This window comes from Shewanella sp. SR43-4 (assembly GCF_014163845.1).
Taxonomy (GTDB): Bacteria; Pseudomonadota; Gammaproteobacteria; order Enterobacterales; family Shewanellaceae; genus Shewanella; species Shewanella vesiculosa.
In genome coordinates this window covers 1-83,479 of the sequence record NZ_JACJEB010000019.1, presented here as the reverse complement: position 1 = coordinate 83,479, position 83,479 = coordinate 1, and the positions used below count along the sequence as shown (strand labels likewise).

General features: G+C 41.6%; 76 protein-coding genes and 1 pseudogene. 30 read left to right on the top strand and 47 right to left on the bottom strand.

Features of this window, described 5'->3' with window-relative positions:
- Nucleotides 1-230: 230 nt before the first annotated feature.
- A complete protein-coding gene (ccoG, locus tag H5123_RS18015) occupies nucleotides 231-1,658 on the bottom strand; it encodes a cytochrome c oxidase accessory protein CcoG (protein ID WP_124016619.1) in 1,428 nt (475 codons plus the stop codon).
- A 76-nt stretch (nucleotides 1,659-1,734) separates the two neighbouring features.
- Between ccoG and H5123_RS18010 the strand changes: the two genes are divergently transcribed.
- The 3 genes from H5123_RS18010 (at nucleotide 1,735) to H5123_RS18000 (ending at nucleotide 3,512) form a co-directional block, all read left to right on the top strand.
- Nucleotides 1,735-2,082, top strand: coding sequence for a hypothetical protein (locus H5123_RS18010; protein ID WP_182698844.1), 348 nt, complete (start codon nucleotides 1,735-1,737; stop codon nucleotides 2,080-2,082).
- 97 nt (nucleotides 2,083-2,179) lie between these two features.
- Nucleotides 2,180-3,094 carry a 1,4-dihydroxy-2-naphthoyl-CoA synthase gene (locus tag H5123_RS18005; protein WP_182698843.1) on the top strand — a complete coding sequence of 305 codons (915 nt, stop codon included), beginning with the start codon at nucleotides 2,180-2,182 and terminating at the stop codon, nucleotides 3,092-3,094.
- A gap of 196 nt (nucleotides 3,095-3,290) precedes the next feature.
- Nucleotides 3,291-3,512 (top strand): DUF2061 domain-containing protein, encoded by a 222-nt coding sequence (locus tag H5123_RS18000; protein WP_182698842.1) that lies wholly within the window; start codon nucleotides 3,291-3,293, stop codon nucleotides 3,510-3,512.
- A 68-nt stretch (nucleotides 3,513-3,580) separates the two neighbouring features.
- Here the strand turns inward: H5123_RS18000 and H5123_RS17995 are convergent, their stop codons facing one another.
- The 3 genes from H5123_RS17995 to H5123_RS17985 form a co-directional block, all read right to left on the bottom strand.
- The gene (locus H5123_RS17995; protein ID WP_182698841.1) at nucleotides 3,581-4,342 is read right to left on the bottom strand and encodes a PepSY-associated TM helix domain-containing protein; all 762 of its coding nucleotides are present in this window, start codon (nucleotides 4,340-4,342) and stop codon (nucleotides 3,581-3,583) included.
- Between the two features lie 41 nt (nucleotides 4,343-4,383).
- Entirely contained in the window at nucleotides 4,384-4,917 is a 534-nt protein-coding gene (locus H5123_RS17990; protein WP_182698840.1) for an FMN-binding protein, read from the bottom strand.
- A 110-nt stretch (nucleotides 4,918-5,027) separates the two neighbouring features.
- A complete protein-coding gene (locus H5123_RS17985; protein ID WP_124016600.1) occupies nucleotides 5,028-6,203 on the bottom strand; it encodes a porin in 1,176 nt (391 codons plus the stop codon).
- A 226-nt stretch (nucleotides 6,204-6,429) separates the two neighbouring features.
- On the opposite strand from H5123_RS17985, the pseudogene H5123_RS17980 reads away from it, so the two are divergent.
- From H5123_RS17980 to H5123_RS17970, 3 genes and pseudogenes are all read left to right on the top strand, one after another.
- A pseudogene (locus H5123_RS17980) lies at nucleotides 6,430-6,585 on the top strand (histidine kinase); the annotation flags it as partial.
- 603 nt (nucleotides 6,586-7,188) lie between these two features.
- Complete coding sequence (locus tag H5123_RS17975) at nucleotides 7,189-8,382, top strand: class I SAM-dependent rRNA methyltransferase (RefSeq protein WP_182698839.1); 1,194 nt, start codon at nucleotides 7,189-7,191, stop codon at nucleotides 8,380-8,382.
- A 726-nt stretch (nucleotides 8,383-9,108) separates the two neighbouring features.
- On the top strand, nucleotides 9,109-10,242 hold the full coding sequence (locus tag H5123_RS17970) for a hypothetical protein (protein ID WP_182698838.1): 1,134 nt from the start codon (nucleotides 9,109-9,111) through the stop codon (nucleotides 10,240-10,242).
- Nucleotides 10,243-10,340: 98 nt separating this feature from the next.
- On the opposite strand, the gene H5123_RS17965 is transcribed toward H5123_RS17970, so the two are convergent.
- Nucleotides 10,341-11,705, bottom strand: coding sequence for a DUF4397 domain-containing protein (locus H5123_RS17965; protein ID WP_182698837.1), 1,365 nt, complete (start codon nucleotides 11,703-11,705; stop codon nucleotides 10,341-10,343).
- 588 nt (nucleotides 11,706-12,293) lie between these two features.
- Here H5123_RS17965 and H5123_RS17960 point away from each other — a divergent pair.
- Nucleotides 12,294-12,791: a fasciclin domain-containing protein gene (locus tag H5123_RS17960; protein WP_182698836.1), complete on the top strand. Its 498-nt coding sequence runs from the start codon at nucleotides 12,294-12,296 to the stop codon at nucleotides 12,789-12,791.
- Nucleotides 12,792-13,151: 360 nt separating this feature from the next.
- Here the strand turns inward: H5123_RS17960 and glmS are convergent, their stop codons facing one another.
- The 18 genes from glmS to mioC form a co-directional block, all read right to left on the bottom strand.
- Nucleotides 13,152-14,981: a glutamine--fructose-6-phosphate transaminase (isomerizing) gene (gene glmS / locus H5123_RS17955; protein WP_124016595.1), complete on the bottom strand. Its 1,830-nt coding sequence runs from the start codon at nucleotides 14,979-14,981 to the stop codon at nucleotides 13,152-13,154.
- A 33-nt stretch (nucleotides 14,982-15,014) separates the two neighbouring features.
- On the bottom strand, nucleotides 15,015-15,785 hold the full coding sequence (locus tag H5123_RS17950) for a DeoR/GlpR family DNA-binding transcription regulator (protein WP_182698835.1): 771 nt from the start codon (nucleotides 15,783-15,785) through the stop codon (nucleotides 15,015-15,017).
- A gap of 172 nt (nucleotides 15,786-15,957) precedes the next feature.
- On the bottom strand, nucleotides 15,958-18,051 hold the full coding sequence (locus tag H5123_RS17945; protein ID WP_182698834.1) for a TonB-dependent siderophore receptor: 2,094 nt from the start codon (nucleotides 18,049-18,051) through the stop codon (nucleotides 15,958-15,960).
- 260 nt (nucleotides 18,052-18,311) lie between these two features.
- Complete coding sequence (gene glmU / locus H5123_RS17940) at nucleotides 18,312-19,676, bottom strand: bifunctional UDP-N-acetylglucosamine diphosphorylase/glucosamine-1-phosphate N-acetyltransferase GlmU (RefSeq protein WP_182698833.1); 1,365 nt, start codon at nucleotides 19,674-19,676, stop codon at nucleotides 18,312-18,314.
- Between the two features lie 151 nt (nucleotides 19,677-19,827).
- Nucleotides 19,828-20,256: a F0F1 ATP synthase subunit epsilon gene (locus H5123_RS17935; RefSeq protein ID WP_124016591.1), complete on the bottom strand. Its 429-nt coding sequence runs from the start codon at nucleotides 20,254-20,256 to the stop codon at nucleotides 19,828-19,830.
- Nucleotides 20,257-20,292: 36 nt separating this feature from the next.
- The gene (atpD, locus tag H5123_RS17930) at nucleotides 20,293-21,684 is read right to left on the bottom strand and encodes a F0F1 ATP synthase subunit beta (protein WP_011639450.1); all 1,392 of its coding nucleotides are present in this window, start codon (nucleotides 21,682-21,684) and stop codon (nucleotides 20,293-20,295) included.
- 35 nt (nucleotides 21,685-21,719) lie between these two features.
- Nucleotides 21,720-22,580: a F0F1 ATP synthase subunit gamma gene (atpG, locus tag H5123_RS17925; protein ID WP_182698832.1), complete on the bottom strand. Its 861-nt coding sequence runs from the start codon at nucleotides 22,578-22,580 to the stop codon at nucleotides 21,720-21,722.
- 53 nt (nucleotides 22,581-22,633) lie between these two features.
- On the bottom strand, nucleotides 22,634-24,175 hold the full coding sequence (gene atpA / locus H5123_RS17920) for a F0F1 ATP synthase subunit alpha (RefSeq protein ID WP_124016588.1): 1,542 nt from the start codon (nucleotides 24,173-24,175) through the stop codon (nucleotides 22,634-22,636).
- 14 nt (nucleotides 24,176-24,189) lie between these two features.
- Entirely contained in the window at nucleotides 24,190-24,723 is a 534-nt protein-coding gene (gene atpH / locus H5123_RS17915; RefSeq protein WP_124016587.1) for a F0F1 ATP synthase subunit delta, read from the bottom strand.
- Nucleotides 24,724-24,739: 16 nt separating this feature from the next.
- Nucleotides 24,740-25,210 (bottom strand): F0F1 ATP synthase subunit B, encoded by a 471-nt coding sequence (atpF, locus tag H5123_RS17910; protein ID WP_124016586.1) that lies wholly within the window; start codon nucleotides 25,208-25,210, stop codon nucleotides 24,740-24,742.
- A gap of 37 nt (nucleotides 25,211-25,247) precedes the next feature.
- A complete protein-coding gene (gene atpE, locus H5123_RS17905; protein ID WP_011639455.1) occupies nucleotides 25,248-25,499 on the bottom strand; it encodes a F0F1 ATP synthase subunit C in 252 nt (83 codons plus the stop codon).
- 65 nt (nucleotides 25,500-25,564) lie between these two features.
- On the bottom strand, nucleotides 25,565-26,359 hold the full coding sequence (gene atpB / locus H5123_RS17900; protein ID WP_124016585.1) for a F0F1 ATP synthase subunit A: 795 nt from the start codon (nucleotides 26,357-26,359) through the stop codon (nucleotides 25,565-25,567).
- Between the two features lie 12 nt (nucleotides 26,360-26,371).
- Entirely contained in the window at nucleotides 26,372-26,755 is a 384-nt protein-coding gene (locus tag H5123_RS17895; RefSeq protein ID WP_124016769.1) for an ATP synthase subunit I, read from the bottom strand.
- A gap of 225 nt (nucleotides 26,756-26,980) precedes the next feature.
- Entirely contained in the window at nucleotides 26,981-27,862 is an 882-nt protein-coding gene (locus H5123_RS17890; RefSeq protein ID WP_124016584.1) for a ParB/RepB/Spo0J family partition protein, read from the bottom strand.
- Nucleotides 27,863-27,871: 9 nt separating this feature from the next.
- Nucleotides 27,872-28,660, bottom strand: coding sequence for a ParA family protein (locus H5123_RS17885; protein ID WP_124016583.1), 789 nt, complete (start codon nucleotides 28,658-28,660; stop codon nucleotides 27,872-27,874).
- 61 nt (nucleotides 28,661-28,721) lie between these two features.
- The gene (gene rsmG / locus H5123_RS17880; protein WP_182698831.1) at nucleotides 28,722-29,342 is read right to left on the bottom strand and encodes a 16S rRNA (guanine(527)-N(7))-methyltransferase RsmG; all 621 of its coding nucleotides are present in this window, start codon (nucleotides 29,340-29,342) and stop codon (nucleotides 28,722-28,724) included.
- Nucleotides 29,343-29,454: 112 nt separating this feature from the next.
- Nucleotides 29,455-31,344, bottom strand: coding sequence for a tRNA uridine-5-carboxymethylaminomethyl(34) synthesis enzyme MnmG (mnmG, locus tag H5123_RS17875; protein ID WP_124016581.1), 1,890 nt, complete (start codon nucleotides 31,342-31,344; stop codon nucleotides 29,455-29,457).
- A 471-nt stretch (nucleotides 31,345-31,815) separates the two neighbouring features.
- Nucleotides 31,816-32,256: an FMN-binding protein MioC gene (gene mioC, locus H5123_RS17870; protein WP_182698830.1), complete on the bottom strand. Its 441-nt coding sequence runs from the start codon at nucleotides 32,254-32,256 to the stop codon at nucleotides 31,816-31,818.
- 115 nt (nucleotides 32,257-32,371) lie between these two features.
- Here mioC and H5123_RS17865 point away from each other — a divergent pair, with 115 nt between their 5' ends.
- Nucleotides 32,372-33,739, top strand: a complete 1,368-nt coding sequence (locus H5123_RS17865) for a sodium:alanine symporter family protein (protein WP_182698829.1) — start codon at nucleotides 32,372-32,374, stop codon at nucleotides 33,737-33,739.
- A 63-nt stretch (nucleotides 33,740-33,802) separates the two neighbouring features.
- On the opposite strand, the gene fghA is transcribed toward H5123_RS17865, so the two are convergent.
- Together fghA and H5123_RS17855 are read right to left on the bottom strand one after the other, a co-directional pair.
- Nucleotides 33,803-34,648 (bottom strand): S-formylglutathione hydrolase, encoded by an 846-nt coding sequence (fghA, locus tag H5123_RS17860; RefSeq protein ID WP_124016578.1) that lies wholly within the window; start codon nucleotides 34,646-34,648, stop codon nucleotides 33,803-33,805.
- Nucleotides 34,649-34,721: 73 nt separating this feature from the next.
- A complete protein-coding gene (locus H5123_RS17855; RefSeq protein ID WP_182698828.1) occupies nucleotides 34,722-35,852 on the bottom strand; it encodes an S-(hydroxymethyl)glutathione dehydrogenase/class III alcohol dehydrogenase in 1,131 nt (376 codons plus the stop codon).
- Nucleotides 35,853-35,993: 141 nt separating this feature from the next.
- On the opposite strand from H5123_RS17855, the gene H5123_RS17850 reads away from it, so the two are divergent.
- A complete protein-coding gene (locus tag H5123_RS17850; RefSeq protein ID WP_182698827.1) occupies nucleotides 35,994-36,860 on the top strand; it encodes a LysR substrate-binding domain-containing protein in 867 nt (288 codons plus the stop codon).
- 58 nt (nucleotides 36,861-36,918) lie between these two features.
- On the opposite strand, the gene H5123_RS17845 is transcribed toward H5123_RS17850, so the two are convergent.
- From H5123_RS17845 to rpmH, 6 genes are all read right to left on the bottom strand, one after another.
- Nucleotides 36,919-37,539: a PolC-type DNA polymerase III gene (locus tag H5123_RS17845; protein WP_182698847.1), complete on the bottom strand. Its 621-nt coding sequence runs from the start codon at nucleotides 37,537-37,539 to the stop codon at nucleotides 36,919-36,921.
- A 7-nt stretch (nucleotides 37,540-37,546) separates the two neighbouring features.
- A complete protein-coding gene (gene mnmE / locus H5123_RS17840; RefSeq protein WP_182698826.1) occupies nucleotides 37,547-38,908 on the bottom strand; it encodes a tRNA uridine-5-carboxymethylaminomethyl(34) synthesis GTPase MnmE in 1,362 nt (453 codons plus the stop codon).
- An 80-nt stretch (nucleotides 38,909-38,988) separates the two neighbouring features.
- On the bottom strand, nucleotides 38,989-40,617 hold the full coding sequence (yidC, locus tag H5123_RS17835) for a membrane protein insertase YidC (protein WP_124016574.1): 1,629 nt from the start codon (nucleotides 40,615-40,617) through the stop codon (nucleotides 38,989-38,991).
- A gap of 3 nt (nucleotides 40,618-40,620) precedes the next feature.
- Nucleotides 40,621-40,875, bottom strand: a complete 255-nt coding sequence (yidD, locus tag H5123_RS17830) for a membrane protein insertion efficiency factor YidD (RefSeq protein ID WP_124016573.1) — start codon at nucleotides 40,873-40,875, stop codon at nucleotides 40,621-40,623.
- Nucleotides 40,842-41,198, bottom strand: coding sequence for a ribonuclease P protein component (gene rnpA, locus H5123_RS17825; protein WP_124016572.1), 357 nt, complete (start codon nucleotides 41,196-41,198; stop codon nucleotides 40,842-40,844). The genes yidD and rnpA overlap by 34 nt, the downstream gene beginning before the upstream one ends.
- A 12-nt stretch (nucleotides 41,199-41,210) precedes the next feature.
- On the bottom strand, nucleotides 41,211-41,348 hold the full coding sequence (rpmH, locus tag H5123_RS17820; protein ID WP_006083827.1) for a 50S ribosomal protein L34: 138 nt from the start codon (nucleotides 41,346-41,348) through the stop codon (nucleotides 41,211-41,213).
- A 445-nt stretch (nucleotides 41,349-41,793) separates the two neighbouring features.
- On the opposite strand from rpmH, the gene dnaA reads away from it, so the two are divergent.
- From dnaA to H5123_RS17795, 5 genes are all read left to right on the top strand, one after another.
- The gene (dnaA, locus tag H5123_RS17815) at nucleotides 41,794-43,179 is read left to right on the top strand and encodes a chromosomal replication initiator protein DnaA (protein WP_124016571.1); all 1,386 of its coding nucleotides are present in this window, start codon (nucleotides 41,794-41,796) and stop codon (nucleotides 43,177-43,179) included.
- A 19-nt stretch (nucleotides 43,180-43,198) separates the two neighbouring features.
- Complete coding sequence (gene dnaN, locus H5123_RS17810; protein ID WP_124016570.1) at nucleotides 43,199-44,299, top strand: DNA polymerase III subunit beta; 1,101 nt, start codon at nucleotides 43,199-43,201, stop codon at nucleotides 44,297-44,299.
- Nucleotides 44,300-44,392: 93 nt separating this feature from the next.
- Nucleotides 44,393-45,475 carry a DNA replication/repair protein RecF gene (gene recF / locus H5123_RS17805; protein WP_124016569.1) on the top strand — a complete coding sequence of 361 codons (1,083 nt, stop codon included), beginning with the start codon at nucleotides 44,393-44,395 and terminating at the stop codon, nucleotides 45,473-45,475.
- Between the two features lie 15 nt (nucleotides 45,476-45,490).
- Nucleotides 45,491-47,908 carry a DNA topoisomerase (ATP-hydrolyzing) subunit B gene (gyrB, locus tag H5123_RS17800; protein WP_124016568.1) on the top strand — a complete coding sequence of 806 codons (2,418 nt, stop codon included), beginning with the start codon at nucleotides 45,491-45,493 and terminating at the stop codon, nucleotides 47,906-47,908.
- A gap of 100 nt (nucleotides 47,909-48,008) precedes the next feature.
- A complete protein-coding gene (locus H5123_RS17795) occupies nucleotides 48,009-49,061 on the top strand; it encodes an HDOD domain-containing protein (protein WP_182698825.1) in 1,053 nt (350 codons plus the stop codon).
- 128 nt (nucleotides 49,062-49,189) lie between these two features.
- On the opposite strand, the gene glyS is transcribed toward H5123_RS17795, so the two are convergent.
- Nucleotides 49,190-51,274, bottom strand: a complete 2,085-nt coding sequence (glyS, locus tag H5123_RS17790) for a glycine--tRNA ligase subunit beta (RefSeq protein ID WP_182698824.1) — start codon at nucleotides 51,272-51,274, stop codon at nucleotides 49,190-49,192.
- A gap of 9 nt (nucleotides 51,275-51,283) precedes the next feature.
- On the bottom strand, nucleotides 51,284-52,189 hold the full coding sequence (glyQ, locus tag H5123_RS17785) for a glycine--tRNA ligase subunit alpha (RefSeq protein WP_124016565.1): 906 nt from the start codon (nucleotides 52,187-52,189) through the stop codon (nucleotides 51,284-51,286).
- Between the two features lie 112 nt (nucleotides 52,190-52,301).
- Here glyQ and H5123_RS17780 point away from each other — a divergent pair, with 112 nt between their 5' ends.
- Complete coding sequence (locus tag H5123_RS17780; RefSeq protein WP_124016564.1) at nucleotides 52,302-52,865, top strand: DNA-3-methyladenine glycosylase I; 564 nt, start codon at nucleotides 52,302-52,304, stop codon at nucleotides 52,863-52,865.
- A 66-nt stretch (nucleotides 52,866-52,931) separates the two neighbouring features.
- On the opposite strand, the gene H5123_RS17775 is transcribed toward H5123_RS17780, so the two are convergent.
- The 5 genes from H5123_RS17775 to fadB all read right to left on the bottom strand — a co-directional run bounded on the left by H5123_RS17775 (nucleotide 52,932) and on the right by fadB (nucleotide 60,661).
- Nucleotides 52,932-56,114: an amidohydrolase family protein gene (locus H5123_RS17775; RefSeq protein ID WP_124016563.1), complete on the bottom strand. Its 3,183-nt coding sequence runs from the start codon at nucleotides 56,112-56,114 to the stop codon at nucleotides 52,932-52,934.
- Nucleotides 56,115-56,407: 293 nt separating this feature from the next.
- On the bottom strand, nucleotides 56,408-56,851 hold the full coding sequence (locus tag H5123_RS17770) for an MOSC domain-containing protein (protein ID WP_124016562.1): 444 nt from the start codon (nucleotides 56,849-56,851) through the stop codon (nucleotides 56,408-56,410).
- 2 nt (nucleotides 56,852-56,853) lie between these two features.
- Nucleotides 56,854-57,099 carry a sulfurtransferase TusA gene (gene tusA / locus H5123_RS17765; protein ID WP_124016561.1) on the bottom strand — a complete coding sequence of 82 codons (246 nt, stop codon included), beginning with the start codon at nucleotides 57,097-57,099 and terminating at the stop codon, nucleotides 56,854-56,856.
- A 225-nt stretch (nucleotides 57,100-57,324) separates the two neighbouring features.
- Nucleotides 57,325-58,488 (bottom strand): acetyl-CoA C-acyltransferase FadA, encoded by a 1,164-nt coding sequence (gene fadA, locus H5123_RS17760; RefSeq protein ID WP_124016560.1) that lies wholly within the window; start codon nucleotides 58,486-58,488, stop codon nucleotides 57,325-57,327.
- 22 nt (nucleotides 58,489-58,510) lie between these two features.
- Nucleotides 58,511-60,661 (bottom strand): fatty acid oxidation complex subunit alpha FadB, encoded by a 2,151-nt coding sequence (gene fadB / locus H5123_RS17755; protein WP_182698823.1) that lies wholly within the window; start codon nucleotides 60,659-60,661, stop codon nucleotides 58,511-58,513.
- Between the two features lie 235 nt (nucleotides 60,662-60,896).
- Here fadB and pepQ point away from each other — a divergent pair, with 235 nt between their 5' ends.
- The 4 genes from pepQ (at nucleotide 60,897) to hemG (H5123_RS17735) (ending at nucleotide 64,883) form a co-directional block, all read left to right on the top strand.
- Nucleotides 60,897-62,216: a Xaa-Pro dipeptidase gene (pepQ, locus tag H5123_RS17750; RefSeq protein ID WP_182698822.1), complete on the top strand. Its 1,320-nt coding sequence runs from the start codon at nucleotides 60,897-60,899 to the stop codon at nucleotides 62,214-62,216.
- Nucleotides 62,209-62,823: a YigZ family protein gene (locus tag H5123_RS17745; RefSeq protein WP_182698821.1), complete on the top strand. Its 615-nt coding sequence runs from the start codon at nucleotides 62,209-62,211 to the stop codon at nucleotides 62,821-62,823. The genes pepQ and H5123_RS17745 overlap by 8 nt, the downstream gene beginning before the upstream one ends.
- A 72-nt stretch (nucleotides 62,824-62,895) precedes the next feature.
- Entirely contained in the window at nucleotides 62,896-64,353 is a 1,458-nt protein-coding gene (locus H5123_RS17740) for a TrkH family potassium uptake protein (protein ID WP_124016556.1), read from the top strand.
- Nucleotides 64,353-64,883, top strand: coding sequence for a menaquinone-dependent protoporphyrinogen IX dehydrogenase (gene hemG / locus H5123_RS17735; RefSeq protein ID WP_182698820.1), 531 nt, complete (start codon nucleotides 64,353-64,355; stop codon nucleotides 64,881-64,883). Before H5123_RS17740 ends, hemG (H5123_RS17735) begins: the two co-directional genes overlap by 1 nt.
- Nucleotides 64,884-64,987: 104 nt before the next feature.
- Here the strand turns inward: hemG (H5123_RS17735) and H5123_RS17730 are convergent, their stop codons facing one another.
- The gene (locus tag H5123_RS17730; RefSeq protein WP_124016554.1) at nucleotides 64,988-65,293 is read right to left on the bottom strand and encodes a metalloregulator ArsR/SmtB family transcription factor; all 306 of its coding nucleotides are present in this window, start codon (nucleotides 65,291-65,293) and stop codon (nucleotides 64,988-64,990) included.
- 198 nt (nucleotides 65,294-65,491) lie between these two features.
- On the opposite strand from H5123_RS17730, the gene hemG (H5123_RS17725) reads away from it, so the two are divergent.
- On the top strand, nucleotides 65,492-66,043 hold the full coding sequence (gene hemG / locus H5123_RS17725; protein ID WP_124016553.1) for a menaquinone-dependent protoporphyrinogen IX dehydrogenase: 552 nt from the start codon (nucleotides 65,492-65,494) through the stop codon (nucleotides 66,041-66,043).
- Nucleotides 66,044-66,048: 5 nt separating this feature from the next.
- Here the strand turns inward: hemG (H5123_RS17725) and H5123_RS17720 are convergent, their stop codons facing one another.
- The 5 genes from H5123_RS17720 to def are packed head-to-tail and all read right to left on the bottom strand — an operon-like array spanning nucleotide 66,049 to nucleotide 71,685.
- On the bottom strand, nucleotides 66,049-67,491 hold the full coding sequence (locus H5123_RS17720; RefSeq protein ID WP_182698819.1) for a TrkH family potassium uptake protein: 1,443 nt from the start codon (nucleotides 67,489-67,491) through the stop codon (nucleotides 66,049-66,051).
- 5 nt (nucleotides 67,492-67,496) lie between these two features.
- On the bottom strand, nucleotides 67,497-68,906 hold the full coding sequence (gene trkA, locus H5123_RS17715; RefSeq protein ID WP_124016551.1) for a Trk system potassium transporter TrkA: 1,410 nt from the start codon (nucleotides 68,904-68,906) through the stop codon (nucleotides 67,497-67,499).
- 16 nt (nucleotides 68,907-68,922) lie between these two features.
- Entirely contained in the window at nucleotides 68,923-70,206 is a 1,284-nt protein-coding gene (gene rsmB, locus H5123_RS17710) for a 16S rRNA (cytosine(967)-C(5))-methyltransferase RsmB (protein WP_124016550.1), read from the bottom strand.
- Nucleotide 70,207: 1 nt separating this feature from the next.
- Nucleotides 70,208-71,164 carry a methionyl-tRNA formyltransferase gene (gene fmt, locus H5123_RS17705; protein WP_182698818.1) on the bottom strand — a complete coding sequence of 319 codons (957 nt, stop codon included), beginning with the start codon at nucleotides 71,162-71,164 and terminating at the stop codon, nucleotides 70,208-70,210.
- A gap of 8 nt (nucleotides 71,165-71,172) precedes the next feature.
- Nucleotides 71,173-71,685, bottom strand: a complete 513-nt coding sequence (gene def / locus H5123_RS17700) for a peptide deformylase (RefSeq protein ID WP_220487684.1) — start codon at nucleotides 71,683-71,685, stop codon at nucleotides 71,173-71,175.
- A 126-nt stretch (nucleotides 71,686-71,811) separates the two neighbouring features.
- On the opposite strand from def, the gene H5123_RS17695 reads away from it, so the two are divergent.
- The 6 genes from H5123_RS17695 to hemF all read left to right on the top strand — a co-directional run bounded on the left by H5123_RS17695 (nucleotide 71,812) and on the right by hemF (nucleotide 76,660).
- A complete protein-coding gene (locus H5123_RS17695) occupies nucleotides 71,812-72,918 on the top strand; it encodes a LysM peptidoglycan-binding domain-containing protein (protein WP_182698817.1) in 1,107 nt (368 codons plus the stop codon).
- An 83-nt stretch (nucleotides 72,919-73,001) separates the two neighbouring features.
- Nucleotides 73,002-74,018: a DNA-processing protein DprA gene (gene dprA / locus H5123_RS17690; RefSeq protein WP_182698845.1), complete on the top strand. Its 1,017-nt coding sequence runs from the start codon at nucleotides 73,002-73,004 to the stop codon at nucleotides 74,016-74,018.
- Between the two features lie 2 nt (nucleotides 74,019-74,020).
- Entirely contained in the window at nucleotides 74,021-74,494 is a 474-nt protein-coding gene (locus H5123_RS17685) for a DUF494 family protein (protein ID WP_182698816.1), read from the top strand.
- Between the two features lie 59 nt (nucleotides 74,495-74,553).
- Nucleotides 74,554-75,117, top strand: coding sequence for a type I DNA topoisomerase (locus tag H5123_RS17680; protein WP_182698815.1), 564 nt, complete (start codon nucleotides 74,554-74,556; stop codon nucleotides 75,115-75,117).
- A 39-nt stretch (nucleotides 75,118-75,156) separates the two neighbouring features.
- A complete protein-coding gene (locus H5123_RS17675; protein ID WP_124016544.1) occupies nucleotides 75,157-75,723 on the top strand; it encodes an L-threonylcarbamoyladenylate synthase in 567 nt (188 codons plus the stop codon).
- Between the two features lie 4 nt (nucleotides 75,724-75,727).
- Complete coding sequence (gene hemF, locus H5123_RS17670) at nucleotides 75,728-76,660, top strand: oxygen-dependent coproporphyrinogen oxidase (RefSeq protein WP_182698814.1); 933 nt, start codon at nucleotides 75,728-75,730, stop codon at nucleotides 76,658-76,660.
- A 24-nt stretch (nucleotides 76,661-76,684) separates the two neighbouring features.
- Here hemF and H5123_RS17665 read toward each other — a convergent pair whose 3' ends face one another.
- Nucleotides 76,685-77,119 carry a group II truncated hemoglobin gene (locus H5123_RS17665; RefSeq protein ID WP_182698813.1) on the bottom strand — a complete coding sequence of 145 codons (435 nt, stop codon included), beginning with the start codon at nucleotides 77,117-77,119 and terminating at the stop codon, nucleotides 76,685-76,687.
- Nucleotides 77,120-77,277: 158 nt separating this feature from the next.
- Between H5123_RS17665 and H5123_RS17660 the strand changes: the two genes are divergently transcribed.
- From H5123_RS17660 to H5123_RS17645, 4 genes are read left to right on the top strand one after another with little or no spacing between them, the layout of a single operon-like run.
- Nucleotides 77,278-78,657: an amidohydrolase gene (locus tag H5123_RS17660; protein ID WP_182698812.1), complete on the top strand. Its 1,380-nt coding sequence runs from the start codon at nucleotides 77,278-77,280 to the stop codon at nucleotides 78,655-78,657.
- Nucleotides 78,658-78,668: 11 nt separating this feature from the next.
- Nucleotides 78,669-79,928 carry an amidohydrolase family protein gene (locus tag H5123_RS17655; RefSeq protein ID WP_182698811.1) on the top strand — a complete coding sequence of 420 codons (1,260 nt, stop codon included), beginning with the start codon at nucleotides 78,669-78,671 and terminating at the stop codon, nucleotides 79,926-79,928.
- 56 nt (nucleotides 79,929-79,984) lie between these two features.
- Nucleotides 79,985-80,818, top strand: a complete 834-nt coding sequence (gene aroE / locus H5123_RS17650; RefSeq protein WP_182698810.1) for a shikimate dehydrogenase — start codon at nucleotides 79,985-79,987, stop codon at nucleotides 80,816-80,818.
- Nucleotides 80,818-81,078 (top strand): DUF1488 domain-containing protein, encoded by a 261-nt coding sequence (locus H5123_RS17645; RefSeq protein ID WP_182698809.1) that lies wholly within the window; start codon nucleotides 80,818-80,820, stop codon nucleotides 81,076-81,078. Before aroE ends, H5123_RS17645 begins: the two co-directional genes overlap by 1 nt.
- Before the next feature lie 5 nt (nucleotides 81,079-81,083).
- On the opposite strand, the gene H5123_RS17640 is transcribed toward H5123_RS17645, so the two are convergent.
- Nucleotides 81,084-82,340, bottom strand: coding sequence for a sensor domain-containing diguanylate cyclase (locus tag H5123_RS17640; RefSeq protein WP_310736148.1), 1,257 nt, complete (start codon nucleotides 82,338-82,340; stop codon nucleotides 81,084-81,086).
- Nucleotides 82,341-82,624: 284 nt separating this feature from the next.
- Nucleotides 82,625-83,170, bottom strand: coding sequence for a gamma carbonic anhydrase family protein (locus H5123_RS17635; protein ID WP_124016537.1), 546 nt, complete (start codon nucleotides 83,168-83,170; stop codon nucleotides 82,625-82,627).
- Nucleotides 83,171-83,479 lie beyond the last annotated feature (309 nt).

The window sequence follows — 83,479 nt, the reverse complement described above, 5'->3', positions numbered from 1 at the left end:
CAAACTTTCTTTTCGCCTTGAATCCAGTGATATGAACCACTTAACTCAACCCAACTCGGTAACCGCTTTCGCTGTCTGCCGTGTCAGTGGATGCGCATTATAGGCACCACAAGATTTTGTGCAAGCATAAAAATGCTAAATATTGCAAAAACATGACTGAGAGGTGTTTTTTCAATCGAAATGAACAAAAAAGGGACTACCAGCCCCTTTTTTGCCTATTTTGCTCGGTTCTAATCACCAAAGAATCGAGTTTCCTGTTTTATTTCTATTGGGCTACCGTCTATAACTGCGTTAATTTTAATATCGATTTTAGTAATACTTCTCTTCAGCTCGATAGGATCGACAGCAATACTAATTGGCAAGGTGATGACTTCACCAGATCCGATTGAGACGTGCTGCGGGCCAATCCATTTAGCATTCGGCAGACCTTCGACACTTAACTCATACTCTTGTGGCTGTTCTGTCTTATTAAGAATTTTTATCGTAAAGGTGTTTTCGGTATTGCCTTGGTTGTTTTGACGATACAGTGAGTTTCTATCTCTAATAACATCCATACGAACAGGCGCAATAGTTGCGCTGGCATAAATGAATATTAATATCATCACAGTCAGCACTACACCGTAACCGACCAGCTTAGGTCGCAATACCTTTTCTTGTACGCCATCAAGTTTGTTTTCTGTTGTGTAACTGATTAACCCTTTTTCGTAACCCATGCGTTCCATGGTGTTATCACATGCATCAATACAGGCCCCACAGTTAATACATTCGTATTGCAGACCATTACGTATATCAATCCCTGTCGGACAGACTTGTACACATAAGTCACAATCAATACAGTCGCCTAAGCCCATTTCTTTTGGGTCTTGTTTGCGAGAACGAGGACCACGCGTTTCACCACGCTGAGTGTCGTAACCGACTATATAAGTATTTTTATCAAACATAGCCGCTTGGAAACGGGCATAAGGACACATATGAATACACATGATCTCACGCATCCATCCGGCATTACCATATGTCGCAATAGTGAAGAAAATAACCCAAAAATATATTCCACCACCGGCATTCAAGGTAAAGATGTCAATGTACAGTTCACGGCTTGGAACAAAGTAAGATACAAAGGTTGTGGCTGTTAATAGTGATACCAGTAGCCAAGAGGTATGTTTAGCGGTTTTCCGCCATAGCTTATTAAAGCTCCATGGCATTTGATCAAGCTTAATGCGTTTATTACGTGCGCCTTCAAACTTTTCTTCAAACCAGATAAAAATGAAGGTCCACACCGTTTGTGGGCAGGTATAGCCACACCACACTCTACCGAGATAAGTAGTAACGAAAAACAACCCGAATGCAGCTATCATAAACAGTGCTGCGAGTAAGGTGAGGTCTTGTGGCCAGATAGTTAAACCAAACACATGGAATTTTTGCTCGGCCAGATGAAACCAAACTGCTTGACGATCGCCCCATGGCAACCAGGGCAACAATAAGAAGAACAACATAGCAATCCAACCCATGTAACGGCGTAACGTTGTCCATAAGCCATCTACAGCTCTTACATAAATACGGTTGCGCGGATTGAAACGGTCTGCTTTACTGGCATCAGGTTGATGGATTTTAATACGTTGTTGTTTAGAAAAGTCCTTGGGGTTAGATTCTGTCGTCATGTTACAGCCTTACTGCTTTAATATTGAACGATAACTAGCTTATTATATAGGTAATAACACATTATTGGATAAAAAGATGAGAGGCTGGATAGGATTAATAATAATTGCGGGAATTATTTATTATTTCGCGACGGAAACAGACAAGCTTGATAAGCCAATCCATGACATTAAAACAATGTTTACTAAGGCTGACAAAAAGCTTGATTCGATGACGGGCACAAAAATCATTAAAATTGATAAACACTTACCGCAAATTAAAGCGGAAATTTACGAACGCTTATCAACTATTGAGATCCGTGAGTTAGATGGTGTGTTTACCAGTAATGAAGCAATAGCTGAGTTTAAAGATCAATACTGCCATAGCAGTGCTCGCCACCCGGTTTTCACCAAAGAAAACTTACAATTTATTTGCGATAAAATCTAATAACTCGAGTTAGTTAACGGTTTTATGCTCTCAAATTGACCTAAATATCAAATAAGCCTAGCCTTTGTGTAATATCTACAATAGGGGCTAGGTTTTTATGACTCAATCACACACAGAATCAGTATCCGACATTTTTGATCCAGACTTATGGGATCTTGTCGAAGGATTCAATTTTGAAGACATCACTTATCATCGGGCAAAACACCAAGGTACAGTGCGTATTGCCATTGACAGGCCTGATTGCCTTAATTCATTTCGCCCTAAAACCGTAGACGAACTCTTTATCGCTCTAGATCATGCTAGACAATGGTCTGATGTAGGATGTGTACTATTAACAGGTAATGGGCCATCAGCAAAAGGTCAGTACTCATTTTGCGCAGGCGGTGATCAACGTATTCGTGGTAAAGACGGCTATAAATATGAAGGCGCAGAGGAAGGTAAGCCTGATGTCGCACGCATGGGACGCCTTCATATATTAGAAGTACAACGTTTGATTCGTTTTATGCCCAAAGTGGTTATTGCAGTTGTGCCAGGCTGGGCTGTGGGTGGTGGCCATAGTTTACATGTAGTGTGTGACTTAACATTAGCCTCTAAAGAACACGCTATCTTTAAACAAACTGACCCTGATGTGGGCAGTTTTGATTCCGGGTATGGCAGTGCATATTTAGCTAAGATGATTGGCCAAAAACGTGCTCGTGAAATCTTCTTTCTTGGTTTTAATTACTCAGCAGAAGAAGCCTTTAATATGGGCATGGTAAACCGAGCGATTCCCCATGCTGAACTCGAAACAGAAGCATTAGTTTGGGCAAAAGAGATTAACTCTAAATCGCCTACCGCAATGCGTATGCTTAAATATGGCTTTAATATGGCCGACGATGGCTTAGTAGGCCAACAACTGTTTGCCGGTGAAGCCACACGCTTAGCGTATGCAAGTGAAGAAGCTCAAGAAGGCCGTGATGCCTTTTTAGAAAAACGCGACCAAGATTTTTCCCGCTTTCCTTGGCATTACTAACTCCAGCACATAGGGTTATGCTCTAAATTAACGGATATTTTCTGCCATCATAAAGGCCCTTTAAGGGCTTTTATTGTTTTCGGTATTAAGAAATATAATCGTAATCGAAATTTTCATTGATAATAATCGAATTAACCCGCTTTACATGATAATGATAACTGTTATCATTTAAAAAATAAACAAGGGGGACTTAACCATGAAAAAAACTTTCAGTTTTGCCATTTTACACTTCGGTGTCGCATTTACGATTACCTACCTATTAACCGGGAGCATTATTATCGGTGGCACCATAGCCCTGCTTGAGCCTGCCGTTAATACTGTTGTATTTTACTTTCATGACAAGGTATGGAAAAACATTGAGTTAAAGAAAGTGCAGCAAGCTGAGCGATCTAAAGAGTCCGCACTCTTGATGGGCTAACGTTATAACCATGAGCTTGCTAGTCCACCTTATGCGCTCTTTATGGAATTATAAAAGCATTGTTACCATTATTTTTTTTGGTACCAAATCCAGAAACCGCTTAATGATACCAACAACAATGCTAGTGCAAACAAGTCCCATAGCCACACTGTTAACGTTCCAAATAGGCGACCGCTATGAAGATCTAGTATTACGCGTTGCCAATTTAAATGCGCACTACGAGCATGTTGAATAAACTCAGCATTAACTTGAGGATTTGGCATAAGCCAACTTAACGGCTTGAGCGGTACAGTAGGTTGCCAATCAATTAACTGCTCATCAGCTTGATAAACACCAGAGTCTGTCTTTAGCCATACTCGACCATCCACTACTGCCAGCGCTAATAAGCCAGCCGGTAAACCGGTACTGCTATTCTGTGTTTCTTGTAAATGCCCTGCGCTATCGAATAAATACAACTGATTGGTATCCATTGCCACCAGCATATTGGCAGCATAACTGGCACTGATTAACGTTTGTGGGCCTTCAAAAATAACCTGTTTTCCCTGCCACAATAAATTATCAGTAATATAAAGTGCAGGTAAATTACGCTTATCTAAAGCAGAAAACTGAGCGACATGCGCAGGAGCTGGAATACCATAATAATCAAGTAACCAAGACTGGGTAACAGGTGTTTGGTCTAAACCAAAATCATCACTGTGATTTATCGCTACACCTGTGAACACGAGTAATAGGATAAATAAAGCACTCGCTAAGCCTAAGCGTCGATGCCAAGGACGAAGTGCTCGTAACAACTTAAGTCTAAAACGATTACGTCGAGATGTCTTAGTCACACTAACCTGCTTGAAATGATCCGCTGGAATTGAAATTGGGCTTATGGCACCACATGCGCATGAAGTAATAATGCAATACGCGATAACTTAGTTAACGCTCTTACTGATAATGTCGCGCCTGTAATGCCATCTATATGCTTATCAAGCTGATATTGGTCATCTAGCTTGGCCGACTTAAATTGATCAGTAAAAAAATCATGACGCACTTCATCACCGCGGCTTTCACGATAGATTAACACTTTAGTTCGTTCTATTTGATTGTCTTTTACATGGATAGCCACTGTAATAGGCGATTCTTTACCTATCTCGTCCATTATCCATACCGTTGTATTATTGTGAAGCCAATAACGCAGCCGCATTTTATTAAAACGATGGGCTAAGATAACTTCTATCGCTTGTTTGAGCTCATCGTCAAGCCATAGCACCTTAGACTCGCCACTACTGCCATTAAATGCTTGGCTAATAAACGCTTCATTTGACTGATATTGTGTGGCAGCAACGCTATTAAATACTGACAAACAAGCCGCTAATCCCAGCATAAATACCATCAAATATGATCGTAATATTGTTTGCATAATAGCCCTCAAACATCATAAAAATACGGGCGCCAACAATATACACTGCAGGCCCCCATTTACCGATAAACGTTTTTATCGATGCGTCTTACCTCTGAGAATACTCAGGATTAGAACTGGTAACCAACGCCTAAGTTAAAACCGTCTGAATCTGCAGCGCCGCCAATATTTTCGTAATCAGCTTTAAACACTACGTTTTCGTGTAACCAGTAGTTAACACCCACGTTGGTTTGTTTTTTCTTAGTATCGGCGCTATCACCAGCATTGTTGTCCCACTCGTTATAACGAGCAAACACACCAAACTGTTCATTAATACGGTAAGCAGGCTCAATATAGAAACCATTTTGCTTATCACGACCTAATGCTTCAGCTTCTTTACCATCAATATTCCACTGTGCATATAGAGCTTTTACAGTGAAGTGTTCAATGCTGTAAATGGCATGGGCGGTAAGCAATGTTGCTGCTGCAGAATCAACATCGGCAGTACCTTGAGTTAAATCTGACTGATACTGAACCGTTGCTGCTAGCTCCAAACCTGGAACCGCAGTGTATTTTACACGGCCGGTATAGGCTAAATCTTCGCCCTTAGCTTCAGAAACTTTTTGACGACCATTACGGATTTTGTAACCAGAGCTTTGGTCTAAATACAAACCAGAAGTGATTGCGGTATCAAAGGCTAAACCTGGCGCCGCTTTAATATTAAGGTTTATACCCCCTTCCCACCACGTTGCAGGAATGATGTCTTTTTCTACTGGGTTGCGCTCAACACCGTAGAATGCTGTTGGTTCGTGAGTTTCGTTGATAATACCGACAGGCATTAAAAATAGACCAGCTTTACCGGTAAACATCTCATTAAAGTCATGCTCGATATAGGCTTGCTCTAACTCAACTTCGCCATTTTGGCTCTCACCTGCGATGGAATGCTCAACTTCGAGTTCAGAGAAAAAACGTGTGCTGCTATTAAACTCGTGACCGACAAATAATACAAAGCGATGGAAGTCGAATTCTTTCTTGTCTTCACCAGTTTGGTTATTGCTAATATTGTTGTAGTGTAATTCGCCATATCCACCAATAGTGGTTGCCGACTTGCTTGATGCGCTTGCTTCTACTACATCAGCCGTAGCCTCTACACGTTTTTCAGTTTGCTCAAGACGCTTTTCAAGATCTTTAAGCACTTTCTGCTGCTGCTCAATAATCTGGCGTAGTTCAGTCGTTTCATCAGAAGCCATAACTTGATTGCTAGCCAAAAGGCTAAATAGTGTTGCAGCTATTAACGTTTTTTTCATATTCCATCCCGATCAGACAATGTAAACAACTAGTGTGTTATGTAAAGTAGTGTAAATTTTCGTGAATTATACATAACGAATATGTTAATGCAAACCATTATCATTAAGCTTAGTAGGTGTGTCACATATTTAATAACAACCACTCTGTGTTTAATGACACGAGATAATCGATGATTGACATGAAGAATGCCAAATAGGATAAAACTTAGAATATCCTCGGCCAGCAGGCATTGTTTGGCCATCAAGCTTAGTACTGGCTAACTACATGTTGGATTACAATGAAGGTAAAAGAATTCTAGAAATAGGCTGTGGCATCGCCCTATCAAGTTTACTACTCAACGAAAAACATGCCGATATTACGGCAAATGACGACCATCCAGAAGTTGAGTAAGCTCTGCCATTTAAGGGCTATATTCTGCGTTTTTCACGTGTAAATTTTGTTGTCTGAAAAGCCAATAAAGCGTTATGGCCAGTAATGTCATTATTAGTGATAATGGACGGCGATAATCATGTCGCACTTTTAAAGGCAACACCTTAACCAAGCAGATTTACCCCATGGCCATTTGGCTATGAAACAACACAAGTTAAACATATTCAGCCTTAGTGTTAACTCACTCAAACTAAAATATTCCTGCTGATATCTGTTAATACAGCACTATTTGCAGGCGCAATAGCCAGCAACGTTTATGGCGGCGTACACCTAATGATAAACCTTTAATAAAAAGGCCATCGAAAAAACCATAATCCAAATATCAACAAAACGATACCGTCAACTTAACCTTAATATTACAGCGTTATTATTTGTCAGGTTTTTAGACTCAAAACACGCTATGATCACCCCATTGTCGTCACGAGCTTTATATCCCTCACAAATTGAGCCATATAGCTTAGATAATCTCATATAAGCCTAGAACAAGGCCTATAATCAGTTGTTATCAGGCGCAGCGAATTTACTCTCCACTTATACTTTATATTAGGCAGTACCATGGCTATCAGAATTAAACTTAAACCTGGCCGCGAACGTTCATTAGAGCGACGCCACCCTTGGATATTTTCCAATGGAATTCACAACGTCAATGGCGGCAAACCGCAAGCTGGTGACACTGTTGAAGTAGTGGCGCACGATGGGCACTGGCTCGGACGCGGTGCCTGGTCGCCAGAATCTCAAATCCAAGTGCGTATATGGACCTTCGACAAAGAAGAAACCATCGATGCAGACTTCTTTGCTAGACGTATAAAAAGGGCTCAAGCCGGTCGTGATGAACTCATCCGCGAACAAGGCCTTACAGGTTATCGTTTAATTGCCGCAGAATCTGACGGTTTACCTGGTATCACCATAGATCGTTATGCCAACGTATTCGTTTGCCAACTATTAAGCACTGGTGCTGAAAAATGGCGCGATACCATCGTTGAACAACTAGTGATTCAATATCCAGATTGCGCCGTTTATGAGCGTTCAGATGTCGACTCGAGAAAGAAAGAAGGCCTGGTTCCTGTCGTAGGGTTACTTCACGGCGAATTACCCCCAATGCCTATTATCATCGAAGAAAACGGTATTAAGATTGCGGTCGATGTTATTAAAGGCCACAAAACCGGTTTTTATCTAGATCAACGTGACAACCGTGCTATGGCGGCTCGTTTCGTTAAAGGCAAATCTGTACTTAACTGCTTCTGTTACACTGGTACTTTCGGCTTGTATGCCGCCAAAGCTGGCGCGGCGAGTATTGAAAATGTTGATGTATCCACCTTAGCGCTGCAAACTGCTCGCGATAATATGGCGATTAATCACCTTAATGATGACCATGTAAATTATAACGAAGCTGACGTATTTAAATTACTACGCCAGTACCGAGATGAAGCTAAAACTTTCGATGTTATCGTGCTCGACCCGCCTAAGTTTGCCGACAATAAATCGCAGCTAGATGGTGCATGTCGCGGTTATAAAGACATCAACATGATTGCGATGCAATTGCTTAATCCAGGTGGAATATTACTGACGTTCTCGTGTTCAGGCTTAATGCAGTCAGACCTATTCCAAAAAGTGGTTGCTGATGCTGCCTTGGATGCGAAACGTGAAGTTCAGTTTATTGAGCGTATGCATCAAGCTAGCGATCATCCAATTAGCAGCGCATTCCCAGAAGGTTATTACCTAAAGGGTTTGGTTGCCAGAGTCTGGTAAATTAGCCAATGGAAGATAGCAAAAAGGGAACAATATTTGTTCCCTTTTTTGTTTAATGTAACTAAAGAAAGTAAAAGATAGCACACTAACTTAGCTAAGAACTCTGAAAACCCTAACAATCAAAGTACTCCATTAATATGCCAAACAGCCTAAATTCTAGATAAAAAGTAAACAACATTGAGTATGAAAATACATAAAACAAGAAGAGCCTCATTCAAAACAGGCAAAAAACTATACTTAAAAGCCAACTGAAAATTTTCAATACTGAGCGACTTACTTTTAGTGAGACATAATACAGAACGAATACCTTTCGATAATAGTTCACTAAGACCTACCAACACTAATCAATAAATCACCATTTACCAGATACTATATTGATATAAACCCCAACAACAATAACCGCCAACATTGATGCGATAAAAGGGGCTGTATTCGTTACCATAAGAGCCATACCAAGCGCAGCACCGAAGCATAACGTCACAGCAGCCAGTTTTTCTCACCCGAGATTATTTTTTAGCTTCAAGTTAACTCTTTATCCGTTGAGCCGATTCATTTAATTAGACTAAATCTAGTTTAAATTTGCAGCAAATGCTCACACAAGACACTCATTTGATGGGTTTATAAAAATAGATAATGGCAAATAACCAAAAATATCCAGCGAATACTCATTGCAAAATGGTTATTAAATCAGCAGTATAAATTGATAATATTCAAACGGACTTTTTGATGAAACAAAAACTTATGCTTGTTGGAACAGCATTACTTGCAGTTGCACTCATTTTTATTTTTAATGAAAATAAAACTCCAACCGAAAATGTGATGCAAACTAAAGCCAATGATGTGCAGCAACCATCTACTTCACAAAATGCTCAATACACGCAAACCATAAATCACACTGATAGTATTCCGCCAAATATATCCCCCCATGAAATGGTGCGTTGTAATGGTATAGCTGAAATGTTTACAGATCCAATAATCGAAGATAGCTTTAATAGATATTCGGCTAATAAAGACATTTTCTTCGACAATATTAAGCAACAGCAAACTCAACAATCACGTATTGCTTCAGCTTTCATCAACAAAAACAAATCAATTGAAGACGATATAGAAAATTTTGACGAACTATTACAAACATATCCAAGCAATAAGTTAATAGCGTTTAACCTTATGCTACATTGCAGCTATTCCACAGCAAAAGTCTGTGATGATGTAATGATGCAAAGAGCATTAGATACTGACACTGAAAACGGTGCTTTGTGGTTGCAAATGGCACTGTATCAGCTGAAAGCTGGCAACATAGAAAGAGCTCAAATGTCGCTGATGCAATTTTTCCAATCACAACGTTATAACGAATATTCCGGAGACTATTTATCTACAGTCGATTTAGCCCTTAAAGAAGCTGGAGCCAATGATGATTTATCTTTAAAAGTAGCAGTGCTTGGTATTGCCGCTACAAGATATAAAACAAATTTTGCACCACTTGTTAAGTTATGCAAAAAAACTGATACCGACAATGCTGCATTATTGAATATATGTTTACAAACCAGTGAAAGATTAATTGAGTCTAAAGGTGGGTTATTAACTAATGAAGTAGGTTTATCTATACAAAATAATGTGTTGGAGAAATACGATGATTCAGAAGGGTTAGCTAATAATGCATCTGCACAAAAAGCATTTGATACTTTTAATGAAGAAGCAAATATTGCCATGAACATGATGCTTCGTAATCGTAAAAGAACCGAATACTGGTTATCGTTAAATCGAGATTATGGAGAGCTGGCGGCATTAGAATACATGATTGATCAAGCAAAACAGATCTCAGCCAATAACCAACAAGATCCTTGCACCATAAACTGGTAACACCAAAAAACCGACACACATTCAAAAGTTACAAATTAACACACAAAAAAGCGGCTTATCTGGCAAGAATAAGCCGCTAAAGGTTTACATGGCAAATATTACATCGCAGTAAAGTCGTCTAATAAAATCACTCCAAATGGCGCTCCACCATCGACATGATCAACAGCCGCGACAGCATAAATACCCGAAGCATCTAAGGTCACATCAAGCGGACCGATAGCCACATCTTTAGTATTAGCAACAGTAACAGTAATTACATAATTACCAGGCGTAACGCTTAAACTGCCAGAAGATGCCTTAAATGGTACATCCTCTAATACTGGCGTTGCATCGGTAATATCAGCAGAAGCAGTAAGATAAACATCAACTTCTGGTGCTGAATATGCAGCATGGGTAACAGTTAACTTTGCCTCAGTCGCTACGCGACGAGTTTGCTCAACTAGCACCAGTGGTTCAATCATGCTATCGGTTAATGATCCTACCGCTAAGGTGCTATAACTTTTACCAAGATCTAAGTCGACGGCGGCCTTATCTATCACCACAACACTGTTATCGGCATCCGCAGCAACAGTTACTGTATGTGTACCGTCAGCAAGATTGACATAGCCCGTTACCTCACCAAAAGACAACATGTTAACTGCTGGAGTGACTGCTTCGTCAACAAATACGTCCACCGCAGGCGCGTCAGCAACAGCATGAACAACACGTAAATCTGCGCCGCTGTTGACATCATTTAAGATTACTTGCCCTTCTGGTAGCGACACTTGTAATGCTACTGGTGAATCACCAGACCAGGTATTAGGGATCGCGCTAATAAAGTAATCTTGCATATCGGCTAAGGCAACCGTACCTGAGTCATATACCACATCTTTCATTCCTGATGCGGTAATACGAATTTGATAGTCACCATTAGCTACCTCAATTTGCGAACTTACATCTAAATAGTTTGCAGATAATGTTGGAGTCATAGCGCTAATATCTGCATCAGGGGCGGTAACATAAACATCAACATTGCCCGCTGCAGGTGCAGCATGCAGAACTTGTACTCTGGCGTAACCTGTAGCAATGTCCATTATTGGGTTTGCAATCAGTTTTAGATTTAGGGTGTCATTAGCCACTAACCCTAATGCCAATGCGGTATATTCCATATCACTTTGCGCATCAAGAGAGGTTTCGAGCACGGTTGCAGTGTTACCATCGGCCAAAACAGCATCAACGCTAATATCGTAAGTCGCCGATGATACTTGGATTAGATCACTAGACATGGCGTAATCCACCTTCGACAGTAATGCATTTCCATTAGCGACAACATTCACTAATGGTGCATCACTACCAGCATGAATAACACGTACGAATGAAATTTCTGGCTCTACAGGATCAACAACCATGACATCATCGTCGTCAGAGCAGGCTGTTAAACCAATTAAAGAAACACACAGTGCAAAAGGGTAAATCCGTTTCATTTTAGAAATCCTCATTAAGTATTGTGACCGATTTCTATACGGGGTGATTTATTTGCTGGTTCAAAAAAAATACACACAAATAATTAACTTTTCAGATAAAAAGATATAAATATTTGATGCCAATATAAAATATGCACAAATAATAATTTAGCGCTAGCTGTTTTAAAAAGAATGCTGGCTATGATGAAAATAACCGCGGCACAATATCGCAAACATCATTATAGAGAGCGGATGGTAAGAAGTGTTAATACTGCTAGCCTAACGTTTAGACTTATTAGCCTCACCACAAAAAAACCAACATAAACATTATTATCAATTAGTTAATCACCTGTCACTGACACAATTAAACTGTAAAAATATCAATCATTGATGTAACTCTACTTACCACGCAAGTCTACTTTACACATTAAAATAAAATGTTGTTATCGACGAGCTTGATGCTGTGAAGCGTAGCTTGATCTTTTAGTATCGACTATTTTGCAAGTTCACCTCGTTAGTTTATTAAAATAAAAACTGATCTCATTAATTAACGAATGCGTAACTAACGCTGAACTCAAAAATGGTATGCACTCAAAAAAGGAAAATATAATGTTAAATAAATTCACTACAATCATCGCTATTATCCTTGCTAGTTTAGCGTTCTCGACAGTTTCTTATGCAGAGCATCATGGTATGAAAAAAGATATCGTTGATGTCGCTGCTGAAAATGGCTCGTTTAATACTCTCGTTGCAGCAGTGAAAGCAGCAGGACTTGTTGAAACATTAAAAGGTGAGGGTCCATTTACAGTATTCGCGCCAACAGATGATGCGTTTGCAAAGTTGCCTGAAGGCACAGTAGAAATGCTTCTTAAACCAGAAAACAAAGATAAACTTGTTGCAGTACTAACTTATCATGTTGTTTCAGGCAAAGTGCTGGCTGCTGATGTAGTTAACCTAGATAGCGCAACTACCGTTGAAGGACAAGCTGTTACCATTGAAGTAAAAGACGGTAATGTTATGGTAAATAATGCACAAGTAATCATGACAGATGTTGAAGCTAGCAACGGTGTGATCCATGTAATTGATACCGTACTGTTACCTAAGTAATCGCTAAGTAATGATGGGGCGTTGGTTTTATGTCACGCCCCTGATTTTTCAATTATAAAAATGCAATCTCACCGACACTGTAATGGTCAATTAAAATTATCATCTTGATGTCAGAAGCGATGATGTTCACTTTACACATTAGCCGGTAAATTTATTTTATCCAATTGATATAAACCTCATCCTCGTTAAATAGCATTATTGGCAATGTTAGTGACTTTATCCTTTGCCGATAATTAACATAGAGATAGACAGATTCACAATTAAAGCGATAAATGATCAATTATTTTATTACAGTGTTATAGCCAATAAAAACGGCTTCCCAAGAAGCCGTTAAATTAAATTTAAAATTAAATCAAAGCCTTACTCAACCGTAACTGATTTTGCTAAATTGCGAGGTTGGTCGACATCAGTACCTTTAATTAATGCCACATGATATGACAGTAACTGCAATGGAATGGTGTAGATCAATGGTGCCATGAACGCATCACAATGGGGAACCTGGATAACTTTCATTGTGTCGTCTGACTCAAATTCTGCATCGACATCGGCAAACACATACATCAACCCACCACGGGCGCGCACTTCTTCAACGTTTGATTTAAGCTTTTCGAGTAACTCATTGTTTGGCGCAACCACAATCACTGGCATATCAGCATCAATCAAGGCTAATGGGCCGTGCTTTAGTTCGCCAGAGGCATAGGCTTCGGCGTGAATATACGAAATCTCTTTGAGTTTTAATGCACCTTCCATCGCGATTGGGTATTGATCACCACGGCCTAGGAATAATGCATGCTGTTTGTCAGCAAAGTCTTCTGCTAATTCAGCAATAGCATCATTTAAGCCAAGCGCCTGCTCCACTTTAGCTGGCATTGATAACAAGCTTTGAGTAATAGCCGCTTCCATTTCACTAGACATGCCATTATGACGGCCAATAGCGGTGGTTAACATTAACAAGCCAGCAAGTTGCACAGTAAAGGCTTTGGTTGATGCGACACCTATTTCTACGCCTGCTTTCATCATGTAAGCCATATCCGATTCACGAACTAACGATGAACCTGCAGAGTTACAGATGGTTAAAGTGGCTTTGTAGCCCATTTCTTTTGCTAGGCGCATTGCCGCTAAAGTATCTGCTGTTTCACCAGATTGTGAAATCGTCACTAATAAGCTATTTGGGAACAGGTGCGACTTACGGTAACGGAACTCAGATGCAATTTCGACGTTACATGATACGCCAGCCCAGTCTTCTAACCAGTAACGCGCGGCCATACCAGCATGATAACTGGTACCACAGGCAATAATTTGCACGTGTTTAATATCTTTTAAAAATTCAGCGGCATTTTCACCAAAAGCTGAATCTAATACTTTACCACCCGCAATACGACCTTCTAAAGTATGCGCAATCGCAGTTGGTTGTTCGTAAATCTCTTTCAACATGTAGTGACGGTATTCACCTTTGTCACCGGCATCATGAGTCACTTCAGACTCTTTCATTTCGCGCTGAACAGCGTTGCCATTAACATCAAAAATGTTAACTTGACGACGGGTAATTTCTGCTACATCACCTTCTTCTAAAAATGCAAATGAACGCGTTACCGGTAACAATGCAAGTTGGTCTGAGGCAACAAAGTTTTCACCCAGACCATAACCTATAACCAATGGGCTACCACTGCGGGCAACAACCATGCGTTCGCTATCACGACGGTCGATAACAACTGTGCCATAGGCACCTTCAAGTTGCTTAACCGTCGCTTGAACTGCGACTAATAAGCTCGCGGCTGTTTTTAATTCATGATGAACAAGATGACAAATCACTTCGGTATCTGTGTCTGATGAGAACACATAACCTAAACCTTTTAATCTCTCGCGCAATTTACTGTGGTTTTCAATTATACCGTTATGAACAACGGCAATATCACCTTCAGATAAATGTGGGTGTGCATTACGCTCTGTTGGTTCACCGTGTGTTGCCCAACGAGTGTGAGCAATACCGGTGCCACCACTTAGAGGGGTGATCTCAAGTGCAGATGACAACTCTTGTACTTTACCTACACGACGAGTACGGCTTAGCTCACCTTGATGAATGACAGCAATACCTGCTGAGTCATAACCACGATATTCAAGACGGCGTAAGCCTTCGACTAAAATTTCTGCAACATCCCTTTGCGCAACAGCGCCTACGATTCCACACATGTTAGTTTCCTTTACTGTTTTAATTTAATTTGTTTACTTAGCGTATGGCGCGAGAATGACTCTGACGCCATGGGCTGAAATAGTGTTAACGGCTTCTTGGGTAATGTTGTCGTCGGTAACTAAGACATTAACCACTTCCCAGGGCAGCTCAAGATTAGGGATTCGTCGACCAATTTTGCTAGATTCCAGTAATACCACCACTTCACGCGACATTTCTGCCATCACTTTACTCAAGCCAGTTAGCTCGTTAAACGTGGTTGTGCCGCGGTTAAGGTCGATACCGTCGGCACCGATAAACAGTTGGTCGAAGTTATATGAACGTAAAACCTGCTCTGCCACTTGACCTTGAAAAGACTCGGAATGGGGATCCCAGGTGCCACCGGTCATCAATAATGTCGGCTCATTTTCAAGTTCATGAATGGCATTGGCCAGTTGTAATGAATTGGTCATGACCACTAAACCATGCTTACCATTAAGCTGTTGAATGATGCCTGATGTGGTACTGCCACTGTCAATGATGATCCGATTATGGTCGCGGATCAGCTCAGCGGCTTTAGCAGCAATAGCTTGTTTATTTACAGACAGGTTTTCGTTGGCTATTTGGGTCATTTCTTGTGGTAAAGGCACGGCGCCACCATAACGTCGTAACAATAATCCATGGGTTTCAAGCATAGCCAAATCTTTACGGATCGTAACTTCGGAAGTGGCAAATAAATTAGCCAGTTCGTCGACACTGACTTCGCCTTGCTCATTAACCAATTTAATGATCGAATGGCGACGTTGTTGGGTGTTACGTTTAGTCATTTAAATTAACTACTTTCCGCATAAGTTTCGAAACGAAAGGTATTTTAGCATCAAATGAAACTTTATCTAGATCTTATAACTCAAAAGTTGAAATAAATGTACAAAAAAGCCTCTGAAATATGCAGAGGCTTTTTATGAACTAATTAAGATAAGTCAGCGTTAACCAGCCATATTAGAACTTAACCTCTGCGGCAACACTGAAGTTACGCTCTTGACCAATAGTCACCATATTATATTGACCACCTTCAATATAATCGGTATCAAATAAGTTTCTGACATTTGCACGTACGCTTACGTCTTTACCCATAACATCCATAGTGTAAGCGGCACCAATGTCAAAACGAACATAGCCGTCTTTGCGAATACTGTTATCGGTATTGGCAAAACGCTCGCCAACATAGATAGCACCAAAATTCAGCGCAAAATCTTCGTTCATTTGGTAGCGAGTCCAGATATTGGCAGACCATTCTGGCGCATCAACAGGCGTTTTACCTTCACGTTCATCGCCAGTGTGATATTCAGCATCAAGGTACATCATGGAAGATGTCATAAACCAATTGTCACTTATCTGGCCTTGAGCGCCCACTTCAAATCCACGATGCTTCTGCTCACCACCTTGAGTCGTAATATCAGTATAGGAACCTATTGGAGTCGAGAGTACTTCAGATATTGTAATATTCTCTAGGGTGATATCAAATACAGCCGCGGTCAGTAATAAGGTATCGTTGAACAGTTCCCACTTAGTACCAACTTCATACTGAATACCATATTCAGGTTTTAAATCCAGTTCATCGTTAACATCAAATGGATTATTAACAGCACCTTGCGGGGTAAAACTTTTTGAATAGTTTAGGTAAACACTGCCATTTTCCATGGGCGAGTAAATCACCCCAAACTTAGGCGATAGCGCATAACTGTTCTGGCCTAAACCGTCTTTCTTTTGCTCATCGTAACGAACACCAGTAAGCAGCTTCCATTGTTCATTAAGCGTCATTAAATCTTGCAAATAGAAGCCATAATATTTGTATTCGCTAGGATCACCTTTAACACTTGAATGGTAATCAAGATCAGGCTTAATAACAGGCTGCCCAGGAGTCACGGTTTGGGCTTTACCACGTTGGATCTGTTGCTGATAAAAATAATCTAGGTAATTTGCGCCAATTAATAACTGATGTTGAACTCCGGCAAAATCAAACTCGCCTGTAAAATCTACATAAGCCGTTTTATGTTGCCAGTCATCATAACGATCGAATGGTTTAATGCTATAACCATTACTAAGAGGATCTGTGGTGTATTGTGGCGCTGAGTCGAAACGTTGGCGATTGAATTGTTGATCGTTATAGCCCGCTTTGACTTTCCAGTTGTCACTCATATGCCAAGTCAGATCGGCACCTAAGTTTGACACTGTATTATCGGTAAAGGCCCAAGGCGCATCCCAAACGGTTTTACGTTCGCCAATGACATTACCTTGTTTATCTAACCAACCACCGGCATCAATACCGGCTTTATCTTGAGTGTGATCGTATTTCACTGACAGTAATACATCATCAGTTAAATCAAATTCCATATTAAGATAACCTAACCAACGATCGCGTTCTTGATTTTCTTCGGTGGTTGAATATTCACGCCAATATGTTGTGTCTTGCTTAACTAACACTCCACGATAACGAATACTTTGGGCATCATTTAAACTTCCTCCCGCATCGATCTGCGCACGGGTAGAACCGTAACCATCTGTGTCTATACCCACATCAAGCATAGAATCATAAGTCGGCTTTTTAGTGACCATATTCACTAAACCACCAGGACCAGATTGGCCATACAACATACTAGAAGGACCTTTCAGCACTTCAACTTGCTGTAGCGTTTCAATAGGTTGTACATAGTGAGACCATTGCTGGTGGCCATTAATCAGATAACCATTACCCGAATCTAACTCAAAACCACGGATACTAAAGACTTGGCGGTTCCAGCGTGTCGTTCCTGCCGTCACGCTGGAATCGTTAACTAATACTTCTGCAAGGTTAGTAGCTAATTGTTCATCGGTAACAAAATCAGGGATAACATTAACTGACTGTGGGGTATCCATTAAGTCGATATCACCGCGCATAGCGCCAGATGCTGTAGCAACTTTATAATCGTTAAAGGTACGACCGGTCACATTAATGCGCTCTATGTTAGCGTCACTCGACACTTCTGCCATAACAGGCATCGCCATTAATGCTGAACCAACAGCCAAACCTATAACTGAATATTTAAATACCATGACCAACTCCTCAATAAGACTTTCAGTCTAACAATTGAGGGGAATATAAATGAGAATTGTTTTTATTTAAACTTATTTGTGAAAAATTTACACTTACTTGTGACATAGCTATAAATTCATTTAAAACCAGTCAATTAAGAACATTTAATTAACATAAATCAAACTTATAACAAACCTTTTTTCAGTATAATTTTCATATAAAAAATGTATAAATAATAAAAAAGCGGCTCATGGCCGCTTGATTATATTTGAGTTAACCGTTATTTTTTAATTTTTATCGGACGCTGCCAACCAGTAATATGGCGCTGTTTAACGCGAGTAATCACCAGTTCATTTTCAGCAACATCTTTGGTTATGGTTGACCCAGCCCCTAGAGTGGCATTTTTGCCTATGGTAACAGGTGCTACTAACTGAGTATCACTGCCGACAAATACGCCATCTTCAATGGTAGTAATAAACTTATTGGCACCATCATAGTTACAGGTAATTGTACCGGCACCAATATTCACGCCAGCGCCAATGTGTGCATCACCTAAATAGGCTAAGTGGCCAGCTTTAGAACCTTTACCTAATACACTCTTTTTAATTTCGACAAAGTTACCTATATGAGCATCTTCTTTAAGCTCTGCCCCTGGGCGTAAACGGGCAAAAGGTCCTGCACTCGCGGCTTGTCCAAGCTTAGCGCCTTCTACAATAGTATAAGGTTTAATTTCTGCATTATCGGCAATGTCGCAATCAATCAAAATAGCACCTGCGCCGATTGTCACATTGTTACCTAGGGTTACTTTACCTTGAAAAATAACGTTAACATCAATCATCACATCCATACCAACAGTCACATCGCCGCGAATATCAATACGCGCAGGATCGCGGAGATTAGCACCGTCGAGCATCAGTTTTTCAGCAGCACGAGCTTGATAAGCTCTTTCTAATTGGGCAAGTTGCACGCGGTTGTTAGCGCCTTCAACTTCGATAGCCGACTGTGGCTGTGATGTGCTAATTTCAACGCCATCAGCCTTTGCCATGGCAATGATGTCGGTAAGGTAGTATTCACCTTGAGCATTATTATTCGATAAACGATTTAACCAGGCTTTTAACTGCTTACCCGGCACAACCATTATACCTGTGTTCACTTCGGTAATGGCTAGCTGTTCAGCATTAGCATCTTTTTGCTCAACAATTCCGACGACGCTGCCTTGTTCGCGCACTATGCGACCGTAACCGCTTGGGTTAGGTAAATTAACAGTCAAAATAGCCAAGCCATTCACAGGGCGTGCAGCTAATAATGCTTCTAAGGTTGATTGCTGAATAAGTGGTACATCACCGTAAAGGATTAATACAGTATCGTTATCGTTAATATTCGGGTTTGCTTGGGCAACCGCATGGCCGGTACCCAGTTGTTCAGCCTGTAATACCCAGTTTAATGCTTGCTCGCCAAGTGCTGTTTGTAATTTATCTGCGCCATAACCATACACTAACTGAATAGCATCTGCTCCTAAGGCATTGGCAGTGTCTATCACATGTTGCACCATACTTTTATGAGCAATAGGATGCAGAACCTTTGGGAGATCTGAGCGCATCCGAGTTCCTTTTCCTGCAGCTAAGATCACAACATTTAACGACATTGAGCATTCCTTTAATGAACCGATATAGATTTGCGCTCATTTTAACGGAATATGGTCAAAAGGGAAAACAGGCAGGGGGTTAATTAGCCGATAATAGGCAATAAAAAAGGCGACTCATAAAGAGTCGCCTTTTAAGCGTCAAATAATCAGATTATCTGGTGATATTTTTCTTGATGCATTCAACAACACGTAATTGAGCCAAAGATTTGGCTAACTCGATTGCTGCGGCTTCATAATTGAAGTCAACTCCGGCGTTGGCAATTGCTTGCTCAGCACGTTCTTTGGCTTCTAAAGCAGCTTTTTCATCAATATCATCGGCACGTAATGCTACATCAGCAAGTACTGAAATTGCAGTAGGTTGTACTTCAAGTAAACCACCTGATAGATACAACACTTCTTCACTACCATCTTGCTTGATAAAGCGCGCCATACCAGGCTTGATTTTTGTCAGTAACGCAACATGGTTAGGCATAATACCTAACTCACCTTCAGCACCAGTAACTTCAAAGAAGCTAACTTGGCCGTGGTAGATGCTGTTTTCTGCACTAACAATATCAAGTTGGACTGTTTTGGCTGCCATCAAGTTCTCCTTAAAGAACTAAGCTTTACGGCCTAGTTATTTCTTTTTGTTAGCTTTCTCGACAGCTTCATCGATTGAACCAACCATGTAGAACGCTTGCTCAGGGATATGATCGAACTCACCATCCAAGATACCCTTAAAGCCACGAATAGTGTCTTTAAGAGAAACGTACTTACCAGGAGAACCAGTAAAGACTTCTGCTACGAAGAAAGGTTGAGATAAGAAACGCTCAATCTTACGCGCTCGGAATACCATGGTTTTGTCATCATCTGACAATTCATCCATACCCAAGATAGCAATAATGTCTTTCAGCTCTTTATAACGCTGTAATACAGTTTGTACACCGTTTGCAACATCATAATGCTCTTGGCCAACAACCTGTGGATCTAACTGACGTGAAGTCGAATCCAATGGGTCAACCGCTGGGTAAATACCCAAAGAAGCAATTTGACGAGACAATACAACAGTCGCATCTAAGTGAGCGAAGGTTGTGGCTGGTGACGGATCAGTTAAGTCATCCGCAGGTACATATACTGCTTGTACAGAAGTAATCGAACCAGACTTAGTTGAAGTGATACGTTCTTGAAGAACACCCATCTCTTCAGCTAGTGTTGGCTGATAACCTACCGCAGAAGGCATACGACCTAATAGTGCAGATACTTCAGTACCGGCTAAGGTATAACGATAAATGTTGTCCACGAACAACAATACGTCACGACCTTCGTCACGGAACTTTTCAGCGATACTCAGGCCAGTTAACGCTACGCGTAAACGGTTTCCTGGAGGCTCGTTCATCTGACCATAAACCATGGCTACTTTGTCTAATACGCCTGAATCTTCCATCTCGTAGTAGAAGTCGTTACCCTCACGGGTACGCTCACCAACACCAGCGAAAACAGAAAGACCAGAGTGAGCTTTAGCGATGTTGTTAATCAGTTCCATCATGTTAACTGTTTTACCAACACCAGCACCACCGAACAGACCGACTTTACCACCTTTAGCGAAAGGACAAACAAGGTCGATAACCTTGATACCTGTCTCTAAAAGCTCAGTTGAATTTGACTGATCTTCGTATGAAGGAGCTGCACGGTGAATAACATAACGCTCTTCTTCACCGATAGGACCCGCTTCATCGATAGGCTCGCCCAATACGTTCATAATACGGCCAAGGGTTGCAACCCCTACCGGAACAGTAATTGGTGAACCTGAGTTTGCTACCTCTAGACCACGACGCAGACCATCAGAAGAACCCATAGCGATGGTACGAACAACACCACCACCTAGCTGCTGCTGAACTTCCAGCACCAAACCATTACAGGCGCCTTCACCAGTGATCTTCAGAGCGTCATATACTCGAGGTACAGAATCTTGTGGAAACTCTACGTCCACAACCGCGCCAATTACTTGGACAACAGTACCTGTGCTCATGATTAATCCTCTAAACTTGATTTCGTTACCTAAACCTAAACCGCTGCAGCGCCTGCAACAATTTCCGACAGTTCTTGCGTAATCGCAGCCTGACGGGCCTTGTTATAAACGAGTTGCAAATCATCGATCATTTCGCCGGCGTTATCTGTTGCCGCCTTCATGGCTACCATACGGGCAGCCTGTTCAGAGGCAATATTTTCAACAACACCTTGATATACTTGAGACTCTACATAACGAGTTAACAATAAATCCAATACTTCTTTTGGATCAGGCTCGTAAATATAATCCCAAGGATAACTAGCTACTTCTTCATCTGACTTAGGTAAAGGTAGCAGCTGTTCGATCACCGGAGTCTGGGACATGGTATTCACAAATTTGTTAAATACTATGAACAGACGATCCAGTTTACCTTCGTTGTAAGCTTTTAACATGACACGAACTGTGCCAATCAAATCAGCAAGTTTTGGCGAGTCGCCTAAACCTGATGCATGGGCGGATATTTCACCACCAAAGCTTTTAAAAAACTGAACAGAACGGGCACCAATTGGGCAAAACTCAACATTTGCACCTTGTTCTTTCCACTTTTTAACGTCTGACACAACCTTTTTAAATAGGTTAGCGTTCAAACCACCACAAAGGCCACGGTCGGTTGCTACAACAATGTAACCAACCCGCTTGGCATCTCTCACCTCTAAATAGGGGTGTTTATACTCGAGAGTACCTTGCGCTACGTGACCGATCACCTTACGCATATTTTCTGCATATGGACGGCTCGCTGCCATGCGTTCTTGCGCTCTGCGCATTTTGCTGGCGGCAACCATTTCCATAGCGGAAGTGATCTTCTGAGTATTTTTAACACTCGCGATCTTGGTTTTAATCTCTTTAGCGCTGGCCATCTCTACTCTCCAATCTGGGACCTGAGGTGCCTAATGACACCCCGTGTTCATTATTACCAGGTTTGGGTTTCAATGAACTTGTCCATGCCTGCCTTTAACTCACCTTCGATATCAGCGTTATAATCGCCAGTAGCATTGATGGTGTTCATTAGGTCAGCATGTTGACTGTTCATGTATGAAAGCAGAGAGGCTTCGAAGCGACCGATTTCATTTAAAGCAACACCTTTAAGGTAGCCTTTTTCAGCTGCGAAAATAGACACAGACTGGGCAGCAACGCTCATAGGAGCATATTGCTTTTGCTTCATTAGTTCGGTTACTCGCTCACCATGCTCAAGTTGAGCACGTGTTGCATCATCTAAATCAGATGCAAACTGTGAGAACGCAGCAAGCTCTCGATACTGTGCAAGTGCTGTACGAATACCGCCTGACAGTTTCTTGATGATCTTAGTCTGCGCAGCACCACCAACACGAGAAACAGAAATACCTGGGTTAACTGCAGGACGAAGTCCCGAGTTAAACAAGTCAGTCTCAAGGAAGATCTGACCATCAGTAATAGAAATTACGTTGGTCGGTACGAACGCTGACACATCACCAGCTTGGGTTTCAATAATAGGTAACGCGGTTAACGAACCGGTTTGACCTGTTACTGCACCGTTAGTGAACTTTTCTACATAATTTACGTTTACGCGTGAAGCACGCTCTAATAAACGAGAGTGTAGATAGAATACGTCACCTGGGTATGCTTCACGTCCTGGTGGACGCTTCAATAGTAGAGAAATTTGACGATAAGCAACTGCTTGCTTAGACAAATCATCATATACGATTAAAGAATCTTCACCGCGGTCACGGAAGTATTCACCCATAGAACAACCAGAATATGGCGCTAAATATTGCAGTGCTGCAGCTTCAGAAGCTGATGCAACAACAACGATAGTGTTAGCTAATGCACCATGTTCTTCAAGCTTGCGTACTACGTTTGCGATGGTAGAAGCTTTCTGACCAATAGCAACATAGACACACTTAATGCCTGATTCTTTCTGGTTGATAATTGCATCAATAGCCATCGCTGTTTTACCAGTCTGACGGTCACCAATAATCAATTCACGTTGACCACGACCAATAGGGATCATGGCATCAACGGCTTTATAACCAGTTTGGATTGGTTGTGATACTGACTTACGTTCAATAACACCAGGGGCAATTACTTCAACAGGAGAGAAACCATCGTTGTCGATAGGTCCTTTTCCATCAATAGGCTCACCTAGAGTGTTAACAACGCGGCCAAGTAGACCACGACCCACCGGTACTTCAAGAATACGACCAGTGGTTCTAACTTTATCACCTTCTGCTAAATTAGCATAAGGCCCCATCACTACGGCGCCGACAGAATCACGTTCTAAGTTCAACGCGATTGCAAAACAGCCACCAGGCAGTTCGATCATTTCACCTTGCATTACATCGGCTAGGCCGTTAATGCGAATGATGCCGTCACTTACTGCAACGATAGTACCTTCGTTGCGAGCTTCACTAACGACGTCGAACTGCTCGATCCGCTGCTTAATCAGATCGCTGATTTCAGTGGAATTCAGTTGCATGCTCAAACTCCCAATTACGACTGCAGCTTTTCAGACAAACGCGATAACTTACCGCTTACCGAGCCATCAATGACTAGGTCGCCTGATTTAATAATTACACCGCCAATAAGCGATGCGTCGATGCTGCAATTCAGCTTAACTTTGCGTGCGAGACGTTTCTCTAAAGAAACACTAATTTGCTGCTGTTGCTCAGAGCTTAGCTCAGTAGCAGAAACCACATCGGCCTCAACTTCTTTTGCCCACTCATTACGGTATTCAGCAAAAAGTAGCGATACTGTTGACAGTATCCCTAAACGACCGTTTTCAGCCATTACCTTTATCAGGTTTTGACCTTGCTCATTGACTTGCTCACCGCATACTTTAATAAACAGTGAAGCTAGTTCTGTACTCGCGAGAGTACCATTTAGCAGTGGCTTGATTGATTCGTTTTCACTCACCAATGAAGCGAAAGTTAACATTTCTGTCCAACTATCTACTGCTTTATGCTCAACAGCAAAATCAAAAGCTGCCTTTGCGTAAGGGCGAGCGATGGTGCTTAATTCAGCCATAACTCAACTCCCTTAATCAAATTTCAGCAACAAGTTTATTAACAATGTCACTGTGGGCTTCTGGATCAATCGTACGTTCAAGAATTTTCTCTGCACCAATGATGGCTAGAGAAGCAACTTGCTTACGCAGGTCGTCTTTCACGCGATTACGTTCGTTTTCAATTTCTGCTTGACCCTGGGCGATAATTTTAGCTCGCTCAGTTTGTGCTTCAACTTTAGCTTCATCAACGATTTGAGCCTTACGCTTATTAGCTTGCTCAATAATTTCGTTGGCAGTTACTTTTGCTTCTTTTAGTTGCTCAGTAGCTTTAATTTGTGCTAACTCTAGATCTTTTGCTGCACGGCCGGCATCCGCCAGACCATCAGCAATTTTCTTCTGGCGTTCTTCGATGGCATTCATCAACGGAGGCCATACAAACTTCATGCAAAACCACACGAAGAGAATAAAGGCAACCGTCTGACCGAATAGGGTAGCGTTGAAATTCACAACAGCCTCCTAGTTAGATTAAAGACAGAAGCGTTAGTTAAAGCATTGCACCCAATGGGTTAGTAAATAGCATAAATAGCGCAATACCTACACCAATCATAGTTACGGCATCTAGAAGACCCGCTACGATGAACATTTTAACTTGTAACATAGGCGCCATTTCTGGCTGACGAGCTGCACCTTCTAAAAACTTTCCACCTAAAAGGCCGAAACCGATAGCTGTTCCTAATGCACCCATACCAATAAGTAGAGCAACAGCAATAGCCGTCATTCCTAATACAGTTTCCATATCTATCTCCAATATTCTAAATCGTTGTTATTAATGATTTAGGTCAAAAAATTTTTCGGTTACCCTTAATGATCTTCATGTGCCATGCTTAAATAAACAATAGTCAACATCATGAAAATAAATGCTTGTAAAGTAATAACTAAAATATGGAAAATTAACCAACCTAGTTGTAATCCTACACCTAGAGCAGATAACGCCACGTTAGAACCGTACATCAATGCAATAAGGATAAATATCAACTCACCAGCGTACAAGTTACCAAATAGTCGTAGAGCCAATGAAATCGGCTTCGCAACTAGAGTCACTGTTTCTAATAATAAGTTGACGGGTATCATTGCCCAATGGTTAAAAGGCTGAAATGTTAGTTCTTTAACAAAACCTGAAACACCTTTGACTTTAATGCTGTAATAAATAATCAGCACAAACACACCAAGAGCTAAGCTGAAGGTAATGTTAACGTCAGTAGTCGGAACAACTTTTAGGTATGGCACACCAGCTAACGAAGCTAATGCAGGTAACCAATCGACTGGGATCATATCCATGAAGTTCATCATGAAAATCCAGACGAAAATTGTCAGAGCTAAAGGTGCAATAACAGGATTGCGGCCGTGAAAAGTTTCTTTCACACTGCTATCTACGAACTCAACAATCATCTCAACAAAACATTGAAATTTGCCAGGAACGCCTGTTGTCGCATTTTTGCCGGCACGGTAAAACAGCCATAAGAACAACATTCCAAGCCCAACCGAAAAGAGCAACGAATCAATGTGCCAAGTCCAAAACCCTTCACCAACACTTAAATTGGTAAGGTGATGTTGGATATAGCCCTGCGGTGTTAACGCTTCACCAGTTGCAGCCATGATTCATCCCACTTAACTTTGCTTGAAATATAAAGGTGCTATCCAATGTACAACTAACGCTAATGAATAACAGGTAAAAAGCGGCATAAAACCGACTTTCATATTGATAAACACTAACGAAAATAATCCAATGGTCAACAGCATCTTTACCGCTTCCCCCCAGTAAAAGCTTTTAATCACTTTTGCTGCAGAGCTTGCTCCACTATGTGAGAAAGCTAGGGTTGCGAATACAAAATTAGGAAGTACAGCAATTACACCACCTGCAAGTGCAGATAGGCCATACTGTGCTCCCCACATAACGAAAAATAGTGTTGAAATAATACTCGCGACGATAGCTTGTACCAGCACTAATTTATAGGCTGCTAACCTGCCACGACGCGCTAAAACATTACCCAACTTCATATCTCCGCATTATTGCTTTTCGCGGTCCTAATGTTAAATTTAAAATATTAAACTAGCCTTAAGATTCAAAAAGCCTGCAAAGTATACCTTTTCGCGCTTTGTTTGCAACTTTGATGATAGTAAAACGACGATTTTGCACACTATTCGGCGCTAAATTATCGAAAACAAAAATTAGAGCTCTGTCACAAACTTACTAATGAAATTGGTTTGATTCACAAATCATCGGATTTTATTTAAAATTCCGTCTAATTCAGCAAGATTCTGGTAATTTATTACAATTTTGCCTTTACCTTTACTGCCATGATTGATGGCAACCTTGGCACCGAGTCTTTCAATTAACTCTTGTTCTAAGCGGCTAACATCATGATCTTTAGCTGGTGTTTCGGCGTCTTTAGTCGGATTTAAGGCTTTATTCACTAATCGTTCAGTTTCTCGAACAGTCATTTCTTTAGAAGCCACTAATCGAGCTAAATTTGTCTGTTCATCACCCTCTAATGCCAATAACGCACGCGCATGGCCCATGTCGATATCACCATTCTCTAACAAACGTTTAACAGGCTCATTAAGGCTATTTAAACGTAATAAATTAGACACACTTACACGAGATTTACCTACAGCATCAGCAACTTGTTGATGAGTTAATTCAAATTCTTCAAGTAATCGTTGTAATGCAATCGCTTCTTCCATTGCATTTAAGTCTTCACGCTGAATATTTTCAATTAACGCGATAGCGACCGCGGCATCATCAGCCACTTGCTTAACAATACACGGGACTTTATTTAATTTAGCTAATTGAGCAGCACGCCAACGGCGTTCACCGGCAATAATTTCATAATGAGTTTCAGAAATTTTACGGATCACTATCGGTTGTATCACCCCTTGAGCACGAATAGACTCAGCCAGTTCTTCTAATGCTTCTGGCGACATATCTTTACGAGGTTGATATTTACCGGGCTGTAATAAGTCAAGATCGAGGTGGAGTAAGTCACTTAGCGGAGTAGATTGCTGTTCTTCAGCCTGATCACTTTTACGACTAGCGGCATTACTGTGGCTTAATAAGGCATCCAAGCCTTTACCTAAACCGCGCTTTTTTAAAGTCATTTTTATATCCTACGCTTGTTTTGGTTGAGTTTGCTGTTCTGCACGACGGATAATTTCACCCGCTAGGGCTAAATAAGCTTTAGCGCCAGCACTCGATTTGTCGTAATACATGGCAGGTGCACCAAAACTAGGGGCTTCGGCTAAACGAACATTTCGCGGTATGACGGTACGATATACTTTTTCGCCAAAATGTTGCTTGAGTTGATCAGATACATCATTAGATAAACGATTACGCGGATCATACATAGTGCGTAAAATACCTTCTATGCTCAGGGTTGGATTGACCATGGCGCCTAGCTTAGTAATGGTATCAATCAATGCCGTTAAACCTTCTAGGGCATAATATTCGCATTGCATTGGCACAAGTACTGAATCTGCAGCAGACATAGCATTCACGGTAAGCATATTGAGTGATGGCGGGCAGTCGATGAAAATATAATCGTAATCATCTTTGATTGGCGCTAATGCATTACGTAAACGGATTTCACGAGCATAAAATTCCATCAATTTAATTTCTGCCGCAGTAACATCACCATTACTTGCGATCAAATCATATTTTCCAACGGTATTTTTAATCACAATCTCAGCAAAGGGTTTTTCTTCGACTAATAATTCATAAGCTGTGTTATCGACTTCATACTTATCGATACCACTGCCCATAGTCGCATTACCTTGCGGATCCAAATCGATCAACAACACTCTACGCTTTGTGGCGGCAAGTGATGCGGCTAAATTAACGCAAGTTGTTGTTTTTCCAACGCCACCTTTTTGGTTGGCTACGGCAATGATTTTACCCACAATGTCATCCTGTCTTTAATTATTGATGTCCGGTTAGCTTTATTAGCGAAAGAAATGCGATTTATTGCTTAGCAATTTTTAATAAATGTCGCTGTTCATCTAACTTTGGTACATGCAATACTATGGTTTCTACCAACGAAAATCCTGTTGGCATGTCGTCTAATTCTTGCTGATTTAACTGGCCTTTTAATGCATAAAAAGTGCCTTTTTCAGTTGGTAAATGGTGACACCAACTGAGCATATCTTGAATAGATGCAAATGCTCTGCTTAATACTCCGTCAAATTTAATATCAGGATTATAAGCTTCAACACGACTTTCTATTGAAGTGATGTTATTAATTTTTAACTCGAACTGAACCTGCTTCTGAAAACGGATCCGTTTACCTAAACTATCGAGTAATACAAACTGCTTATCTGGATTCATAATGGCTAATGGGATCCCTGGTAAACCAGGACCGGTTCCCACATCGATAAAACGCTGCCCTTCAAGATAAGGAGAAACGGTTAAACTGTCCATAACATGGCGGATTAACATTTGCTCAGGATCGCGAACGGAGGTGAGGTTATAAGCCTTATTCCATTTATTAAGCATTTCAACAAAACCTATTAATTGTTTTTGTTGTAATTCAGTGGCCGACATATTCATTTCAGCTAAATAGGATTTAAGTTGGGCAGATAACACAGAAAGCCTCGTAAGTTACGTTATAAAGACGGCAGTTATTATGAAGCCGTAAAAGCACTAAGGGAAGCCTTATGGCTTCCCTTGTGTTATTGATTTGAAAAAATGATCTGTTTTAGGCTATTTTTCGCAATAAACCTCTTTTTTTCAAATGAACTAGCAAAATTGAGATTGCTGCTGGAGTGATCCCTGAGATCCGTGATGCTTGCCCGACAGTATCGGGTTTATGGTTATTCAATTTTGCGATCACTTCATTAGATAAACCTGGGACCTCTTGATAATCCAGATCAAGTGGTAATAGTGAGCTTTCATGACGAATAGCTTTATCAATTTCATCTTGTTGACGCTGAATATAACCCGAATATTTTACCTGAATTTGTACTTGCTCAGCTGCTTGAGGATCTTCTAGTCCAGGTCCAAAACCTTCCAGAGACATCAATTTGGTATAATCCATTTCCGGACGACGAAGTAGGTCTTCAAATGATGCTTCACGTGAAATAGGCGTATTTAATTGTGGATTAAGTACTTCAAGCAAAGGTGAGTTAGGGTGAACCCATTGGCCGCGTAAACGCTGAAGTTCTAATTCAATTGATTCTCTCTTGGTAACAAATGATGCCCAGCGATTATCATCAACTAATCCAAGTTCACGGCCTTTTTCTGTTAAGCGTAAATCAGCATTATCTTCACGAAGTAACAAACGATATTCTGCGCGGCTGGTGAACATGCGGTACGGTTCTTTAGTGCCTAAAGTAGATAAATCATCTACTAGTACGCCAAGATAAGCTTGATCACGACGAGGGCACCACGCTTCTTTGCCTTGAACTTGTAGTGATGCGTTCATACCTGCAAGTAAGCCTTGAGCACCTGCTTCTTCATAGCCTGTGGTGCCATTAATCTGACCTGCGAAATAAAGTCCTTCAATGGCCTTAGTTTCTAATGAGTTTTTAAGATCGCGAGGATCAAAATAGTCATATTCAATCGCATAGCCTGGGCGCATAATTTCAGCGTTTTCCATACCTTTAATTGATCGAACTAAATTTAACTGTACGTCAAATGGCAAACTGGTTGAGATACCGTTTGGATAGATCTCATTAGTGCTTAAGCCTTCTGGCTCAATAAAGATCTGATGTGACGATTTATCTGCAAAACGATGAATTTTATCTTCAATTGATGGACAGTAACGGGGTCCGATCCCTTCAATCACGCCAGAATACATAGGGCTGCGATCTAATCCGCCACGAATAATATCGTGGGTTTTCTCATTGGTATGAGTAATAAAACATGAAATTTGTCTTGGATGTTGGCTGACATCACCAATAAATGACATAACTGGTAATGGTGTATCACCCTTTTGTTCGGTCATTTGTGAAAAATCTATGCTATTGGCATCGATACGTGGTGGTGTACCGGTTTTTAAGCGACCAACACGTATATTTAATTCACGTAATCGATTTGCTAACGCAATGGCTGGAGGATCACCCGCTCTACCACCACTGTAATTTTGCATTCCAATATGAATTTTGCCGCTTAAAAATGTGCCTGTTGTTAATACGATCGCTGGCGCTTCAAATGCTAGTCCCATTTGAGTTACTACACCAACAACTTTATTATTTTCAACAACTAAATCGTCTACAGCTTGTTGAAAAATACGTAAGTTAACTTGGTTCTGTAAAATACTTTGGATCTTTTGGCGATATAAAGCTCTGTCTGCTTGGGCTCGTGTTGCACGAACGGCTGGGCCTTTGCTTGAATTTAATGTTCTAAATTGAATGCCTGCAAAGTCAGTAGCTGTTGCCATAGCACCGCCCAAAGCATCAATTTCTTTAACTAAATGGCCTTTACCTATTCCGCCGATAGCAGGGTTGCAAGACATTTGCCCAAGTGTGTCGATGTTGTGGGTTAACAATAATGTTTTTGAGCCCATTCTTGCAGCAGCAAGTGCGGCTTCAGTTCCGGCATGACCACCACCTACAACAATTACATCAAACCGTTCATGAAAATGCATTATCTGACCTTTGATAGCTAAGAAAGTTGAATTCGAATTTAATCTTTTTTCGATTGGATCATTTTAGCACTTGCTTGTCTTAACGTGAACGATCATTTTTCATTGATTGATCAATATGCGGTTTGCTTAATAGATCTTAAGATCTTTATATAGATCTTTTTATTATGTTTATTATTAGGATCGGACTTTTCTGTTGATAACTTTTATTCCTGATTAAAATCATATAGTAAAGTGAAAACTAACCTGTGATCTGATCGCGATCAAACTCAAGATAACATGGGGATAGATCGGCTACTTATCCACAAGGGTGATCATTGAGCGGATCGGAGTGTGAATAGTACAGAGTTATGATCGCTAAAAATAATAGCTTATCCACAAAGTTATACTTATAAAGGTTATATTGTGGGTAAGTGTGATCTAATCTGTGGATTGATCATGATTTATGCAAGATAAGATCGGGGTTATTGGTGTTTAGATAAGATGCTGCCATTGTAACAACCACGCTAGAGCAGGTTCTTCAGGGATAGGATCGTGTTGTACATCGATTTGGAGCTTATCCACAATAGCATTTGATCCATGCTGTAAAAGTTGTGCGATGATTTTCTCAGGTCCTTGGCAAAAAGTATCATAGCTTGAGTCGCCAATTGCACACAATGCGAACTTAATATGACTAAGATCGGGCTTTTCGATCATTAATTGTTGATAAAAAGGCACGATATTATCGGGTAGATCGCCAGCTCCATGAGTAGAACAGACAATGATCCACAGTGAAAAATCAGCTAATTCATCCAAATTTGGCTCTATAAATACCTCTGTTTGATGATCTAACTGAGTTAGTTGAGCTGCCATTTCATCGGCAACATATTCTGAACCGCCTAATGTTGTGCCTACTAATAATGCTATTTTTGTCATGTTGATTTCCAATGATTAAATTTATTCATCTATTTTACGCTTATTTTTCATTGCGCTGTGTGGGTAATATCAGTATTTTCTTAAGCTCTATTTAACAATATAACAACAGGTTTTAATGAATATTGCTGAAATAACTAAACAATTTGCCGACCTTGCATGGGGTCCACACATGCTTATTTTACTCGTCGGCGGCGGGTTATTCTTCCTTATTTACTCTCGATTTGTGCCTTTTCGCTATATAGGTCACGCGATTAATGTCGTTAGGGGCAAGTATCCTGATGATGGCGCCGAAGGTCATATTAGTCATGCTGGGGCGTTATCCAGTGCCATGGCTGGTACCGTGGGAATGGGCAATATTGGTAGTGTCGCTGTTGCCATTATGGTGGGTGGCCCAGGGGCTATTTTTTGGATGTGGATTAGCGCTATTGTTGGTATGGCAACCAAGTTTTTTACCTGTACCTTAGCCATTATGTACCGCGGTAAAGATGAGAATGGTGATGTGCAGGGTGGTCCTATGTACATCATTACCCAAGGATTGAGTAAAAAATGGCATTTTTTAGCCGTGTTTTTCTGCGTTGTTGGTTTAATTGGTAACTTTCCTTTATTCAATTCTAATCAATTAGTGCAGATCATTCGTGAATGGGTATTTGTTAAACCAGGTCATTTTCCTGCCGATCAATCCACTTTTTGGCTCGATTTAAGCTTAGGTATTGTGGTGATGGTGATTGTTGCCAGCGTGATTTTAGGCGGTATTAAGCGGATCGCGACAGTAGCATCTAAAGTTGTGCCATTAATGATCTTAATTTACATGAGCTGCGCTGCGTATGTAATAGTGACAAATATTGAGCAAATACCGGGATATTTTAGTCTTATTTTCTCCGAGGCTTTTTCATTAAATTCAGTAGGTGGCGGTATTTTAGGGACTATGCTAATTGGTATTCGTCGTGCTGCATTCTCAAACGAGGCTGGGATAGGCACTGAGGTTATGGCTCATGGTAGTGCCAAAACCAATGAACCAGTTAAAGAAGGCTTAGTGGCCATGTTAGGCCCTGCTATTGATACTCTATTGGTTTGTACTGCCACTGCTATGATTATTTTAATCTCGGGTGTGTGGCAAGGTACTGAAGCTGAAGGGGTTAATTTATCGGCGCAAGCTTTTGAAATTACTATGCCTGGTGTTGGGCCGTATTTACTTATTTTATGTGTGATATTTTTCAGCATTAGTACCATATTTACCCAAGCATTTTATGGTGGTCAGTGTTTTGCGTTTCTATTTGGGCGTAAACGTATCCGTTTTTACCAATACTTTTATTTATTAGCCATTTTGTTTGCCGCAACGGCTAGCTTGCAAGAAATTGTTAACATTATTGATGCCGCTTACGCGTTAATGGCAATACCGACTATGACGTCTGCTTTATTGCTGGCGCCTAAGGTTAGGGCTGCAGCAAAAGATTATTTTTCTCGCTTAGAAAAAAGTCATTAGGGTATTCATAGAGATAAAAAACGAGCCTGAAGGGCTCGTTTTTATTTTAATGACAGTAGCTGTCTATAAAAGGGCTAAGTGCTTTGCATGAAAACGCAGATGGTCTTCAATAAAGGTCGCGATAAAATAATAGCTGTGGTCATAGCCTGGCTGCATTCTTAGTTCTAGCGGGTAGCCTTTGTTTTTAGCGGCTTGCACTAAGATTTGCGGTTTTAGTTGTTCGTCTAAAAAGTTGTCCTTACTGCCTTGGTCCACCAGCGCAGGCACAAATTGCTGGCTTTTAGCCATCAACTCACAGCTGTCGTATTGCTGCCATTGTTGCTGATCATCACCTAAGTAGCCGCGAAATGCTTTTATACCCCAAGGACAGTCCATTGGATGACAGATTGGACTAAATGCTGACAAGCTATTATATCTGTGCGGATTTTTAAGTGCGATGGTTAAGGCACCATGTCCACCCATGGAATGGCCGCTTATACTACGTTGTTCTGTTACCGGAAAATGAGCTTCAATCAATGCCGGCAGTTCGTTAACCACGTAATCATACATTTGATAATGCTGACTAAATGGCGGTTTGGTAGCATTAAGATAAAAGCCTGCACCTAAACCAAAGTCATAAGCGCCGTCGGGATCATCTGCGACGCCTTCTCCTCTAGGGCTAGTATCGGGCGCGACTATCGCCATACCTAATTCAGCTGCTATACGTTGTGCACCTGCTTTTTGCATAAAATTTTCATCAGTACAAGTGAGTCCTGACAACCAATATAAAACAGGTACTGCTTGGCTTTCTGCTTGGGGCGGCAAGTAAATGGCAAACCGCATTGCACAATTAAGCGTGCTTGAATGATGACTATATTGTTTATGCCAACCACCAAATGCTTTGGTACTGCTGATACTTTCAATGGTCATTATGTGTCCTTATTTATCAGAACGCAGTTAAGTGACTTTACCCTTAACTGCGCCTGTGATGAGCAATTAAATATTACTTAGCAAAGTGAATCACACTTCGAATACTTTCGCCTTTGTGCATTAAATCAAATGCTTCGTTAATACCTTCAAGGCCCATGGTGTGAGTAATAAATTGGTCTAACTTAAACTCACCCGCTAAGTATTGTTCAACAATACCAGGTAACTCACTGCGTCCTTTAACGCCACCAAATGCGCTGCCACGCCATACACGACCAGTGACTAACTGGAATGGACGGGTTGATATTTCTTGGCCGGCACCAGCAACACCAATAATCACCGACTCGCCCCAGCCTTTATGGCAGCACTCTAATGCACTGCGCATTACATTGACGTTACCAATACATTCAAATGAGAAATCGACACCACCGTCAGTCATTTCAACAATCACATCTTGGATTGGTTTATCAAAATCCTTAGGATTAATACAGTCAGTCGCGCCAAGTTTTTTAGCCAATTCAAATTTTGATTCGTTTAAATCAATACCAATAATACGGCTAGCTCCTGCCATAGTCGCGCCAATAATGGCCGATAAACCAATGCCACCTAAACCAAAAATAGCAACCGTATCACCTGGTTGCACTTTAGCTGTTTTAAGTACTGCACCAATGCCTGTGGTGACACCACAACCCAGTAAACAGACTTCTTCAAGTGGCGCACTTGGGTTAACTTTAGCTAATGATATTTCTGGTAATACTGTGTATTCCGAGAAAGTTGAGCAGCCCATATAATGGAAGATTGGCTCGCCATCTTTAAAGAAACGCGTAGTGCCATCAGGCATAAGTCCTTTACCTTGGGTCGCACGAACGGCACTACAGAGGTTGGTTTTACCTGAGGTACAGAATTTACATTTTCCACATTCTGCTGTGTATAACGGAATAACATGATCGCCAACTTGTACGCTAGTCACGCCTTCACCGACCATGTGAACAATACCGCCGCCTTCATGACCAAGAATAGCTGGGAATACCCCTTCAGGATCATCACCTGAAAGCGTGAAAGCATCGGTATGACAGACACCTGATGCCACAATACGTACCATCACTTCACCAGCTTTTGGGTACATTACGTCGACTTCTTCTACCGATAGTGGCTGGCCTGGTCCCCAAGCAATAGCGGCTTTTGATTTTATAAATTGTGCTGACATAAATGATTTCCTTAACATTAACGACCATGGTCAACATGGTTAAGAGGTATTACTACAGTGTAGTGTATTTAGCTATTGTATTTGTTTATCATACAATGATAATTAGCTTATTTTGTAAATGACTTTTACGAGAATGTAATAATGATGAAGTGGGAAGGCATTTTTGAGTTTGTGGCTGTGGCTGAAACTGACAGTTTTACCGTGGCGGGTAAGCGTTTAAGTATTTCTACTGCGCAAGTGAGTCGACAAATCAGTCAGCTTGAAAATCGTTTAAACACCAAATTATTTTATCGCACCACTCGTAAAGTATCGTTAACCGAAGAAGGTACAGTTTACTATCAGCATTGCCGCCAAGTATTAAACAGCCTTGATGAGGCTGAGCGTGCTATTTCCAGCTTAAAAGATAAGCCACAGGGACTTATTAGAATTACCGCACCAGTAACTTACGGTGAAAAGTTTATCATGCCGATAGTCATTGATTTTATGCAACAATATCCCGACATTGAAGTGATTTGCGAGCTGACTAATCAGCAACTTGACTTGGTGGATGGTGGGTATGATTTGGCTATTAGGTTAGGGCGGTTAACTAATTCAACCATGATGGCAAAGCGACTGACAAGTCGCAGCCAATATGTGTGCGCAGCTCCGAGTTATATCGCTAAATACGGTACGCCTTATGCGTTATCAGAGTTGAGCCAGCACAATTGTTTAATTGGCAGTCAGTCTCATTGGCATTTTATTGAGCAAGGTAAACCCAAGACGGTAAAAGTGCATGGATCTTTGGCCTGTAGTAGTGGTTTGAGTTTATTAAATGCGGCTATTTGTGGTTTGGGGATTGTGCAGTTACCGGGATATTACGTCAATGATGCTATTGCTGAAGGGGAGTTAGTGGTATTACTTGCATCTTTTCAACAACCTAAAGAAGGTATTTGGGCTTTGTATCCACATAATCGCCATTTATCACCTAAAGTGAGATTGCTGGTTGATAAGTTATCGCAACAGCTTTAATTAACCCTGTTTGGTTGTAGTCTATTAGGTTCCCAAGCTTATTTTTTTAGGCTGAGATTTAACTCATGGTTCGCAGATAACGCGCAATTTGCGCTTTTGGAAGGCTGGATATTTTATTGATGATATCAATAGTAATAGCTTGCTTGGGCAGTTGCTGCTGTAACACATCAATTTGATATAACCATAAATGGCTGGTCATGGTGGCATCGGCTAAAGCGCGGTGAAACACACCATCGTTAGGTAACTGGTGATGATCTACAAGTGTGCCAAGCTTATGATTCGGGGCATCTTGGCTAATACGTCGAGACAATAATAACGAGCAAGCAAACTGACCAGTGTAATGCAGTTTATTATGGCTAAATTCAGCATCGAGAAACTTTTTATCAAAGCTGGCATTGTGTGCCACCAGATTAAAGCCAGCAATAAATTTGGCAAACTGCCCCATGACTTGTTTAGACGCTGGGGCATGTTTCAGCATTTCATTACTGATGCCAGTGTACTGCTCAATAAAGCTATTCACTCGCCGACCAGGATTAATCAGTTCCTGAAAGGTATCGACTATTTGACCATTAACTAGTTTTACCGCACCAATTTCAATGGCTCGGTCGCCATTATCGGGTGATAATCCAGTGGTTTCAAAATCGAGTATCACAACCTGATTTGCGAGTGTGGGGATCATAGCTTGATTATTTTCCGATACAAAATGAGCCAAAAATCTTACCGAGCAAATCGTCTGAGGTAAATTTACCGGTGATTTCAGATAATGCCATTTGGCACATACGCAGTTCTTCAGCCAGTAACTCTCCGGCTAAATACACTTCAAGCTGCTCTTTACCTAACTGCAAGTGACTGGCGGCAAGATCGAGTGCTTCCAAATGGCGACGACGTGCAATAAAGCCGCCTTCTAAGTTACTTTGGTAGCCCATTAATGATTTAAGATGTTGTTTTAATTCTTCAACACCTAAGCCTGTCTTAGCTGAGATGCGGTAAACGCTGTAACCTTGTTCTTCAGTATTATTTAAGGTTTCACCAGTTATGTCAGCTTTATTACGAATAACCGTTACGCCGAGTTTTGATGGAAGGCGGTCGATAAAGTCTGGCCAAATCTCGCGAGGGTCGATAGCCTCAGTTGTAGTGCCATCAACCATAAACAAGACTCTATCTGCAGTGGCTATTTCGGCCCATGCGCGCTCAATGCCAATTTGTTCAACTGTGTCGAGTGTGTCTCTTAACCCCGCAGTATCTATGATGTGCAGTGGCATACCGTCTAAGTGGATGTGTTCACGTAGTACGTCACGAGTTGTGCCAGCAATTTCAGTGACAATTGCCGACTCTTTACCGGCTAGTGCATTGAGTAAGCTTGATTTACCGGCATTAGGACGGCCGGCAATCACTACCTTCATACCTTCGCGGATAATGGAGCCTTGCTTGGCACTGTCTTGCACTATGTCTAATTTATCGATGATTTTATATAAGGCATTGGCAATTTTACCATCAGATAAAAAATCGACTTCTTCATCTGGAAAATCAATCGCAGCTTCGACATACAAACGTAAGTTGGTCACTTGGTCGACAAGCTCGTGAACTTCTTTTGAGAACTCACCTTGGAGTGATAGCAATGCACTTTTGGCAGCTTGCTCACTGGTGGCATCGATTAAGTCAGCAATCGCTTCTGCCTGAGTTAAGTCGAGCTTATCATTCATAAAGGCTTGTTCGCTGAATTCACCAGGCCTGGCTATACGTATGCCGTCAATTTCCATGACGCGTTTAATCAACATATCCAGCACAATTTGGCCGCCATGGCCTTGCAGTTCAAGGACATCTTCGCCAGTAAATGAATTGGGACCTTTAAAGAAAAGTGCAATACCTTGGTCAATAACCTGACCGTCGGCATTGTTAAAGTCACAATATTCTGCATAACGGGTTTTTGGAACATGGCCAATAATCGCCGTTGCGACATTAGTGGCTAAGTCGCCTGATACACGAATGATACCTACGCCACCTCGTCCAGGTGCGGTGGCTTGCGCCACAATAGTGTCTGTTGTCACGGTAGTACCTATAAAATTGATAAAGGAAAAGGCGGCTAATCAGCCGCCTTTTTAATCAGTTATACAAGATTGAGCTTAGGCTATTTTATGCCATTTTTCTCAAGACCAGCATAAATAATCTTCTGTTGAGTGATGGCAACTAAGTTACCCACTAACCAGTAAAGTACTAGACCTGCTGGGAACCATAAGAAGAACACGGTAAAGATAACCGGCATCCACTGCATCATTTTCACTTGCATTGGATCCATTGTTGGCGCTACAGGCTGCATTTTCTGCATCAAGAACATTGATAAGCCCATCAACAATGGCAATACATAGTATGGATCTTGTACTGATAAGTCGGTAATCCAAAGCATGAATGGCGCATGGCGTAATTCATAACTTTCAAGCAATACCCAGTAAAGTGCGATGAAGATCGGCATCTGTAACAGAATAGGTAAGCAACCGCCCATAGGGTTTACTTTCTCTTTCTTATACAACTCCATCATGGCTTGACCCATCTTCTGACGGTCATCACCAAAGCGTTCTTTCATCTCAGTCAATTTAGGCTGAAGATTACGCATTTTGGCCATTGAGGTATATTGCTTCTTCGTTAGTGGGTATAAACCACCACGCACTGTCAGTGTTATCAAAATGATTGCTACACCCCAGTTACCCACAAATGATTGATAGAACATCAATAACCAATGGATTGGAATGGCTAACCACCATAAGAAACCGTAATCAACAACTAGGTTTAAGGTTTCAGAAATCGCTGAAAGCGCTTTTTGGTTTTTAGGACCGACATAAAACTGTGAGCTAATATTTTGTGTTGCGCCAGGTGCAATATCATATACCGCGCCACGGAAACCAATGTTAGCTAATCCACCAGCACTTAAGCTTGTGAAAATAGTATTTGAATCTGTTGCTGGTGGAACCCAAGCTGACACAAAGTAATGTTGAAGCATTGCAGCCCAACCACCGAGTGTAACTTTAGCTAGGTTCTTGTCAGCCATATCGTCAAAGTTATATTTTTCATAACGAGTATCTTGAGTCGAGAAAGCGCCACCACGGTAGGTTGGCATCATCATGCTACTTTCTGATTCTTTAATCGTTTGCTTAATTTGACCATACATTTGCACTTGTAATGGTGCAGCTGAAATGTTGTTGATGCTGTAATCAACTTTGATGTCATATTGACCACGGGTAAACGTAAAGGTTTTTACGTAGGTGACACCGTTATCTGCTGTGTATGTAAATGGCACTGTTAATGTGTCTTTACCATCAGCTAAAGAATATGAGCTAGCCTGAACATTATATGTTGCACGGCCTTTAGCGCTGCTATCAATACCATCACGCCCAATAAGTCCACTTTGAGCAATATAAGTGAACTCATTTTGCTGATCTAAAATAACAAAGGGGTCGTTACTGTCGATTTCGCGTTTATGTTCTACTAATGCAGCATAAACAATGTCACCACCAACTGGGCTGATTTTAATATCAAGCTGGTCAGTGTTGACGCTAATAAGGTTTGTCGTTGCAGGTAATTCTACTGGTGTCCCTGAGATATCTGCTTCTGGAACATCAGCACTGTGCTGTGATGAGGCGTTAGTTTGGGTAACAGTTTGAGCTGTTGCCGGTTTTGGTGCTTTATCTGTTTGCCACTGTGTCCACATTAAATAGCTGACAAAAAGCAGACCGATTAGCAATATATTGCGTTGAGATTCCATAGCCTATTTATTACACCTGTCATTTTTAGGGGGGACGGGATCACTACCGCCGGGATGTAAAGGGTGACATTTTAATATGCGTTTCATTGCAAACCAACTACCTTTCACTGTTCCATGTGTTTTTATTGCTTCTATAGCATAATAAGAACAGGTTGGATTGAACCGACAACGCGGTCCCAATAAAGGGCTGATAAAAATTTGGTAACCACGTATAAACGTAGTTGCTAGCCATTGTAACGGCGACTGAGTTTGTGCCATAGCTTTTCTATTAATTTTTGTATCTCTGCATTTTCCATTTCCATCACGCCATTTCTGACTAATACAACGATATCGATATCTGGGATGTCGTGTTGATGTAAACGAAAACTATCTCTTATCACACGTTTAATGCGATTACGTTGGTTTGCACGTTTAACAAAACGTTTGGCCACAGTTAATCCTAAACGGGGATGTTGCTCTGAATTTGGAATTGCGAGCAGAGTTATTTCAGCAGAGGATGCTTTGATTGGATTGGAGAATACAGATTTAAATTGCGCGGGAGTTAACAAACGTAACTCCCGCGAAAAGGTATAGCTAGTCACCTAGTTATCTACTTACGCAGATAAACGAGCGCGACCTTTCGCACGACGACGTGCAAGCACCTTACGGCCGCCTACAGTAGCCATACGAGCGCGGAAGCCGTGAGAACGCTTGCGCTTCAGGTTGCTAGGTTGAAAAGTACGTTTACTCATGATGGCAATCCGTCTTTGTTAGTGAATTTTCCTTATCTCCAACATTAGAGGTAAGGGCAAAAAAGAGGCCGAATTGTAATCACTTTAAGTACTGTCGTCAATAACGAAAGTACTTATATGATAAATTTCTGCCAATCTTTATTTGAAGCTACTAAGCATTAAGCACCATAAGATGTGGATAAGTCTGTGTACAGACACTATATCTTGTGGATCTTTCGTTGTTTCAGCAGATCAAAGAAAGGCTATTATAGATCAAGTTGGATCGGTTAATAAAGCTGGATTTGCTTGATTTTTACTATTTACCGATCGATTTTGATCATGGAAGATCATCCATTTATACACAGAATGATCTCGCTGGGGATAATTCTGCTTTAAAGGATAGCGATCATTGTGATCTCACTATAGAATACATCTCCTTTGATTAAAGATATTTGGGGATAAATAAGTGGCGGTTTCACTTTGGCAACAATGTATCGGTAGACTACAAGACGAGTTATCAGCACAGCAGTTCAGTATGTGGATCCGTCCGTTACAAGCTGAAATGGATGGTGATACATTAGTTTTGTATGCACCTAATCGTTTTGTGCTGGATTGGGTACGCGATAAATACATCAATATCATTAATCAATTTTTTACTGAACAAATGGGCAGTAATGCACCTAAGTTACGTTTTGATATTGGTAGCCGTCCTTCTGCACGTCCGGTTGCGCCAGCTCCGGTAGCGGTTAAGCCTGTGAATCGTCAAACCAAAGCTCAAGTGGGAACGACGTCTTTTAATACCCAAGCCGAACCGATTATTAATCCTAATCATCGTAGTAATATTAATCCTACCTATCAATTTGATAACTTCGTTGAAGGTAAATCGAATCAGTTAGGTAAAGCTGCGGCTTTACAAGTATCTGAAAATCCAGGTGGCGCTTATAATCCGTTGTTTTTATATGGCGGCACGGGTTTAGGTAAAACTCATCTTTTACACGCAGTTGGCAATGGTATTATTAAAAATAATCCCAATGCTAAAGTGGTGTACATGCACTCTGAGCGTTTTGTTCAGGACATGGTTAAAGCATTACAAAACAACGCGATCGAAGAGTTTAAGCGTTATTATCGTAGCGTCGATGCATTATTTATTGATGATATTCAATTTTTTGCCAATAAAGATCGTTCTCAAGAAGAGTTTTTCCATACCTTTAATGCATTATTAGAAGGTAATCATCAAATTATTTTAACCTCAGATCGTTATCCTAAAGAGATTGACGGGGTCGAGGATCGTTTAAAATCACGCTTTGGTTGGGGTTTAACGGTAGCGATTGAGCCACCTGAGTTAGAAACCCGCGTAGCGATTTTAATGCGTAAAGCACAAGAGAGCGGAATAAACCTACCTGATGAAGTGGCATTTTTTATTGCTAAGCGTTTACGTTCAAACGTACGTGAGTTAGAAGGCGCGCTAAACCGCGTGATTGCTAATGCTAACTTTACTGGTCGTCCAATTACTATCGACTTTGTGCGTGAAGCATTAAGAGATCTCTTGGCACTGCAAGAAAAATTAGTCACTATAGACAATATTCAGAAGACAGTTGCTGAATACTACAAAATAAAAATGGCAGATATGCTGTCTAAACGCCGTTCTCGCAGTGTGGCAAGGCCTAGACAAGTGGCGATGGCGCTATCTAAAGAACTTACTAACCAAAGTTTACCGGAAATAGGTGATGCTTTTGGTGGTCGTGACCATACGACAGTATTACATGCTTGTCGTAAAATCGCTCAATTGCGCGAAGAAAGTCATGATATTAAAGAAGATTATGCTAACTTGATTAGAACTTTGTCTTCTTAATTCAGGGAATCTAGACACGATGAAATTTTCAATTGATAGGGACGCCCTATTAAAGCCGTTGCAGCTAGTGTGCGGCGCGGTAGAACGCAGACACAATTTACCTATTTTAGCCAACTTATTAGTTGAAGTTAGTGAGTCTTCACTTAAGCTAACGGGCACTGATTTAGAAGTTGAGTTAGTGGGCCAAGCGGCAATTCATGGTGATATTGATGTCGGTCGTACGACCGTTCCTGCCAAAAAACTGCTGGATATTGTTAAGTCATTGCCAGAGCAAAGTGAATTAAAAGTCGAACAGCAAGATAATAAATGGTTATTGCGTTCTGGCCGTAGCCGTTTTTCCTTAGCAACATTACCTGCCGAAGATTACCCCAACGTTGAAGCATTCCAAGCGGATATTGAATTTAGCTTAAAGCAAGGTGTGTTGAAGTCGATAATTGACTCTACTCAGTTTTCAATGGCCAACCAAGATGTGCGTTATTATCTTAATGGATTGTTATTTGAAACCGAAGGTAATGTATTACGTGCTATCGCTACAGATGGACACCGTTTAGCATTAAGCCATCGCACCCTTGAGGTGACATTACCTGAAAAGCAAGTCATTGTACCGCGCAAAGGTGTGGTTGAAATGGCGCGCTTACTCGACAGTGACGATCAGGACATCACCATTGCTATTGGTGATAATGCCATTCGAGCGGTTACCAGTTCTGCTGTGTTTACCAGTAAACTTGTTGATGGACGTTTCCCTGATTACCGCCGAGTGTTACCTAAAGGTGGCAACAAAGTGGTCATTGCCAGTCGTAATCAACTAAAGCAAGCGTTAACCCGTGCCTCTATTCTGTCGAATGAAAAATTCCGTGGTGTACGTATTCAGCTTGAATCTGGTTTATTAAAAATTACCGCTAATAATCCTGAGCAAGAAGAAGCTGAAGAGATCATTGATGTTGAATATGACTCTGACAATCTAGAAATTGGTTTTAACGTTAGTTATCTACTTGATGTTTTAAATAACTTAGCCAGTGACGAAGTTCGTATTACTCTAATTGATGGCAATTCGAGTGCCTTGATTGAAAACCACAAAGAAGAAGATTCTATGTATGTGGTGATGCCAATGCGTCTATAACGGATTATTGTCTAACAAGTTATATAAGGTGCTGTAAGGCGCCTTATTTGTCTTTACTGGATTAATCACAGCGGTTATCACAAATAGGTTTTCATGAGTTTATCGCGTATTACCATCAGTTCATTTCGTAACATTACCTCAGCATCATTGGAGCCTTGTAAGGGCTTAAATTTGATTTACGGTCAAAATGGCAGTGGCAAAACCAGTATTCTTGAAGCTATTTATTTTTTGGGTATGGGCCGCTCATTTCGTAGCCATTTATCGCAACGTGTTATCAACCATGAAGACGATAAACTCACCTTGTTTGCCCATTTAATAGACGCTGAACGAGACTGTAAAATAGGTTTACGTCGTTATCGAAGTGGTGAGACAGAAGTTAAAATTGATGGTGAAAAGGTTAAGCGTTTATCGACCTTAGCCGAAACCTTGCCTATTCAAGTCATCACCCCAGAAAGTTTTTCGTTATTGTTCGAGGGACCTAAAGCTCGACGTCAATTTATCGATTGGGGTGCATTTCATTCTGATCCGAATTTTTATCAAGCTTGGGTGAATACTCGAAAGGTATTAAAGCAGCGCAATCAATTACTTAGAAATCAATCTTCCTACAGCCAAATACAGTTTTGGGATAAGGAGTTGGTGCGGTATGCTGAACAGGTTACCGATATACGAAATCTATATGTAGACTCGTTAAATGAGCTACTAAAGGGTATAATCGGGGTGTTTTTACCTCATATTGATATTAAGGTTTCTTTTACCCGAGGATGGGACAGTAAAACGGATTTTGCCCAATTACTTGAAAACCAATACTCAAGAGATTTAGCCGCTGGTAATACGGGCAGCGGCCCCCACAAAGCGGACTTACGTTTGCGAGTGGGTAATTTACCAGCGCAGGATGCGTTGTCCCGTGGACAATTAAAATTATTAGTCTGTGCACTGCGTATTGCACAGGGAAAGTTGCTCAAACAACAACTAGATAAAAATAGTATTTATCTAGTCGACGATTTACCGTCGGAGTTGGATGCACAGCATAGGCAGCTATTGCTTCAGCAGTTAACCGAAACCGGTGCACAAATTTTTGTCACTGCGATCGATCCGCAAGCAATAGTCGATTCGTTATCTAGCCCTCCAAACAGGATGTTTCATGTGGAACAAGGGCGAGTAACGGTTATTGAATAACAACGAGAGATAAATATGTCAGAGAATAGTTACGATTCTTCGAGTATCAAGGTATTAAAAGGCCTTGATGCAGTCCGTAAGAGACCTGGTATGTACATTGGTGATACTGATGATGGCACAGGTCTTCATCACATGGTATTCGAAGTGGTTGATAACTCTATCGATGAAGCTTTAGCCGGCCATTGTAGCGATATCACCATTACCATTCATTCTGATGGTTCAGTCTCAGTAAAAGACGATGGTCGTGGTATTCCTGTGTCAATCCACGAGGAAGAGGGGATCTCTGCCGCTGAAGTTATTATGACCGTACTTCATGCTGGTGGTAAGTTTGATGATAACTCTTACAAAGTCTCTGGCGGTCTTCACGGCGTGGGTGTGTCGGTCGTTAACGCCTTATCAGAAAAACTACAGTTAACCATTCGTCGTGCAGGTAAAGTCTATGAGCAGTTTTATACTCATGGGGTACCAGATGCGCCGATCAAAGAAATCGGTGATGCAGTTAAAACCGGTACCGAACTTCGTTTTTGGCCAAGTAGTCAGACGTTTACCGACGTTGAATTCCATTTCGAAATTTTAGCCAAACGAGTGCGTGAACTGTCTTTCCTCAACTCTGGCGTGGGTATTCGTTTAGTTGACGAACGTGACAACAAAGATGAGTTCTTTAAGTATGAAGGTGGTATCAGTGCTTTCGTAGATTACTTAAACCGTAATAAAACGCCAATAAACAAAGATGTATTCCATTTTTCACAAGAGCGTGATGACGGTATTACTGTCGAAGTTGCCATGCAGTGGAATGATGGTTATCAAGAAAACATCTTCTGTTTTACCAACAATATTCCTCAGCGCGATGGTGGTACTCACTTAGTGGGTTTCCGTGGTGCATTAACACGTAACTTGAATAACTACATGGAACGTGAAGGTTTTAACAAAAAAGGTAAAACCAGTGCTACTGGTGATGATGCCCGTGAAGGCTTAACTGCGGTTATTTCTGTTAAAGTGCCAGATCCTAAGTTCAGTTCACAAACTAAAGACAAACTTGTATCAAGTGAAGTGAAAAGTGCAGTTGAACAAACCATGGGTGAGCAGTTAAACGATTACCTATTAGAAAATCCAGCAGATGCTAAATTAATTGTTGGCAAAATTGTAGATGCGGCTCGTGCACGTGAAGCGGCGCGTAAAGCGCGTGAAATGACTCGCCGTAAAGGTGCATTAGATTTAGGTGGCTTGCCAGGAAAACTGGCTGACTGCCAAGAGAAAGATCCTGGTCTTTCTGAAATCTATATCGTGGAAGGGGACTCTGCTGGCGGATCTGCCAAGCAGGGACGTAACCGTAAAAACCAAGCCATTCTACCGCTGAAAGGTAAAATCTTAAACGTAGAAAAAGCGCGTTTTGATAAGATGTTATCTTCACAAGAAGTCGCAACGCTTATTACTGCATTAGGTTGTGGTATCGGCCGTGACGAATATAATCCAGATAAAACGCGTTATCACAACATCATCATCATGACCGATGCTGACGTCGACGGCTCACATATTCGTACCTTGCTGTTGACCTTCTTCTTCCGTCAAATGCCTGAGTTAATCCAACGTGGCTATATTTACATTGCGCAACCACCACTGTTTAAAGTGAAAAAAGGTAAGCAAGAACAGTATTTGAAAGATGAGCCAGCATTAACGGAATACTTAACCACTCAAGCACTTGATGGCACTAATATTTACCCAAGCCAAGGTGCGTTGGGAATGTCTGGTGAGCCATTAGAGCGTTTAGTCGCCCAGTATCGTGAAGTTGAACGTATTATTAAGCGTCTAGAAAAGCGTTTCCCCGCAGTGTTACTTGACCGTATGTTGTATCACCCTGAAGTGACAGCAGATGTGTTGAGTGATGAAGCGAAGATGACGACTTGGTGTAATGCCTTTATCGCGGACTTAATTGATCGAGAAAGCAGCGGAATTATCTTTACCGTTAATGTGATGCTTGATCCTGAGCGTAAGGTTTATACCCCTAGCGTGACGATCCGTAAACACGGTATTGATACTAATTATTTATTTGGTTATGACTTCTTCACCTCAACCGATTACCAACGTATTGCTAAATTAGGTGCTGCGTTAGACGGTATGATTGAAGAAGGCGGCTATGTACAACGTGGCGAGCGTGTTAAGGAAGTTGAAAGCTTCTTAGAAGCGTTAGATTGGACTATCAGTGAAGCAAAACGCGGTCTGTATATCCAACGTTATAAAGGATTGGGTGAAATGAACCCTGAGCAATTGTGGGAAACTACAATGGATCCTGAATCACGTCGTATGTTACGTGTCACCATTGAAGATGCTGTTGCTGCCGATCAGCTATTTACCTGCTTAATGGGTGATCAAGTTGAGCCGCGTCGTGAGTTTATTGAAACTAATGCGCTCAATGTAGCTAACTTAGACGTATAAGCGCGTTTTAAAAAAAAAGGGTGCCTATAGGGCACCCTTTTTTGTATTTTTTACTATGGTTATATAGTATTTAATTCAACTTCTCATAAGGTTATTAATTGTGGTTACTGGTTTTTTTAAAAAATTATTCAATATTCGTGACCGTAATGAACAAGTTAAATTTACTGGCAAAACATCAGTTGAAAAACGCCAGCAGATCCAACAACAATCGACACCACCCGCTGTTGAAATTACACCTAAACTTGCAGCTGAGTCGCAGTTAGATTTGTCGGCATTGTTTTATAGTTTATTGTTTGCTAGCCAACAATCAACCACCACAGGTATTGCCAATAATCTTGAACGAAGCGTAATGCAAAAAATTGAGCAAGCACTTAGCTCACCAGAGTCTATTGCTGAAAATGTATTAAAACTCCCTAGTAAAATACTCGAACTTGATAAGAAGCTTGCTGATGACAGTATTGAAACCCAAGAACTAATACAGCTCATTGAGCAAGACCCTTTATTGTGTGTTGAAGTACTCAAACTATGCAATTCACCCGCATTTAAACGTGCAGATACGGATGTTAGTAGCATTCAACAAGCGTTAGTGCAGGTGGGGCGACAACAGTTAAGGCAGTTTATTACTACTTGCTTAGCCCGTGAATTAATTGATATCAAAGCTATTTATTTTCGACGCTTTGGTGCAGAAATTTGGCGCCATTCTATGCAAGTGGCTTTTTTAGCCAGCGAATTAGCTCGCTCTGAGCAAAGAGATCGTGCTTTTTTATTGGGCTTGTTACATGACGTGGGTAAAATTGCGATTTTTAAACTGCTGGTGGATGCTTTTTATCAAGCAGAGCCAGGAGAGCAGCCGAGTTCTTCGTTGTTTAAGCAAGTGATGACCACCAAGTCATTAACGCTGAGTGCGCTTTTAGCTCGTTACTGGCAATTACCAGAGCACTTTGAAGCATCATTAACTTTGTTAGCGAATAGCAATATTAAACCTGTGGATGAGATGGCATTACTCATTTGGAAAGCCAATATTATTAGTGAGTGTTCGATGTTGCAACAGGTTGATAAATTACCTCAAGCTGCATTGGCGCTGTTGTTGGCCCAAGTGGACTTGAGCGAAGAAGAGTTTATTGTACTACATCAAAAGCTGATGCAGTTTTAGATACACTTTAAAAGTAGTCTGTCTTTGGTGATCCGGTTGTAGATTGATTAAGATATGCTTTTTATCATTGTATTGCCCATAAAAAAGCGCCTTTCGGCGCTTTTTTTGTTAATGATAGTCGACTGACACTATTGTAGTAATGAAATATCCGCAACGTGTAAGAACTGCTCACGAAGATTAGTTAACAAAGCTAAACGGTTGTTTTTCAATGCTTCATCATCTGCCATTACCATCACATCTTCAAAGAACTGATCGACGCTCTCACGTAAGTCAGCTAATAAGGTTAATGCTTGTTGGTAATCACCTGTGGCAAACAAGGGCGCTAACTGCGGTTGCAGTTGTGCAAGTTTAGCCGCTAAGGTTTTTTCTGCTGTTTCGCTTAATAGTGCTTGGTTGATGGTTTCAGGCAGTTTACCTTCAACTTTAGCCAAGATATTAGAAACACGCTTATTGGCTGCAGCAAGCGCACTAGACGCTTCTAAACCACGGAAATGAGATACTGCATTAACGCGACTGTCAAAATCAGCTGGGCGAGTCGGACGACGAGCAAGCACGGCTAAAATAACATCAACTTGAATACCTTTATCTTGATACCAGGCTCGGAAACGTGCCAGTAGGAACTCTAGGACATCCTCACTGGTATTAGCATTGGTGACGTTTGCAGCATGCAATGTTTGTGCTTTAGCTATTAATTCTACTAAGTCCAAAGGTAGCTTGTGTTCAACAATAATTCGCAAAATACCGATAGCAGCTCGACGAAGTGCAAATGGATCTGCAGCGCCTTTTGGTGCTTGGCCAATACCAAAAATACCCACTAAAGTATCGAGTTTTTCAGCTAAAGCAACTGCGCAAGATACATTTGCTGTTGGTACTGTATCACCAGAGAACTTAGGCTTATATTGTTCTTCAAGTGCTAGCGCTACCGCTTCTGTTTCGCCGTCTAAGCGGGCGTAATGCATGCCCATAGTGCCTTGGGTGTCAGTAAACTCCATGACCATGTTGGTCATAAGGTCTGCTTTAGACAATAAGCCTGCACGGCTAGCATCTAGACTATTAGTATTGACGCCATTGTCGTTCATTTGTGTTGCAATAAAGCCTGCTAACGCTGAAATACGTTCAACGCGCGCTTTTAGTGTGCCCAGCTGCTTTTGGAATACAACCGTATCTAAACTGGCAATACGAGACTCAAGCGTGTGCTTTTTATCAGTGTTAAAGAAGAACTCTGCATCAGCCAGACGTGGACGAACGACTTTTTCGTTACCTGAAATAATCTGCTGTGGATCTTTTGATTCTATGTTGGTGACAAAGATAAAGTTAGGTAATAACTTGCCGCTGTTATCAAATACCGGGAAGTACTTTTGATCACCTTTCATGGTGTAAACTAAGGCTTCTGAAGGCACATTTAGAAACTTTTCTTCAAAGCTAGCAGTTAGCACTATTGGCCATTCAACCAATGAAGCGACTTCTTCTAGTAGGCCGTCTTGAATATCGGCAATACCACCTAATTTAGCTGCTGCAGCTTCAGCATCAACTTTGATTAGCGATTTACGTAATTCATAATCTGCTAGTACTTTACCTTGCTCTTTTAGCGCGGCTAAATAGTTGTCGGCATGATCTAACTCAAAGCTGGCTTTACCCATAAATCGGTGGCCACGAATAACGCGGTCAGATTTAATACCAAGTAATTCACCCGCAACTAACTCGTTGCCTAATAGCATGGTCACAGTGTGAACTGGGCGAATAAACTGAGTTTTGTTGTTTCCCCAACGCATTGGTTTAGGGATAGGTAATTTATCGAGTGCTCGTTGTGCCATGTCAGCAATTAAGCTTTTGGTTTCAACACCAACCACTTTAGCTTGGTGAACTAACCATTCACCTTTATCGGTTGTTAAACGCTCTGCTTGCTCAACCGTAATGCCATTACCACGGGCCCAGCCTTGTGCTGCTTTAGTTGGGTTACCGTCAGCATCAAATGCTGAGCTAACCGCAGGACCGCGTTTTTCAACGATTTTATCGGCTTGTGCTAAAGCTAATCCCAATACGTTAATGGCCAAGCGTCGTGGGGCTGCATACCAAACGGCAGAATCAAATGGCAGGTCTGCTTTGGTTAATTCATCGGTAAAGTTAGCTAAAAAAGATTCCGCTAATGTGCGTAGCGCCTTTGGCGGTAATTCTTCGGTGCCCACTTCAATGAGTAAGTTTTCAAAATTCATCTGTTACCTCTACTTACACAGTGGGAAGCCAAGCGCTTCACGTGCTTGATAATAAGATTCTGCAACACCTTTTGCCATCGTACGAACGCGAAGGATATAACGCTGACGTTCGGTGACAGAAATTGCATGGCGTGCATCAAGTAAATTGAAAGCGTGCGATGCTTTCATTACTTGCTCGTAAGCAGGTAGTGGTAATGGTTTTTCTAGTGATAATAAGTGCATGCACATCTTTTCACATTGATCGAACAGGGTGAACATAAAATCGACATCGGCGTGTTCGAAGTTATAAGTCGATTGCTCAACTTCGTTCTGGTGAAAAATATCACCATAGGTCACACGGCCCAACGGTCCGTCTGTCCACACCAGATCATATACACTATCAACTTCTTGAATGTACATTGCTAGACGTTCTAGACCGTAAGTAATTTCGCCGGTAACAGGACTACATTCAATACCGCCAACTTGTTGGAAGTAAGTAAACTGTGTCACTTCCATACCATTGAGCCAAACTTCCCAGCCTAAGCCCCATGCGCCCAATGTTGGTGATTCCCAATTGTCTTCGACAAAGCGAATATCATGTATTTGAGTATCGATGCCTAGAGCTTCAAGTGAGCCTAAATAAAGCTCTTGAATATTATCTGGCGATGGCTTGAGGACCACTTGAAATTGGTAGTAATGCTGTAAGCGGTTAGGGTTTTCACCATAACGTCCATCAGTAGGACGGCGAGACGGTTGCACGTATGCACTGCTCATTGGCTCAGGGCCTAATGAACGTAAGAACGTCTGCGGGTGGAAAGTACCAGCGCCAACTTCCATATCTAGAGGTTGAACAATTGCGCAACCTTGCTGCGCCCAATATTCCTGAAGGGTTAGGATGAACCCCTGAAATGTCTTTACGTCATGTTTCGTCGTCATGTCTACTACTGTCAGGCTATTAATAGAAAATGTTGATGATTATACCTTGTAGAGCAAGGTAGATGTAGGTTATTTTTTAACGTACTACTGAAAACGTTAATGGAACCGTACCATGCAAGTTAACCGATGTGGCTGGGTAAGTGAAGACCCTTTATATCAGCATTATCATGATACTGTTTGGGGACGACCTGAATTTGATCCTAAACAGCTTTTTGCTAAGTTATGTCTTGACGGCCAACAAGCTGGATTGTCTTGGATTACCATTCTAAAAAAGCAACAAAATTACGAATTACTGTTTGCTAATTTTGAGCCGAGTATTATTGCACAGTACGATCAAATTAAAGTGGCAGAGTTAATGCTCGAACCGGGTATTGTGCGCAATCGTCTTAAAATAAACTCGATCATCAGAAATGCTAAAGCTTATTTAGCATTTGTAGAGCAGGGTGATGATTTCTCTAAGTTTTTATGGGGTTTTGTTGGTGGTAAACCTAAAGAAAATAACTTCAGTTCATTAAGCCAGGTTCCTGTACAAACACCAGAATCTGAAGCTATGTCTAAGGCGTTAAAAAAGCTTGGTTTTAACTTTGTTGGTCCGACAATTTGTTATGCATTTATGCAAGCCGTGGGCATGGTGAATGATCACACCACAGATTGTCATTGTTATGGTCAGTATTGATTTTATTAAAAGTATAAAAAAAGGTGTTCCACGTGGAACACCTTTTTTATTGGCTTAACTTAATCGTTAGATTTTTTCAAAGAAAAACGGCTTACGTTTATGTTTATCACCATTTAGTTGATTCATGGTTTCTGAATTAAATAGCTTACCATTAACCATAGTGTAAGTGACTTTATCAGTCGTTCTTATATCGGCTAATGGATCGCCATCAATCACAATTAAGTCAGCCAATTTACCCACTTTGATAGAACCCAGTTGATGGTCCATACCAAAGGTTGTCGCCGGATTAATTGTCGCGGTTTTTAATACTTCCATATTACTCATGCCGCCTTGAGCAAACATCCACATTTCCCAATGTGCTGCTAATCCTTCTCGTTGACCATGAGCACCAATATTAGGTTTAACGCCGATGTTGTTTAACTCATTGGCTACGCGGGCAACATTAAAGTGGTTGTAATGTTCGTCCGGTGCTGTGGTTCTTCGCATTGATCGGGCATCAAGTATATCGTGCGGCACATACATACTTAGGCGAGGGTGAGCCCAAACGTCGGTTTTATCATACCAGTAATGCTCACCAGAAATACCACCATATGCAACCACTAGCGTCGGAGTATAGTGAACTTCTGTTTGGCTCCAGAATTGCTTAATATCATTGTAAATTGATGCTGCTGGCAATGAATGTTCTACCGTCGTGTGACCATCGGCTATCATGGATAAATTGTGCTGCAGTAAACTGCCACCTTCAGGCACTACCATCATTTCGAGCTCTCGCGCAGCAGCAATAATTTGTTGGCGTTGATCACGACGTGGTTGGTTGTAACTCTTAACGCTAAATGCACCGACTTTTTTAAGACGCTCTAAGTGGAACTTTGCATCATCAAGTGAATCAACATGCGAAGTGTAACCAGGTAAGTTTGCTCCGTATAAAATCGTCCCCGTAGAGAAAATACGCGGTCCAACAATTTTGCCTGTTTTTTGTTGTTCTGAAGCGGCAAATATTTCTGTTGTGTCATTTGATGGGTCGTGAATAGCTGTTACCCCAAGTGACAGACCTGAATATAAGGCCCAGTTTTGTTGTGGAATAATCTCATCATCTGCTTGGCCACCATGAGCGTGAGCATCAAACAGGCCGGGCATGATGGTTTTGCCGCTAATATCGATAATTTGGGCATTTTTAGGAATGACTGTATTAGCATCACCAACACTAACAATTTTATTGTCTTTAACGATAACGACACCATTATCAATAACTTGGTCATTTTCCATCGTAATCACTTTGCCGCCGGTAAATACCACTGTTCCACGTGGAACATCAGCTTTATCTTTAAAACCAATTGCAGTGATTTTAGGATCGACCTTGGTTTCCGCTTTTGTATATTGAGTGTCTACATCGGCTTGATATAAATCTGGGCCCAATGTCCAATACAGTTGGTTGTTCTTACCGTTCCAGCTAATGCTTTCACCTGCACGGGCGCTTAGTTGAGTAATGGGTAAGTTGGTTGCTTTAGGCCCAATCGCAATGGTTTCACCGTGTTTAGCAAAGGGAGTGACATACACTCTAAAGCGTTCAGCAAAAGCTAAGTGCTCACCGTTGGGTGATAAACGAAACTCGGTAGCATGGTCGCTGGTGTAATGGGTACGTTTTTCAAAACCGTTCATGCCGATAGAGGCAAACTCTGGGGTTTCCCCTGAATCCATAAAGTAAACACGGTCTGAGTCAGCTCCGAATTGTGGTTGATGGCCACTGGCTGTTAGTTTGGTACTTTGCTTTCCTTTGATATCGACTTTATATAAACCGGGTTCTTGTGACCAAGTTCGTGGTGTCATGTAGCCACCGCGCGCTTTTCGATAAACAATATATTCGCCATTAGGTGAAAAGGTTGGTTCGACATATTTGCCAGGCTCGTTGGTCAACACCTTGGCTTTACCACCTCTGGCGCTAACAACACTGACGGTGCCTTGCTGTTGATCATTCCAAGTGGTGAATACTATGTCTTTACCGTCACGTGACCACTGTGGGAATAGCTCATTGATGTCATCATCTAAACGGGTTAATCGTTTATGTTTACCGTCTTTAATATCACGAATCCAAATTTTACCTAAGGCTTCAAATACTACTTTTTCGCCATCTGGTGACACTTGTGCCATACGCAGCATTTTTACATCAAATTCATCTTTATCTAAGTTTTGAGTAAAGCGGACTGATGGCTGGATATCTCTTTGAGTGTTAACACTGAATGGAATGTCTGTTACTTGTTTACTGTCGACATCAAGTTTATTGATTTTACCTTTAGCCCAAAATACGATGTGCTTATTGTCTTTGGTCCACGACATTGTTGGGTACACACCATGAATAGCCCATGTTTCCTGCATATCACGATCAAGTTTGTCATACAGCTTGGTTTCTTCACCAGAGGTTAAATCGAGAGAATAGAGCGTTGACTGGAATCCATCACGTTTGATGTAAGCAAGGGTTTTGCCGTCAGGGCTTGGTGTTGGTCTAATCGCACCGCCAGTACCTTCAATCAATACTTCAATATCGCCTGTTTGTGTGTCGTAACGTTTGATCTTATAAATGCCTTTTACCGAGTCTTTAGAATAGTGAAAGGTTTTACCTGGGGTCGCATCTTGGCTGAAGTAAATATAACGGCCATCAGGTGAATAGGCGGGTTCGCCTAAATCTTTTTGCTCGTTAGGACGCTCAGTTAGTTTTACCCCTTCGCCACCAGCAACGTGAAACATCCACACTTCACCGGCTCCTAAACTGCGAGTGCCAGTGAAGTGTTTTCTGGCTACTAAATACTGTGAGTCAGGACTCCAGGCTGGGCTGTTGAGTAAACGAAAGGTTTCAGTCGTTATTGCATGTGGATTAGTGCCATCGGCATTCATTATCCAAATATTATCGCCACCATCTTCATCAGAGGTGAAAGCTATATACTTACCGTCTGGGCTATATACTGGCTGCATTTGCCAAGCGATACCTTGTGCCAGTGGTTTTGCTTCACCTCCAGCTATCGGTATTTGGTAAATATCACCTAATAGATCAAATACAATGTGTTCACCATCAGGTGATACATTGATGTTCATCCATGTCCCTTCAGTAACATTAATATCAATTTTACTCAATGGCGCATTTTCAGGAGCATTTACGTGCCATTTTACTTTGTCATCTTCGGCATAGGCAAAGCTAGAAATACCTAGAGTAAGTGCCATAGCGGTGTAAATAGGGGTGAGTTTTTGAGTCAACATAGAGTAGATTATCCGTTGTCGTTTTTATTTTCAGTGGATTTAATCAAGCTTAATACTCGTCTAGGTCATCTCATTTAGCATGATTAGATGACCTGAAGAGTACTTGGCTTTACTGCGTTTGTCGGTTTGAATGGTTCCTTTATCGCATAAATTACCGATAAGGGGTATAACAAATCTGTATCAATTAATGACAGACGATAACACGCATGTTTGTTATCGATTAACAAACAATGAGTGCTATAGCGTTAGATTTTAATATGAAAGGCTTAAATGAAAATGATTTATCGATTTTGCTAATCGATATTTACAGAGTCATCGGCTTGTATTAAGCCAGCTTGGATCACGCGGCAGGTGACTCCGCCACGCCATTCAGGTGTTAATGCTTGTTCAAGCCCTGAGTGAGCTTGTTGCATTTTTTTACATGGATCGGTTTCGCCAGTGATTTGTAGTTTTAGTTCAGTACCAATTGAGATCGTTTTACCTACATCCGCAGGGCTAAATTCATAGCCGCTGATCAATAAGTTAGCTCGACGAGTTAACCAATCTAAATCTACATTAATTTGCAGGCAGGCTTTTTGCCATTGCTGTTTTGACATCACTGTCACCTGGCGTTTACCTGGTCGGCCAAAAACGTCATTCTCGACACCGCGCTCTAAAGTCACATTGGCACAGAAAGCGGGTTTCATCACGCCGCGTTTTGCTGTTTTGTATGCGATTGCTTCCAATGTGATTGTCATTTTTAAAGTCCTTTTTTGAGTAAATAGTGATATGGCGTTTTACTGGTATCGCTAGCAATTAAGGTGTGATCCATAAATTCACAAAAGCTGGGTATGTCTCGTGTAGTGGCAGGATCATCCGCTATAACAAGTAATGTTTCACCGTCAGCCATTTTACGTACTGTTTTACGGATCATCATCACTGGCTCTGGACAGCGAAGACCAAGAGCGTCGAGCTGGTGTTGCGCCTGGGTATAAATATCGTTCATTGAGTGCTATCTATTTTACTTATCTAATTATCGCTAATGTTACTCTTGTCATTTATGCTTGCCAAGTTTGCTATTAATTTATGTTGTTTTATCTTTTTTTATTTTTCATAAAACATGTTTCACGTGGAACATTAGCCAAAGCATAAAAATTTAAAAATAAAAAAACGAGCCAATTTGGCTCGTTTTCATTGCAGCTGATCATTCATCAGCTAGAGATTTTAAACCTTATACGCGTTCGAATACGGTTGCGATACCTTGACCTAAACCGATACACATAGTGGCAAGACCAAGCGTTGCATCTTTTTCTTCCATTAAGTTAATTAGAGTCGTTGATATACGAGCACCTGAACAACCTAGTGGATGACCTAATGCAATTGCGCCACCGTTAAGGTTAATCTTTTCATCGACAACATCTTGTAAGCCAAGATCTTTAACACAAGGTAATGACTGTGCCGCAAACGCTTCGTTTAATTCAATAAGATCTAAATCGGCAACAGATAAGCCAGCGCGAGCTAATGCTTTTTTGGTTGCTGGTACAGGACCATAACCCATGATAGCAGCATCACAACCCGCAACGGCCATTGAGCGAATACGCGCGCGAATGGTTAAGCCTAATGCACGAGCTTTAGATTCTTCCATCACTAACATCGCCGAAGCACCGTCTGACAATGCAGAAGATGTACCCGCAGTTACGGTACCGTTTACCGGGTCAAATGCTGGACGTAAACCCGCAAGTGACTCAAGTGTTGTTTCAGGACGGATTACTTCGTCTGTCATTACTTTGATCAGTGCGCCGTTTACGTCGTGGCCTTCAATGCCCCAAATCTCTTTGGCAAAACGACCTTCAATGGTGGCAGCATGAGCGCGTTGATGAGAACGTACTGCAAACGCATCTTGTTGTTCACGAGTAATGCCATGCATTTTACCTAACATTTCGGCGGTTAAGCCCATCATGCCAGATGCTTTAGCTACGCGGTTTGCAAGACCTGGGTGAAAATCAACCCCGTGGTTCATTGGTACGTGACCCATGTGTTCAACACCACCAATAATAAAGGTGTCGCCTTGACCTGTCATGATGGCACGAGCCGCTTGATGAAGAGCATCCATTGATGAACCACATAAACGGTTTACGGTAACGGCACCCGCTGTTTTAGGGATACCAGCCAATAATGATGCGTTACGAGCAATGTTGAAACCTTGCTCTAGTGTTTGCTGCACACAACCCCAAATAACATCTTCAATGTCGTTAGGGTCTAGTTGCGGGTTACGCACTAATAATGCTTTCATTAATTCTGCAGAAAGAGTCTCTGCACGTACATTTCTAAATACCCCAGCCTTTGAACGGCCCATCGGGGTACGAATGCAGTCTACGATAACAGCTTGTTTCATGATTTAATTCCTTTCCCACTAATTAGGCTTGGTAGTAACTACCGTTGTTGGCTGCAAGTTCACGCATGGTATCGGTAACTTGATATAAGCCACCAAGATGTGCGTATTTGTCTGCTAGGGCAACAAAGTTTGCTACGCCCATGGTGTCTAAATAACGGAATACACCGCCACGGAATGGAGGGAAACCAATACCGTAAACTAGACCCATATCGCCTTCAGCAGGTGATGCAATAATGCCTTCTTCTAAACAACGAACCGTTTCGATGATCATTGGGATCATGCAACGAGCGATGATGTCATCTGACTCGAATGCTTTTAATTCACCAAACGTTTCGCCTAATAATGCATAGCTTGTAGGATCAATGTCTTTCTTCGGCTTACCACGACGGTCAACAGAATAGGCATAGAACCCCTTAGTGTTTTTCTGACCTAGACGTTTGTTTTCAAACATAATATCGATAGCGTCTTTGCCATTTTTACCCATACGATCAGGGAAGCCTTCTGCCATAACTGCTTGGGCGTGATGACCAGTATCTAAACCGACAACGTCAAGTAAGTAAGCAGGACCCATTGGCCAACCAAACTGTTTTTCCATCACTTTATCGACAGCGGCGAAATCAGCGCCTTCGGCAAGAAGACCACTAAAGCCAGCAAAGTATGGGAACAATACGCGGTTAACGAAGAAACCTGGACAATCGTTAACAACAATCGGGGTTTTACCCATTTTGCTCGCGTAAGCAACAACTGTTGCGATGGTTTCTTCTGAGCTGTGCTCACCACGGATAATTTCAACTAATGGCATTTTGTGCACTGGGTTAAAGAAGTGCATACCGCAGAAACGTTCTGGTTTCTTCAGGCTTTTAGCCAGTAAGTTGATTGAGATAGTTGAGGTGTTTGACGCAATAATCGCATCTTCAGAGACGTATTGCTCAACTTCTGCAAGTACAGTCGCTTTTACTTTTGGATGTTCAACAACCGCTTCTACAACGATATCGCTATTTTTGATAGCGGCATAATCTAAAGAAGGGGTAATGTTGTTTAATACTTTAGCCATTTTCTCTGGCGTAGAGCGGCCGCGAGCAACTTGAGTAGTAAGGATTTTAGCCGCTTCGTTCAAGCCTAACTCTAATGCTGGCTGAGCGATGTCTTTCATGACAATTGGCGTGCCTTTGCTGGCGCTTTGGTAAGCAATACCGCCGCCCATAATACCTGCACCCAATACCGCAGCTTGGTTAACATCATGAGCTAACTTAGCAGCTTTCTTAGCTTTGCCTTTAACGAATTGGTCATTTAAGAAAATACCAATTAGTGCTTGAGCAACATCTGTTTTCGCTAATTTAATGAAAGCTTGTGCTTCCACTTTTAGCGCGCCGTCACGATCTAAACCAGCAGCCTGTTCGACAACATTCACAGCAGCCATTGGCGCTGGATAATGCTTGCCTGCAACTGAGAACACCATGCCTTTAGCCGTTGCAAAAGACATCATGGCTTCAAGTTTAGGTAGCTGAAGTGCTGATTGCTTTTTGGTGCGACGAGCTTGCCAATCAAGGCTACCATTAAGTGCATCATGCAACATTTGAATCGCTGCAGCTTCTAGGTTTTCGGGGGCTACAACGGCATCAATCGCGCCAACTTTCAAAGCATCTTCTGGGCGTTGGTCTTTGGCTGTGGTAATCCACTCAAGCGCATTATCTGCACCAATCACGCGCGGTAAACGCACAGTGCCACCAAAACCAGGAATAAGGCCTAATTTTGTTTCTGGTAAACCGATGCGAGCATTGGTATCGGCAACGCGTAAGTCGGTCGCTAAAATAGTTTCACAACCACCACCAAGAGCAAAACCGTTAACAGCAGAAGCTGTTGGAAACGGTAAATCTTCAAGTTTGTTGAATACCGCGTTAGCTTGTTCAACCCAAGCTAGCAAGGTTGCATCATCTTGTTGGAAAAGGGTTAAGAATTCGGTGATGTCAGCACCAACAATAAACGTGCTTTTTGCTGATGTCAGCAATAAAGCTTTAATATTGGTGTTTTGTTTGATGCTGTCTAGCGCTGCATCAAGGGAGGCTATGGTTTCTCTGTCAAATTTGTTTACCGAACCTTGTGCGTTAAAACACAGTTTGGCAATATTATCTTCAAGTAACTCAACCTGAATGGTAGGGCTTTGGTAAATCATTGCTTGCTTCCTTATTGCTTAAAAGCGACTTCCACATCTTATTTACTGTGCAGTTATCAAGCTTGAATCACAGCAGTTTCGGCCATCTATTGACCAGCTAATTCTCAGTGTGCGACTAAATGAGAAAAATTACAACACCCAATTTAAACGGCCGTTTAATTTTTTATCATCTAGCGAGGAGTTTTTATGTTTGTGATAGACTGATTGAGTTAAAACTTATGAAAAGGGATAGTCAATGGATCAGTTAGCTCATCTATACCATGCACACATCGACGAACTAAATCGTCGTGTCGCTGAAATTTGTCAGCGTGAAAATATCTCCGGTTTAGTCATTCATTCAGGGCAACCGCACCGACAGTTTTTAGATGACTTAAATTATCCCTTTAAAGTTAACCCGCAATTTAAAGCTTGGTTACCTATTTTAGATACCGCTAATTGTTGGGTTATCGCCAATGGCCAAGACAAGCCAACGCTAGTTTTTTATCGTCCGGTCGATTTTTGGCATAAGGTTAACGATGTACCGCAGGCTTTTTGGACTGAACATTTTGATATTCAGCTATTAACTAAGCCAGATCGTATCGCAGACTATCTACCTAAAAACCTCACAACATGGGCTTATATCGGTGAGCATTTAGACGTTGCTGATGTATTAGGTTTTAGTGCGCGTAATCCTGATGCGGTAATGAACTACTTACATTACCACCGTGCTGATAAAACTCAGTATGAACTTGAGTGCATGCGTCGAGCGAACCAAATTGCGGTAAAAGGGCATTTGGCTGCCAAAAATGCTTTTTATAATGGTGCCAGCGAGTTTGAGATCCAGCAATGCTATTTGCTTGAAATTGGCCAGAGTGAAAACGAAGTGCCCTATGGCAACATTGTCGCGTTAAATCAAAATGCGGCTATTTTACATTACACCGCTTTAGAGCATGCTAAGCCGGCTCAGCGGTTATCATTTTTGATTGATGCAGGTGCTAACTTCCATGGTTATGCTGCCGATATCACTCGAACATACGCATTTGAGAAAAATCGTTTTTGTGAATTAATTGCCGCCCTAGATAAAGTGCAATTAGCCATTATTGGGCAAATGAAGCCAGGAGTTAAATACGTCGATCTGCATGTTGCGACACATCATCATATAGGCCAGTTACTGATTGATTTTGGCATAGCTAATGGCACAGCTGAACAGTTAGTCGCCCAAGGTGTTACTAGTGCCTTTTTCCCACATGGGCTAGGGCATATGTTAGGGTTACAAGTTCATGATATGGGCGGATTTGCCCACGATGAACGTGGAACCCATATCGCGGCGCCAGAAGCGCATCCTTTTTTACGTTGCACTCGAGTATTGGCTGCAAATCAAGTGCTCACCATTGAGCCGGGCCTTTACATTATAGATACCTTGCTTGAGCAACTATCTACAACAGCCAAGCAAACCATTAATTGGCAAACCGTTGCTGAGCTGCGACCGTTCGGTGGTATCCGCATCGAAGATAACGTGATTGTGCATCATAACCGAGTTGAAAATATGACAAGAGAGTCTGGTTTAGTTGATTGAGTCATACCTAATACCACAAGCTAACCTAGTCATAGAAGAAGAGATAAAGCATAGCCGCTTTATCTCTTTGTTATTTCATTGCCCGCATGCTAATGATATGAAGTTAGTACTTACTGACATAAAGCAGCTATATCCAGGTGCCAACCACTATTGTTATGCATTCGTTGCTGGTAGCCCAGAAAATACCATTGATATGGGGGCTAGCGATGATGGCGAGCCGTCAGGTAGTGCAGGTAAGCCCATGTTAGCGTGTTTACAAGGCGCAAATATTGGTGAGCTTGGTGCTATTGTTGTGCGTTATTTTGGTGGTACTAAGTTAGGCGTTGGTGGTTTAGTACGAGCTTATACTTCGGGTATCAAGCAAGGGTTAACTCAAATACAAACTCAGGTTAAGCATTTGAGGTATCCGGCAAACTTAGTGTGTCATTATGCTCAACTAGCTGATATTGAATATTTAGTTGCTCAACACGACGGCGTAGTAATCGATAAAGTGTTTACTGACCGGGTTGAAATACGCCTTGAGTTGGCTAAATCACATCATCAGGCGTTTAACTTAGCGCTAGCTACTCTGACTCAGGGCCAGCTACAAGTAAAGTTTACAGTTTGAGCTATGACTAACTTATGCCAAAATGTCACTCAATTGTTAAATCCGACGCAGCACAACTAAACAGAATCCTTAATGCAATATAAAACAATTATTAGAATTACCGGTTTGCTGATGGGATTATTTTCAATCACTATGCTGCCGTCAGCATTAGTGGCTATCTTGTACAAAGATGGTGGTGGTACTGCTTTTATTCAGGCTTTTTTTGTCAGTATTTTTTTAGGGTTTTTATTATGGTATCCCAATCGTCATCAAAAAGCTGAGCTGCGAACCCGTGAAGGTTTTTTGATTGTGGTGTTGTTCTGGACCGTTTTGGGGTCGATAGGTGCACTGCCGTTTATTTTTGCTAATAACCCCGATTTAAGCTGGACCGACAGTTTTTTTGAATCGTTTTCAGCGTTAACTACCACGGGAGCCACCGTTATTGTTGGCTTAGATGACTTGCCTAAGTCAATATTGTTTTATCGTCATTTGCTGCAGTGGATGGGCGGTATGGGGATTATTGTATTAGCCGTCGCTATTCTACCTTTGCTGGGTATTGGTGGTATGCAGCTATATAAAGCAGAAGTACCGGGGCCAGTAAAAGACACTAAAGTGACACCGCGTATTGCTGAAACAGCTAAAGCATTGTGGTACATATACTTTATGCTTACCTCTGCTTGCGCATTGGCATATTACTTTGCGGGTATGGATGCTTTTGATGCTATTTGTCATTCGTTTTCGACCATTGCGATTGGTGGTTTTTCAACTCATGATGCCAGCATGGGCTACTTTCAAAGCCCGTTGATCAATGTGATTTGTGCAATATTCTTGCTGATTGCGGCGGTCAATTTTAGCTTACACTTCGCTGCATTCACTCGCCGTGGCATTAACGTTAAAGTGTATTTAAAAGATGCTGAGTTTAGGGTGATTATTGCGATTCAATTGGTGTTGACTGCGATTTGTTTTATCACTTTATATCAGTCTGGTATTTACGATACGCCAGAGAAAACCCTTGATTATGCCTTTTTTCAAGTGGTTTCTATTTCCACAACCGCCGGCTTTGGTACCGAAAGTTTTCATTCCTGGCCGTTGTTTTTGCCTATTTTATTAATATTTTCCAGCTTTATTGGTGGTTGTGCAGGCTCAACAGGTGGCGGCATAAAAGTGATTCGATTCATTCTACTTATTCTGCAAGGTTCACGTGAGCTTAAGCGCTTAGTGCATCCTAAAGCATTGTATTCAATAAAAATTGGTTCAACTGCATTGCCGGATAGAATTATTGATGCTGTGTGGGGATTCTTTTCTGCTTATGCATTAGTCTTTGTCGTCTGTATGGTGATTTTGATGGCTTTAGATATGGACGCCATTACTGCGTTCAGTGCAACCGCTGCAAGTATCAATAACTTGGGCCCAGGTTTAGGTGATGTTGCATCAAATTATGCGAGTATTTCAGACGGTGCAAAGTGGGTACTGGTCATGGCAATGCTATTCGGTCGATTAGAGGTGTTCACCTTATTGGTGCTATTCACTCCAACATTTTGGAAAAATTAATGTTAAACACGCTTATTTTATACTCAACGGTTGACGGGCAGACATTAGCCATTTGTCAGAAAATTCAACAAAGATTAACTGAGCAAGGTGAGCAAGTTAATCTCGTCAATCTGGCACAGGTGAGTGCAGATGCATTAGCTTGTGCTGATAAAGTGGTGATAGGTGCCAGTATTCGCTACGGTAAACATAGACCTGAGTTGTTCAAGTTTGCCTCACAAAACAAGGCGATACTTGATACCAAACTGAATAGTTTTTTTACCGTAAACGTAGTGGCAAGAAAACCTGAGAAAAATACCCCAGAGACCAATCCATATATGGTGAAGTTTCTCGATTTATCCGCTTGGCAGCCTCAGCTGCTAGGAGTGTTTGCCGGTAAAATTGATTATCCTCGTTATCGTTTCTTCGATAAATTTATGATTCGATTTATCATGTGGATGACCAAAGGGCCGACTGATACTAAGGGGACGTTCGAGTTTACTGATTGGGATAAAGTGGATGATTATGCTAAAAAGATAGCAGCGCAAAAATAATCTCATAGCATTAATAGCGTGTCTAATGATACGCGCTATTAACGCTCGATATGGTTTAAATACCTATGTTGTGTAAACTAGATAGTGGTTAAACCTCACAGTCTTTAAACGCAGTAGCGTCGATGCAGAATAGAAATAACCTCGGTAACTTGTTCATTCTTAAGTGTGTAATAAACGACTTGTGAACTCTTACGTGTGTTGACCAAATCTTGAGTTCGCAGTACCGCCAAATGCTGTGACAAGGCAGATTGGCTCAGCGGGACAGTTTCATTTAACTCTGTAACACTTAACTCATTTTCTAGCAGTAAACATAAAATCATTAAGCGGTAAGGATTCGCAATGGCTTTGAGCCATTGTGCTGCCGTTTCTGCATTATTAAGCATTGTTGCGACATCGATATCTTGCTTCATGAGAGTCCTTATATGACTTTTAATGACCAGCTAGTTTGGATACAGCCGTGTTTATTTAACATCATACTTCCGCATCATCGAGATCTCAATTTTAACTATTAAATATATGAGCTATTTCTAATTTGTGATCATTACAGAGGTTTTAAAAAGCTTTTCTTGCCAAACTGAGGCAAATTAATCAGTAATGAGAGCCGCAAAATGGCCAATATTTTAGTGTTGTATTATTCTCGAGGTGGCCACACCGCACACATTAGCCGTGCAATTGCAGAGCAAATTCAATCTAAAGGCGATCATTGTGATGTGGTGAATCTTAACGATAAGATCCCAATTGAGTGGTCTAAATATCAAGCTGTGGCCTTAGGTGCTTGTGTACTTTATGGCTCTTATCATAAATCGGTATTTGAGTTTGTACGTATAAATCAGCAACATTTATCGCAACTTCCCAATAGTTTTTTTTGCGTTAATGTGGTGGCTCGCAAACCTGAAAAACGTATCCCTGAGAACAATAAATACCTACAGAAGTTTTTAACTTTATCGCCGTGGAAACCACAAGATGTCAAAATTATTGCCGGTAAAGTCGATTACCCATCCTGGCCTTGGTATGACAGCTTGATGATCCGTCTTATTATGAAAATGACCGATGGACCTACAGATCCCAGTGCCATTATCGATTATACCGACTGGGAGGATGTGAAAGTCTATGCTGATCACATTCGCCATTTAGCGTCTGCTGCGGCAGTGGTTGCTTAAGGAATCTAAAAACGCCAAAATTTAGGGTGAAACAATACCGCAACAGTGAGTATTTCCAAGCGCCCTAATAACATACCTATTGCTAATGCCCATTTTGCGACATCTGGCAGTGGGGCAAAGTTACCTGCAGGGCCAATAATTGGCCCAAGGCCTGGCCCTACATTGGTCACAGCCGTTATCGCGCCAGTAAAGCTCGTCATCGGGTCTAAGCCTGTGAGCACTAAAGTAATTGACAGCATTAATATGACGATAACCATGAGCATAAAAAATGCCATGATTGAGCGGACAATATCGTCATTAATGCGATGGCCATTATATTTGTCTTTAAACACACCATTAGGGTGGAATTGTTGCTTAATTTGTTGACGCATAATGGAGAATGCGATTTGAAAACGAAATATTTTTATCCCACCAGATGTCGAGCCGGAACAACTGCCAATAAACATTAAAAATAAAAATACTACACTGGCCACAGCGCCCCATGATTGATAATCAGTTAAGCCATAACCTGTGGTGGTAATCACTGAAGTGACATTAAAACTGGCTAATCTTAATGCATCGATAAACGCTATATCTTGTTCTCGCCATAGCCAAAAAGCGAGTGAAAACGACACCAGTAATACAAAGCGTAAAAACCCTATGACTTGTTGGTCGTTCCATAAGCGTACACTGCGTTGCTGTATGGTTTGTACAAACATTAATAGCGGTAATCCACCCGCTAACATAAACACAATTCCTACCCAATGTGCTGAATGCGAAAAGGCTGCCATTGAGCTATCTGACGTTGAATATCCACCAGTTGATAATGTTGTCATGGCATGATTAATGGCATCAAACCAACTCATGCCAGCCATATGATAAGACACAGTACACAGCAGTGTTAGGACGACATAAATAAGAAACAAGTGTTTAGCCATATGCTGGGTGCGAGGAATGGTTTTGTCGCTCCAGTCAGATGACTCCGTTCTAAATAAGCGCATTCCCCCAACATTGAGAAACGGCAAAATTGCTACTGCCATAACAATAAACCCAATGCCACCTAACCATTGTAGTAATGAACGCCATACTAGAATGCTACGGTCCATGCTGTCTAAGCCCGACATGACTGTCGAGCCTGTAGTGGTAATGCCAGACATTGTCTCAAAGAACGCGTCGGTATAATTGATACCGTGATAAAGAGTGAAGGGCAGTGCGGCAAATAAACTCACTACAAACCAAGTAATACTCGTCAGCATGAACATGTCGCGGATATTGAGATTAAAATGATGGTTTCGACCATTTTGAATGCACAAAATAGCGATAAATCCGCTACATAAACCGGATATCATAAAGTCGCCAATAGTCTCTTCACCATAAAATAGTGCAAAAGCCATGGGGACGAACATAAATCCGGTTAGTATTGAGAGGAAAATACCGAGGATAAAAATGATTTGTTTGGCGTTAAACATAATAACTAAAAGAAAAAAGCACTAGGTTGGAATAGTTTTTCGACGTCACCAATGAACTTCTTATTTACTAAGAATAAGATGACATGGTCACCCTGCTCAATCACGGTTTTATCGTGGCCCATTAATACTTCATCATTACGGACGATTGCACCAATTGTGGTTCCCGGTGGTAATTTAATGTCGCCAATCTTTTTCCCCACCACTTTTGATGTGCTTGAGTCTCCATGGGCAATCGCTTCAATGGCTTCTGCTGCGCCACGGCGCAACGAATACACATTACAGATATCACCTTGACGAATATGAGTTAACAGCGCTGAAATTGTCGCTTGCTGGGGCGATATCGCAATATCAATATTCGCTTCTTGGACAATATCGACATAGGCTTCACGTTGGATTAGCACCATGACTTTTTTAGCGCCCATACGTTTAGCGAGTAAAGCCGACATAATATTGGCTTCGTCGTCATTGGTGACCGCAATAAATACATCAGTTTGATCGATATTTTCTTCTAGTAATAATTCTTGGTCAGAAGCATCACCACAAAACACTGTGGTTTTTTCGAGTTTTTCTGACAGCAACTCAGCACGCTCTTGACGGTGCTCAATCAATTTAACTGAATGAGTACGTTGTAGCTTTTGGGCCAGACCAAAACCAATATTACCGCCACCGGCAATCATGATATTGCGGTACGAATTATCCAGCTTTTGCATTTCACTCATCACGGCACGAATATGGCGACTATCGGCGACGAAAAAGACTTCATCATCGGCTTCAATAATCGTGGTGCCTCGCGGCATGATGGGACGGCCTTGCCTAAAAATAGCGGCAACCCGGGTATCAATATTGGGCATATGTTCGCGAAGTGTCGCAAGTGCATTACCCACCAGTGGACCACCATAATAGGCTTTAACAGCCACCAGACTGAGTTTTCCTTTTGCGAATTCAAGTACTTGAAGGGCGCCTGGATACTCGACCAATCTTTGTATGTAAGTAGTTACTAACTGCTCGGGGGCGATGAGTTGATCTATAATAAAACCGCCACGAGGCTTAGCGTCGCCACTCTTAATTTCGCTGTTAATAAACAGTTTATCTTGTAGTTCCAAATATGCTTCTGAGCGAATACGAGCAATCTTTGTGGGGGTACCAAATAGGCTATAAGCGATTTGGCAGGCTGCCATGTTGCATTCGTCACTGTTAGTCACCGCAATGAGCATGTCTGCGTCTTCTGCGCCTGCCTCTTTTAAAATATTAGGATGGGCGCCATGACCGACAACAACACGTAAATCAAATTTATCTTGCAACAGTCTGAGTCGAGCTCGATCACTGTCGACGAGTGTGATGTCGTTATTTTCACCGACCAAGTTCTCAGCGAGTGTGCCGCCAACTTGCCCAGCCCCTAAAATAATAATTTTCATGGCTTGAGGTACATCCTTAAATTGCTTTAACTAGGCGCGCGTAATAAAAGCCGTCCATATTGTCTTGTCCTGGCAAAATTTGCCAACCGATGTCATCGAGCTGAGTTTGTTGCTCTATCGGTATTAGACTCGCATCCGCTGTTCGTTCTAGGAATTGTTCAACTTGTTGGCTATTTTCCTGCGGTAAAATAGAGCAGGTTGCATACAACAATGTGCCACCAGGTTTAAGCCATTGCCAGCAATGATCTAATATCTGTTTTTGTAAATTCGCTAATTCTTCAATGTCGCTATTTTTTCGTAACCACTTTATGTCTGGGTGACGACGAATAACCCCAGTAGCAGAGCAAGGTGCATCAAGTAATATTCGATCAAATTGCTGTCCTTGCCACCACGATGGGATATCTGCGGCATCGCCGTGAATAAGTTGCGCTTTTAAATGCAACCTGTCCAGATTTTGTTGTACTCGAGCAAGGCGTTTTTGATCAAAGTCGACTGCAACTAAATTGATATTGGGAGCGAGCTCTAGCAAGTGGCAACTTTTGCCACCTGGTGCGGCGCAGGCATCTAAAACAAGTTCATCTGCTTTCGGTGCCAGTAAGGTTGCTGCCCATTGTGCGGCGCCATCTTGTACTGATGCGGCACCTTCCATAAAATCAGGTAGTGCAGCCACATCTTTTGCAGCATCAAGCAATATAGCATCTTGGCTTGGGCCTGCTTGAGCTGGAATATCGTATTGAGCTAATGCCGCTAAATAAGTGTCACGTGTTTGTAACTGCTGATTATTGCGCAGCCACATTGGTGGACGCTGGTGGCTCTGCTCAATAATATGTTGCCATTTGTCAGGATAAGCTTGTTGTAAGCGTTTAATAAACCAAGCCGGAGTGTTAAAGCGTAAGGTGTCTGAGTCAGTATTTAGTTCGGCGTCTTGACGCTGAATGGTTCGCAATACACCATTGACTACTTTTACTAAACCATCAAAACGAAGCTGTCTGCAGGCTTCTGCCGTTTCAGAAATCGCCGCATGTGCCGGTATACGAGTAAAGTAAAGCTGGTAACAACCGACAATCAACAATTGATGCAATATACGTTGTTTACCTTTAAAGGGCTTTGCCAAACAATCACTTACACATTTATCTAACTGGGGTAATTGGCGCATTACGCCATAACATAATTCTGCCAGTAAGGCTTTGTCTTTGCCATTGTCGAGGTGTTGTTGCTGATCGGGTAGTGCGACCGATAATGAGATACCTTTTTCAAGTACTTCATAAATCGTTTTGGCTGCTAATGCGCGCACATTCATGCTAGTTGGCCTCTTGGTTTATACATATACCAGCAGTAAACCAATCACCACGAGCATTGAGAATATCGGCCACATCAAGCGGCTTTTTGTTAGGCAGCTGCATAGTTTTAATGATTAACTTACCATCTGCCGTGGCAACCTCAATCCCTTGTTTAGTTGCCGCAATAATCGTTCCTGGAGATTCGGTGCATTTGTCATCAGAGTAATCTGCCTGCCACACTTTTATGCTACTTTGTTGATGATCAAAGTAGCTTACTGGCCAAGGATTAAATGCACGAATTTCTTGCCATAATTGCTTAGCACTTTTGTGCCAATCAAGACGCGCTTCTTCTTTTGACAACTTTTCAGCATAGTTAGCCAATGTTTCATCTTGTTTTTCTGCTTTTAGGCTACCTTCACTTAAACCAAACAGTGCCTGTACTAAGGCTTTTGGCCCTTGCTCGGCGAGTTTTTCATAAAGGCTGGCTGAGGTATCGGTATCTTCGATCGGTAAATGCGTTTTGAGCAGCATATCACCAGTGTCTAGGCCAATATCCATCTGCATAATGGTGACACCGGTTTGTGTATCACCAGCCCACAATGCCCGTTGGATTGGTGCCGCTCCGCGCCAGCGCGGTAAAATTGAACCGTGAACATTGATACAGCCTAAGCGCGGGGTATCAAGTACTATCTTTGGTAAAATCAATCCGTAAGCAACCACCACCATGATATCTGCGTTAAGGCTGGCTAATTCTGCTTGCGCCTCTTCATTTCGCAATGAGCTGGGTTGGAATACGGTGATTCCATTTTTTAACGCCAAATCTTTTACTGGGCTTGCTGTGAGTTTCTTACCTCGCCCAGCAGGTCTGTCGGGTTGGGTATAAGCTGCAATCACCTCATGTTCTGAGTCTATGAGTGCCTGTAAATGGCCAGCCGCGAAATCCGGAGTACCGGCAAAGATAATTTTTAACGGTTTCAAATTTATTCCTATGCTTCTCTAGCATCTAAACGAGCTTCTTTTTCAAGCTTAGTTTTAATGCGTTGGCGTTTCAATGGCGATAAATAATCGACAAATAACTTACCTTTTAAGTGATCCATTTCATGTTGAATACAAATAGCAAACAACTCATCAGCTTCAACGGTAAACTCTTTACCGTGACGATCTAGTGCTTTTAAGGTGACAAACTCGGCGCGATCAACTTTAGCGTAAATCCCCGGTACCGATAAGCAACCTTCTTCATTGGCCAAGTCACCGCTGCTCGCGACAATTTGTGGATTAATAAAAATAGTCGGTCGTTCAACATCATCTTGTAGATCCATCACAATCAGTTGCTGATGAAAATCCACTTGAGTTGCTGCCAGACCAATTCCTTTTTCTTGGTACATTGTTTCTAGCATGTTATCTATTTGTGTCTGTAGCTCTGGACCGAAATCCGTTACAGGCTGAGCAATAGTGCGTAAACGTTCATCTGGAAAGCGTAAAACATTAAGTAATGGCATATATAAACTCTTAACAAGTCTGTCAAATTTCAGCCAGTTAGCTATACTGGCTATTGCGATAAGGGTAATTTTAATCCTTACCGCCTTTCAATAACAGTAAAAAGCTCTAATAAAGAGCTAAACAACATGGACCGCACCATGAAACGCTTACTTTTACTTGCTTTTTTATCATTAAATATTTTTGTGGCCCACGCTGATACATTAACTTTAAAGGCGGGGCATCCTGACACGTATGTCGTTAAAAAAGGCGATACATTGTGGGATATCTCCGGATATTTTTTAAATGATCCTTGGCGTTGGCCTAAATTGTGGGGAGTTAATCCGCAAATTGCCAACCCACATCTTATTTATCCAGGCGATAGACTGACATTAGTCTTTATCGATGGTCAGCCTCGTTTAGTGGTTAAGCAACATGTTAAAAAAAGTCCTGAAGGCCGTGTAGAGTCTAAGGATGGCCCGATCCCGGCGGTTGATCTGGCATTAATTAAACCTTATTTGGTACAAAATAGAGTGGTAGATCCGACTTGGTTATCAGGATTACCAATTGTAATGAGCGGTGAAAGCCCATCAATTCATCATGTGGTGGATGATATTGTTTATGTTAACGCGCAGCTGGAGCAAGGCCTAAAGGTTGCAATGTACCAAACGGGTCGTGAGTTTTTTGCTGCTGATAGTGGTGAATTATTAGGCCAAGAAATTATTTTGGCTTCTAGCGGGCGGGTCATTGAGTCTGGCGCAGTTTCAAAAGTTAAATTACTCAGCAGTTTACGCGAGACTAAAGGTGGCTATCATGTTGCGCCAGTGGAAGATGAAGCGTTAATGTCGGCTTATTTCATTCCGAAGGCGGCGGACTTAAATGTTGCTACTTCAATTATCGGTACTATAGGTAACATTCGTGAAGCCGGTAAGTTAGATGTCGTTTACCTTGATCGTGGCGCCGATGATGGCGTTGAGACTGGGCATATTTTTTCAATGTATCGTGATGGCGAAAACATTATTATTGATAATGATGGCAATCCTGTTCGCCCCATTGACCGCTCTTCTTACGATAAATTATTGGCGAATTTCTCAGACGATATTGAGTATAAAATGCCGGATGTTTTTCATGGTAATTTGATGATTTTTAAAGTTTTTGATAAGACTAGCTTAGGCTTGATTATGTTTAATGATCGTCCTGTTCGCGTTGGCGATAAACTGATGAAACCTGACCCACTGACCATAAAAGGTGAATAATTTCAGATAAGTTGGTTGACTGGTTAGTTGTTTGTGCAGTATCTGGGCTAGGACCGGCTCGGGTTCAACAATTATTAACTCAAATGGACGTTGAAGAAATTCGCCAACGTCTTGAATTTGAACCACAGGCTTTGCCGCTACCAGCAAGCTTGTTGGCTAAATGCCATATTGACTTTAACAAGGTAGAACAAGCTTTAACCTGGCTTGATTCACAGCCTAATCACTATATTGTGACCCTCTCTGATCCGCTTTACCCTCCATTGCTTGCACAAATTAGCGATCCTCCACAGGTATTATTTGTTAAAGGGTCAATAGAATCGCTGGTATTACCTAGTGTCGCTATTGTTGGTAGTCGAAATGCCTCCCGGGGTGGATTAGATATGGCCGCAGATCTGGCTCGTCATTTAGCGAGCCAAGGGTTTGCCATTACCAGTGGTATGGCGACGGGTATTGATGGTGCAGCTCATAAAGCGACTTTAGCGGTTAATGGAACGACCATGGCTGTACTGGGTTGTGGGGTAGAGTGTATATACCCAAAGCGTCATCTAAATTTGTATCAAGACATTATCAATACTGGTTGTGTGATCAGTGAATATTGGCCTGATATAGGGCCCTTTGCGGGGAATTTTCCTCGGCGTAATCGTATTGTTAGTGGTTTAAGTTTGGGCACTGTTGTGGTGGAGGCTAGTCGTAAAAGTGGTTCGTTAATTAGTGCTCGGCTGGCAATGGAGCAAAATCGTGAAGTGTTTGCTGTACCAGGATCAGTATTAGGCGGCTATAGCCAAGGTTGTCATGATTTAATTAAAAATGGGGCAAAACTTGTCGAGTCTGCTGCCGATATAATAGAAGAATTAAGCTGTTTATCCGATTATCACCTTGAACAATTGCATCTACGGTACCATATACAGGATAATGCTATTTGTGATTTGCCATTTCATCCGCTGTTAGCTAGTGTAGGTTATGAAACAACTGCAGTCGATGCCGTGGTTGAGGATAGTGGAAAACCAATAGATCTGGTGTTAATACAAATGCTTGAACTTGAGTTACAAGGGTGGGTTGCAGCAGTGCCCGGTGGTTACGTCAGACTAAAGAGGAGTTAGCCATGTTCGATATCCTCATGTATTTATTTGAAAATTATGTTCATAGTGAAATTGAGCTATTAGTTGATGAAGATGAACTCACGAAAGAGTTAACCCGTGCAGGGTTTCATCAAGTTGATATTATAAAAGCACTTTCTTGGTTAGAGCATCTTGCCGATCTTCAAGAAAGTGATAAACCGTATTTATGTAATCACGCCCAACATTCATTCCGTATTTATACTAAAGCGGAAATGGACAAGTTAGATGTTGAGTGTCGTGGTTTTTTACTGTTTTTAGAGCAGATCCAAGTACTCAGTGTTGAAACTCGTGAAATGGTTATTGACCGTGTCATGGAGTTAGACGAACCCGCTTTAGTGTTAGAAGATCTCAAATGGGTGGTATTAATGGTACTATTTAATGTCCCTGGAAATGAGTCCGCCTACGAGCAAATGGAAGATTTAATCTTTGAGCAGCCAGAAGGGCGCTTACACTCATAACACAAAGGAGGCTTAGCCTCCTTTTTTAGATCTTCACAATATCATTCATTGAGAGCACGATGTCGAAAATTGATCAGCAGTTGTTTACTGCCCACGAGCATGCACTGGAGAAAGAGTTTGAACTTTGTCCTGTTTGTGGATCTGAACTGTCGGTTAAGCACAGTAAGCATGGCAGTTTTGTCGGCTGTAATAATTATCCCAGTTGCGATTATACTCGCCCATTAGTGCAACATGAGTCGTTAGAGACTCAAGTTATTAGTGGGTCGCAGTGTCCGCAGTGTGGTCATGAGCTTGCGGTTAAATCTGGTCGGTTTGGTATTTTTATCGGTTGCACTCACTACCCTGAATGTACTCATATTGAGAAGCACGATCATTCTCATCAAGCCGAAAAATTGACTTGTCCTCTGTGTGCTAAAGGTCACCTTGAATCTCGTACGAGTCGTTATGGTAAGACTTTTTTTGCTTGCAGTGCCTATCCAAAATGTAAGTTTATCGTAAACTATCCTCCCTACAATGAAGCTTGTCCTGATTGTGGCTTCGGGATTTTAGTTGAACGTAAAGGTGCTGCGGGTAGTCGAGTTGAATGTCCGCAAAAATCCTGTAAATATAAGCGAGCTTTATAGTTTTTCGCTTACACCATTAAAATGATGCGAGGAAATTCCATGTTGCAATTGCAGCCAGCTGCTGTCGTCTCCGTTATCAATCAAGGTGGAGTTATTGCTTATCCTACTGAAGCGGTATTTGGTTTAGGCTGTGATCCTGATAACGACAGTGCTATCGAAAAGTTATTGGCCGTAAAGCAACGTCCTTGGCAGAAAGGCTTAATCTTGGTCGCCAGTTCATTTGAGCAACTTCTACCTTATCTTGATTTGACTCAGCTAACGGAGCAGCAGTTGCAGTTTGCCCAATCAAAGTGGCCAGGGCCCTTCACTTTTGTGATGCCAATAAAACCGCATGTATCTAAATTACTCTGCGGTGAATTTGATTCGATAGCTGTGCGCATATCAGCACATCCTGTGGTGCGAGAGTTATGTAACACCCTTAATAAGCCCTTAGTATCGACAAGCGCCAATTTAGCCGGTGAGCCACCGGTCGTCGATGCACAAAATATCATCACAGATTTTAGTGATAAAATTGATGCATTGATTTTAGGTAAGCTGGGCGAACAGCGTCAGCCATCAACCATTATTGATGCCCGCAGTGGTAAAATTATTCGCAGTGGAAGCTAATACTATGTCAAACAACCGTTCTCAAGTACCCGACGTGCAAAAAGTAAAATCCTTTTTGTTAGCATTACAGCAAAATATTTGTCAGCGTTTAGAGCAACTCGATGGCAAAGCCAGCTTCAAAGCCGATTCATGGGAACGTGAAGAAGGTGGTGGCGGCACGAGCCGAGTATTAACTCAAGGCCAAGTATTTGAGCAAGCCGGCGTTAACTTTTCCCATGTGATGGGGGCGGCTATGCCCGCATCGGCCACGGCTCATCGTCCAGAGTTAGCTGGCCGCAGTTTTGAAGCTATGGGGGTGTCATTGGTTATTCACCCTAATAATCCTTATATACCGACGACTCATGCTAACGTGCGTTTTTTTATTGCCAGCAAAGAGGGCGCTGATCCTGTGTGGTGGTTTGGTGGTGGGTTTGATTTAACCCCTTACTATCCATTTAAAGAAGATGTGGTTAGTTGGCATCAAACGGCTAAAGATATTTGCGATCCATTTGGTGAAGATGTTTATCCAAAGTACAAAAAATGGTGTGATGAGTACTTCTTCTTACCGCATCGTAATGAAACCCGTGGTGTCGGTGGATTGTTTTTTGATGATCTTAACGAACCAGGTTTTGAGCGAAGCTTTGAGTTTATGCAAGCGGTAGGCAACGGCTTTATTGACGCTTATGCGCCGATAGTCGAACGCAACAAAGAGTTAGAATATGGCGATGACGAACGCCAGTTCCAGCTTTATCGCCGTGGTCGCTATGTTGAGTTTAACTTGGTCTATGATCGTGGCACCTTATTTGGTCTACAAACAGGCGGTCGGACTGAATCTATTTTAATGTCGATGCCGCCATTGGTGCGTTGGGAATATGCATTTACTCCTGAACAAGGTAGCCCAGAAGCAGAACTGTATGACATCTACCTAAAACCTCAAGATTGGTTAGTCCAAACTTAATACTTGCCATGTCGCACTAATGAGTCATCGGTTACGCATATTGTCTGCTAAAGTCGAAATAGCCTGAATAATCACTTGTTGATGTTCAGGCTTTTTTATTGCGTTGGTGATCGCAGCACGCATACAAATTAACCACTGATCACGCATCGATTCATCAATCGCGAAGGGCATGTGCCTTGCTCGCAATGCCGGGTGACCATGTTTTTGCTGATAAAGTTGCGGACCACCCAACCAACCACTTAAGAACTCATACAGTTTTTGTTCAGACGCTTGTATTGGCGAGCGATGCATCGCTAATAACGCTTGAGTTTCGTGACGTGTTTGCATTTGTTGATAAAAGTCATGGGCAATCGCACGGATCACCTTGTCGCCACCAATAAGGTCGTAGGCATTTGACTGTGTGGTATCTCTGTCATCAACGGTTTGCTGTTTAGTGAATAATTTACGTAACCAGTTCATATTGTCAGTTATTAGGGGTGTCGAAGTTATTATATCTAAATCATTACCATCGATGGATTATTTTTTTGTTAACGTTTTGATACCAATTATTTAACGATTAGGCTGTATTTCAGCTGTTAACTTGGTTAGATTGGGTGAAAAATAAAAAGGAGAGCCAAATGGCAAAAGTAATGCCTTCATTGGTTGCTGTAGCGCTATCAACTGTAATTGTAGGTTGTAGCCCAGCACAACAAGACCCTAAAATCACAATCAATACCAATCCGTATCCTAGTACTTATCAAATATTGCCTAATTCAACCACACTGCTTAAAAATGCCATTGTATTAACCGGTACTGGTGAGCGTATTGATGATGCTGATGTATTGATAAAAGACGGCAAAATTAGTGCTGTTGGTCAACAGCTATCCGCTGCAGGTGCCGTGGTAATCGATGCTAAGGGTAAGTGGATTACTCCAGGTATTATTGATGTCCATTCACATTTAGGCGTGTATCCAAGCCCGAATGCTGAGTCACACAATGATGGCAACGAAATGACCAACCCAGTAACCGCTGAGGTATGGGCAGAGCATAGTGTATGGCCACAAGACCCTGGGTTTAATCGTGCCCGAGAAGGTGGTATCACTACGCTACAAATTTTACCGGGTTCGGCTAACCTAATTGGGGGCCGTGGGGTGACACTCAAAAATGTTCCCGCGACAACCATGCAAGCGATGAAGTTTCCAGCCGCGCCTTATGGATTGAAAATGGCCTGTGGTGAAAATCCTAAATCTTTATATGGTAGCCGTAACGAATTACCTATGACTCGTATGGGTAATATGGCGGGGTACCGTACAGCGTTTATTCAAGCAACAGAATACAAACGTGCTTGGGATAAATATGATGCTGACTATGCCGCAGGTAAGAACCCTGTAGCACCAGAGCGCGACTTAATGAAAGACACTCTAAAAGGTGTGCTTGAAGGTGATATTTTAATTCACAACCATTGTTACAAAGCTGAAGAAATGGCAATGATGATCGACCTAGGTAAGGAGTTCGGTTATCACGCCGGTACATTCCATCATGCTGTAGAAGCTTATAAAATTGCCGATTTACTTGCTGAGAATGGTAATTGTGCTGCTATGTGGCCAGATTGGTGGGGCTTTAAACTCGAAGCATACGACATGGTGCTTGAAAATGTTGCTATGGTCGATGCGGTTAAAAACTCTTGTGCTGTCGTGCACTCAGACTCTGGCGTAACCATACAGCGTCTTAATCAAGAAACAGCAAAAATCATGCATAACGCAAATGCTAACGGCTTTAACTTAAAAGCTGAGCACGTGATTGGCTGGATTACTGCTAACGCAGCAAAATCATTGGGTATTAGCGATAAGACTGGTTCACTCGAAAAGGGTAAAAATGCAGATGTGGTTGTATGGAATACCAATCCGTTTAGCGTATACGCTCAAGCTGAACAGGTATTTATTGATGGTGCAAAAGTGTATGACCGCCAAGACCCTGCCTATCAGGCACAAAGTGACTTTATGTTAGGTCAGGAATAAGGAGCAAGACAATGACATTATTTAACAAATCTGCGCTTGCTTTGAGTTTATCAATGAGTCTTGCTTTAGTGACTAGCGCTGTTAAGGCTGAAACTATTGCCATTATTCATGCCACCATGCATACCGCCACCGAACAAGGTGTATTAAAAGATGCTTCGGTTGTGATTGAAGACGGTAAAATTGTGGCTATTAATCCTCTATTACCGACTGCTGACACCATTATCGATGCCAAGGGTGCAATTTTAACACCTGGTTTTATTGCTAGCATGAATGATTTGGGCTTAGTGGAAATTGGTGCGGTAGCATCTTCACGTGATGCTTACGAAAAAGAAGCCGATGTTGTTTTCGATCCTAGTTTAGCTTACAACCCCAAGGCATCTTCAGTGCCATTTGCTCGCAAAGGCGGGATAACTCGTAATGTAGTGTCATCAGGCGGTGGCGAAGGCATTTTTGCAGGACAAACATTTACCGTAGACTTAAGTGGTGATTGGGACAGTATACTGGCCGCTAACACCGGATTAGTTGTTGCATTAGGTGCTAAAGAAGAAGGCTCTCGTGCAGCAGGAATGCAGCAATTGATCCATAAACTTGAAGATGCTAAAAAAGCGCAAGTCAAAAAGAGTAAAACGAAAAAAACAGCTGAAGATGATAGCGAAGTGCCAAGTCGTGAAGATGAGATTATTCACGCAGTACTCGCGGGTGAAAAACCATTAATTATCGACGTCGACCGTGCCAGCGATATTTTGCATTTAATTAAACTTAAACAAGACTTAGGCATAGATCTTATCCTGGTCAATGCTGCAGATGCTGTATTAATGGCTGATAAGCTAGCGCAAGCAAACATACCTGTGGTTATTGATAGCATGCGTAACTTACCAGAAAGTTTCGATGCATTGCATAATTCACTCGAGAATGCAGGTAAACTATCAAACGCGGGTGTCAAAGTAGCCATTGCATTACCTGGTGATAGTCATGGTATTTACGCACTACGTTTTAGTGCTGGTAATGCGGTTGCTAACGGGATGAATTATGATGATGCCCTTGCTGCTGTGACGGCAAATGTGGCTGATATTTTTCATTTAGACTCTGGGCGGATTGCGGTCGGCAAGTCTGCAGATTTAGTGTTATGGAGCGGCGATCCGTTCGAGTTTAGCAGTAAGGTGCAAAAGATGTGGATTGCAGGAGAGGAGCAAAGCACAGACAGTCGTCAAGACAAGCTTCGTGACCGCTATTTGCATAAAACGGCAATGCCTGAAGCCTATAGCCGATAACATCTCACGATTTACGTGGGACGTTTCCCTAAATCGTTAATGAAGAGAAAAAGCGAATGACAGATAAGTATGCTGTATTTGGTAACCCAATAGCCCAAAGTAAGTCACCATTTATACATACTGAGTTTGCCAAGCAAACTCAGCAAGACTTAAGCTATGAAGCTATTCTCGCACCGGTCGATCAATTTGACTCTTGGTTAACGGCATTCTTTGCCGATGGTGGAAAAGGTGCCAATGTTACTGCGCCTTTTAAAGAGCAGGCGTTTGCCATGTGCGACGAGCTCAGTGAGATGGCTAAACTCGCGGGCGCAGTCAATACCTTGTTTAATTTGCCCGATGGCAGAATTGGTGGTGATAATACTGACGGCATTGGTTTGGTTAATGACCTCGAAATGCTGTTTGGCTCCTTAAAAGGTAAACGAGTGTTACTGGTGGGTGCTGGTGGCGCGGCAAGAGGCTGCATTTTACCTATTTTACAGCACAATGTGGCTCAGCTCGTTATTTGTAACCGGACCCACGAAAAAGCAGTGCAGCTTCAAAGTTTATTTAATGAATACGGTAATTTTTTTGCTAAACCCATCGATGACCTCAAATCTCCATTTGATTTAGTGATTAATTCAACTTCAGCCGGTTTATCGGGGCAGTTAATTGCTCTTCCGAGTGTTATTGTTGATGAAACCACTGATTGTTATGACATGACTTATAGCCGCCAAACCACTGTATTTAACCAGTGGGCTCAAGATCTACATGCCCACAAAACGGCTGATGGTTTAGGTATGTTAGTCGGCCAAGCTGCAAAGAGTTTTAGCCTATGGCGTGGTGTCGTTCCAGAAACCGCTTCAGTTATGCGACAACTACGAGAATCAATGATGCAAAAGGTAGCGGATTAATGAATCAAAGCGTAATTTTTTCCGATCAGCTGTTTATTGAAACGAATCAAGTAAGGTTCATTGCGCAGCTGCAGGGCATGAATATTAACTGTTTTGCTAGCTTCGGTATTATCAGCAAGCTCTGTGATCATCAAGACGTAAGTCAACATAATGCCGCCGGTTTATTTGAGCAATGCCGTTTTGATTTAGAAGACAAAGCGGAAAGTCTTATTGAACAAGAAGCTTTTAACGACAGCGGTGAGATTATAGTGGTGTGTTGATGTGCCTAATGAGTATGATTTATCTTGTTAGTTGCGCAATCTTCCGCAGCCGGCCTTTTTTTGAGACCTTTCTGGATGTACATATTGTTATCCGCTTGCTTAAAGGCGCTTGCCCAATCTTGAACATATTGCGCAATCCCGAAACTAAAGTGAATTCCCGGCGATAAAGCCGCTAAGTCTTGTTGCAGTTGGCTGATTTGTTTTTCGATGGTTTCTATAGGGCCACGGCATAATGCAACAAATTCATCGCCACCATAACGAGCAAGCAAAAATTCAGAGTGCCATAGCTTTTTTAATGATTGCGCAAAGGCTTTTAATGCATTGTCACCCGCCTGATGTCCATGTTGGTCATTTAGCGGCTTTAAATTATCCATATCTAAAATAATAATGTAGCTGGCTAAGTCTGGCTCATGTTGCCATTGTAAAATCGCGCTATCAAATTTCTTCCGGTTATATAGCTCAGTTAGTCCATCATAATCTGCCATGATTTCGATTTTTTTAGACTTCTGATACAGTGAAATTGCGTTAGCTGCTTCTGATGTAAGAATATTAACCAGATTTATATCATAATCACCAAAGGCTTCCATCTTGCTACTGTCTAAATTCATCATTCCATAAAGTTTACCGTCAATGCGTATAGGGCTCGATAAGGTTGAGCAAATCGGCTTTGTTGAAGCATGTAAGAGTGCATGTTGATCATCGCTAGTGAGAGTACTTTTAGCATTAATGTTTTTCATATTGTTAATCACAACGGCTTTATCACAGCGCCCATTCGTGCTTCGAAATTGAAAGGTTTCCTCTAAAGTAAAATTTATTTTTCGCAAAGCCTCTAAATCTAAACCCACAACCGATTCAAATTGTAATCTACTGGTGTTCTTATCAACCAAAATCATACTGCCCATTTCGGCATCATCTATAGCAATAACCGCTTTTTGTAGTAGGGCGTCTAAGAAGGCATTTTCAGAATTGTATTGGCTCGATAAATTAACTAACTCATAAGTAGTGTCGTTAATATGGATAACTTGCTCTAAATGCTGCCAAAGCCGCAAAATATTCTGTTTATGAATGTGATAAGCGATGCCATAACTCAGTGTGTAAACACCACAAACAAGGAATAGAGATAGATAAAAGAACGAATTATTAGGTATGGCGAATGTGAAGATAATAATAAATAGCGATAAAGGTACTGCAAGCAACAGTAGGTGACTGGTAAAATCGACATAGGCGATGTGTTTATTATTAATCAGACCTCTGGTATTCACTTCAAACATCCTGGGTTATAAATAGCTAAAACGACTTAACGATTAAACATCGTGTCGGTTTTATATCAAGTTAAGTCGTCGCCTCTACTAATTTAACCCTAGTGATCAGCATTCGTACGATAATGGCAGTATAAATCATACTGTATGTGTTAATAACTCTCTATCTTGTTCATCACTATAGTGGCTAAGCCAATAATATAAATGTGTTGAATAACTCATTTAGACAAAACTTAAAACGATATAGACCAACTTCATACAGATCTATATCGCTTACATGGGTTTCTCTATTGCTGTAAATCCACTAAGTATTCATTTTTTAAACGAACATAGTTATCTGCAGATATTGGCAAGAAGGCACGTTCTGCGTCAGTTAAAGGACGAACTTGTTTACAAGGACTGCCAACATACAAATAACCACTCTGCAAAACTTTATTGGGTGGTACTAATGAACCCGCTCCAACAATCACGTCATCTTCTACTATGGCCCCATCAAGTAAGATCGCACCCATTCCTATTAATACACGATGACCAATCTTGCAGCCATGCAACATTGCCTTATGACCAATAGTCACATCGTCACCGATAATCAAGGGATTTCCTTCAGGGTTAGAAGGCGATTTACGCGTGACATGCAATATACTGCCATCTTGAACATTACTGCGTTTACCAATGCGGATTTTATTCACATCACCACGGGCGGCAACTAATGGCCAAACACTTGCGTCATGGTCTAGTTTTATATCGCCCACAAGTACCGCAGACTCATCAACATAGACGTTATCAGCCAAATTGGGGTGAATTCCTTGGTAAGTTCTTACATTAGTAGACATAACAATCCTTATATATTCATGGTTTATGACAGTATAATGCTTAAAAACTAGCTGGTCAGGCTAAATTATCCGCAAACAAGCCAAAAATAACAAATAACCTCAAAAAAGGCCTTGCACAAAATCTTGTGGTGCCTATAATGCGCATCCACTGACACGGCAGACAGCGAAAGCGGTTGCCGAGTTAGGTTGAATTAAGTGCTTCAAAACACTGGATTCAAGGCGAAAAGAAAGTTTGAAAAAACACTTGACGCCGACACGGGAAAGCGTAGAATACGCACCCCAAGCCAACGACCTAGCGTCTTACGGCGA

Excerpts from the sequence above, each read along its gene's own strand:
- ccoG (WP_124016619.1), bottom strand. The coding sequence starts at position 1,658 with ATGACGACAGAATCTAACCCCAAGGACTTTTCTAAACAACAACGTATT.
- H5123_RS18010 (WP_182698844.1), top strand. The coding sequence starts at position 1,735 with ATGAGAGGCTGGATAGGATTAATAATAATTGCGGGAATTATTTATTAT.
- H5123_RS18005 (WP_182698843.1), top strand. The coding sequence starts at position 2,180 with ATGACTCAATCACACACAGAATCAGTATCCGACATTTTTGATCCAGAC.
- H5123_RS18000 (WP_182698842.1), top strand. The coding sequence starts at position 3,291 with ATGAAAAAAACTTTCAGTTTTGCCATTTTACACTTCGGTGTCGCATTT.
- H5123_RS17990 (WP_182698840.1), bottom strand. The coding sequence starts at position 4,917 with ATGCAAACAATATTACGATCATATTTGATGGTATTTATGCTGGGATTA.
- H5123_RS17985 (WP_124016600.1), bottom strand. The coding sequence starts at position 6,203 with ATGAAAAAAACGTTAATAGCTGCAACACTATTTAGCCTTTTGGCTAGC.
- H5123_RS17975 (WP_182698839.1), top strand. The coding sequence starts at position 7,189 with ATGGCTATCAGAATTAAACTTAAACCTGGCCGCGAACGTTCATTAGAG.
- H5123_RS17970 (WP_182698838.1), top strand. The coding sequence starts at position 9,109 with ATGAAACAAAAACTTATGCTTGTTGGAACAGCATTACTTGCAGTTGCA.
- H5123_RS17965 (WP_182698837.1), bottom strand. The coding sequence starts at position 11,705 with ATGAAACGGATTTACCCTTTTGCACTGTGTGTTTCTTTAATTGGTTTA.
- H5123_RS17960 (WP_182698836.1), top strand. The coding sequence starts at position 12,294 with ATGTTAAATAAATTCACTACAATCATCGCTATTATCCTTGCTAGTTTA.
- glmS (WP_124016595.1), bottom strand. The coding sequence starts at position 14,981 with ATGTGTGGAATCGTAGGCGCTGTTGCGCAAAGGGATGTTGCAGAAATT.
- H5123_RS17950 (WP_182698835.1), bottom strand. The coding sequence starts at position 15,785 with ATGACTAAACGTAACACCCAACAACGTCGCCATTCGATCATTAAATTG.
- H5123_RS17945 (WP_182698834.1), bottom strand. The coding sequence starts at position 18,051 with ATGGTATTTAAATATTCAGTTATAGGTTTGGCTGTTGGTTCAGCATTA.
- glmU (WP_182698833.1), bottom strand. The coding sequence starts at position 19,676 with ATGTCGTTAAATGTTGTGATCTTAGCTGCAGGAAAAGGAACTCGGATG.
- H5123_RS17935 (WP_124016591.1), bottom strand. The coding sequence starts at position 20,256 with ATGGCAGCCAAAACAGTCCAACTTGATATTGTTAGTGCAGAAAACAGC.
- atpD (WP_011639450.1), bottom strand. The coding sequence starts at position 21,684 with ATGAGCACAGGTACTGTTGTCCAAGTAATTGGCGCGGTTGTGGACGTA.
- atpG (WP_182698832.1), bottom strand. The coding sequence starts at position 22,580 with ATGGCCAGCGCTAAAGAGATTAAAACCAAGATCGCGAGTGTTAAAAAT.
- atpA (WP_124016588.1), bottom strand. The coding sequence starts at position 24,175 with ATGCAACTGAATTCCACTGAAATCAGCGATCTGATTAAGCAGCGGATC.
- atpH (WP_124016587.1), bottom strand. The coding sequence starts at position 24,723 with ATGGCTGAATTAAGCACCATCGCTCGCCCTTACGCAAAGGCAGCTTTT.
- atpE (WP_011639455.1), bottom strand. The coding sequence starts at position 25,499 with ATGGAAACTGTATTAGGAATGACGGCTATTGCTGTTGCTCTACTTATT.
- atpB (WP_124016585.1), bottom strand. The coding sequence starts at position 26,359 with ATGGCTGCAACTGGTGAAGCGTTAACACCGCAGGGCTATATCCAACAT.
- H5123_RS17890 (WP_124016584.1), bottom strand. The coding sequence starts at position 27,862 with ATGACTTTAAAAAAGCGCGGTTTAGGTAAAGGCTTGGATGCCTTATTA.
- mnmG (WP_124016581.1), bottom strand. The coding sequence starts at position 31,344 with ATGCATTTTCATGAACGGTTTGATGTAATTGTTGTAGGTGGTGGTCAT.
- mioC (WP_182698830.1), bottom strand. The coding sequence starts at position 32,256 with ATGACAAAAATAGCATTATTAGTAGGCACAACATTAGGCGGTTCAGAA.
- H5123_RS17865 (WP_182698829.1), top strand. The coding sequence starts at position 32,372 with ATGAATATTGCTGAAATAACTAAACAATTTGCCGACCTTGCATGGGGT.
- fghA (WP_124016578.1), bottom strand. The coding sequence starts at position 34,648 with ATGACCATTGAAAGTATCAGCAGTACCAAAGCATTTGGTGGTTGGCAT.
- H5123_RS17855 (WP_182698828.1), bottom strand. The coding sequence starts at position 35,852 with ATGTCAGCACAATTTATAAAATCAAAAGCCGCTATTGCTTGGGGACCA.
- H5123_RS17850 (WP_182698827.1), top strand. The coding sequence starts at position 35,994 with ATGATGAAGTGGGAAGGCATTTTTGAGTTTGTGGCTGTGGCTGAAACT.
- H5123_RS17845 (WP_182698847.1), bottom strand. The coding sequence starts at position 37,539 with ATGATCCCCACACTCGCAAATCAGGTTGTGATACTCGATTTTGAAACC.
- yidC (WP_124016574.1), bottom strand. The coding sequence starts at position 40,617 with ATGGAATCTCAACGCAATATATTGCTAATCGGTCTGCTTTTTGTCAGC.
- yidD (WP_124016573.1), bottom strand. The coding sequence starts at position 40,875 with ATGGCACAAACTCAGTCGCCGTTACAATGGCTAGCAACTACGTTTATA.
- rpmH (WP_006083827.1), bottom strand. The coding sequence starts at position 41,348 with ATGAGTAAACGTACTTTTCAACCTAGCAACCTGAAGCGCAAGCGTTCT.
- dnaN (WP_124016570.1), top strand. The coding sequence starts at position 43,199 with ATGAAATTTTCAATTGATAGGGACGCCCTATTAAAGCCGTTGCAGCTA.
- recF (WP_124016569.1), top strand. The coding sequence starts at position 44,393 with ATGAGTTTATCGCGTATTACCATCAGTTCATTTCGTAACATTACCTCA.
- gyrB (WP_124016568.1), top strand. The coding sequence starts at position 45,491 with ATGTCAGAGAATAGTTACGATTCTTCGAGTATCAAGGTATTAAAAGGC.
- glyS (WP_182698824.1), bottom strand. The coding sequence starts at position 51,274 with ATGAATTTTGAAAACTTACTCATTGAAGTGGGCACCGAAGAATTACCG.
- glyQ (WP_124016565.1), bottom strand. The coding sequence starts at position 52,189 with ATGACGACGAAACATGACGTAAAGACATTTCAGGGGTTCATCCTAACC.
- H5123_RS17780 (WP_124016564.1), top strand. The coding sequence starts at position 52,302 with ATGCAAGTTAACCGATGTGGCTGGGTAAGTGAAGACCCTTTATATCAG.
- H5123_RS17775 (WP_124016563.1), bottom strand. The coding sequence starts at position 56,114 with ATGTTGACTCAAAAACTCACCCCTATTTACACCGCTATGGCACTTACT.
- H5123_RS17770 (WP_124016562.1), bottom strand. The coding sequence starts at position 56,851 with ATGACAATCACATTGGAAGCAATCGCATACAAAACAGCAAAACGCGGC.
- tusA (WP_124016561.1), bottom strand. The coding sequence starts at position 57,099 with ATGAACGATATTTATACCCAGGCGCAACACCAGCTCGACGCTCTTGGT.
- fadA (WP_124016560.1), bottom strand. The coding sequence starts at position 58,488 with ATGAAACAAGCTGTTATCGTAGACTGCATTCGTACCCCGATGGGCCGT.
- fadB (WP_182698823.1), bottom strand. The coding sequence starts at position 60,661 with ATGATTTACCAAAGCCCTACCATTCAGGTTGAGTTACTTGAAGATAAT.
- pepQ (WP_182698822.1), top strand. The coding sequence starts at position 60,897 with ATGGATCAGTTAGCTCATCTATACCATGCACACATCGACGAACTAAAT.
- H5123_RS17740 (WP_124016556.1), top strand. The coding sequence starts at position 62,896 with ATGCAATATAAAACAATTATTAGAATTACCGGTTTGCTGATGGGATTA.
- hemG (WP_182698820.1), top strand. The coding sequence starts at position 64,353 with ATGTTAAACACGCTTATTTTATACTCAACGGTTGACGGGCAGACATTA.
- H5123_RS17730 (WP_124016554.1), bottom strand. The coding sequence starts at position 65,293 with ATGAAGCAAGATATCGATGTCGCAACAATGCTTAATAATGCAGAAACG.
- hemG (WP_124016553.1), top strand. The coding sequence starts at position 65,492 with ATGGCCAATATTTTAGTGTTGTATTATTCTCGAGGTGGCCACACCGCA.
- H5123_RS17720 (WP_182698819.1), bottom strand. The coding sequence starts at position 67,491 with ATGTTTAACGCCAAACAAATCATTTTTATCCTCGGTATTTTCCTCTCA.
- trkA (WP_124016551.1), bottom strand. The coding sequence starts at position 68,906 with ATGAAAATTATTATTTTAGGGGCTGGGCAAGTTGGCGGCACACTCGCT.
- rsmB (WP_124016550.1), bottom strand. The coding sequence starts at position 70,206 with ATGAATGTGCGCGCATTAGCAGCCAAAACGATTTATGAAGTACTTGAA.
- def (WP_220487684.1), bottom strand. The coding sequence starts at position 71,685 with ATGCCATTACTTAATGTTTTACGCTTTCCAGATGAACGTTTACGCACT.
- H5123_RS17695 (WP_182698817.1), top strand. The coding sequence starts at position 71,812 with ATGGACCGCACCATGAAACGCTTACTTTTACTTGCTTTTTTATCATTA.
- dprA (WP_182698845.1), top strand. The coding sequence starts at position 73,002 with ATGGACGTTGAAGAAATTCGCCAACGTCTTGAATTTGAACCACAGGCT.
- H5123_RS17685 (WP_182698816.1), top strand. The coding sequence starts at position 74,021 with ATGTTCGATATCCTCATGTATTTATTTGAAAATTATGTTCATAGTGAA.
- H5123_RS17680 (WP_182698815.1), top strand. The coding sequence starts at position 74,554 with ATGTCGAAAATTGATCAGCAGTTGTTTACTGCCCACGAGCATGCACTG.
- H5123_RS17675 (WP_124016544.1), top strand. The coding sequence starts at position 75,157 with ATGTTGCAATTGCAGCCAGCTGCTGTCGTCTCCGTTATCAATCAAGGT.
- hemF (WP_182698814.1), top strand. The coding sequence starts at position 75,728 with ATGTCAAACAACCGTTCTCAAGTACCCGACGTGCAAAAAGTAAAATCC.
- H5123_RS17665 (WP_182698813.1), bottom strand. The coding sequence starts at position 77,119 with ATGAACTGGTTACGTAAATTATTCACTAAACAGCAAACCGTTGATGAC.
- H5123_RS17660 (WP_182698812.1), top strand. The coding sequence starts at position 77,278 with ATGGCAAAAGTAATGCCTTCATTGGTTGCTGTAGCGCTATCAACTGTA.
- H5123_RS17655 (WP_182698811.1), top strand. The coding sequence starts at position 78,669 with ATGACATTATTTAACAAATCTGCGCTTGCTTTGAGTTTATCAATGAGT.
- aroE (WP_182698810.1), top strand. The coding sequence starts at position 79,985 with ATGACAGATAAGTATGCTGTATTTGGTAACCCAATAGCCCAAAGTAAG.
- H5123_RS17645 (WP_182698809.1), top strand. The coding sequence starts at position 80,818 with ATGAATCAAAGCGTAATTTTTTCCGATCAGCTGTTTATTGAAACGAAT.
- H5123_RS17635 (WP_124016537.1), bottom strand. The coding sequence starts at position 83,170 with ATGTCTACTAATGTAAGAACTTACCAAGGAATTCACCCCAATTTGGCT.